This window comes from Arthrobacter sp. L77, from assembly GCF_000816565.1.
Lineage (GTDB): Bacteria > Actinomycetota > Actinomycetes > Actinomycetales > Micrococcaceae > Arthrobacter_D > Arthrobacter_D antioxidans.
The window spans coordinates 170,953-286,295 of the sequence record NZ_JWSU01000005.1 but is presented as its reverse complement, the minus strand read 5'-3'; the positions used below and the strand labels follow the sequence as shown (position 1 = coordinate 286,295).

Annotated in this window: 99 protein-coding genes (2 of these 99 only partly in view); 46 read left to right on the top strand and 53 right to left on the bottom strand. The window is 66.7% G+C overall.

Annotated elements, in window-relative coordinates; translation table 11 throughout:
- From RY94_RS09355 to RY94_RS09325, 7 genes are all read right to left on the bottom strand, one after another.
- Positions 1–1,283: the 5' portion of a LuxR C-terminal-related transcriptional regulator gene (locus RY94_RS09355; protein ID WP_043444351.1), read on the bottom strand. The gene continues 346 nt to the left of window position 1, outside the view; only the first 1,283 of its 1,629 coding nucleotides appear in the window; its start codon is at positions 1,281–1,283; its stop codon lies off the left edge, out of view.
- Positions 1,284–1,399: 116 nt separating this feature from the next.
- A complete protein-coding gene (locus tag RY94_RS09350; protein ID WP_082046218.1) occupies positions 1,400–1,756 on the bottom strand; it encodes a hypothetical protein in 357 nt (118 codons plus the stop codon).
- A 126-nt stretch (positions 1,757–1,882) separates the two neighbouring features.
- The gene (locus tag RY94_RS09345) at positions 1,883–3,433 is read right to left on the bottom strand and encodes an alpha/beta fold hydrolase (protein ID WP_052274194.1); all 1,551 of its coding nucleotides are present in this window, start codon (positions 3,431–3,433) and stop codon (positions 1,883–1,885) included.
- 176 nt (positions 3,434–3,609) lie between these two features.
- Positions 3,610–4,875, bottom strand: a complete 1,266-nt coding sequence (locus tag RY94_RS09340) for a hydantoinase/carbamoylase family amidase (protein ID WP_052274193.1) — start codon at positions 4,873–4,875, stop codon at positions 3,610–3,612.
- Positions 4,875–5,798: a choline/ethanolamine kinase family protein gene (locus RY94_RS09335; RefSeq protein ID WP_043444349.1), complete on the bottom strand. Its 924-nt coding sequence runs from the start codon at positions 5,796–5,798 to the stop codon at positions 4,875–4,877. Before RY94_RS09335 ends, RY94_RS09340 begins: the two co-directional genes overlap by 1 nt.
- Positions 5,798–6,739 (bottom strand): hypothetical protein, encoded by a 942-nt coding sequence (locus RY94_RS18145; RefSeq protein ID WP_197060640.1) that lies wholly within the window; start codon positions 6,737–6,739, stop codon positions 5,798–5,800. The genes RY94_RS09335 and RY94_RS18145 overlap by 1 nt, the downstream gene beginning before the upstream one ends.
- 19 nt (positions 6,740–6,758) lie before the next feature.
- Positions 6,759–7,592 (bottom strand): GntR family transcriptional regulator, encoded by an 834-nt coding sequence (locus RY94_RS09325; RefSeq protein WP_052274192.1) that lies wholly within the window; start codon positions 7,590–7,592, stop codon positions 6,759–6,761.
- Between the two features lie 359 nt (positions 7,593–7,951).
- Between RY94_RS09325 and RY94_RS09320 the strand changes: the two genes are divergently transcribed.
- The 3 genes from RY94_RS09320 to RY94_RS09315 all read left to right on the top strand — a co-directional run bounded on the left by RY94_RS09320 (position 7,952) and on the right by RY94_RS09315 (position 9,677).
- The gene (locus tag RY94_RS09320; RefSeq protein WP_052274191.1) at positions 7,952–8,746 is read left to right on the top strand and encodes an inositol monophosphatase family protein; all 795 of its coding nucleotides are present in this window, start codon (positions 7,952–7,954) and stop codon (positions 8,744–8,746) included.
- A 54-nt stretch (positions 8,747–8,800) separates the two neighbouring features.
- Positions 8,801–9,049: a hypothetical protein gene (locus RY94_RS17855; RefSeq protein ID WP_156135112.1), complete on the top strand. Its 249-nt coding sequence runs from the start codon at positions 8,801–8,803 to the stop codon at positions 9,047–9,049.
- Between the two features lie 133 nt (positions 9,050–9,182).
- Complete coding sequence (locus RY94_RS09315; RefSeq protein ID WP_197060639.1) at positions 9,183–9,677, top strand: hypothetical protein; 495 nt, start codon at positions 9,183–9,185, stop codon at positions 9,675–9,677.
- Positions 9,678–9,720: 43 nt separating this feature from the next.
- Here RY94_RS09315 and RY94_RS17850 read toward each other — a convergent pair whose 3' ends face one another.
- The 4 genes from RY94_RS17850 to RY94_RS09300 form a co-directional block, all read right to left on the bottom strand.
- On the bottom strand, positions 9,721–9,975 hold the full coding sequence (locus tag RY94_RS17850; protein ID WP_156135111.1) for a hypothetical protein: 255 nt from the start codon (positions 9,973–9,975) through the stop codon (positions 9,721–9,723).
- Between the two features lie 92 nt (positions 9,976–10,067).
- On the bottom strand, positions 10,068–11,099 hold the full coding sequence (locus RY94_RS09310; RefSeq protein ID WP_052274190.1) for an N-acetylglucosamine kinase: 1,032 nt from the start codon (positions 11,097–11,099) through the stop codon (positions 10,068–10,070).
- Complete coding sequence (locus RY94_RS09305; protein ID WP_197060638.1) at positions 11,092–11,991, bottom strand: MurR/RpiR family transcriptional regulator; 900 nt, start codon at positions 11,989–11,991, stop codon at positions 11,092–11,094. Before RY94_RS09305 ends, RY94_RS09310 begins: the two co-directional genes overlap by 8 nt.
- Before the next feature lie 30 nt (positions 11,992–12,021).
- Positions 12,022–13,338 carry a M20/M25/M40 family metallo-hydrolase gene (locus tag RY94_RS09300; protein ID WP_043444345.1) on the bottom strand — a complete coding sequence of 439 codons (1,317 nt, stop codon included), beginning with the start codon at positions 13,336–13,338 and terminating at the stop codon, positions 12,022–12,024.
- Positions 13,339–13,575: 237 nt separating this feature from the next.
- Between RY94_RS09300 and RY94_RS09295 the strand changes: the two genes are divergently transcribed.
- The 8 genes from RY94_RS09295 (at position 13,576) to RY94_RS16840 (ending at position 23,164) form a co-directional block, all read left to right on the top strand.
- Positions 13,576–15,441, top strand: a complete 1,866-nt coding sequence (locus RY94_RS09295) for an ABC transporter substrate-binding protein (RefSeq protein WP_052274189.1) — start codon at positions 13,576–13,578, stop codon at positions 15,439–15,441.
- 2 nt (positions 15,442–15,443) lie between these two features.
- A complete protein-coding gene (locus RY94_RS09290) occupies positions 15,444–16,481 on the top strand; it encodes an ABC transporter permease (RefSeq protein WP_043444343.1) in 1,038 nt (345 codons plus the stop codon).
- Positions 16,478–17,389 carry an ABC transporter permease gene (locus tag RY94_RS09285; RefSeq protein ID WP_052274188.1) on the top strand — a complete coding sequence of 304 codons (912 nt, stop codon included), beginning with the start codon at positions 16,478–16,480 and terminating at the stop codon, positions 17,387–17,389. Before RY94_RS09290 ends, RY94_RS09285 begins: the two co-directional genes overlap by 4 nt.
- Positions 17,389–19,146 carry a dipeptide ABC transporter ATP-binding protein gene (locus RY94_RS09280; RefSeq protein WP_082046215.1) on the top strand — a complete coding sequence of 586 codons (1,758 nt, stop codon included), beginning with the start codon at positions 17,389–17,391 and terminating at the stop codon, positions 19,144–19,146. Before RY94_RS09285 ends, RY94_RS09280 begins: the two co-directional genes overlap by 1 nt.
- Positions 19,143–20,063 (top strand): S66 peptidase family protein, encoded by a 921-nt coding sequence (locus RY94_RS09275; protein ID WP_052274187.1) that lies wholly within the window; start codon positions 19,143–19,145, stop codon positions 20,061–20,063. Before RY94_RS09280 ends, RY94_RS09275 begins: the two co-directional genes overlap by 4 nt.
- Positions 20,064–20,199: 136 nt before the next feature.
- Positions 20,200–21,309, top strand: a complete 1,110-nt coding sequence (locus tag RY94_RS09270; RefSeq protein ID WP_052274186.1) for a serine hydrolase domain-containing protein — start codon at positions 20,200–20,202, stop codon at positions 21,307–21,309.
- Between the two features lie 2 nt (positions 21,310–21,311).
- Positions 21,312–22,220 (top strand): serine hydrolase, encoded by a 909-nt coding sequence (locus tag RY94_RS09265; RefSeq protein ID WP_052274185.1) that lies wholly within the window; start codon positions 21,312–21,314, stop codon positions 22,218–22,220.
- Entirely contained in the window at positions 22,217–23,164 is a 948-nt protein-coding gene (locus RY94_RS16840) for an HAD family hydrolase (protein ID WP_082046214.1), read from the top strand. The genes RY94_RS09265 and RY94_RS16840 overlap by 4 nt, the downstream gene beginning before the upstream one ends.
- On the opposite strand, the gene RY94_RS09255 is transcribed toward RY94_RS16840, so the two are convergent.
- The 3 genes from RY94_RS09255 to RY94_RS09245 all read right to left on the bottom strand — a co-directional run bounded on the left by RY94_RS09255 (position 23,133) and on the right by RY94_RS09245 (position 26,919).
- A complete protein-coding gene (locus RY94_RS09255; RefSeq protein ID WP_043444337.1) occupies positions 23,133–24,242 on the bottom strand; it encodes a dipeptide epimerase in 1,110 nt (369 codons plus the stop codon). The genes RY94_RS16840 and RY94_RS09255 overlap by 32 nt on opposite strands.
- Positions 24,239–25,270, bottom strand: a complete 1,032-nt coding sequence (gene murQ / locus RY94_RS09250; RefSeq protein ID WP_231554480.1) for an N-acetylmuramic acid 6-phosphate etherase — start codon at positions 25,268–25,270, stop codon at positions 24,239–24,241. The genes RY94_RS09255 and murQ overlap by 4 nt, the downstream gene beginning before the upstream one ends.
- A gap of 122 nt (positions 25,271–25,392) precedes the next feature.
- The gene (locus RY94_RS09245) at positions 25,393–26,919 is read right to left on the bottom strand and encodes a glycoside hydrolase family 3 protein (RefSeq protein ID WP_043444335.1); all 1,527 of its coding nucleotides are present in this window, start codon (positions 26,917–26,919) and stop codon (positions 25,393–25,395) included.
- 59 nt (positions 26,920–26,978) lie between these two features.
- On the opposite strand from RY94_RS09245, the gene RY94_RS09240 reads away from it, so the two are divergent.
- Entirely contained in the window at positions 26,979–28,112 is a 1,134-nt protein-coding gene (locus tag RY94_RS09240) for a D-arabinono-1,4-lactone oxidase (RefSeq protein WP_269429741.1), read from the top strand.
- Between the two features lie 33 nt (positions 28,113–28,145).
- Entirely contained in the window at positions 28,146–28,988 is an 843-nt protein-coding gene (locus RY94_RS09235) for a glycosyltransferase family 8 protein (protein ID WP_043444333.1), read from the top strand.
- Here the strand turns inward: RY94_RS09235 and RY94_RS18725 are convergent.
- From RY94_RS18725 to RY94_RS17835, 4 genes are all read right to left on the bottom strand, one after another.
- Positions 28,874–29,272: a GntR family transcriptional regulator gene (locus tag RY94_RS18725; protein ID WP_197060636.1), complete on the bottom strand. Its 399-nt coding sequence runs from the start codon at positions 29,270–29,272 to the stop codon at positions 28,874–28,876. The two genes, RY94_RS09235 and RY94_RS18725, sit on opposite strands and share 115 nt — an antisense overlap.
- A 123-nt stretch (positions 29,273–29,395) precedes the next feature.
- On the bottom strand, positions 29,396–32,800 hold the full coding sequence (locus RY94_RS17845; protein WP_156135110.1) for a protein NO VEIN domain-containing protein: 3,405 nt from the start codon (positions 32,798–32,800) through the stop codon (positions 29,396–29,398).
- A gap of 118 nt (positions 32,801–32,918) precedes the next feature.
- Positions 32,919–34,709, bottom strand: coding sequence for a sacsin N-terminal ATP-binding-like domain-containing protein (locus tag RY94_RS17840; RefSeq protein WP_156135109.1), 1,791 nt, complete (start codon positions 34,707–34,709; stop codon positions 32,919–32,921).
- A 448-nt stretch (positions 34,710–35,157) separates the two neighbouring features.
- The gene (locus RY94_RS17835) at positions 35,158–35,304 is read right to left on the bottom strand and encodes a hypothetical protein (RefSeq protein WP_156135108.1); all 147 of its coding nucleotides are present in this window, start codon (positions 35,302–35,304) and stop codon (positions 35,158–35,160) included.
- A gap of 724 nt (positions 35,305–36,028) precedes the next feature.
- Between RY94_RS17835 and RY94_RS17830 the strand changes: the two genes are divergently transcribed.
- The 7 genes from RY94_RS17830 to RY94_RS17800 all read left to right on the top strand — a co-directional run bounded on the left by RY94_RS17830 (position 36,029) and on the right by RY94_RS17800 (position 48,841).
- Positions 36,029–36,727 carry an HNH endonuclease gene (locus RY94_RS17830; RefSeq protein ID WP_156135107.1) on the top strand — a complete coding sequence of 233 codons (699 nt, stop codon included), beginning with the start codon at positions 36,029–36,031 and terminating at the stop codon, positions 36,725–36,727.
- Entirely contained in the window at positions 36,714–37,364 is a 651-nt protein-coding gene (locus RY94_RS17825) for a hypothetical protein (RefSeq protein WP_156135106.1), read from the top strand. Before RY94_RS17830 ends, RY94_RS17825 begins: the two co-directional genes overlap by 14 nt.
- Entirely contained in the window at positions 37,352–37,642 is a 291-nt protein-coding gene (locus RY94_RS18720; RefSeq protein WP_156135105.1) for a nucleotidyltransferase domain-containing protein, read from the top strand. Before RY94_RS17825 ends, RY94_RS18720 begins: the two co-directional genes overlap by 13 nt.
- Positions 37,643–38,207: 565 nt before the next feature.
- Positions 38,208–39,233, top strand: a complete 1,026-nt coding sequence (locus tag RY94_RS17815; RefSeq protein ID WP_197060634.1) for a protein NO VEIN domain-containing protein — start codon at positions 38,208–38,210, stop codon at positions 39,231–39,233.
- A gap of 248 nt (positions 39,234–39,481) precedes the next feature.
- Positions 39,482–41,971 carry a hypothetical protein gene (locus RY94_RS17810; RefSeq protein ID WP_156135104.1) on the top strand — a complete coding sequence of 830 codons (2,490 nt, stop codon included), beginning with the start codon at positions 39,482–39,484 and terminating at the stop codon, positions 41,969–41,971.
- Positions 41,968–43,386 (top strand): hypothetical protein, encoded by a 1,419-nt coding sequence (locus RY94_RS17805; protein WP_156135103.1) that lies wholly within the window; start codon positions 41,968–41,970, stop codon positions 43,384–43,386. Before RY94_RS17810 ends, RY94_RS17805 begins: the two co-directional genes overlap by 4 nt.
- Positions 43,387–45,070: 1,684 nt before the next feature.
- A complete protein-coding gene (locus tag RY94_RS17800) occupies positions 45,071–48,841 on the top strand; it encodes an ATP-binding protein (protein WP_156135102.1) in 3,771 nt (1,256 codons plus the stop codon).
- Here the strand turns inward: RY94_RS17800 and RY94_RS17305 are convergent.
- Positions 48,838–49,735, bottom strand: a protein-coding gene (locus tag RY94_RS17305; protein WP_156135101.1) for an IS5 family transposase whose coding sequence is annotated in 2 segments (ribosomal slippage) — positions 48,838–49,374 and positions 49,376–49,735 — 897 coding nt in all. Because the reading frame shifts where the segments join, the coding sequence is not laid out codon by codon here. The two genes, RY94_RS17800 and RY94_RS17305, sit on opposite strands and share 4 nt — an antisense overlap.
- Positions 49,736–49,851: 116 nt before the next feature.
- Here RY94_RS17305 and RY94_RS17295 point away from each other — a divergent pair.
- Both RY94_RS17295 and RY94_RS17290 read left to right on the top strand, forming a co-directional pair.
- Positions 49,852–51,255, top strand: a complete 1,404-nt coding sequence (locus tag RY94_RS17295) for a DNA cytosine methyltransferase (RefSeq protein ID WP_082046252.1) — start codon at positions 49,852–49,854, stop codon at positions 51,253–51,255.
- A 153-nt stretch (positions 51,256–51,408) separates the two neighbouring features.
- A complete protein-coding gene (locus RY94_RS17290; protein ID WP_082046210.1) occupies positions 51,409–51,825 on the top strand; it encodes a very short patch repair endonuclease in 417 nt (138 codons plus the stop codon).
- Between the two features lie 340 nt (positions 51,826–52,165).
- On the opposite strand, the gene RY94_RS09210 is transcribed toward RY94_RS17290, so the two are convergent.
- The gene (locus RY94_RS09210; RefSeq protein ID WP_156135100.1) at positions 52,166–52,321 is read right to left on the bottom strand and encodes a hypothetical protein; all 156 of its coding nucleotides are present in this window, start codon (positions 52,319–52,321) and stop codon (positions 52,166–52,168) included.
- Between the two features lie 31 nt (positions 52,322–52,352).
- Complete coding sequence (locus tag RY94_RS17795) at positions 52,353–52,703, bottom strand: hypothetical protein (RefSeq protein ID WP_156135099.1); 351 nt, start codon at positions 52,701–52,703, stop codon at positions 52,353–52,355.
- A gap of 600 nt (positions 52,704–53,303) precedes the next feature.
- Between RY94_RS17795 and RY94_RS09200 the strand changes: the two genes are divergently transcribed.
- Positions 53,304–55,169 (top strand): hybrid sensor histidine kinase/response regulator transcription factor, encoded by a 1,866-nt coding sequence (locus tag RY94_RS09200; protein WP_156135098.1) that lies wholly within the window; start codon positions 53,304–53,306, stop codon positions 55,167–55,169.
- Positions 55,170–55,244: 75 nt separating this feature from the next.
- Here RY94_RS09200 and RY94_RS09195 read toward each other — a convergent pair whose 3' ends face one another.
- Positions 55,245–56,036, bottom strand: coding sequence for an alpha/beta fold hydrolase (locus tag RY94_RS09195; RefSeq protein WP_043444317.1), 792 nt, complete (start codon positions 56,034–56,036; stop codon positions 55,245–55,247).
- Positions 56,037–56,144: 108 nt separating this feature from the next.
- On the opposite strand from RY94_RS09195, the gene RY94_RS09190 reads away from it, so the two are divergent.
- Positions 56,145–56,645 (top strand): SRPBCC family protein, encoded by a 501-nt coding sequence (locus tag RY94_RS09190; RefSeq protein WP_043444315.1) that lies wholly within the window; start codon positions 56,145–56,147, stop codon positions 56,643–56,645.
- Positions 56,646–56,666: 21 nt separating this feature from the next.
- On the opposite strand, the gene RY94_RS09185 is transcribed toward RY94_RS09190, so the two are convergent.
- Positions 56,667–57,104: a GlcG/HbpS family heme-binding protein gene (locus RY94_RS09185; RefSeq protein ID WP_043444314.1), complete on the bottom strand. Its 438-nt coding sequence runs from the start codon at positions 57,102–57,104 to the stop codon at positions 56,667–56,669.
- A 190-nt stretch (positions 57,105–57,294) separates the two neighbouring features.
- Here RY94_RS09185 and RY94_RS09180 point away from each other — a divergent pair, with 190 nt between their 5' ends.
- The 7 genes from RY94_RS09180 to RY94_RS09150 all read left to right on the top strand — a co-directional run bounded on the left by RY94_RS09180 (position 57,295) and on the right by RY94_RS09150 (position 63,677).
- Positions 57,295–58,158: a class II fructose-bisphosphate aldolase gene (locus RY94_RS09180; RefSeq protein WP_043444312.1), complete on the top strand. Its 864-nt coding sequence runs from the start codon at positions 57,295–57,297 to the stop codon at positions 58,156–58,158.
- Positions 58,159–58,160: 2 nt separating this feature from the next.
- The gene (locus tag RY94_RS09175; protein ID WP_043444308.1) at positions 58,161–58,976 is read left to right on the top strand and encodes an HAD-IA family hydrolase; all 816 of its coding nucleotides are present in this window, start codon (positions 58,161–58,163) and stop codon (positions 58,974–58,976) included.
- Positions 58,973–59,605 (top strand): dihydroxyacetone kinase subunit DhaL, encoded by a 633-nt coding sequence (gene dhaL, locus RY94_RS09170; protein ID WP_043444306.1) that lies wholly within the window; start codon positions 58,973–58,975, stop codon positions 59,603–59,605. Before RY94_RS09175 ends, dhaL begins: the two co-directional genes overlap by 4 nt.
- A 43-nt stretch (positions 59,606–59,648) precedes the next feature.
- A complete protein-coding gene (gene dhaK, locus RY94_RS09165; RefSeq protein ID WP_043444304.1) occupies positions 59,649–60,644 on the top strand; it encodes a dihydroxyacetone kinase subunit DhaK in 996 nt (331 codons plus the stop codon).
- A 134-nt stretch (positions 60,645–60,778) separates the two neighbouring features.
- On the top strand, positions 60,779–61,183 hold the full coding sequence (gene arsD, locus RY94_RS09160) for an arsenite efflux transporter metallochaperone ArsD (protein ID WP_043444710.1): 405 nt from the start codon (positions 60,779–60,781) through the stop codon (positions 61,181–61,183).
- Between the two features lie 8 nt (positions 61,184–61,191).
- Positions 61,192–62,955: an arsenical pump-driving ATPase gene (arsA, locus tag RY94_RS09155; RefSeq protein WP_043444301.1), complete on the top strand. Its 1,764-nt coding sequence runs from the start codon at positions 61,192–61,194 to the stop codon at positions 62,953–62,955.
- Positions 62,956–63,104: 149 nt separating this feature from the next.
- The gene (locus tag RY94_RS09150; protein ID WP_052274182.1) at positions 63,105–63,677 is read left to right on the top strand and encodes a hypothetical protein; all 573 of its coding nucleotides are present in this window, start codon (positions 63,105–63,107) and stop codon (positions 63,675–63,677) included.
- Between the two features lie 64 nt (positions 63,678–63,741).
- Here the strand turns inward: RY94_RS09150 and RY94_RS09145 are convergent, their stop codons facing one another.
- From RY94_RS09145 to RY94_RS09130, 4 genes are all read right to left on the bottom strand, one after another.
- Entirely contained in the window at positions 63,742–64,038 is a 297-nt protein-coding gene (locus RY94_RS09145; protein WP_043444300.1) for a hypothetical protein, read from the bottom strand.
- Positions 64,039–64,140: 102 nt separating this feature from the next.
- Complete coding sequence (locus tag RY94_RS09140) at positions 64,141–65,472, bottom strand: phosphoribosyltransferase family protein (protein WP_043444706.1); 1,332 nt, start codon at positions 65,470–65,472, stop codon at positions 64,141–64,143.
- A gap of 41 nt (positions 65,473–65,513) precedes the next feature.
- Complete coding sequence (locus RY94_RS09135) at positions 65,514–66,239, bottom strand: hemerythrin domain-containing protein (protein WP_043444298.1); 726 nt, start codon at positions 66,237–66,239, stop codon at positions 65,514–65,516.
- A gap of 94 nt (positions 66,240–66,333) precedes the next feature.
- Positions 66,334–67,047, bottom strand: a complete 714-nt coding sequence (locus RY94_RS09130; RefSeq protein ID WP_082046209.1) for a substrate-binding domain-containing protein — start codon at positions 67,045–67,047, stop codon at positions 66,334–66,336.
- A gap of 152 nt (positions 67,048–67,199) precedes the next feature.
- Here RY94_RS09130 and lhgO point away from each other — a divergent pair, with 152 nt between their 5' ends.
- The gene (gene lhgO / locus RY94_RS09125) at positions 67,200–68,390 is read left to right on the top strand and encodes an L-2-hydroxyglutarate oxidase (RefSeq protein ID WP_043444295.1); all 1,191 of its coding nucleotides are present in this window, start codon (positions 67,200–67,202) and stop codon (positions 68,388–68,390) included.
- Positions 68,387–69,463, top strand: a complete 1,077-nt coding sequence (locus tag RY94_RS09120) for an Ldh family oxidoreductase (protein ID WP_052274181.1) — start codon at positions 68,387–68,389, stop codon at positions 69,461–69,463. Before lhgO ends, RY94_RS09120 begins: the two co-directional genes overlap by 4 nt.
- Before the next feature lie 29 nt (positions 69,464–69,492).
- Here the strand turns inward: RY94_RS09120 and RY94_RS09115 are convergent, their stop codons facing one another.
- Together RY94_RS09115 and RY94_RS09110 are read right to left on the bottom strand one after the other, a co-directional pair.
- Positions 69,493–70,185: a GntR family transcriptional regulator gene (locus RY94_RS09115; RefSeq protein WP_043444294.1), complete on the bottom strand. Its 693-nt coding sequence runs from the start codon at positions 70,183–70,185 to the stop codon at positions 69,493–69,495.
- The gene (locus RY94_RS09110) at positions 70,182–70,892 is read right to left on the bottom strand and encodes a fumarylacetoacetate hydrolase family protein (protein WP_043444292.1); all 711 of its coding nucleotides are present in this window, start codon (positions 70,890–70,892) and stop codon (positions 70,182–70,184) included. Before RY94_RS09110 ends, RY94_RS09115 begins: the two co-directional genes overlap by 4 nt.
- A gap of 71 nt (positions 70,893–70,963) precedes the next feature.
- On the opposite strand from RY94_RS09110, the gene RY94_RS09105 reads away from it, so the two are divergent.
- A complete protein-coding gene (locus RY94_RS09105; RefSeq protein WP_043444289.1) occupies positions 70,964–73,819 on the top strand; it encodes an FAD-binding and (Fe-S)-binding domain-containing protein in 2,856 nt (951 codons plus the stop codon).
- 10 nt (positions 73,820–73,829) lie between these two features.
- Here the strand turns inward: RY94_RS09105 and RY94_RS09100 are convergent, their stop codons facing one another.
- The 13 genes from RY94_RS09100 to RY94_RS09040 form a co-directional block, all read right to left on the bottom strand.
- Positions 73,830–75,596, bottom strand: coding sequence for an IlvD/Edd family dehydratase (locus RY94_RS09100; protein WP_043444288.1), 1,767 nt, complete (start codon positions 75,594–75,596; stop codon positions 73,830–73,832).
- A 4-nt stretch (positions 75,597–75,600) separates the two neighbouring features.
- On the bottom strand, positions 75,601–76,761 hold the full coding sequence (locus RY94_RS09095; protein WP_043444286.1) for an acyl-CoA dehydrogenase family protein: 1,161 nt from the start codon (positions 76,759–76,761) through the stop codon (positions 75,601–75,603).
- 4 nt (positions 76,762–76,765) lie between these two features.
- Positions 76,766–77,983 (bottom strand): CaiB/BaiF CoA transferase family protein, encoded by a 1,218-nt coding sequence (locus RY94_RS09090; protein ID WP_442853445.1) that lies wholly within the window; start codon positions 77,981–77,983, stop codon positions 76,766–76,768.
- Positions 77,984–78,018: 35 nt separating this feature from the next.
- Entirely contained in the window at positions 78,019–78,903 is an 885-nt protein-coding gene (locus tag RY94_RS09085) for a fumarylacetoacetate hydrolase family protein (RefSeq protein ID WP_082046207.1), read from the bottom strand.
- Positions 78,904–78,935: 32 nt separating this feature from the next.
- Positions 78,936–79,709, bottom strand: coding sequence for an SDR family oxidoreductase (locus tag RY94_RS09080; RefSeq protein WP_043444284.1), 774 nt, complete (start codon positions 79,707–79,709; stop codon positions 78,936–78,938).
- Complete coding sequence (locus RY94_RS09075) at positions 79,709–80,614, bottom strand: dihydrodipicolinate synthase family protein (RefSeq protein ID WP_043444282.1); 906 nt, start codon at positions 80,612–80,614, stop codon at positions 79,709–79,711. The genes RY94_RS09080 and RY94_RS09075 overlap by 1 nt, the downstream gene beginning before the upstream one ends.
- On the bottom strand, positions 80,611–81,861 hold the full coding sequence (locus tag RY94_RS09070) for an MFS transporter (RefSeq protein ID WP_052274180.1): 1,251 nt from the start codon (positions 81,859–81,861) through the stop codon (positions 80,611–80,613). Before RY94_RS09070 ends, RY94_RS09075 begins: the two co-directional genes overlap by 4 nt.
- On the bottom strand, positions 81,858–84,059 hold the full coding sequence (locus RY94_RS09065) for a TRAP transporter permease (protein ID WP_082046206.1): 2,202 nt from the start codon (positions 84,057–84,059) through the stop codon (positions 81,858–81,860). Before RY94_RS09065 ends, RY94_RS09070 begins: the two co-directional genes overlap by 4 nt.
- Complete coding sequence (locus tag RY94_RS09060; RefSeq protein WP_043444281.1) at positions 84,056–84,562, bottom strand: hypothetical protein; 507 nt, start codon at positions 84,560–84,562, stop codon at positions 84,056–84,058. Before RY94_RS09060 ends, RY94_RS09065 begins: the two co-directional genes overlap by 4 nt.
- A 3-nt stretch (positions 84,563–84,565) precedes the next feature.
- Positions 84,566–85,573, bottom strand: a complete 1,008-nt coding sequence (locus RY94_RS09055) for a TAXI family TRAP transporter solute-binding subunit (RefSeq protein WP_043444279.1) — start codon at positions 85,571–85,573, stop codon at positions 84,566–84,568.
- Complete coding sequence (locus tag RY94_RS09050; RefSeq protein ID WP_231554479.1) at positions 85,570–86,241, bottom strand: carboxymuconolactone decarboxylase family protein; 672 nt, start codon at positions 86,239–86,241, stop codon at positions 85,570–85,572. Before RY94_RS09050 ends, RY94_RS09055 begins: the two co-directional genes overlap by 4 nt.
- Positions 86,234–86,938 (bottom strand): SDR family NAD(P)-dependent oxidoreductase, encoded by a 705-nt coding sequence (locus RY94_RS09045; RefSeq protein ID WP_231554478.1) that lies wholly within the window; start codon positions 86,936–86,938, stop codon positions 86,234–86,236. Before RY94_RS09045 ends, RY94_RS09050 begins: the two co-directional genes overlap by 8 nt.
- A gap of 177 nt (positions 86,939–87,115) precedes the next feature.
- On the bottom strand, positions 87,116–87,751 hold the full coding sequence (locus RY94_RS09040; protein WP_231554477.1) for a GntR family transcriptional regulator: 636 nt from the start codon (positions 87,749–87,751) through the stop codon (positions 87,116–87,118).
- Positions 87,752–88,023: 272 nt separating this feature from the next.
- On the opposite strand from RY94_RS09040, the gene RY94_RS09035 reads away from it, so the two are divergent.
- Complete coding sequence (locus RY94_RS09035; protein ID WP_043444273.1) at positions 88,024–88,764, top strand: hypothetical protein; 741 nt, start codon at positions 88,024–88,026, stop codon at positions 88,762–88,764.
- A 128-nt stretch (positions 88,765–88,892) separates the two neighbouring features.
- Here the strand turns inward: RY94_RS09035 and RY94_RS16835 are convergent, their stop codons facing one another.
- The gene (locus tag RY94_RS16835; RefSeq protein WP_052274179.1) at positions 88,893–90,062 is read right to left on the bottom strand and encodes a thermonuclease family protein; all 1,170 of its coding nucleotides are present in this window, start codon (positions 90,060–90,062) and stop codon (positions 88,893–88,895) included.
- 456 nt (positions 90,063–90,518) lie between these two features.
- Here RY94_RS16835 and RY94_RS09025 point away from each other — a divergent pair, with 456 nt between their 5' ends.
- From RY94_RS09025 to RY94_RS18715, 4 genes are all read left to right on the top strand, one after another.
- On the top strand, positions 90,519–91,760 hold the full coding sequence (locus RY94_RS09025; protein ID WP_082046251.1) for a GmrSD restriction endonuclease domain-containing protein: 1,242 nt from the start codon (positions 90,519–90,521) through the stop codon (positions 91,758–91,760).
- Between the two features lie 362 nt (positions 91,761–92,122).
- On the top strand, positions 92,123–92,647 hold the full coding sequence (locus tag RY94_RS17285) for a DUF4352 domain-containing protein (protein ID WP_197060632.1): 525 nt from the start codon (positions 92,123–92,125) through the stop codon (positions 92,645–92,647).
- 447 nt (positions 92,648–93,094) lie between these two features.
- On the top strand, positions 93,095–93,847 hold the full coding sequence (locus RY94_RS17280) for an OB-fold protein (RefSeq protein ID WP_197060631.1): 753 nt from the start codon (positions 93,095–93,097) through the stop codon (positions 93,845–93,847).
- A 402-nt stretch (positions 93,848–94,249) separates the two neighbouring features.
- Positions 94,250–94,612, top strand: coding sequence for a DUF6994 family protein (locus RY94_RS18715; protein WP_442853444.1), 363 nt, complete (start codon positions 94,250–94,252; stop codon positions 94,610–94,612).
- A gap of 222 nt (positions 94,613–94,834) precedes the next feature.
- Here RY94_RS18715 and RY94_RS09005 read toward each other — a convergent pair whose 3' ends face one another.
- Positions 94,835–95,737 (bottom strand): aldo/keto reductase, encoded by a 903-nt coding sequence (locus RY94_RS09005; protein ID WP_043444263.1) that lies wholly within the window; start codon positions 95,735–95,737, stop codon positions 94,835–94,837.
- A 70-nt stretch (positions 95,738–95,807) separates the two neighbouring features.
- On the opposite strand from RY94_RS09005, the gene RY94_RS09000 reads away from it, so the two are divergent.
- The 3 genes from RY94_RS09000 (at position 95,808) to hxlA (ending at position 98,027) form a co-directional block, all read left to right on the top strand.
- Complete coding sequence (locus tag RY94_RS09000; RefSeq protein ID WP_043444261.1) at positions 95,808–96,659, top strand: helix-turn-helix transcriptional regulator; 852 nt, start codon at positions 95,808–95,810, stop codon at positions 96,657–96,659.
- Positions 96,660–96,780: 121 nt separating this feature from the next.
- Complete coding sequence (hxlB, locus tag RY94_RS08995) at positions 96,781–97,356, top strand: 6-phospho-3-hexuloisomerase (RefSeq protein ID WP_043444259.1); 576 nt, start codon at positions 96,781–96,783, stop codon at positions 97,354–97,356.
- Between the two features lie 47 nt (positions 97,357–97,403).
- Positions 97,404–98,027, top strand: coding sequence for a 3-hexulose-6-phosphate synthase (hxlA, locus tag RY94_RS08990; protein WP_043444257.1), 624 nt, complete (start codon positions 97,404–97,406; stop codon positions 98,025–98,027).
- 110 nt (positions 98,028–98,137) lie between these two features.
- Here the strand turns inward: hxlA and RY94_RS08985 are convergent, their stop codons facing one another.
- Positions 98,138–99,781 carry a peroxidase family protein gene (locus RY94_RS08985; RefSeq protein ID WP_156135096.1) on the bottom strand — a complete coding sequence of 548 codons (1,644 nt, stop codon included), beginning with the start codon at positions 99,779–99,781 and terminating at the stop codon, positions 98,138–98,140.
- A 225-nt stretch (positions 99,782–100,006) separates the two neighbouring features.
- Between RY94_RS08985 and RY94_RS08980 the strand changes: the two genes are divergently transcribed.
- The 3 genes from RY94_RS08980 (at position 100,007) to RY94_RS08970 (ending at position 103,381) form a co-directional block, all read left to right on the top strand.
- On the top strand, positions 100,007–101,242 hold the full coding sequence (locus tag RY94_RS08980) for an amidohydrolase (protein WP_043444255.1): 1,236 nt from the start codon (positions 100,007–100,009) through the stop codon (positions 101,240–101,242).
- On the top strand, positions 101,239–102,648 hold the full coding sequence (locus RY94_RS08975; RefSeq protein WP_043444253.1) for an amidase: 1,410 nt from the start codon (positions 101,239–101,241) through the stop codon (positions 102,646–102,648). Before RY94_RS08980 ends, RY94_RS08975 begins: the two co-directional genes overlap by 4 nt.
- 172 nt (positions 102,649–102,820) lie before the next feature.
- A complete protein-coding gene (locus RY94_RS08970; RefSeq protein ID WP_043444251.1) occupies positions 102,821–103,381 on the top strand; it encodes a hypothetical protein in 561 nt (186 codons plus the stop codon).
- A 21-nt stretch (positions 103,382–103,402) separates the two neighbouring features.
- On the opposite strand, the gene RY94_RS08965 is transcribed toward RY94_RS08970, so the two are convergent.
- From RY94_RS08965 to RY94_RS08955, 3 genes are all read right to left on the bottom strand, one after another.
- Positions 103,403–105,121 carry a hypothetical protein gene (locus RY94_RS08965; RefSeq protein ID WP_043444249.1) on the bottom strand — a complete coding sequence of 573 codons (1,719 nt, stop codon included), beginning with the start codon at positions 105,119–105,121 and terminating at the stop codon, positions 103,403–103,405.
- A 173-nt stretch (positions 105,122–105,294) separates the two neighbouring features.
- A complete protein-coding gene (locus tag RY94_RS08960) occupies positions 105,295–106,443 on the bottom strand; it encodes a nuclease-related domain-containing protein (protein ID WP_052274177.1) in 1,149 nt (382 codons plus the stop codon).
- Between the two features lie 22 nt (positions 106,444–106,465).
- Positions 106,466–107,290, bottom strand: a complete 825-nt coding sequence (locus tag RY94_RS08955) for a nuclease-related domain-containing protein (RefSeq protein WP_156135095.1) — start codon at positions 107,288–107,290, stop codon at positions 106,466–106,468.
- Positions 107,291–107,551: 261 nt separating this feature from the next.
- On the opposite strand from RY94_RS08955, the gene RY94_RS18140 reads away from it, so the two are divergent.
- On the top strand, positions 107,552–108,142 hold the full coding sequence (locus RY94_RS18140; protein WP_052274176.1) for a 3'-5' exonuclease: 591 nt from the start codon (positions 107,552–107,554) through the stop codon (positions 108,140–108,142).
- A 6-nt stretch (positions 108,143–108,148) separates the two neighbouring features.
- On the opposite strand, the gene RY94_RS08945 is transcribed toward RY94_RS18140, so the two are convergent.
- The 5 genes from RY94_RS08945 to RY94_RS08925 all read right to left on the bottom strand — a co-directional run.
- The gene (locus RY94_RS08945; RefSeq protein ID WP_043444247.1) at positions 108,149–110,689 is read right to left on the bottom strand and encodes an AMP-binding protein; all 2,541 of its coding nucleotides are present in this window, start codon (positions 110,687–110,689) and stop codon (positions 108,149–108,151) included.
- A complete protein-coding gene (locus tag RY94_RS08940) occupies positions 110,686–111,831 on the bottom strand; it encodes an ABC transporter ATP-binding protein (RefSeq protein ID WP_231554476.1) in 1,146 nt (381 codons plus the stop codon). Before RY94_RS08940 ends, RY94_RS08945 begins: the two co-directional genes overlap by 4 nt.
- Positions 111,828–113,528, bottom strand: coding sequence for an ABC transporter permease (locus RY94_RS08935; RefSeq protein ID WP_052274175.1), 1,701 nt, complete (start codon positions 113,526–113,528; stop codon positions 111,828–111,830). The genes RY94_RS08940 and RY94_RS08935 overlap by 4 nt, the downstream gene beginning before the upstream one ends.
- Positions 113,525–114,547 carry an extracellular solute-binding protein gene (locus RY94_RS08930; protein WP_043444245.1) on the bottom strand — a complete coding sequence of 341 codons (1,023 nt, stop codon included), beginning with the start codon at positions 114,545–114,547 and terminating at the stop codon, positions 113,525–113,527. The genes RY94_RS08935 and RY94_RS08930 overlap by 4 nt, the downstream gene beginning before the upstream one ends.
- 102 nt (positions 114,548–114,649) lie before the next feature.
- A protein-coding gene (locus RY94_RS08925) for an ABC transporter permease (RefSeq protein WP_043444243.1) crosses the window boundary here: on the bottom strand, positions 114,650–115,343 show its 3' portion. It continues 140 nt past the right edge of the window; 694 of the gene's 834 nt are visible here — the last part of the coding sequence; its start codon lies beyond the right edge, outside the window — the gene reads right to left on this strand; it ends in the stop codon at positions 114,650–114,652.

Below are 115,343 nucleotides of genomic sequence, written 5' to 3'. Positions count from 1 at the left end.
GCGCTCGGGTAGCGGGCCCGGGCATCCTCGAAGAACCGTCGGGCGCCCTGCAGGGACGCGAGGGCGTCGGCGGGGTGGGAGTCGGCGAGCAGCAGGATACCCCGTGCCTTCTGCGCCCACGCGCGGAAACCGGCGCTCCCGTAGCGCTCGGCCGTGTGCTCGAGCTCGCTGCACAGCTCCTCCGCCTCGTGTCGCAGCCCGAGCCGCAGCGCCGCCTCGACGGCCGTACCGAGGAGCCGCGCCCGCGCGAGCCGGTCCCGCCCCTGCAGTGCGGCGAGGAGCCCGGCGTAGGCGGCTTCGTCGTCGCCGTCCGCCGCCTCCAGCAGTGCGAGCCCCGGCTGCGGCTCGATGCCGCAGCTCTTCGCCAGCGCGTACGCGGCCCGCGCGCCCTCCGGATCCCCGCGCATCCGCCGGATCTCCCCGAGCTGGTAGTAGCCCTCGCCGGCGGCCCAGATGTCCTTGTCCACGAGATCGGCGCTGGCGCGTTCGATCTGCGGTTCGACGTCGTGCCAGCCGCCCTCGATGCTCAGCAGTTCCAGGCGGTGCACCCGGCAGACCCCGGTGTACATGACCTCGCTGCCGAAGCGGGCGCACCACCGTTCGGTGGCCCCGGTCCAGGACCGCATGCGGCGGTAGTCGGCTAGTTCGTGGCACACGTGGATCACCGTGCAGTAGATATCGCCCACCCACTCCAGGGCTATCCGGTTGGCGAGCACCGGCAGCATCGCCTCGTCCAGTTCGGCGAAGCCGCGCGCCGTCTCGCCGCTGCGCACATCCGCGAGTCCGGACAGCACGAGCCCGAGGGACATCAGGGCGGGGTCGGCGAAACGCTCGCTCATCTTGCGGAGCCGCGAGATGTACGACGGCGGCGGGGCGGTCCCCGAGAAGTCCAGCTCCAGGACGGCCTCCAGGTACAGGAGATACCCGTGGGCGGGGCTCTCGGGCAGGTCGCCGAGGATGCGCCGGGCCCGGCTGATCCACCCGGAGCCGACGGCGAGGTCTCCCCGGTTCACCCAGAGGAGGGCGAGCTCGAGCGCCTTCATCGCGGCCCGCGGCAGGGCATGGTTCTCGCAGTGGTGCTGGAAGACGCGCTCCGAGACCTCGCAGTTCTCCTTCACGTTGCCGCTCCACCATGCGGCGCTGCCGAGCAGTTCGAGGTCGTCGACGTTTAGGGGAGTGGAGGCGTCGGCTGCGCTCAGGGCGTCGAATGCGGCACGCCAGTCGCCCCGGGCGTGGGCCGCCCGCCCGGCGCTCAGGAGTTCGGTCAGCTCCTCGGTGTCCATCAGGCCATTAACGGTAGTCCTGCGGGCGCCGTCGCACCACGGCAGGACGGCCGGGGTTCTCGCCCGGCCGTCCGCTCGTCAGGTGGCGCGTCGACCGGCCGCCGCGCGTCCGCGCGTCAGGTGGCGCGTCGACCGGCGGCCGTCGCGGCGTCGGCGCCGGTGGGGGTTCCGGGTGCGCTTGCGACGTCGACGCCGGTGCCGCCGGCCTCCTGCGGTGTCCGCGAGAACCGCAGGTACCAGACGAGCATGAGCGCCGATGCCACACCGTAGAACGCGTGGAGCATCCAGATGGGCCCCGGCGGCAGGCTGAACACGTACACCGAGTGGACGACGTTGGCGACGTTGCTGAGGGCCATGTGCCCCAGGCTGTAGGACTCCATGTTGCGGGTGCGCACGGCCTTGAGGAGCATCGGCAGCGTCGACAGGGCGAACAGCACGGTCGAGATGGTTCCGGCGATCACGGGAAGGTTCATGCGGACGAGGCTATGGAGCCGGGTGCCCTCCCCGCGTCGGGTGAATCGTGTATTTGTGGTGGAGCCTGTCCTGCACACTGCTGCAGCATCCTCCGCTGACCCGAGGACTTCCGGCCGCGGGTCCGGTCAGGACGGCGGTGTCCGGACGAGCACCGTGTCGCGCAGATAGCCCACGAACTCGTCGGGCTGCTCGAACAGCGGACGGTGGCCGGAGGTCGAGAGCTCGGTGGTCTCCTTGACCGGGGCCTCGAGCATTTCGAACCATTCGGCGAACGGCTCGGCGCGGCCGCGGGCCTCGTGGGCGCCCTGCACGAAGTACACGGGGACATCGAGGGTGGTGGCGTCGGTGCGGAAGTCGGTGTCCTGGAGCTGGGGGTAGATGACCGAGAAGGTGTCCATGAACGCGCCGAGCAGGTGGACCTGGTCGGTGAGGGTGTACTCGGGGACGATGAAGTTCTCCGAGAACCCGCCCTCGCCCTCCGAATTGCCGGTGTGGTCGTAGGGGTACACCTGGTCCTCGTAGGACAGCGCGGTCTCGTAGTCGAGCATGTCCGCATAGGGCGGCGGACCGATCCGTTCCAGCTCCGCCACCAGCGCCGTATCGCCGGATTGCTCGGCCCAGGCGAGGGTGTCCTCGTAGAAGATGGTGTCCGTCTCGAGCGGGCTCACCATCTGCCCGGTGCCGATGAACGCGTGGTAGAGCTCCGGCTCCTGCGCGGCGGCGAGGATGCCGTAGATCGTCCCGCCAGACTGGCCCATCAGGTAGATCCGGTCCTCGCCGAAGCGCTCCCGCAGCACGTTCGTGACCGTGATCGCGTCCTCGACAGAACTCCCGAGGGTGAGGGTGGACGCCGGATCCAGCGCCGGGTACGACGTCCCGGTGCCCCGCTGGTCCAGCGTGGCGACGACGAAGTGGTCCTCCAGCTCCTGCAGATGATTGCGCATCGCGCCCAGCTCGGATCCGCCCGGGCCGCCCGCGAGGAACAGCAGGACGGGCTTCCCGACGTCGGCGCCGCGCAGCATGAGGCCGAGGTCCTTGCCCCCGGCCTCCACCGTCGTGAGTTCGGCGATGCTGCCGGTCACGGGCTCCCCGTCCGCGGCCTGGATCGGATCGGTGCCGGCCGGCCGGGCGATGACCACCGCGAGTGCGATGAGCGCCACCGCCGTGAGGGCCGCAACAGCCCGGCGGACGACGACGCCGGCACCCGCCCGGTGGGTGTCATCGGGGGAGCGCGTGCGTCGTCGCGCTGCTCCGGCACCGATCGCTGCACCCAGGATCATCGGGGGCAGGGCGAGGAAGGCATGGAAGCCGCGCCCGACGACGAACGCGAGGATGCCGTAGGGGCTCATGGAGATCTCGTCCACAGTGGGCCCGTCCGTGCCCATGCGCGTGAGTTCGACGACGACGACGACCACCGCAGGCGCGGCCAGCATCGCCCACCGCGACCGGAGGACGAATCCGACGGCGGCGCCGACCAGCAGGCAGAAAAGCATCGTGCCGAGCGACTCCGCAGTGGTGAGGGGACCGCGGGGAGTCCACCAGCCCAGCAGGAGGCCGCAGCCAGCGGTGACCGCCAGGGCGACCGCAGCGCCGATCCGCCGGACGGCCCAAACGGGTTCCATCATCGTCAGCACGCGCGTGGAGGGAGTGGGGTCCGTGTCGAGGTCGGTGGCCATCGGGTGTCGTCAGCCTTCCGGAGGTGGCGGCCAGGGTCCTCCTTCAGCGTCCCGTGGTGCTCCCGGCCCTGATAGAGCCGAAGGTCCGCGGGTCAGCCCTCCTTCAGTTCCAACAGGGCCTCAGCCCTCATGAGGCCGTTGAGCGACCGGTCGATCCCGTCAAATGCATCGCTGTCCTAGGAGTCTGGATTTCCATCGTCGTCGGGGCTACTCGCGAAAGCTTCTCCCAGGGTCTCCACCGCCTTCACCATCACGCTGAGCCCATTCACCAGGTCCCTGTCCTCGGTCATTTCACGGCAGTTATGAGTCTGTCCGCCCACGCTGGGAAGAAAGAAAAGCATGCTCGGTACTGCGGTGTTCATGACGAGGGCATCGTGTCCGGCGACGGTCTTCATGCGCCGGCTCGACAACTGACAGCCGGTCGCTGCCCGTTCCAGGATTTCGGGGCCTTCTGGCCACATGCGCGTCGTCTCACGCAGCGACTCGGCAGAGACTTCCAGGCTCGCCCCCGTCACCCGGCCGATCTCCTCGAGGACCACGTCGAACTCGGTCCTCGAAGCGGCCAGGATCGTGGGATCGTCGGACCGCAGCTCGACCTTGGAGCGGACGTCGGACGGGGTGCAGTTCGGGGAGTCGGGAGTGATCCGGAGAGAACCGACCGTCGTGTGGAGTCGACCATCGGGCTGACCGAGGCCCATGTCGCGCACCGCGGTGATCAGGAGTGCGGTCGCGTACAGCGCATCGACGCGCTCCGCCATAGGGGGTGGGCCGGTATGTGTCTGCAAGCCGATGACCCGGACGTCCAGTTTCAGGGCACCCCACGCGCCCTCCACGACGCCGATGTCCACGCTTTCGCGTTCGAGTATGCAGCCTTGCTCCGCGTGGACCTCGAGGTAGGCCGCGGGGAGGGGGACCTCGTCGTTTCCCAGGGCATCGATCTCGGCCAGGCTCTCTCCGAGCGTGGCCCCGCGAGAATCTGTCGCGCCGAGAGCCGTTTGGACCGGGATGCGGCCGGTGAAGACGCTGCTGCCGAGCACGCTCGGCTGGAACCGGGCGCCTTCCTCGTTGGTCCAGTTCACCACGCCCAGGTTGAACGGCAGCTCACCTGACCGGATCTTCGGCTCGAGAACGCGTGCTGCCCACAGTGCGATCACCACACCGGTCTGTCCGTCGAATCGTCCGCCGTCCGGCTGCGAGTCCAGGTGCGAGCCGAGGAGGATCGTGGGCCGTTCGTCCGGTGGGAGCACGAACCCGAAGAGGTTCCCGACCACGTCACGTGCCACCGTGTAGCCCCGTTCCCGGAAGCTGGACGTCAGGAGGCTGCGGGCTGCACCATCCTCCGGTGTGCCGGCAAGGCGATGGAGGCCACCGTTCTTCGCTCCGATCTCGGAGAATGCACTGAAGGTACGCAGGAGCCCGTCCCGGTCGTCAGCGCTGACCATCAGATCAGATCCAGCCACTCTTCGAACTGTGGGTGCTTCGAGACGAGGAAGCTGCGGTAGAGCTTCCAGGTGCCGTATTTGTAGTAGTCGAATTCCTCATCCCGGACCGCATTGTTGATCAGGCCCCACAGCCCCCACTTGGTATCACAGATCATGCGGCACACCATGACACGAGCGAAGAACGCCTCGTCGTCCTTGCCCCGGTAGCGACGGACGAGTACCCGGGTATCGTCCACGCTGGTGAACATCTCGGTGAAAAGTAGAGCAAGCTCGTAGGTCACTTCGTTGTTGGCTGCGTAATCGAAATCAACCAACTTCACCGATCCGTCGTCTCCCAGCAGGAAATTGCCCGGCATCGGATCGTTGTGCGCGGGGACAAGGGTCAGCCCGGAGGCGCGGAAGCGCTCGGCCGCGCGACCATACGCCTCGACGACGTCGTCAGCCCAGGAGGGCAGGGCGATCGCAGAACCGCGGACCTGATCCAGGTGCTCGTCCACCATGTCCAGCATCGTCTTGGTCTGGGGTAGTGGCGGCGTCTTGTGCCACGCCTGGTAGATGTCGATGATCTTCTCCAGAAGTTCCATGCTCTGGAAGTCGAGAGTCGTCGCGGTCCGGTAACCCTCCCCGAGGAACTCGGAATACTCGATCCCGGTCTTGTCGTCGAAGAACAGGACGCGCGGGCTGATGCCGACCTCTGCGGCCTGGCGTGCGGCCGCGTTGGCCACTGAGCGGTCGATGAACGCCTCCGTGCCCGGGCCGGGGATCTTGGCGAAGATCTCATGCTCGATCCCGGTCATGGAGAGCCGGAAGTTGTGATTCGTCAGGCCCCCTGGGACCGGATTGACGACCGGTGTGGATCCTGCCCATTCCGGATTGCGGTTGGCGCTGTCCGAGAGTGTATCGATGTCGGTCTGGGTAGTCATCAGGACAGTTCCTTCTCTAGTTCGGTCATGAAGTGACGGTCGGCAAGGGCGATTTCGGCGAGGGTCATGTGCCAGAGTCCGTACTTGATGGAGTCGAGGTCCTCGTCCGGGTCGGTGGCCGCGCGCAGGGAGGTGAGCAGGGACCACCGCAGGTGCTCGACGAGCGAGATGACCTGCACCACGGCGACGTCCTTCGACGTGGCCTCCGGCATCACCTCCCGCACCAGTGCCTCCGCGCTGAGCACCGTGGGGCATGCCTCGGACACCAGGAGGGCCGTGTCATGGACCTGGGACAGCTGTGCGGCTGAGCCCCAGCCGACGATCCTCACCTGACCGTCCCGATGGACCATCAGATTGGACGAGGTCGCTTCGCCCTGCGAGGGTCGGAGCTCCACGCCTCTGCGGTACTCGAGCAGTACCTCCTTGAAGCGCAGTACGTGCTCGACGCCGGTGGTGACCCGTGGGTCGAGGGCTACTCCTCGATCGCGGCACTCCTCCTCGAGCTGGATGAGGTCAGCGATGGGACTGCGTGGGGCCAGGTTCAGATCGAGTGCAGCGAAGGCTCTACGCGTGCTGAGAAGGTTCGCGCGGAACTGGGGGTCGGCGTAGTAGTCCAGGCGAACCACGCGCCAGTCGTCCGCCAACTCCTCCACAAGGAGGATGCCGATTTCCTGGTCGTAGGCGTGGACCCTGGGGCCGATTCCGTTCTCGCCGGCCGCCACCGCAGCCTGGATCATGCTGTGGCGGTTACGCCAGGACCACGCATGGCGACTCATCACCTTGGCGATGACCCGGCCGTGTTCCTCACTCCGGCCACGGATAAGCGTGTTGTCGGAGGCCCACCAGCTGGGGGAGGGCAGCTGGGGAATGGGGCCGGACCATTGGATCTCCTTGAGATCGCGCATCCGCGTGAACTCCGAAAGCCGTTCCTGAACAGGCATGAAACTCCTCCTTCGATGGTTAGGCGTGGCTCCGCAGCCGTCGTTCCACGGTGGAATCTGGCTCCATCATGAGAGAACGCTGGTGGTCCAGGCCGACGTCATCCGCGCAATTGTTCGCGGTGTGGGTAAGGGTGGTGAGGGTGGCGTTGAAGAGGTCGTGCGACAGCTCGACGGGTGCACCTGACGCGTCCCGCGAGATCCGGTCGATGTCGAACAGTGGCGTCCCGATGGTGACCTTCAGCAGCTGGGCGACGCTCGCGCTGGCCAGGGAGATGTTGATGGTTTCGTCCACGGACGCCAACGTGACGCCGTAGTCCCGCTCGAACATCTCGTACAACGAGTTCAACGAGCGATCAAGCAGGTCTGGGAAACGCGCGGCCGGCAACGTCATCTGCTCCAACGAGAGCGGCTCGGAATTCGCCAGGCGAAGGCGCAGGATGACCAGGACCCGCGCTCCATGATCAAGGCCGAGGGCGGCGGTCTCTGTGGTGTTGGCGCCGCGCTCCTCTGTCCTGAGTACGCGAGTGGTCGACAGGATCCCCTGCTCGCTCAGTAGCGCCGGAATGCCTTGAATCCGGTGCAACTGGCGGTGCACCTTGAGTGAAGCATGCGGGTCCAGTCCTCCCAACTGCAGTGCGGGATGCTCCTGCCGGACGAGTGTTCCGCCGTTGCGGCCCACCCGGCGCTCCACGATTCCCTCGCCCTGCAGCCACTCCAGGGCCTTGCGCAGGGTTCCGCGGGCCACGCCGAGTTGCGACGCCAGGATCCGCTCGGAGGGGAGCCTTGATTCCCCGCGGTCATTCAGCTCAGCCATCAGCATCAGGAGGCGATCGACGATGACGTCAATGCTCATTGGTGCATCTGAATGGACCATTGAATTCTCTCGCCGGTAGGCTTCGCGGAATTACCGCCCAGTATATGATCTGGATCACACCCGTTGTCCAGATGCTCTTCTTCCCGACCCGCAGCACGAGGAGCCACCATGGCCGTAGCGCCGCCGGAGCCTGGCCCTTTGGTTCACGCGCGTAGACCATTGCGTGGTTTCCCGGCCGTCGTGCAGGACGGTTCACCTGGTGATGGTCTGCAGCATTGGCACGGCAGGACCGGCCAGTCCGGGCGGATCCGGGGCGTGGTGCTCTCGCGGAGCGGGATGCCCGCCGGTGTGCAGGTGGCGCTGAGCCACAATCAACCATCTTCAACGAGGGACGCACTATGACCATTGATGCACGGTTCCAAAATGCCCTGAGTATCCTCGAGGCGGGCTCGGACATGGCCCGGTCCTGGTTCGACGAAGCACATTTCCGCGTGGAACAGAAAGACGATGGAACTCCCGTTACGGAGGCCGACCGCAACGTGGAGCGACATCTCCGCGACGAGCTCTCCCGTCACTTCCCGGACGACGGCCTGCTGGGTGAGGAATTTCCAGAGGTAAAGGGGACATCCGGCGGCCGATGGATCATGGACCCGATCGATGGCACCAAGTCCTTCATCCATGGTGTGCCGCTGTACTCCACGCTCCTGGCGTACGAATCGACCCAAGGAATCGAATTCGGCGCCATTGCGCTACCCAGCCTGAATCGTTTGGTCTACGCCCAGTCAGGCCGTGGATGCTTCGATGGGCAGGGCAGGCGATTGGAAACGTCGAGCCGCCGCGACGTGCAGGGAGCCTATGTCCTCTCGACGTGGCTCGAGGACTGGCCGATCGACCTTATCGACCGGATCCAGAATCAGGACGGCGTCATTCGTACGTGGGGAGATGGGTTCGGCTACGCGCTCGTAGCGGCCGGACAAGCAGACGCGATGATCGACTTCACGGTCTCGCCCTTCGACGTAGCTCCTATGCCGGTCATCATGAGAGAGGCCGGGGGCATCTTCACCGATTTCGGAGGAGTCGATTCGATCTATTCCGGAGTCGGTCTGGCCACGGCCACCCGCGAGTTGCATGATTGCATGCTGCGGGATCTCGCGGCGACCGCTGGCTTACCAGGCCAGGACGCCACGGATTAGCACGCTTGCTTTGCACCGTCATCACGAACCGTTGCGCAACAGGTCGTCGGCGAAGTGGAGCAGTTCCGCCCGGGCCGGTTGGCCCCGTCGGCGACCGCGTCAGGGGCGTCGGCAGCAGGCGACGACGGCGAACCCGCCGGCCGGGCCAGCCTGGCCGGGTTCGCTCTTGATGTCGATGTCGAACACCACGTCGTCCTGATGGTGCCAGGTCGAGAAGACCTCGACGGGCCGTCCGTGCTGGTCGAAGCTCGCACCCTCCAGCAGAAGTACGGCCGACGACTCCGCAGCCGCAGCCGTTCCTGATCAACCCGGGATCGGGGCCGTGCCGGTGGGCCGGGCAATGACCACCCGAAGGCCCGAGGGGCGGCGCGTGAGCTCTTGGCTGGTCTCCGCCCGGGGACCAAGGGCCCTGTCCCTCAGGGTCGGAACTAAAACAATGGAAGAGGACACGATTCCGCCGCCCGTCGTGCGGGCCCATCCGGAAGCCGAGGCGACCATGCTGAAGATCACGAAGGATCGGCCATCCGCGCCCGATCACAGCGAGGGCCGGAAGCGAACGGGGCTGGCCCGGAAGATCGTGGGCGGATTCTTCCTGTTCACGGGAGGAGTGCACCTCGGGATCGTAATGGCCGACCCGCAGTTGTACGCTTCCTTCGCCCAGGAATCGTTCCTCCCGCTCATCGAGAAGGCCTGGAACGAGATCTTCATGGCCGCTCCGGCACGCTGGGGTCTCGCGCTCGCCGCGGGCGAGGCCACCCTGGGGGTCCTGCTCCTCCGCGGAGGTCAGTGGGCGAAGGCCGGCTGGATCGGCGTCATCGCGTTCCATGTGGGGCTCATGCTGTTCGGCTGGGGATTCTGGCTGTGGAGCGTCCCGGCGCTCGCCGTCCTAATCTGGGCCGCCCGGGCGGACTGGCGGTCCCTGCAAGCCTGACGGGTGGACTGCCCGTCCGGAGTAGTGGCTGACTCAGGCCGCGTCAGGGCTCAGGCTCTGGGTTCCCCGACGGCGACCCCGACGACGACCCCGACGACGACCCCGGCGACGGCTTAGATACTGACCGGGCGATCGCGCCGACCACGAGTCCGACACCCGCACCGATGGCGGCGCCGATCGCGATGCCGGGTCCACCGGCGATCGCCACCCCGATGGCGCATCCGGCCCCCGCTCCGAGGGCGATCCCGATGCCGGGGTACGACTCCTTCAGGGTTTCCTCAGGGCTTCGCTGTTTCATCGCTCGATTCTGGTGGGCCGTCTCGTGGGCGGCAAGGGCCGTGTGACCCGACGTCGACCGCGGGATCGAGCGCTCCGACGAGTCAGGCGACGTCACGCCTCCAGGCGTGAGCCCGGCATCCGACGGGCCGCGGACAACTCGTGCCGGACGCTGGTGAGGAACGGAGGTCGATCCTGGAGTGTCCCGCGGCCGAGCGCCCCGGCAGCAGCGAGCCCCATCGCGCCGTCGAGCGACGTCCCGGAAGCGGGCGTCAGGCGTACCCCGGGCCGGAGAGCCGTCAGGTGTTCGGAGAAGGCAGCGAGGACCAGGGGAGAGGCCTCGAACAGCCCTCCGGTCCACGCGACGGTGAGGGGCAGGCCGGGGACGAAGGCCGCGCTGCAGGTGCCGGCCAGCTCGGCACCGGCGTGCCGCAGGATGCCGGACGCCACGGGATCGCCGTCGTGCGCTGCGGCTGCCGTCGCCGGCACGAAGGAGGCGAGGACGGCCGATCGGTTCGGGCTGCTGTAGAGCCCCGAGACCAGCTGGTCCGGTGAGCCGAACTGCCCGGTCAGGGACGCCAGGAGCGCCGGCGAGCCTCCTGCCCGTCCGTCGTGAGCCCGCAGGGCGGTTTCGAGTGCTCGCCGGCCCACCCACGCGCCGCTGCCGACGTCGCCCAGGAGATGCCCCCAGCCGTCGGCGCAGTGCCACCTCGTGTGGTGATCGGTGCCGAGGGCGATGGCACCGGTGCCGGCGGCGACGACGACGCCGGGCTCCCCACCGAGCGCCCCCAGGTGCGAGGTGACGATGTCCGATGCGACGAAGGTCAGCGATGCCCCGCTGATGGCGCGAAGCCCGTCATGCAGCGCCGCGACGTCCTCGAGCAGGCTTGCCACACTCGCCGCGCCCACGGCGATCGCGGTGATGTCCCCGCCGCCGGCCGCTGCGCGTGCCTGGGCCACGAGGGGAGCCAGGGACGCCAGCAGACCGGTGGCGTCCACGCCGTTCCGGCCGATGTCGAGGCCGGGTCCCTGGAACCGGGGGTAGCTCGACGGTCGCCCATCAGGCGCCGCGGCAGGTACGACGGCGACCCGGCAGCCCGAGCCACCGACGTCGACGCCGCAGACGAGGCGTGCGTGCTCAGCCATGGGGACGGGCGTTGCGGTGTGAGGTGATGACCGCCCGGGTGGTGGTCAGGGCAGCGTCACTCGACGCGAAGTCCTGGTGGGTGAGCGCGACGAACAGGCAGTCGACCACCAGCAGCTGGCCGATCCTGCTGGATAGGGCGCCGGGCCTCGGGCCGCGCTCGCTGCCCGCCGCGATGAGGGGGTAGTCGGCAGCCCTGGCCAGGCTGGAGGTCTCGGCACCGGTGAGCGCGATCGTGACCGCCCCCGCCTCCGCCGCGACCTCGAGGACGGCGAGCGCCTCACGGGTCTCGCCGGAGTCCGACACGATGACGGCGACGGCGGGTGCCCCCAGCAGCGCTGCCTCGGTCATGCCGAGGTGGAGATCGGCGGGGCTGTGGCAGATGAATCCGGCACGGGTCAGCTTCTGCTGGAGGTCGGCAGCCACCAGGCCGGAGGCGCCGACGCCGAAGGACAGGATCCGGTTGGCCCGGGCGAGCGCTCCGGCCGCCGCCTCGACCACGGCCGGGTCCAGGTGGGCCGCGGTCTCACGGATGGCCTGCTGCTCCGCGTGGGCGAGCTTGGCGATGATGTCCGCCGTCGCGTCGTCCCGGCGTACCCCGCCGGTCACGGCATCGGGGGGAGTGCCCCTGCCCGATGCCGCCGCGAGGGCCAGGCGGAGCTGCGGGTATCCCGCGTAGCCGAGGGCTTTCGCCGCCCTGACGATGCTCGCCCCACTGACGCCGATCTCCTTCTCCAGGGACGACATGGAGGAACCTGCCACGTGGTCGGGGTCATCGAGGATGAGGCGCGCGACCTTCTGGGCTGCGGGTGGCAGGCCCGAGAGGCTCGCGCGGATCCGGGCGGAGATCTCGTCGGGGCCCTCGGGGGGCAGGGGGTGGGTCATGGCGCCCATGGACGTCCTTTCGGCCAGGAGGCGTGCACGTCAGACATGCGTCAGGAAGTCCTGCAGGATGACCTGGCCCGTCCGCAGCCCGTGGACCGGGACGCGTTCGTCGACGCCGTGGACGCCGTCGGAGGTGCGTCCGTCCGGGTCGGCTCCCTGCGGGGAGAACCCGTAGCAGGCGATGCCCAGCGGCGCGAAGGCCTTCGCGTCCGTTCCGCCGCCCAGGCACCGGGGCACGACGACGGCGGCAGGGTCGTGCCGCTGGAGGGCGTCCCGCATGGCCCTGAACCACGGGGAATCGATGGGCGCCTCGACGGGGGGCTGATGGGACAGGAACCGCCGCGTGATGCGGGGGCCGAGCAGGTCGTCGAGGGCGGCGAGCGTCTGCTCCTCGGTTCCGGGGAGGCACCGCACGTCGAGTTCGGCGGACGCCGTGCCGGGAATGACGTTGACCTTGTAGCCGGCGTCGAGGACGGTAGGGGTGGCCGAGCACCGGATCGTGGTGCGGGCGACCGTCCCGGCGTCGCCCAGGCGGTCCACGGCCGCCTCGATCCCGGCGTCGCTCTCCAGATCCGCGGCGAAGCCGAGCGCCGCGGAGGTCTGGTCGAGGTACGCGCGGACGGTGGGGGTGAGGACGATGGGCCAGGCGTGCTCCGTGACGCGGTGGAGCGCGCGGATCAGGTGGGTCACGGCGTTGTCCGCGTTGGGCCTCGAGCCGTGGCCGGAGGTTCCCGTGGCCGTGACCCGCATGTGGAGGGTTCCGCGCTCGGCTGCCGCTACCGGGTAGAGGCGGACCTCCGCGCCGGCCTCCGAGGTGAGCAGGCTCGGCACCCCACCGGATTCCCCGATCGCCGCTTCGACCCCCCGGAACAGCTCGGGGTGCTCGGCGGCGAGCCAGAGTGCCCCGTAGTCGCCCTTGTCCTCCTCGTCGGCCACGAAGGCGACGACGACGTCACGCCGGGGCTCCGACCCGTCGGCCGCCCACCGCAGCAGGGTGGCCAGGGTCATGGCCACCATGTCCTTCATGTCGCTGGCACCCCTGCCCCAGACGTACCCGTCGCTGATCGTCCCCGCGAACGGGTCCACCGTCCACTGTTCGGGTTCGGCCGGCACCACGTCGAGGTGCGCATGGACGAGGAGGCCCGGCAGGGCCCGGTCGGTTCCCGGGACGCGCACCACGACGGACGAGCGATCCGGCGTGGGTCCGAGGATGAGCGCGTCGTACCCGGCATCCACGAGGAGTCCGTGGATGTAGTCGGCGATGTCCCGTTCACCCGCACTCTTGCCGTCGCCGTAGTTGCTGGTGTCGAAGCGGATGAGTCGGGCGCAGAGCTCCGCGGTGTCGATCACGGCCATTGGTCCTCGCTTGAAATATGGGGGAAACATTCCATGTCGGAGCGCTTGCGGCGCCGTGGGCCGAAGGGCCCGACACGGCTTCGCAAGTGGTTTGCATCACAATACCCAATTGTGTAGCTTGCTTACATCGCAGCCACCGACGACACGGCTGTCGAGTCTTTTCCTCGCACTTCTGTTCGGATCGACGGCCCCAGGCACTCGATCCGTGCGCCTGCAGGCCTTAGCGAAAGAGAACCGATGGCACATTCCCTCCCCGATCCGACCGGCACTCCGGGAACCTCGACGTGGGGGAGGCATGCCAGGCTCCGCCGGGCGGTGTCGGCCCTCGCCGCGTTGTCGCTGGCCCTCGTCCCCGGGTCCCTCGCATCCTCCGCGGCCACCGCTGCGGAGGAGCCCGATCCGGTGACGCTCAAGCTCGCGCTCACCGGCGACATCGATTCACTCAATCCCTTCATCGCGATCCTCGCGTCGAGCACGAACATCCTCACCATGCAGTACGAGGGCCTCGTCAGCTACAGCGCCGAGAACAACGAGGTGGTCCCCGGGCTCGCCGAGTCGTGGGAGACCTCCGAGGACGGCACCGAGTGGACCTTCACCTTCGCCGAAGACAGGAAGTGGTCCGACGGCGAGCCGATCACCGCGAACGACGCCGCCTTCACCTTCCGTGCGATCGAGGAGAGCGACGCCCTCAAGCAGGCCAACGGGTCGCTGCTCGAGAGCATCAAGTCCGTCGAGGCGACGGACGATCAGACCCTGGTGATCACCCTCAACGAGCCGCAGGCACCGAATCCCGGCTCCAGCCTCGCGATCGTCCCCGAGCACATCTGGTCCGAGGTGGAGGACCCCGCGACCTTCGCCAATGACAAGGACGCTGTGGGCAGCGGACCGTTCACCGTGGTGGACTACAGCGCCACGTCCGGCGTCACCATGAAGGCCAACCCCAACTACTGGCGGGGCAAGGCGAAGGTGGACGGCGTCACCTTCGTGCCGTACCGCAACAGCGACGCCGCGGTGCAGGCGCTGCGGACCGGCGAGCTCGACGTCGTCGGCGGCCTCACACCCGCGCAGTTCAAGGCGCTCGAGAACGAGCCGAACATCACCACGAATGCCGGTGCGGGCCGCCGCTACCAGGCCATCAACCTGAACTCGGGCACCGTTAACTCCGAGGGGAACATCATGGGTGACGGCAACCCCGCCCTGCAGGACGTGGAGCTCCGCAAGGCGATCATCCGTGCCATCGACAGCAACACCCTGCTCGAGCGGGTACTCGAAGGACTGGGTCAGCCCGCCACCGGTGAGATCCCCGCCGTCTACCCGCTGTACCACTGGGACACCGACGAGCTGCCGTACAGCTACGATCCCGAGGCGGCCAACAAGATCCTGGACGACGCCGGCTACGAGATGGGCGCCGACGGCCTCCGGACCGACAAGGAGGGCAACCCGCTGCGCCTCCGGTTGGCGGGCAACAACACGCAGGCCACCCACCAGCAGATGGCCGACTACATCACGCCGTGGCTGCGCGAGATCGGGATCGAGGTCGTCAGTGAATCGATGGCACCGGCCCAGCTCAACGACGACTCCACGCTCGGCAACTACGACATGTACTTCACCGGCTGGGGCATCGGCCCCGATCCGGACTTCCAGCTGTCCATCAACCAGTGCAGCTCCCGCCCCAACGCCGACGGCACCGGTGCCATCAGCGAATCCAACTGGTGCTCCCCTGAGTTCGACGCGCTCTACAAGGAACAGCACACCGAGCTGGACCAGGAACGGCGCAGCGAGCTCGTCGTCGAAGCGCAGAAGCTCATCTACGACGGCGCGGTCAACAACGTGCTGTTCTACTCCGACTCCCTCGAGGCCTACCGGTCGGACCGCTTCGAGCCCTTCACCACCCAGCCCACCGAGGGCGGCGTGATCCTCGGACAGAACGGCCCCTGGGGCGTCTACAGTGCCACCCCGGTGTCATCGGTGGAGACGGCGTCGGTGGCCGCGCCCAACCCGACGGCCATCATCGCCCCGATCGCGGGCGTCCTCGTGGTCGGCGGCATCGCGGCCTTCGTCCTGGTCAAGCGTCGCCGGGCCACCGCGGACGACCGGCAGTAGCGGTGTCCTCCACCCTCGGGACCCAGGACCTCTCGGCGGGGCTCGCATCGGACGAGCCCCGCGGAGGGTCCACCTGGCTCGGCTACGCCCTGCGGAAGGCCGGCGCGGCACTGATCTCCCTGGTGATGGTGGTGCTGCTCGGATTCTTCGCCTTCCGGATCCTGCCCGGCGACCCCGTCCGGTCCCTCGCGGCCGGGCGCCAGGTCAGCGAGCAGCAGATGGACATCCTGCGCGAGCAGCTGGGCTTCAACGACCCGCTGCTCGTCCAGTTCTGGGGGTACCTGACGGGCCTGCTCCGGGGTGACCTCGGCTACTCCTACACCTACAACGAGCCGGTGCTGGACCTCATCGGGACCCGGCTCGGGCCCACCCTCCTGCTCACCGGGACGGCCGCCCTGCTGTCCGTGATTCTCGGCCTCTGGCTGGGCCAGAAGGCGGCCTGGCGCCGCGGCAGCCTCTTCGACAAGGCCCAGACCGGACTGGCACTGGTGTTCTGGTCGGTGCCGACCTTCTGGCTCGGACTCATCCTGCTGCTGACCTTCGCCGGCGGCCTGCAGTGGTTCCCGACGGGCGGCCTCCTCACCGCCGGGACCACCGCCACCGGCTTCCCCCTGATCTGGGACGCCGCGCGGCACATGGTGCTGCCGGTGGTGACGATGGTGGCCGTGGTCTACGCGCAGTACCTCATGGTCATGCGGGCATCGCTGCTGGAGGAGATGACCTCCGACTACCTCCTGACGGCGCGCGCCAAGGGGCTGACGGAGGACGAGGTACGGCGCCGCCATGCGGTGCCCAACGCCCTGCTCCCCACCGTGACCCTGATCTTCCTCACACTCGGCGGTCTGGTGGGCGGTGCCGTGACCGTGGAGACCGTCTTCTCCTGGCCCGGCCTCGGCTACCTCACGTTCCAGGCACTGTCGGCCCCCGACTACCCGCTGCTGCAGGGAACGTTCGTCGTCTTCTCCTCGATTGTGATCCTCATGAACTTCTTCGCAGACCTGATCTACCGTGTGCTCGATCCCCGGCTGAGGTCGGCATGAGCGCGGTGGCCGGCCCCCGGCCCACGCGGACCAGCGTCGCCGCCGCACGGCGCCGCCAGGCCTTCGCCGAGGGCTGGAAGGAGTTCCGGCGCAACCGGGCCGGCGTCGTGGGGCTCGTCATCCTGCTGTGCGTCATCGCCCTCGCCTTCGCGATCCCGCTCTTCGCCCCACCGAGCGTGCTCGACGTGACGCAGGTGACGTCGGGGCGGAACGAACCGCCGAGCCTCGCCAATCCGCTCGGCACGGATCCCGCCGGCCGGTCGGTGCTCGCCCTGCTGATCTGGGGTTCGAGAATCTCCCTGGTCGTCGGCTTCGCCGCCACGCTCGTCTCGATGGTCATCGGCACCGTCATGGGCATGGCCGCCGGACACTTCACCGGAGCCACCCAGGCCGTCCTGATGCGCATCATCGACTTCTTCCTCGTGGTCCCCGGACTCGTGCTCGCCATCGTGCTCTCGAGCGTGATCGGCCCGGGCGTCACCACGATCGTCATCGCGATCGGCGTCACGTCGTGGGCCGGGACGGCCCGGCTGGTCCGCTCCCAGACCCTGACCGTCGAGTCCCGCCCCTACATCGAGCGGGCCTGGGCGCTCGGCGCCGGCGACGGCCACATCATCAGGCGCCACGTCCTGCCCGCCGTGATGCCGCTCGTCCTCGCCAACACCACGCTGACCGTCGGATCGGCGATCATCGCCGAATCGACGCTGTCCTTCCTCGGCCTCGGCGACCCCGGCAGCATCTCCTGGGGCGCCATGCTGAAATCGGCGCTCGACACCGGCGCGGCCACGGGCGGGTACTGGTGGTACGTCATGCCGCCGGGCCTGGCGATCGTCGTCGTCGTCCTGTGCTTCACCCTCGTGGGCCGCGCCCTCGAGTCCGTCATCAACCCCACGCTGCGAGGACGTTAATGGCACGGCTGGAATTCAAGGACCTCCGCATCACCTACACCACCCAGAACGACGGCGGGCGGGGCACCGTCACGGCGGTCGACGGCGTCGACCTCGTGGTGGAACCCGGCGCCACCGTGGGCATCGCGGGGGAGTCAGGCTGCGGGAAATCGACCCTCGCCGTCTCGGTGCTCCGACTGCTGCCGGCGAACGCCACGATCGAGGGCCACATCCTCCTGGGCGAGGAGGACATCTCCACCCTCAGTTGGGGCCGGCTCCGCTCGGTGCGCTGGACCGAGGCGGCCATCGTCTTCCAGGGCGCCATGCACTCGCTCAACCCCGTCCGCAAGGTCAGGGACCAGATCGCCGAGGCGCTGAGCATCCACGCCAGGGGAGCCGACGCGAAGTACCGGACCGAATCCGCCCGGAACGCGCGGGTCGACGAGCTGCTGGACCAGGTGGGGCTCGCCGCGGCCAAGGGGCAGTCCTACCCGCACGAACTGTCGGGGGGCCAGAAGCAGCGCATCATGATGGCGATGGCCCTGGCCTGCGAGCCGGACCTGCTCATCGCCGACGAGCCCACCACGGCCCTCGACGTGGTGGTTCAGGCCCAGGTCCTGGATCTGCTCACCTCCCTCGTCCGGGACCGCGGGCTGTCCCTGATCATGATCAGCCACGACCTCTCCGTGCTCGCCTCCACCTGCGAGCGGATCGTCGTGATGCAGCACGGGAGGATCGTCGAGGAGGGCCCGTCCCAGGAGGTCATGCACAACCCGCAGCACCCGCACACGGCGGCCCTCGCCTCGGCCTTCCCCACCATCGGCGACCCGGACTCGCGCCTGAGCCTGCCCACCTACACCGCGCCCCACGCGCCGTCGTCGACCGGGGGAGTGCCGGCCCCCGCCCCCGTGCCCGGAGCGGTCCTGGAGGCCCGCGGCGTGTCGGTGAGCTTCGCCGGGCGGGGCGACGGCGCCGCGAAGGCGGTCGACGGCGTCGACCTCACCTGCAACGCGGGCGAGATCGTGGCTCTCGTGGGCCAGTCGGGCTCGGGCAAGACGACGCTTGCCCGGACGCTGCTCGGATTGCAGAAGCCCACCTCCGGCGAGGTCCTCTACCGCGGGAAGCCGCTCGAGCACCGCAGGAAGGCCCTCAAGGCGTACCGGCGGGCCGTGCAGTTCGTGCTGCAGGATCCCACCGCGGCCCTGAACCCCAAGCACTCGGTGTACGAGGCCGTGGCCGAAGGGCCGCGCCTGCACCGGTTGCCCGGCGACGAACGCGACGTCGTCGCGGCGGCCCTGGCCAAGGCGGAGCTGAACCCGCCGGAGAAGTACTTCACGGCCATCCCGCAGGAGCTCTCCGGGGGCCAGCGCCAGCGGGTGGTCATCGCCGGCGCCCTCGCGCTGGACCCGGAGTTCCTCGTGGCCGACGAACCCGTCGCCAGCCTCGACGCGTCAGTCCGGGCGGGAGTGCTGGCCCTGCTGCTCCGGCTCCGGTGCGAACTCGGCCTGGGGGCGCTCGTCATCACCCACGACCTCGGGTTGGCCTGGAACATCGCCGATCGGGTGGTCGTCATGTACCAGGGCAGGATCGTCGAGGAGGGCCCGGTGGAGGAGGTCCTGCTGAATCCGCAGCACGAGTACACGCGCAAGCTCCTGAGCGTCGTCCCCACGCGGGACGCTCTCCGCAGCGTCCCGGACGGCGGCGAACCACTCCCGGTTCCCGGTCCGGTCTCGGGGCTGCTGCAGTCGGGAACGGCGACGACGGGATCGTCGTCGTGACGGCCCGGACGGGGGCCGGTTTGCTGCGGCGCGGCGACCGGGTGGGACTGGTCTCTCCCTCGGGCACCCCCACCGAGGAGAACGTGCAGCGTGCGGTGCGGCTGCTCAGCGACTGGGGCCTCGACCCCGTACTCGGAGCCCATGTGCTGGACCGGCATCCCCGGGCCTCCTACCTCGCGGGAACCGACGCGGACCGGACCGCCGATCTCCAGGACCTGTGGTGCGACGAATCGATCGCCGCGGTCTTCTGCATCCGCGGCGGCTACGGCGCGGTGCGGCTGCTGGACCTGCTCGACGTCGGGAGACTGCGTACCGCCTCCCCGAAACCCCTCATCGGCTCCTCCGATGTCACGGCGCTGCACGAGTACTGGGCGGAGAACCTCGGGCTGCCGACCCTGTTCGCGCCGATGGTGGCCACGGACGCCCTGCTCGACGACGACGCCGCCCGCCGGCACCTCCACGAGTCACTCTTCTCCCCGCAGGCGGGCCGCGAATACACCAGCGCGGCGGCGGAAGCGCTCGTTCCGGGACGAGCCACCGGCGTGCTGACCGGGGGGACCCTGAGCCTCCTCTCTATGACACTCGGGGCGCGCGGCCGTCCTGCCATCGACGACGACAAAAGCAAGATCGGGCTCCTCGAGGACGTCACCGAAGACATCTACCGCCTGGACGGGCTGCTGATGTCCCTGCTGCGCGCGGGTTGGTTCGAGGGGATGACGGGACTGGCGCTCGGCTCGTGGAGCAAGTGCGGGGAGCTGCACGAGGTGAAGGCCCTAGTTGAGGAACTCCTGTGCCCGCTGGGGATCCCGCTGATCTGGGAACTCGGGTTCGGCCACGGCCCGGCGGCGCACAGCATCCCGCTCGGGGTCGAGGCCACGCTGATCGCCGAGGGGACGCCGCGGCTTGTCCTCGCCTGAGCCGAACGCCGACCTGGGCGGTGCCCCGGGCGCCGGACCGGCCGCTGACACGAGCGCCGGCCCGAGCGCCTGGCAGGCCCGTGGTCCATCCCCTGATCCAGTCTCTGATCCGGCCCCGCCGCGCCTTGAATGCTCCATGCAGGACCTGCTCGATAACGCGGTGACGGCTGGCGTCGCCCCGTCCGCCGTCGCCGTCGTCGATATCGCCGGGCGGTCGATCGGGCCGATCGCCGCGGGAACTGCAGTCGCATTCGGGCCCGACGGATCGCCGCTCGGCGCAGAGGAACGGGTACCGGCCCACGCGGAGACGGTGTACGACCTCGCCTCCGTGACGAAGGTGGTCAGCGCCCTCACACTCCTGGCCCTGGTCGGCGAGGGGGTCCTCGACCTCGACGGGCCGGTAGGCGCGCACCTGCCGTCGTTCCGCGGCGGACCGCGCAGCAGCATCACCCTGCGTCACCTGCTGACCCACACCTCAGGGTTGCCCGGCACCTGGGACGGCTGGCGGACGATGCCGGCACACCCCGGACGCGATGCTCTGCTGGCGGACATCCTCTCTCTTCCCCTCGTGACTACCCCGGGCACGGCCTTCGCCTACTCCTGTGTGGGTTTCACCGTGGCCATGGCGCTCGCCGAGGACGCCACGGGTCAACCCTGGCCGGAACTCGTGGCCGCGAAGATGCTCGACCCGCTGGCGGCGCTGGACCCGCGGGCGGCGTCCCTCACCTTCAGCCCCGACCGGTCCGCGTGCGCCGCGACGGAACTGCAGGTGGTCCCGGTGTGCGGGTCGGTGCGCGGCATGGTGCGCGGCGAGGTCCACGACGAGACCGCCTGGGCGCTGGGCGGCGCGGTCGCGAACGCCGGCCTGTTCGGGACGGCGTCGGCGGTCCTGGCCCTCGGCACGGTGCTGCGCGACCACGCACAGGCCCTGGTGCCCGAGGCACTCGCCGTCGAGCTCTGGCAGGACCAGCTCCGGCGCATCATCGGGTCGCATTCAGGGCCCGGGTTCGGCCACGGACTCGGCCTGCGCATCGGGCAGCAGGAGTGGATGGGCGCGCACGGCCGCACCGCCCGTGGCCATAACGGTTTCGCCGGGACCTCGCTGCTCATGGACCGCGACCACGGCGTCGTCGTGGTGCTGCTGACCAACCGTGTCCATCCGTCCCGCGAGCACAACGCCATGGCAGGCTTCCGTTCAGCTCTTGCCGATGCGGTCTTCGCCGCGGCACCCGACGAAAGGGCGTGACCATGGGTCTGGAGTCCGACTACAGCGACGGCGTCCCCCACATCTCCTACTGCCTGACCGCGCTCGACGGCACCGTGCTCGCCGAGGACGGCGCCGACACCGCGGTGTACGCGGCCAGCACGATCAAGCTCGCCGTGCTCGTCGCCGTCCTGCGCGCCGTCGACGCCGGACGGCTCACCCTCGACCAGGAGCTCGTCTCGACCCTCCGGTTCCGGTCTGCGGCTGCGTCCGGTGGGTTCTTCGAGTTCGAGCCCGGCGAGATCGACGACGGCATGCCGGCCGCCGGCCGGCCCGCACCGCTGCGGGACGTCCTCGAGCGGATGATCACCGTCTCCTCGAACGAGGCCACCAACATGGCGGTCGAGCTCGTCGGGCTGCCGGCCGTCGCCGAGGCGCTGGTACTGTGCGGCGCGCCGTCGTCCTTCATGCAGCGGCTCTTCGGCGACCTCGACGGACTCCAGGAGGGACTCACCCAGCAGACGACGGCGCGCGACCTCTGCGCCATGCTGCGCAGCATCGTCACGGGCTCGGTCCTGGGGCCGGCGAGTACGGCGCTGGCGGTCTCCTTCCTCGAGGCGCAGCAGTACGGGATGATCGGGCCGGCGCTGCCGGGGGCTGCGACGTGGGGCTCGAAGTCCGGCTGGGTCACGGCCATCCGCCATGACGTGGCAGTCGTGCGGCCCGTGGCGGCGCACCCCTTCGTCCTCGCGGTCTGCACTCGTGCCTACGGGGAAGAAGAGGCGACTGCGGTCATCGCGGCCGTCACGCGGCTCGCCTGGCAGATCGTGGAGGCGGGTGCTCTTCCGGCAGCTGAACCGACCGACGGCGCGGAGCCCCTGCCGGCGGATCTGCCGGTGGACCCCCTGACGGCCGTGACGCGACTGCCGGCGGTCCCGCTGCTGGGCCGATGACCGCTGCCGGCCGTGACACGACCGCCGGCGGTCGGCGCCGCGGAGCATTCGCCGTGAGCTTCGACCTCGACGGGACGCTCGTCATCAGCCCCTTCGCGGGGGTACTCCGGTCCGTGGCGGAAGAAATCGCAGCAGAGGTCGCAGCAGGGGCCGCCAATGGGATTGCCGCAGGAGCCCGCGACCGTGCGGTGGTCCCTCCCGCACCGTCGGAGCACGGGGAGACAAAATGCCGACCCGTCACGTCAGAAGTGGTCGCAGCCGAGATCCTCGCCGAGCACGAGCGCCGGCTCCTCGCCGATCCGTACGCCGCGTACGACTGGGCGTCCATCGTGGCGGCGACGGCCGACCGCTTCGGCAGCCGATGGGCGGGGTCGCTGGTCCCCCGGCTTGAGAACGCGCTCACCGATGTCGGCGTCCGCGTCCTCCACGAGAACACCCGGCCCAACCTGGACGCACTCAGGGCCGCGGGGTGCCGCCTCGTCCTCCTGACCAACGGGCGCAGCGAGTTCCAACTGCCGGTGCTGCGCGCGGCCGGTCTCCAGGACGTTTTCGACGTCGTCATCACCTCCGACGCCGTCGGGACGGCGAAACCCGATCCGGAGATGTTCGAGCATGCACTCGGCGACCGGCGACGGCTCGTCCATGTGGGCGACCGGCTGGATCACGATATTGCCGGCGCCAGGAGGGCCGGGGCCGTGAGCATCCTCCTGCGGCCTGATGCACCGGGGGACGGGGTGGTGGAGACCAGCAGTGCGGGCATCTTCCTGACGGACAACAGCGGAGCAACCGGTCCCGACATCTCCGACTACCTGCTGGCGCGGCACCGCATCGAGGCGCATTCTCCGGGTGAAGCCCTGCCGCCAGCCTCGGTGCCCGACGGCGTCGCGCGGAGCCTCGGGGCCGCCGTCGCGCTCATCCTCGAGGCGCAGTCCGCAGCCCCGTGATGCCGAGCCCGGGCCGGTCCGCGATGCCGATCCTGGAGCGGTCGTAGCGGACGCCGCCTCCTACGGCGGGGTCGCGGGGCCAGAGCCCGCCGTCGAGGTCCTGCGCAGGATCGACGGGCACTTTTTCGGCCGGGCCGTGCTGCGGACGGGCTCCGAGTGCGGATGCAAAAGCCGCCGCGGCACCGATGCCCACGGTGCTCTCCATCATGCAGCCCACGATGATCCGCAGGCCGGCCTCGCGGGCAGCGGCGGCGAGGCCGAGGGCGGGAAGCAGCCCGCCCGTCTTCGCGAGTTTGATGTTCACCATCGGCGCGGCCTCGTGGCGGAGGAGCTCGTGGAGGTCGGCGAGGTTCCAGAGCGACTCATCGGCCATCACCGGCGTCGAGACGTGCCGGGTCACGTGGGCGAGGGCAACCCAGTCGTGTGCCCGGACGGGCTGCTCCACGAACTCGACATCCAGGTGCCTGTCTTCCAGGTCCCGGATGAAGCGGACGGCGTCGTCCGCGGAGAAGGCCTGGTTGGCATCGACCCGCAGGGTGACGGCGGGTCCGACGGCGGCGCGGACGGCGGCAATCCCGGACACAGGATCCCCAGACCCGTCCACCTTCACCTTGAGGCACCCGAACCCTGCCGCGACGTGCTCCCGGGCAGCCACTGACAGGGCGGCAGGGGAGCCGACCGAGAGCGTCATGTCCGTCGTCACGAACAGCGAGGATCCGCCGAGGTAGCGGAGAAGGGACATTCCTGCCTGCTGCGCGGCCAGGTCGTGGAGGGCGCAGTCCACGGCCATCCTCGCGGCGGTGTTCCCGGTGGAGGCAGCGACCCGGTGCAGGGCGTCCGTCGGGCTCCCGGAGCGGACGAGGTCCTGCAGGGGTCCCTCGACGGATGCGCAGACGCCGTCGCTGGTGGCCCGGGTGACCCGGCTGATCGGAGCCTCGCCCCAGCCGGACCGGCCGTCGTCGTCGCGCGCCTCCACGAGCACCGACTCCAGCGCCGTGGCCCGGCGGACAGCCGTCACGAACGGGCGGACCAGCGGCAGGGTGACCCGGTGGGCCGTGAGCGTGACGCCCGGGGTCATGACGTGAGGGCCGTGCCGGCGCCGTCGAGGGGTGCATCGGGTCCTGCAGCTCCCGCACCCGCGGTTGCCGCGGTGAGTGCCGCCCGCAGGTTGCCGTGGTGGCGTGCGAGCCGGTCATCGGCCTCCGGCTTCGTCGCGGACGTGAGCAGCATGAGGACCGCGGTCTTGACCGAGCCCCCGCTGCCGGCAAGGGCGCCGACGGCCTCCTCCGCGCTGCATCCGGTCACGCGCATGACGGTCCGCTGGGACCTTGCCCGCAGCTTCTCGTTCGTGGCGACGAGGTCGATCATGATGTTGCCGTAGGTCTTGCCGAGCCTGACCATGCTGAGGGTGCTCAGCATGTTGAGCACCAGCTTCTGCGCGGTCCCGGCCTTCAGCCGGGTCGACCCCGCAACGAGTTCGGGCCCGGTCAGCACCTCGATGGCGATCTCTGCGGACGCAGCGAGCGGTGAGTCGGGGTTCGACGTGATGGCGATGGTCAGCGCTCCCGCTGCGCGGGCAGCGTTTACCGCCCCGCACGCGTAGGGGGTGCGTCCGGACGCCGAGATCCCGACGACGACGTCGAGGTGGCCTACACCGTGGGCGGCGAGGTCCGCTGCGCCCTGGGGGCCGTCGTCCTCGACGTTTTCGATGGCCGTGGTCACGGCGGCCGACCCGCCCGCGATGATGCCGACGACGAGCGAGGGGTCGGTGCCGAAGGTCGGTGGGCACTCGCTGGCGTCGAGGATGCCGAGCCGGCCCGCGGTCCCCGCTCCGATGTAGAGGAGGCGGCCGCCGCGGGCCAGGCGGTCGGCGATGCCGTCCACGGCCTCAGTGATCGCCGGTGCCGCGAGGGCGACGGCCTCTGCGACGCCGGCGTTCTCGGCGTTCATCGCCGCCACGAGGTCGGAGGTGGACCGCAGGTCGAGGTCCGCATAGCCGGTCGAGACATGCTCCGTGGGAAGGCTGCCCAGCTGCAGCCTGAGGGAGCCGAGGTCCTCCGGCGGGGTGGTCGGCAGGGGACCGGCGTCACGGGAAGCTTGAAGCACGGGGGTGCCTTTCGTTCGACCAATGGAAGGCCCCGAAGAGGTCAGGGCAGCAGAAGGCGCGCGTGATCCTCCTCGATGTAAGCACCTTACGACACAATCAACTTGTATGTAAGTGACTTCCGTCAGGTGTGCAGGAGGAGCTCCGCGAGCGCTGCGACAGCGGGCGCCGAGGCGCCGAAGGTGTGGATGACGCCGAAGGCCGGTGGGTCCACCGGCACCATCCCGGTGTTCACCACGACGACTGCGCCGTCCGCCGCGGCGGTGCAGTGGGCGAGGTCCCGCTGACCCGGTCCGGTCAGGTCGTCACACAGCAGGACGACGACGTCGGCACCTCCGCGCCGCAGGTCGCCGAGCGCGGCCAGGGCCTGCGATGTGTCGGCAGCCGTCCGCCGTTCAGTGCTGACGTGGGAGGCGAGGGCGCGCGTGAAGACGTCGGCCAGGGGACCGGTGGCGAGGTTGCCGGCACGTCGGGCATCGATGACGCCCACGCCGGCCGCAGCGCCGGTCCTCGATCCGCTTCCTGCCTCCCGGGTGTCCGTTTCCTGGGTGCCGGTGAACCGGAAGGCACGGCGCGCTGCGTCGATCCAGAGGGTATGGTCCGGCGTCGCCGGCGGAGTGACATCCGACGGCGACCCTGCCCACTCCGTGAAGGCCGCGCGGCGTTCGAGGGATTCCTCGAGGCGCGCAGGGGCGAGGGTGCCGTCGTCGAGCGCTGTGAGTAGGGCCGTCTGAACTTCGAGGAACACGTCCTCGTCGGAGCGCCCTCCCTGCCCGGGTCCCTGCTGGGACGGGTTGCCCGTGCACAGCAGGTCGGCGCCGGCGAGGACCGCCTGGACGGCTCCGGCGCCCATGCCGATCGTCGACCTGATGGCCGCCATGTCGAGGGCATCCGTCACCGCGAGCCCGTCGAAGCCAAGGCTGCGGAGCAGGGACCAAACCTCGGGGTTCAGGGTGGCCGGCAGCGGGCCGAAGCCGGGGGCCACCAGGTGGGCGCTCATCACGGCGCGCACTCCGGCGTCCACCGCAGCCTGGAACGGCGGCAGGTGCCGGGACTCGAGCTCGTGGCGCGACAGGTCGAGGACGGGGAGCGAGAGGTGCGAGTCCTGCGACGTGTCGCCGTGCCCGGGGAAGTGTTTGGCGCAGGCTCCCACGCCCTGCTCCTGGATGCCATCGACCATCGCGGCGACGTGGCGTGACACGAGGTCGGTGGAGGCCCCGAAGGACCGCACCCCGATGACGGGATTGCGCGGATTGCTGTTCACGTCGGCGACCGGCGCCAGCAGCAGGTCGATGCCGGCGGCCCGGGCCATCGCTCCGAGGGCGCGTCCTGCGTCCCGTGTGACGGCCTCGTCGTCGATGCTGCCCAGTGCCGCCGCATCGGGCAGCGGCGATCCCGTGGTCGCGTGCAGGCGGGTGACGCTGCCGCCCTCCTCGTCGATGCCGATGATCACCGACCCGTTCCGCTCCCGGAGCGCAGCCGACAGCCGGCCCGGTTGCTGCGGGTCGTCGGGGTCGAGGTTCGCGGCGAAGTAGACGGCACCCGCAAGCCCGTCGCGCAGTTCACGGTCGAGCCAGGCCGGGATTTCTCGTCCCGTGAACCCCGGCCAAATGACGCCATTGACGAGGCGGAGCAGGGACAGGTCAAGCATGGGGCATCTCAGCGCGGGGTGCGGTCATGACGTAAGCCTATGAGGGGCGAAGCAGTCATCTGGCCTTATCCTGTCGAAGCGACACCGATGACACCGCGACCTTCGGTGGTTCGACGTCCCTGGCCGAGGTGTACGCGTTCCTCACCGCGCGAGGGCAGATGGTGGACGCATCACCCGGGGTGATCGCCGAGCAGACGCTGGCCGGCGCCCTGTCCACCGGGACCCACGGTCAAGGCCTGCAGCAGAGCTCGATCGCCGGCGCCGCGCTGGCGATCAGGATGGTACTGGCCGACGGCACGGTCGCGGAATTCGACCGTGACCACCCTGACTTCCCCGCCGTCCAGCTCGGCCTCGGGTCACTGGGTGTGATCACCGCTGTGACGCTGCGTGCACGGGAGTCGATGATCTACACCTGTGTCAAGAAGGCCGTCGACGCCGACACCCTGGAAACGGACCTGGAGACCTGGAATCGGGAGAACATCCTGGTCAAAGCGTGGTGGTTCCCCCGGGAGAGCCAGGTGCAGGTGTGGACCGCCAACGAGGCGACCGAGGACGAGGTCTTCCGGTACCGGGCCGGCGGCAGTCAGCTCGTGGAACACGCGACAACCGATGCGTCCATGAACAGCACCGTGGAGTCCACGCTGCAGCAGCTGCGTGATGACAGCAAGGGTCTTGCCGACAACGGCAGGTCGCTTCGTACGGTGTCACGCTTCCGGGACTTCACCGACGTCACGGGTGACATCTACCAGGTGTTCTGCCGCGGGATCGCGACCCCCCAGATCAACGTCGAGATCGGCATCCCGCTGGCTCGAGCCGGAGCGGTGATCAGGAAGATCAAGGACTGGCACGCGGAAACGCGCCCCACGATGCACTACCCGGTGATCCTGCGCTGCACCGGCCCCTCCGACGGATGGCTGAGCCCGTCCCACGATCAGGACACCTGCTACTTCGGCTTCGTGGTGTACTACGCGGCCGACGGGTCGCTGTCCGAGGAGGGAAGCAGCTTCCTTCGAGCCGTGGAGCGGGCCCTGGCCGAGGAGGGTGGCAGGCCCCACTGGGGCAAGTACTTCGACGAATCCCTCTACGACTGGCCGGCGCTCTACCCCCGGTGGGAGGCCTTCCGCCAGGTGCGCGAGGCGCTGGACCCGGAGCACCGCTTCGCGAATGCCTTCACCGTTGCGCTACTCGACTGACCCGACCCGGCCACTAGGACAGGAGCACCACCGATGAACGCCTGGGTGACCTTGCTGACGCAACCCGACTACCTGATCGGGGTCCGGACGCTGCAGGCCTCGCTGGCGGCCTCCGGCAGCACCACCCCGCTCGTGGTCATGGTGACCGAGGGGATCGACGAGCAGGCCCGGCGCGTCCTGCAGGACGACGGGTGCCTCCTGCGCGACGTGGCGCCGTTGCGCCCAGCCGGGGGATCGGCGGACAGCTACGCCAACGCCCGCTTCGCGGAGGTGTGGACCAAGCTGGCCGCCTGGGGCCTCACGGAGTTCGAGCGCGTCGTCTTCCTGGACGCCGACATGCTGGTCACCCGGAACATGGACGAGCTGTTCTCGCTGGACCTGGCCGGCGGCGCCATCGCCGCCTGCCACGCCTGCCGGTGCAACCCCAACCGGATCGCGAGCTATCCGGCGAGCTGGACACCCCAGACCTGCTTCTACACCCACTGCCGGGGCGGGGACCATGTCACCGAACCGGGTGCGACGGACAACTACCTGAACGGCGGCTTCCTCGTGTTGTCGCCCGACGAGGCCGTTTTCGCCGACATGGTAGGGCGGCTGGCGGCCGTGGATGATCTGTCGCGCTACCCGTTCGCCGAACAGGACTTCCTCAACGAGTACTACCGCGACCGCTGGCGTCCGCTGCCCTATGTCTACAACGCGCTGAAGACCCTGCCGCACCAGCACCCAACTGTCTGGGATCCGGCGTCGGTGAAGAACATCCACTACATCATCGACAAGCCGTGGGCGAAGCCGCTGGACCCCACCGACCGGTACGTCGAGGTGAACCGGCTCTGGTGGGAGATGGCCGACACCCTGAGCGCACCCGTCGGGTCCTGACCCTGCGGGTGCAGGCGCTCGGTCCCGGCCCCCGCTGTTAGGTTCGGGATCGAGCTGCACGGCGTGCGGTTCGAAGCCGGCCGGCAGGGCGAACGGGCCGACGATGTCCGCGGGGGAGACGCTGACCGCCTGCGCGCTTCTTTGTGGCTGAGCTTCACGAGCCCCTCGGAGGCGAGCCGGTTGATTACCTCGTGGATCCGGGTCCTGCTCACGCCGATCCGCGAGGCGAGCGTCGTCCAGCGTAGCCACGACCTCGCGGGCAGCTCGCCCGACGCGAACGGCACACATCTGGCCGTAGGCGGAATAGTCGGCGAGGTCCGCTGGAGGTGCGGCAGAAGTCAACTGCGGTGGGACATTTGGGAAGTATGCCGACACATCGGCGCCGTATCTTTTCTGATATGACGAAACTAATCTGATTTGGCGAAGTTAAATCGAAAACTCATAGAATGACCGACAACCTTATAATGCTGCAGGCCGCCCGGTGCGAACGGGTTGGGAAGAGGGTGAATTCGCGCCTGTGTCGCGTCACCGGCATTGGCGACGAAAATAATCCTGTACTCCTCGTTAGGCGCCAAATTTTGAGCCCTCCGCACCTCAGATTCCCCAAGCTGTATGAAGTTTTCATTTCCGAGACTGGCCTTTACCTCGAGTAGGAGAGTCCTGCTTGGAGTCTCCACGCGGTAATCGTATCCGAGGCTATCATTACCAATGCCGTCCAATAAAATAGATTGACGATATCCAGAAACCCATGTTTCGTTTAGGGCGAGGCCGAACTGCTCCTCAATCCAGCGCCCAACGATTGTCTCGCCAATTAGCCCGATGAGTTTCGCTTTCTCCACAGTCGGTCCAGAAGCTTGCCACGAAGTTGAGCGTGTGTTCTTGCGAGAATGCTTAGATGCATTCACAGGGGCGAATTCTAGTGCGACCGGTGCCGGCGGCGTGCTGACAGCTTCATCTAAGGCGGAGGAGCGAACTTCCTCGAAGAGGCGATTAAGCTGGTTGTTCTCTGCAGTAAAAATCTCGTCTCTATATGCGAGGGTGGTTGCTGTCTGGAGTTCCTCCGCCTCCCGAATTTGCAGGCGCTCTCTCGCTTTTTCAAGATCAAGCTTGGTGATGTCGAGTTCGGAAGCGGCCGAGTATGGAGGCATTCCTAGTGGCCATCTGTTGCTTTTGCGTAGCCAGTCCACGACTTCAAGTGCAGCGAGCGGTCCGAAGTCCAGCCTTCCTGTAGCGGTAATGGCTTCAACAATCTCGGTCACTTCGATCGCTCGGGGCGCACGTGCCTTGCCGTTCTTGTGGGTCCAAGCTTCGACGAGGATTGGTAGACGTCCCAGTACCGCTCGCAGTCTTCTCTGTGCGTCAAGTCGCGCTGTATCAACATCCGGTAGACTGCTGGCCTCATCTGGCGCCGTAGGTGCCACTCTGTCAAGCCAAGCCGTTACGTGGCTAACCATGTGATCGGCGTCTAGCGTCCAGAGATCAGTTACCCAGGTGGGGTTGGGGGTAATTGATAAGATCTCTTTGCTTGACTGAACGTAGGCGGACAGATCGCCGCCTCGACGGGCCGTGTCGGCGAAACGATCCCGAAGTTGATTGCGCAGATTGACGCCGTTTGCCTGAAGGTAGGTACTGTACTGGTGCCGTTGTGCCTCTGCGTTCTCCAGCTCGGCAAGTTGCACTTTACGAAGGTGCCCGTTGAGCGTGGGAAGGTGCGCGTCGAGCTCCAGAAGCATACTGCCGCGGTCGGTGCGCTCGCTTAATTTCATTATTTTGCTGGCTTGCGTCACCCCGCCGGACAGTCGAGCTGCTAGCCATTCTCGCAGTGATACATCATCGATAAATACTCCACCGGCATGATGAAGTTCGTAGCCGACGGACGGCTCAAGGCACATGAGGGCGAACACAGTCGCGCTGACGTCCATGCCTGCTAACGGGGTGGGAACGACAGTTCGCACTTCATTTGCACTAAGGCGGAGTGCTTGAGCGATTTCATCTACAGTGATGCGGTTTAGAGCCGTCGAGCGTAGAGCGGTGAAAGCGACCCGCAAAGTGTCACCAAGGCTCGGTGCGGCGATGAGTTGGGCGATGCTGTCTGCGGCAGTGTCGAGCACTTGCCACGGGTCGTTAGCTAGTATGCCGCCGACGACCAATACATCTGTCGCGTCGTCCGATACGACAAGAGAAGCCGACTCGTTAGTCATGACCAAGTGGTCATCGACCCAAATCGTGATGTTCTGGCCAACTGACAATTCGGCGCGTTCGATCCGATCAATAGCGACAGCGATCGCGTTGGGTGGTAGGGGAGGGAAGCTCCGGTACTTTAGCTCCATCGCTGCGACCACCAGGGTGATCAGCCACGGGCCATGCTCTTGCAGGAGTAGTCGGCGTGGCGCTTTCTCGATCTGAACGCCGTCGAGAAGGACGTTCGTTCGCGCATCGCCCATGCTTCGTACCTGCGCTCTACTTCTGCTCAGATGGGCCAGGATCTGCTTCCCGAGCCGAAAATCTTTGATCGGCAGAACCAATACAGGTGAAGCCTCCAATAGCCGTTGCTGACGGACGTCATCAATGTCGGCGACATAGATGGGTGCTGCATCCTCTGAAAGGGGGGTGGTGAGCGTAAGCGCCCCCTGGGACTGGACAATCAGAGTCTCAGGCAGGACGACCTTGGACTGGTTGGCGACAAGATCACCCCACGCGGTCTCGACCGCCCGACGGATCGAGAACGCCGTGCGAGCAGCGAGTCCTCCGTCGCGGACAAGCATTGCAAGGTGGTCGAGTCGTGACTGGGCGGTCGAGGGGTCGTCCCAGATGCGCACTCCGAGCAGACAAATCCGCCGATGGAAGATCTCGGTATCGACCGCCCGGAGTCGTGCGGGCTGCGATGGGAGGAAGTCGACAGTGTCGGCTGCAGCAAGCCACCACGATTTGCTTGGCTTCGATCGCGTAACTCTAGACCGGTCGCCCGGAGTTGCCTGCGGAACCCATGCCGAAACCGACAAGAAGGCTGAAAGCGGTGTTGGCCAGACTGCCCCCTGCGGGTCGGTCTTCCTGGAATAGCGCACTTCGAATGCCTCGCTGGGCCAATGCCCGAGTCCATGCACAACAATGTCGCTGTAGATTCGCTGAGCTTCTTCATCAAGCACTTCAAAATCGGCCTGGCCTGGTAGCACGAACCAGTTCGTCTGTGCTGCATAGCGGGTCGACGTCTGCAAGGGACCGTGTCCGGGCCACCGCTCAGCCAAAGCACGCCAAGTTGTCTCTGTGAAGCCGGCCAGAGGAAGGTCCCCATCAATTGACGCGCCCAGCGGGGTCGCCAGGGCAGTTCCACTTTGGGCGCGCGGGCGTTCTACTGCAACTGGCCAAAGACCGTGTCTGACGCCCAGCGATTCTAGGAAGGTTCGGAGTTGTGCGTGATCGTCGGCGTCCAGGTTAGGAAGCACATGGGCGGGATCAGGTACTAAGAGCTTAGCAACGTCAGCAAGCTCCAGCGATTGCTCTCCCGCGACCGCGACAAGCCGCACTAGTGAGCTATCGATGGGGGCATCCGGGCCACTCCAACCTGCGCCGAAACGAGCGCGGGGGGCACTAATCCAGCCGTTGCCGACAGGAACGAAGAGCTTAAGTGACTCAAGAACTTCCGCTCTTATCTCTCGTCTTGCTCGTTTGGTCAGCTCGAAAGCGAATTCAAGGCACTCCCGTAAATCAGCATCGCGTGCGGTCGGACTCGCCGAAAGTTCGTGCATCGTCGATGCGACAGCGTCGAGTATATTTTCAGTTCGGTACTCGTTGACGAGTCCTTCGCGGGTCAACCACTCACGGCCCCGCCATTGAGTTGGACTCCGCGCATCTTCACGGCTTGGGGCAGCGGCAGAAGCGAAGACGAGTCGGGTTCGGAGAGCCGCTGGCAGAGGCAGACTCCCAGCGCTGTCATCGGTCTGCTGTGGTGGGAAGTAAGCTTGGGGGGGAGCCCGGCGACTTCCCAGCCTTTGCAAGTTCACCCGTTTCGTCGAGTAGAAATGCGCGGCCTGCAAGGACCGAGGAATTAAGGTCAAGTTCTGCCAGGTCGTCGTAAAAGTCGGCCCACCGCTGCGGTGAAGCACCGCTGCCTGCCAGCTGCAGCGCTACTTCTTCGATCCATGAGCCGACTTCCTCGGGCCCCGGTTCAAGCCCCCAACCGTGTTTCTGACACAACTGGCTGAGGCGCCGGATTCGAGCCGTAGAGAGAGCCGGGTCAACTAAATTGGCCATACCGGTGGCTGCAACCGTTTCTGGTGTAAGTTCGCGCCCGGAAAACTTCCAGTGGTAAGCGGTATCGAGCCCGGCTTTGCGTGCCGGGTCACCAATTACGGGGATGAACGGAATCTCCCAGAGACTCAAGCTGTTTGCCTCAAGGGCATGGTCAAGATCATGAGGGGTTTCAATCCAAGAGGCAGCGTCGACAAGCAGCGCCGCAGGAATTGGCGCGTCCTCGTTCGCCCCTGCTGCAAGAAGTGCGGCGCAGATTTTGGCGACTGATTGGAGAAGTAGCTCATTGACGGGGACCGACTCGGATAGCGTCCGGCGATCAGCGCGTGACGCGAACGGCGCATTGACCAGCGCTGGCAGGGGCGCGACGGCCTGAATGCCCATGGGCAGGTGCGTGTAAAGGCGTCCTGCGTTCAGGCCATGTTCCAGCGGGAACGCGATGCTCACTCTCGCAGGCCCCTCCCATTCGAGCCAATTTTTGTTTAGTTGACCTGCCGAGCAACTTTCTTCAATCGCCTTACGGAAAGCGCCTTCAGGCACGTCGTGGGAGGCTACGAGATACCTTTGGTCCTCGCTAAGCTGGATTTCTTGCACAGACACATCATGCGGATGGAGGGTGTTCGCCCATGGGACTTCCGCTTGGTCTCGAATCAGTAGAGTTTCCGTCGACTCTTTGAGCCTAATCGTATGCAGGGAGATGACTGATACTCGCTCGAGAAAGAGGTGGAACGGAACTTCGCTGCTTTCGATCTCGCGGATCTGCGAGCGAGCACTGCTAAGGGCCTCACTAGATCGAAGCGGCAGCCGAATCACGGTAGAGACGGATTCCGCAGCATACTGCTCCACGCGGGCTGGTAGGGGACCCGTCAATGGAACTGGGACTCGAAGGTGCGAAACCTTGTCCCTGAGTTCGTCAGCAAGCTGAAGTTCCGTTGGGGCTATGCGTCGCGCAATGTCGTCAAAGTCATCGGGAGTCGCGAACCGGAAACGGTAGCCAGCGAGCCCGGGTTCGCCTTCGGCCTTCGAGCTGTAGACCTCCGGGGCCACGCTGAGCTCGTTGACGCTTTTAAACCCGATTCCCTTGTTGCCAATGCTGTTGTCTGGCCTCTTTGAGCTTCGACCCGTACCGGTCATGCGCTTGAAGTTGAGGTCGTTCAGGGGTGCTCCGCCGTTCACCACGTACAAAGTGCCGTATGGCCCGTTTGTCTCGTCGAGGACAACTTGAAGCTGGCCATCGCTGCGGGATTTGTCGTGAGCATCGTGGCCATTCTGCAGGAGTTCAAGAATCGTACGCTCGGAGTACTCCGGCGAGATGACTCCCTCAATAAGATCCTTCATCTCAGAGACGACCGGGTTGTCCTCCTCGCGACCGCGCAAGTACATCCTCGCTTCCGCGTCGGCTCTTTCTTCAACGCGGCTACGAAACTCTTCAGAAGAGCACGCTGCTGGAATTGCGGTGCTGACTACATGCATCTCATCTCCAATGGTCCCTGTTAGGTCGAGTATCTCGCAAGGTTGGACCCGCGAGACGCAGGACTCGCCAACGCCGATGCGTTACACAGTTCAGCCAGTCGAACCGCACCTCTCGAGGAAACTCATCGCCGCGTCAGAGAAGCGCTTTCGGTAAGCGCGGCCGTGCGAGCAACTAGCCACGTTGTGCAAGCCACCTGCACCGCGTGGCGAGGGAATTCACGCCCGGCTTACTGCAGGAGTCAACGCCAGTCTGGTTCACGAGAAGTGTTTCGCCCCCGGCGCAGTGCCCGACGACTACTCTCGGCCTGTCGCGTTAAGCGCCTCACTGAGGGCGTCATGATTTTCGAGAACGTCATTCAGACCCTTCCTACTCCTGGAGGCATGTGATGACCATGGTTCACTTGTTCTTGACCGCGGCGTGCATGTGCCAGCGCATATTGATGACGTTCTAGCGGGCGACGAAGATGGCGAGGATATCGGCGTTCGCGTAGGCGCGCGGGTTGAGGACAAGGAGGCCGATTGGCTCGTCCGAGTTGCCCAGGGCCTTCGTGAAGGCCCTGACGAGTTCGATGACGTTCAACCTGCGCTGCGGCATGTTGTCCTTAATGGCCTGCCGGCAGCCCGGGGATCATCATCCGGCTCGATTTGTCCCCAGCACAACGCCCTGACGCCGGCCTATTCCTGCACCGTCAATCGGCCTGACGGACCGGGCAGCGGCCTAAACCGGAGCTACTGGACGGCCCTTAGCCAGCATGCCAATGTCCTCGCACCGCTCTTGGGCGAGGCGGTGTTCGTAGAGCGGGCCCGTAGGGCGGACATGGCGTGCTGGCCGTATCCCGCTTCGATGGCTCTGAGTCTGGCTGCACGTTCGACGCGGCGTTACCAGAATGGGTTTGTCCCGCCAACGGAGACTGCGCCACCTACACTGTACGGAAAGTTAGCTTCCATTTTGTTCGAGGGGCCGCGCCCCACCTCACCTTTCAGGAAAAAGGGGCAATTGTCATCTATCTCTACTCGCTGGGACGGCAGCCTTGACGACTGCCCTCCGCGGGGTACCAATGGCACCCTCAAGGTACAAAATAGTAGGAGCCGCTGCCCGCGGTGAACCCTAGTCGCCGAGCTCCACGTCCTCAAGCGGTAATGAGGTTGCAGGAGCTCCACGATGTCAGGCTCATTCGTTGGAACTCAGCTTGAGGAAAAACGCGCACCGCAAGCGGACCACCGCACACTTTACTATGCAGCGATTCAACGTAAGATATCGATCGGGCGACGGTTTACAGACGGAGGGTTTAGAAGTGGCGGAATGTACAGTTGAGCGGGTGAGCATCCCCGAGAATACGAAGCGGCGAGTATTTGCAGAGTCGGCTGGGTATTGTGGCAAACCGACCTGTCACCTCCCATTGTTTCCGGATGATTCTCAGGATATTCACTTCGCTGAACTAGCGCACGTCATTTCCGCAACATCAGGCGGCCCCCGAGATGTTCCAAGCAGTGTCATGAGTGCGGTGGATCGCAGTAAGGCATCGAACCTAATTCTACTTTGCGCGAACTGCCATACCATTATCGATAAGGATCCAGTTACTTTTCCAATCGAAATAGTGATGAAGTGGCGGCGCGAACATCAGCAAAGCTTGGAAGCCACCTTTGGTTTTAAGCAATTTGAAACGAGGGCCGAGGCGCGAGCATGTTTCACGAAATTTTTAGAACGGAATGCTGCGAGCTTCAGACTGCATGGCCCAGGTACCCGAGAAGCCGATAAGCCCGGTAGTTCGAGGGCGGCAAAGTGGGCGCGGCACGCTCTCAACGTGATTATACCGAACAATCGAAGCCTGCTGCATTTGGCCGAGATGAACCGCCCTTTATTGGGCGCCGCCGAAATCGAGACAGTTGGCGATTTCATGGTCCACGTTGAAGATTTCGAAGCCCGCCACCTATGGAACGACTGGAGCGCCGGTGGGCGGCGTTACCCAGGAGAGTTCAGTAACTTGTTCAAGGAGGGAATTGATGACCAAGGCTGATTGGATCGTAAATAAAATATCAGATATACCTTATGTGGGCGCTAAAGTGATCACTGCAAACTCACTTGTGGTCACTCGAGCGATGCAGGGCACAATAACTGTAGGTTGCGCGGAAGCAGATCCAGTAGATGAGGACGAGGTGAAGCGCATATCCGCTACTGTTGAGGATCTTGACTTCATCGTCGTAATCCCATCAAGTGTGGCCATTAAGCCTTCAGTATGGCGCTATTGTAATGATAGTGGTATCGTACTCGGACGATTCAGCGACCTCCGTGACGGGTTAGAAACTATGCAGCCTTTGGCGAAGCTCAGAAATAGGGAGCTTCAGTACATCTCGAACCGCATAGAGAGAACGCCTGTGGTGCAACAGGTAGCGCGTATTTCTGAGACGGCCCTAGAAATCACGTGTGAAGGTGGGGCGTCTTTAGTAGGTGAATTTGTCCACCCCTATGAGATTACGGAAGACGAAGTTTTCCGGCTCATCGATCAACAGCCAGATATGAGTTTCTTGGTAGTCACAAACCCTTACGCTCGAGGCATTTCTCCTGACTCAGTGCGGGTGGCTGAGGATGCGGGAGTGAGGTTGGTTCTTATGAATGAATTCGTTTCTAACCTCGGCGCGATTTGTCAGTCCTAGGCGACTGGCCCGTATTGGCCGAGGTTGCGGCGATCGCACAGGCAATTGGCGGTATCGAGGTATGGTGCTTCGGGTCAGTTTCACGTGGCCCCACTGCTCGAGACGTAGATTTACTTGTCGTGTACGAAGAACGAGCACGGGTGAATGAGTTTCGATCAAAGATTGACGAATATGGTTTATTTCAAGTTCCTCCACTACTTGACCTTATATGCATGCTTCCCGCGGAGGTGAAATTCTATGATTTCCTTCGCGTGACGTCCGCAATTCGCATTGCGTAATCTCCAAGAAAACACTCGCGAAAGTTGTGGGTTACGGTTATCTAAATTAGGCCTACGCTACGGATCAATCGAGAACAGGACCTGGCAGGACAGGACGTGGACCTTTTACGGGTGGCCGCCCACGTTGGACACGCCCTGGCGCATGGCGGCCTCGTCGAAGCTGCAGTCCGGCAGCACATTGGCACTCGGTTCAACTTCGCCATCCATGCAGCGAACGGACCGACAGCTATCTGCAAGAAATGCAGTCGCGAGCAGGGCGTGAGTGTGGACGAGGCAGCCAACCTGCTCCATACAGTGCGACTTGCATCGGAAATTGTTCTGGATCAGCAAGCCAAGACCGAGCTGCTCCAAGCTGATGAAGAATTCGGAGCCGAACCTGAGAGCTCGGCGCCCAACACGGGCGCCGTAGTAGAAAACAGGAAGGCTCTAAGCGGCCGCGGCAAGCACCGGCACCCCTGCGCATACCGCCGCCGGAGCTGTCACGTCACTGGCAATAGGCGGCGCTTTTGGCTAGCGAATTGGCCTACAGTCTCGCAATGCTTCGGTTTGATGCCATTCTTAGCACATGACTATCAACAACTGGTGGGATTCGGATCCCGACGAGGTCTACTGGATGGAGATCCGCCAGGAGCCGCTCGGCCTCGGAGAGTACCTGCGTGCGCCGAAGGCGGGAGCCAACGGCAAACCTTCCTGGTCATATGAACTAACTTCGTCGGTGCAGCCAGGCGACATCGTGTTCCATTGGCACAGAACTTCATCAGGAGAGCCGGGCATTATCGGGTGGTCGGAAGCACGTGGTCCGATTGAGTCGATGACATGGTCGTGGCAAGCGCGCGGCACGCGCGGTCGGAAGCGCGGCGAGCCAGCAGTTGGTCCGACCTGGAACTTTCCGCTGATGCGGTACACAGAGTTCAAGCACGCGGTTACTCGCACCGAGCTGAATGCGCAACGAGCAGAGGTGCTAAAGATTCTCGATTCAGTTTCACGCATCAATGGAAAGCCGATATATGCGCCGTTCCAGAACTATGGAGGCCGTGAACTACGAGCCCAGCAGGGTTACCTAACGAAGTTCCCTGCTGCGCTAGTGGCTCTGTTGCTCGGCCCGGCCTTGAACGAATCTGCTGAGGAACAAGATACTCGCGATCGCACAGGGATCCCGAGGACCGGGCAGGGCCGCATGGCGGATGCGGAGAAGAGAATGGCACTTGAACGGCACTCTGTGCAAGTGGCGGTCGAGCACTATCGGATGGCAGGTGCCACTGAAATCGAAGAACTTGGTAAGCCCTATGATCTCCGAGTGGTGATCGAGGGGGTCGAGCGGCACGTCGAGGTCAAGGGGTCTGTTGGGATGGACCTCCAAAGCGTGCAACTCACGCAGGGCGAGGTCGACCATGCACGCTCGTATCAGCCAACTGACCTTTTCGTCGTGGATGGGATTGCCGCCACCCTTGACGATGATGGGGGAGTCGTCACGGCCGGAGGAACCGTTCGGCTGTGGGAGGGATGGGCTCCTGACGATCGAGCACTGCGCCCCACCCATCTGCGCTATTCCCTGCCCACGGGCACCTTCATGGACTGGCTCGCTCCCTAGACCTAGCCAAAGTAGTAGCTCAGGTATCCGTTCGCGGAGACCTTGATCTCATCAGGCGCACCGCGATCAAGGTCTCCTCGAACGAGGACAACGCCCTCCTCACCATTGAGGAAGACAGCTCCGCTGGACTCTAGGCGCAGCACATCAAAGGCGACACTGGTCCGAATCAGGGGCAAACCCGTTCCGGCGCAGATGGGGGAACGACTCGAAGGTCGATTCGCGTCGTGCCCGCCGAGGCTACCTGATGCATGTATGTTTTGTTTGTGGTGGAACTCAGAGGCTGGACCGAGGCTGAGACTGACGTACTAGTTTCGGCTTATTTCGGCATGCTGGAGCAGGAAACGCAGGACGAAGCGTATTCGAAGACCGCATACAACCGGTATGTGCAGTCCTTAACGGGTCGCAGCAAGGGATCCATCGAGTTCAAGTTCTGCAACATCAGTCATGTTCTCTGGGAAGCCGGATTGAAGTACGTCAAGGGTTATAAGCCCCGAAGCCACGTGCAATCGACCCTCCGTGTCGCCGTGCTTGAGCTCGTCAGGCATGATGCGCGGGACACGGTGCGACCTGACAGCGACACGGACTATAGCCGGGAGGTCCCCGAGCAAAGCGAGACAGTGCAAGAGGTCAATAGGACCGACATCGTTAACAAAGGAGACTTCTTGCCGGATCCCAATAATTCCTCCACTGGATCGGATCCTTTGTGGGAGGGCCTCGCGAATTTATGGGATCGAGCAACGGGAGGGACAGATGTCGCCGCCCGTCCCGACCACCCGATCGATTCTGTCTGGCCGTCGACCCTTCGCCCGGCGGGCGTGGCGGAGGCTTGCAACTGGCTGCGGGACGGCCTCTCAACTGGCGCTCAAACGCGATTCCTGTTTCTGGTCGGTGGGCCTGGAGCGGGGAAATCTCACGCCACCGCACAAGTAGTACAGGGATTGCGGCCCGTGAATGCTCCGGAGTCGGGTTTGGCCCATCGAGTATATGAATACACCGGTGTAAACGCGGACCTTGTAGTCGTGAACGACGCGACCATCAATTTGGAGCCATCGGAGAAGGCGCCCCTTGTATCTGATATCAACACCATCGCAATGAGTTCAAAAACTCAGATAACGAAGCACCCACGACACCTCATGGCATGTGTGAACCGCGGCATCTTGGTGGAAGAAACGAGCGAATCCCGCACATTGAACTTCTCAGATTTGGGATCCGGTGACGTCATCGTCAGATGGTTGTATGATCCCTCTTCGATCAATGAGCTTGACCTGGCGTGGCGCCTCACGAGCATGTCGGGGCATGACTTCATTCGATCTGCACGACTCGTCCACTCCGGACGCCACGTAGCCGACATCGTTGCCGTTTTCGTCGACGAAAGCTCACTCTTTGAGGAGCAGCCTGCCGTTGAGATTGGCGTTGATTCGCGAGCTATGGCCGAAACCTACAGGATTAGACCGTTGATGGAACGCATTGGTTTAGATGAGAGCCGTGCACCAGCTGCGGATCTACTGGTCAAGATCCTTGAAGTGGCCGATAGGAGGGCAGACTCCCCAAAGAAACTGAACACGGACGGTATCGCCGATCCTCTCGCAGCCAACATCGAATCATTGCGTTCCCAGGCGGTGCGGTCAGGCTTGCTGACATTAGCTCGTAGCGCCGAGTTAGCGTCGGCGACTCGCATGACTTACAGGGAGCTTTGGGGATTCCTGACGCGCGCATTGGTAGGCGATGCGCCGTCCCATATGCCTCGTGAGAAACTCGGTCGATACATCCTGTCGAATCAACCAACAGGAAAGGGAACGACCGAAGACTTCGAAGCACTGAAGAAACTTGCGGCCCTGAGGTTCAGTCAGGGGATTTTCGGAGTTTCTGTACAATCGAATGCGTCCGTGGGCGCTTTACGGGATCCGGTCCTCAAGCTCCTCCTTCCGATTGACCCAGTACGAGATGCAGTGCCAGGCTCCGAACCGACTGCGGTCGACAGAGGCTGGGCGACCCCCATTTCGGAGGCATTTGGCATTCATTCCTCCGAGGGAACACCCCTCGGGAGCCTGCTGGCATCTGAGCCGGAGGAAAGCCCCTTTGTTGACGCAACCACGGATTTTGATCGACGGGTAGACAAGGCGTTCATCGATCTCATCCAATCATCCGGCCTGAAGGACTCCGATCGTTTGGACGCAACCGTCTGGTACGGGGCATACCTCACGCGCCTGTATGCAGTCTCATATGGAATTTGTGCCTTTCGGCGAGAGATTGGCGTGCTGGTTCAGACCTGGACCCAAGCCCCCCATCTCCCAGACGCCCTGAAGTCCCGGTTGCGGACTCTTATTCAGCCGAAGCGGAATCCGTTGGAACCAAATTCTTCGTCCCTACTCCCTCTATTCGACAGCCGGACGGAGCCGATCACTGGTCGAGCGAGCGCGCCCAAACTAGCGCTCCGGGTGAAGGATTTGGAGCTGTCGACCGACAGAGAAGGGCAAGGCGAGCAGGTGCTCCTCGTGGTTAGTAAGGACGGGACTACCTTGAGCAAGGTATCTCTGGATTTTCCATTGATCCGGGAGGCGCTCGCTTGCGTCGATGACCACATAGGAGTGACGGACTTGATCGATGTCACGGCCCCTCGCTTAGAAAGAATCCGAGCTCTAAGACTGTCATCCCGTCTTCTGGATGGCGCAGAATTTTGCCTTGCTGACGGTGACCGAGAAATGCAAATCACCCAGCAGAACACTAAAAAGCCATGACCGGTGCCGGACCGAAAGCCAAACACCTCCTCCTCCCGTTCAACCGGCCTGAGTACTTTTCGGTTCCCGAGGCACTACTGTCAGCACTGGCATGGCGCGCCTATGAGTATGCGTCCGATGCTGCTCCGACGAAACCCACAGGTTTGATGTATAAGGCGGAACCGAAGGAAACTCCTTACCTATCCCTTCGGCGGACGATGCCAGAAAAGGACTCCGCTGCTGCACTAGGACGCGGACTCAAAGATAGGGGCTTGAGTACCGAGGCGTCGGACCTGCTCCTAGGTGAAGCTGCCGCGTCAAGTGTCATGGGTATCCGTATTGAGAAGACTGGCAACCAACCCGCTAGTCCCATGACGCCGGCTTTGGCGCTTATGCAGAACCCCCGAGGTGTTCTGGTGAAGAAGGGACCACCTGACTTCGGCTCCATTATAGAAAGCCTATTCGCTGTAGGTCACGGCATCGGAGGGCCTCGGGCCTCCGCAACCGAACTGTGGCTGGGCGCTGCAGATCAGAGACTCAGGCTGGATCCATTCCTAGCGGCCGTCGATGCATCCATGATGGAGGCCGTCTTTGAAGGACGGACTACCCGGCGCTCATCGATCCCGGTCGCCGAGGAGAGCCTCGAATGGTGCGGGTATTATCCCGATACACCCTTCGAATGGTTCGCCGAATCGTGGACTGCGTTGACATCAGAAGCATGGGTCGAGGCACTGCCAGCGCGTGTATGGGTTGATTGGGCCACGACGGTGCTTCGTCTCGCAACTGGAATGGGGTTCCTCTGGGAGTACGCCTGGTATGAAGCTCTCGGGCAGGCAATTATTCAAGATTCCGTGCCTGAAACCTTCGAGGAGCTGAGGGCGACGGTCAGGACCCCGCTGCCCTGGCAGTCCCATAGGTCCTCTATCTCCGTTCGAGATGTAGGTTCGACTATCAAATGGCGCATCGCCCGCGGCGAGCGGATCCGCAAGATCGTAAAGGAACGCCTGAACGAAGTTGACGCCAGTCAGGACGCCATGGAATTTTTGCGGGAGGCCGCATCAAGCGACTTCCGTTCGTCATTAGCCGCTGAGATGGCTGAAAAGAAGGAAGCGGGCAAACCGGTCTGGGAGACAGTGAAATATGGGCTACAAGTGAGGGAATCTAGTGGTCCGTTTACGGACTACTACGGCATCCTTAAGACCAGAGGCAGAAGGTATGTCGTCATAGATCCGGGTACGGAGTGGATCGCGGTTGTTGCCAGCCTCACCTGCGGCGCGCCCAACACCCAGTGCAATGTGGGCGCGGTTCTGCGCGACCTGACAAAACTGGGGATGCGCCCGGAGCTAGGCGATCTTGTCGCGCTGCTCGAGCGTGCAGGAATGGCGAGAGGCAGTGCAGATGCTGACCACGCCGTCATCGTTGAAAGTGCTTTCTAGGAGAAGAATGACGAACATCTCGTTGGGTAAAGTCCTAGGATGGGCCCTTGCTTCGACTAATGGTCTGATCCATATCCATCTGCCGGAAGGGGTGGGGCTAGAAACTGCTGAGAGCATCGTTCGCTCAGCTAATGCTGTCCGAACTCAAACTCCACCGTTCGCCCTTCTGGTAGCAGCCGGTCCCGAATCGCTTAGGGATCCGTCGTGTCTTCAAGTCAGTCCACAACGGACTATTCAATATCGGCAGGGTGACCATCTCGCGGTCGTACATGGGCGTCAGCCTGACTTGTCATCGTTTGTTCAAGTATTCCGGGAGGCATTCGGCCAAAGTTTCCCGGAGCAGGCAGAGGGGCCTGTTGCCCTCTCGCGGCTCGCGGACAGAATAGTCGAGGCCTTGGTCGACGAATTCGGAATTAAGGCTTTGACCGAAGCCCAGAGAAGCCAATGCTCGGCTATCGTCTTCTCCTGTCTGCAGGTCCTATCGACTATTCATTCTCGGTCAGCGGACACGGGACGCGGTTGGAACGCGGTGTGGTTTGCCCATGTTGACTCGGCGCTCGACAATATTGAACGGATGCTCACGCATCTTCAGTCGACTGGATCCAACCTAGACTTCGTTCAGGCCTTAGAGAGATACTCATACGCCTGCTTCGCACTTCCTGTACCCGCGCGCGGTGACAAGAGATCGTTCGCTGGACTTGAATCGGCTGCAGGCTCGTTGACGGGCGCACTCTTGGAGTCGTGGGCTGACGAAGATGTATTCAAAATGAGCGCCCGCCAACTCGCTTCCCGGCCGGAGGTTGAGGCCCACGGTGAACACCCCGTCCAATCATTCGCCGTGGAGGGGCTTGATGAAGCAGTTGCTCGCGAAGGTGACCCTTGGCTAGGCCTGGCGGGGGTTGTTGGGGCGACCCCGCAGAATATCGAGCGTTACGCCCAGCTCACTGAAGCACAATTTCGGAGTCCGGCCCGGGATGACGGATCTCGTGCGACCATTGATGTACGTCTTCGGAATGGAAGTTCGGTCGCCCTTGACCCGTCCCTTTCCGAGAGTCCATTCCTGATTCCGATGTCCTCCGATGGCACCGCTGGGGGTCGCCAACTTCAGTCCGAGTTACTCGAGATTAGGATTCCGACCCTACGGCCCATCGAGCAACAAGATGTCGGGGCTTCCCACTTGTCTGTCCGGGTTCGGCCTGCGACCGCTGGCAGTTGGTCCGGCCACATCGAAACCGCGGACGACGGGGGCCTAGTTGCGGTTGGACGGCTTACCAAGCCACGGGGAACGAGCCGTAGCTCCGATCCTTTCCGGCTAGTTTCGTTGACTGTTTCCTTCGCAGCTGGAGATGTACTCGCACCGTCAGTTCGTCAGAACTTAACGGCTCGTGCGTACCTGTTTCCATCCATGCATACCTTCTTGGCAGCTGCTCCCTTCAAAAAGTCGGGGGGCCTCGGAAAGGTCAAGTACTTGGGGCCCGAGGACTGGGCTTCGGCCCGCACCGACTCCGACCTAGAACATGAATTCGCAGAAGAATTGGCGCATGTTCCCGGTGGTTACCAGATAGTGCTCTGGCACCCAGGCGGAGAAGGTGAGCCCCTTCTGGACGGTGTTTCGATGAAGTCCCATCCTGTCCTTAAGGAGCTTTTCCCTCTGCGATTCGCCCCAACCGGAAACAACGAGTTCGTGGCTGACCATTACACCTTTCGGTTGCGACCGACTGCGGCAGGCGGGGGCTATCACTCGGCTCTCCTTGCCGCCGCGGTGAAGCAACAGGTGACGCCGGACAGGCCTAAGCCTCATACGGAATCATCAATAAGGGGGCAGGCAGAAGCGTTTTACAGCGATCAACTGGTTGCAGATAGCCGATTCATTTTTGATGCCCTCGGCCACGTCATGATGCCGAGCAATCAATCCGTGCGGATCGCGGAGTCCGTTCCCCAAGACGGAGGTTCCGTCTTGATGCCTGACAGGTCACGAACTGCCCTGCGTTCGGTCAGCTACTTCGATGCCGACACAGGCTTCATCTGGGGTCCTGAAGCGGAACGGTTCAGGACCGCTCTTCGGGGGCTAAGCCTGGGTACGCTTCTTGCCCGGCGGGACCCGAATGCTGCAGAGGCGAGTTTCGAGTGGCCGTCGCGGACCTCCTGGCGTTCACTCTGGGGCGCCTCATCACTAACAGAATACTTGGAGGCGTACGAAGCCCTCGTGCTTGCGGCTCGCGCAACCGGACGTGACGAGAACATCTTTTGGGCGGCCTACCCTATGTCGGTCAGTGTCTGGGACGTTGAAGGGGATGATGGATGTCAGGCCGTGCTACTGAGCCCGCTTCATCCGCTGCGGCTTGCGTGGCTCGCTGGTGCCGAGCATGTCCTCTACTCGGCCGAAGATTCGGTCCAGCTGGCGGGTTCGATCGAGGGCTGGAACCTCCCGCTTGTTGGGCCCGGCGAGTCAAACTCCGGCGGAATGCTGGCCGTGCCGGCGGACTCCGGCGAGGGCCAAATTTTCTTGGGATGGTCGATGTTGCTTCGGCCAGGAACTGATAGGCCCAAACGTCTCGCCCCGCCTGACAGCATTGGAAACGCACTTTCTCCGGGCGCTGCGGTAAGTGGGCTAAACGCAACAGCCGTGGACGCGGCGCTTCGTTCGTTCCGGAAGATGCATCCGCACATTACAACCCTCACTGTTGACCTGCACGCTCAGGACCGTCAGATTCGACTCAGTGAAATCGACGATTCCGTTCTTGCCGTTGCAGAGGAATGGGGAGAGTCCAAGGCCGGTCGCCTAATGGGCGGCGTGAGGGTCCTCGACTCAGTTAAGCGGGATGGTCCCGTTCCACGAGACGCTGTCACGCGCCTTGTTCGCGACAATCACGATATGCTCCTGACGTGGTCGCGCTATTCTCCAGCCGACAACGCCAGAGTTGGGTGCAATATCCGGTTCCTTCAGGACTCGGGTTCGACGATCCGCGTTGGCCGCGGAGGTCAATCAAATGGCGTGTTGGGTTACGTGCCCCTTCGCCGTTTCGAAAGTGGCGCGAACAAGCTGAATGCCAGGCGCCTTAGCATGAGTCAACCTGCTGTTCCCAGAGACATGGGCTGGGCCCCCTTCACCGGTGCTCTCGATGCTCTCGAATCGGACGGATCGGCCCCTACTGTGGAAGCTGGCATGATGCGTCGGGACCTCGCCGACGTGACGGCCGATTGGACTGTACTCGGCGAATCGTTCCTCAGCCCGGCGGTCATTTCAGAACTGATGGACGAGCATGGGGACGGGGGTCGCATGTTGTGGGAGTGGCGCCCACCGGTATTCGAACGATCCCTTGATGTTCCCTTCATGGAACGGCGTCCCTTCGTCGCAATCGCCAAGGTTCCCGATAGCTTCGGGCACCAGCTGGAGGCACTCCTGACCAAGGCCCGAAGGGACGAACAAGCACCAACCGCACTCAAGAAGTTGGTAATGTCGAGCCTTGGAAGCCGTGGGGTGGGACTGTCATCTCTGTTGTCCATGGGCGGCACACACGTTGCCGGTGCTCTCGGGTTCTTCCTAACCTTCGCTCTGTTCGATAAGGCGGTCTCGGAGACGGCGAACCGGTTCGTCGTCCCAATAGACGCCGCAGATTACTTTCTTCGCACGTTATCGAAGCAGGCAGATCACGGACAGCACCAGCGACGCGCGGACCTCTTGTTCATTGAGATGGACGATGAGCAGGTGCTTCTGTCACCTGTGGAGATCAAGTGCTATGGGCTTCAAGCTGGTTCAAGCGGCTCGAACCTACCCGCTCCCGGTTCCTTTGCGCTGAGGGAACCCCTTGATCAGCTCGGAGCAAGTTACGAATTGCTGAAGCGGATTGAGGTACGGGCGGACAGTATTCAAGATGCTGACCGTGTGCTCTGGATGAACAGCTTAGCCACCCTGGTCGAGACTGCGTCACGCTTGAGCCCGCACTCAGAGATAAGCCGTCCGGATATGGTTGCTGGGCGCCTAGCGGCGTTGGCGCAGGGGCGCATGAAGGTTCGCGTAGGAAAGCCACTTCTCACATACCTGCAACACGGTGCGCGCACTAACGACGGCGAAGACTTTTACGTCGGAGAAGTTGAGGCTGACGGATTCACAGCCGAAGCCCTAATCGCTGATACCGCCCTCGTGTTCGACTCTATCGAAAGTGACGAGAACACTGATCTCGCGGCTGGCTGGTGCGCGTTGGTTGATGCAATCGGCAAGGACGCGAATGAACCGGGTCCCCCAGAGGCCGAGCCCGAGCCAGAGCCCGAGCCCGAGGCAGACCCCGAGCCCGAGGCAGACCCCGAGCCCAAGACAGAACCTGGTATCGCAGGGGAAGGTGTCCGCCTAGGGGTAGGCAGTTTGCTCGGCAGCATCGGACGCTCGACCGTAGACTTCTGGCCGAGCAACACGAATCTCAACCAAATGAACGTTGGCATCGTCGGCGATCTGGGCACGGGCAAAACCGAGCTCGTCAAGGCCCTCATCGCGCAAATACGGAGCCAGGCTGCGAAAGTGCAGCCGACTAAATCGACTTCAATGCTGATCTTTGATTACAAGGGGGACTTCCAGAGGGACGAATTCTTGCAGCGCGTGGGAGGGGTCGTGCTCCGCCCCCACGCGATTCCTGTCAACGTCTTCATGCCGGTCACCTCAGACCACTCAAGACTGCCCTACCAACAAGCAGCAGCATTCGTCGACGTCCTCAAAAAGATCTACAGAGGCGTCGGCCCAGTGCAAGCAAGCCTCCTCAATGAGTCGATCCGGGAACTCTACGAGCAAAACGGCAACCGTCCGCCCACCCTGGCGGAGGTACGCACCCAATACATTGAAAAGTCGGCAAACCCTGACTCTGTTTCTTCCATTTTGGATAGCTTCGTGCTGAGCCACATTTTCAGTGATGACCGGACTACCTTGAAACCCTTCGGTGAGTTGCTTGACGGCAACGTGCTCGTTGTCGCGCTTGATCACCTAGGTCAGGATCAAAGCGCCAAGAATGCCCTCGTCGCCCTGTTCCTAAACCTCTACTATGACAACATGCTTCGTTCGGGCAAGCCGCCCTTCCAAGGCACGGATCCGCAACTGCGCTACCTGAAGTCGTTCCTCTTAGTAGATGAAGCCGTCAACATCATGCGGTACGACTTCCCGGTCCTCATGGACCTGATGCTTCAGGGGCGGCAGTTCGGATACGGAGTGATGCTGGCCTCTCAGTACCTCTCGCACTTCAGGGAAGGAAGGGAGAACTACGGGCAGCCGCTGCGCACCTGGTTCATCCATAAGGTGCCTTCGGTGACGGGTAGAGAACTGGCGAACCTCGGGCTGCCGGACCTTTCCCACGATGTGCCGCGGCGCATCACCGAACTACGCCAGCATGAGGTTTTCTTCAAGTCCTTTGGATTTGATGAAGGCAGGTTCGTTCGGGTCGTGCCGTACTACGAACTCTATGGGAACTAGGGCGTGTCTCCTAACCGTTTGAGCCAGAGGGTGATCGCCCGGAGCACGGTGCCGCCTCGGTAGGTGAGGGCGAGTTTGTCGTAGCGGGTCGCGATGCCTCGCCATTGCTTGTCTTCGTTGAAGGAGCGTTCGACGACATTGCGGCCTTTGTAATCCTTGGCGTCATAGCTGACCGGTCGGCCACCCCTGCTTCCGCGGCGTGCCCGATGTCCTCGTTGGTCGGAGGGCTCGGGAATGACGGCAATGATGCCTCGCGCGCGCAGGTGAGTGCGGATCGCGCGGGACGAGTACGCCTTATCCGCCCGGACCCGGTCTGGGCGGGAGCGTGGTCGTCCGGGGCCGCGGCGGGCCACGCGCAGATGCTCCATAAGAACCGGGAACATCGGCGAGTCGCCCGCCTGTCCGGCGCCGACGAGTACGACCAGGGGCAATCCGCGTCCGTCGATCAGGTGGTGAATCTTGGTGCTCAGGCCGCCCCGCGACCGGCCGATGGCATGGTCAGTGGGCTCGATGCGCAGTTTCTTGTAACTCGACAGATCCCCCTGTGTCGCGGGGAAGGTTAGTTGCGTGCTGATAAGCCCGATTGATTGTCGAGTCAACACTCACCGCCCAGTCCACACCGCCGACAGCGTCGGCCTCAGCGAGCAGTTCGGCCTGAATCCTGTCCCAGGTGCCGTCAGCGCTGAAGCGGCGGTGGCGTTTCCACGCGGTCTGCCAGGGGCCAAACTCCGCCGGAAGGTCACGCCACGGAGACCCGGTCCGGAACCGCCAGATGATCCCCTCGACCACCCGACGATGATCCTGGAACGGTCGCCCCCCGACCCGGGCAGCAACCGGCATCAACGGCTCCAAACGCCCCCACGCGGCATCCGACAGGCTACGAGTACGAGACATTCCAAAAGGATTCCATTCACCCCGCAGTGAGGTTAGGAGACACGCCCTAGGTCTGTAGCGCTGGCGGGGTGCGTTGCCTGGAAATGGTCGGCCGCCTCTGGCAGACTGTGTTGGTGATGAAGTTTGTTGACCTGTTTGCAGGTTGTGGTGGCCTATCGCTGGGCATGGAGCGAGCCGGCGGGACCCTAGTGGCAGCGGTGGAGAAGTCTGACATGGCTGCCCGCACGTTCTACCACAACTACGTAGGTGAGGCGTCAGATCCGCGGGTATGGCACGAGTACCTCCAGCAAAGCCGCCGCCGCCAGTACGAGGGGAAGGTACTAGTCAGCGAGCTCGCGGATGTGCTTTCTGACCAGAGTCTGATGGCGAAGATCAGGCAGGAAGACATTGACGCAGTAGTCGGCGGTCCGCCATGCCAAGGCTTCTCGCTTGCAGGACGGCGCAGGAAGGACGACCTGCGTAACCGACTGGCCTGGGAATACCTCTCCTTCGTGGAGGAGACCAACCCCAAGGCCGTAGTAATCGAGAACGTCGTTGGGATGAGCCAGAGCTTCGTGAAGGGGGAGGAATCCTCCTTCGCTCAATTAGGGACTGCTCTTTCCCTGATCGGCTCTGGTTATGTTGTGCAGGCCGTCCAAGTAAACGCCGTACACTACGGCGCGCCGCAATTTCGCCCTCGATTGATGCTAATCGCGTTGAGGCAGGAGATAGCCGCAAAGCTGGGTGTCGAAGCAACCCCTGACATTTGGAAATCGAACTTCGAGGATTTGGTGGACGATGTGCCACCGCTTGCTCCCGTCCCAACGACACGCTCGACTGAATCTTTCAGCATCAGGGACGCCATATCGGACTTGGCGGGTTGGGACGGACTACACCGAGGAAGAAACCGGGACTATCTTGCGCGGCTGACAGAAGCGGAAGACGCTGTACGGCCGAAACCGGGTCGTTTTGGTCCCGAACTGCCGAATCAGACACCACGGGTTCACAGCGACGCCGTCGTCACTCGATTCTCGTTGTACACCTTGATGTCCCGCCACGGCGTGGATCAACGTCTCCTCAGTCGAATGAGCGCTTTGGACCGCGAGGGCCAAGAAGCCCTGGCGAAGCGCAGCCTCGCAGGCATCGACCTTCCGGTAAACATTGTCTCTTCTGCCCGCCCCCCGGCCACGAGGACTATTCGGTCCCTTGACGAACTGGTGGAGCTCGCAGTTGAGCTAGTTACTAAAAAACATAGCCAGAAGGTTCTAGACGCGGATCAACCAACACGCACGGTTGTCACCCTGCCAGACGACTACGTCCACCCGACGGAGCCTCGCATTTTCACAGTGAGGGAGCTTGCACGCTTTCAGGGATTTCCTGATTCCTTCGAATTCCTTGGTAAAGAAACTACCGGGTCACACCGCCGCCGGGTTGAGGTGCCACAATATACGCAAGTCGGAAACGCGGTATCGCCGTGGCAGTCATATGCTGTGGGCAAGCTTCTGGCGCATCTATCCGAGACCTACCGGTCCTTAGCCTGATTTTCCGCGGTGGTTGCAGCTCTGGCGTAAACCGCTCCTCCGTGTGCGAGACGCGAGTCAATCTGGTATCGCCCCGAAGTACGCCAGGAGGCAACGGCCGCCTCGCACGCCTCCAAAGGGATTTCTGTGTTCGGACGGACGTACGATGGGGCAATGGCGGACTTCATGACACCCGAGCAGCGCAGCGCTCACATGTCAAAGATTCGTTCAAAGGACACGAAGCCGGAGATCTGGCTTCGACGAAAGCTCCACGGTGCCGGATATCGATATCGGCTTCACGACCGGAGGCTCCCGGGGCGTCCGGATCTCGTGTTCCCCGGCAGGCGAAAAGTTATCTTTGTCAATGGATGTTTCTGGCATGGCCATAGCTGTTCCGTAGGAGAGCGGCTGCCTAAGTCGAACCGTGATTTCTGGAGGAGCAAACGGGAGCGGAATCAGGAAAGGGATGCGGCCCAGCGGGCAGCTCTCACCTCCCTAGGTTGGAGCTACCTAGATGTGTGGGAGTGCGAAATAGCGGTCGACGAGCACCTAGTTCGTCGTGTCGAGCGCTACCTACAGGACACCGATTAGTAGGACGTCGGCCTTCAGATCGATAAGGAGTGGAGCTCCGCGTCCGTCTCTGTTCAGATTGTTACTGGCCGACTTAGACAAATCGAGGCTGGCCTTCTGGACCCCGGGTCGACCTGCCGCACCGGGGCGGCGAACAGCACGGCCTGAGTGGTGCTGGCTGGCACCACCGAGATGCGGTGGCCCTGCGGCTCGGCGACGAAGATGTTGCCCGTCTGGTCCAGCGCGAGGCCGGGCGGGGTGCATAAGCCGGTCACGATCGCCTCTCCTGCACCGGTCCATGGGTCGATGCAGACGATGAATCCCGCCGGCTCACCCTCTGGAATGCCCGCAGCGAGGTGACTTACAGGTAGCGGTCGCGCCCAATCTTCATGTCGGTGGGCGCCGGCGCCAGCTCCGAGAAGTGAATTCCTCCGACGACGCACTCCGGCAATCCGAACTCGACGGCATTCTCGGCGGCGGTCTGCGTTGTAACGATCGCGCGCATGGTGTAGGGCATGGTCCGCCCAGCTTCGGCGAGGACCAACACGTCACGGGCATCGGCGTCGGTATGGTCCGGTGTAGGTTTGCGATCCGGCGCGTCGCCAGGTACGACAAGTAGCCCACGGCTGCGCCGGTGGTCTGGGCCGCCGCGACCAGTAACCCCCAATGGTCTCCGGCTGGTCCATCACCAACAGGATCTTCCCGTGCCGGGCGAGACTGGCGGGGATGTCCTGCAGCCGCGCCTCGCCATTGGGCAGGGTCTTATCGAAGAACTTCCCGCCCACCCGGCTCAGAGCCACGGCATGGTGACCGCATTCGCCGACTTTCAGACTGGCGAACACGTGCACGTCGTGCTGGTCCACGATCACCGCCATGTCTGCTATCTCTTCGGTCACCATCCACTGATGGTTGATCAACGGTGGCAGGTGTCGGCATGCAAGTTACGAAGGATCGCTCGTCGTGCCTGGCTCAGCAATTAGCTGCCGCCAGAGCCGGCCCGGTGACAAGACCCCCCCGGATTACCAATGATTGTGCTGCAACCATACCGGGACGACCGGCTACCAGACCCTCCTTTGCAACAGGACCCCGAGCTGCGAAGAAGGGTGACGGTGGGCTGTGGGAGTAGCGATGAGTAGGTACGGATCATAAGCGTCGCATGACTGGTGCCGGAAGCGAGCACACCGACACACGGTCGAGTGCCATATCGGTCCGATGGCGCCCTCTCGGCGAAGAACGACTCGTCCGGGTCGAGGCCGGGCGGTGGAAAGAGGGTCGAGCGTCTGTTGAAGACGGAGCGGATCTGCTGCTCAGCCCTGTTCGTCGAGCACTTGCCGCGTCCTCGTGATGTGACGGGCGTGTTCGACTATCGAGGGTCTCGGGACCCTCGAGAATGGCTTCTACTGTACCCAGCCGGACCAGAGTGCTGGCAGTGGAGTGGCCCGCTATCCTGAAGGCCCGTGCGCAGCGTCGCGCCCGGTTGCAGGAGACAGGTGTCGTACATGCAGCAGCTTCCCACGCCCAGTGTCACTCAGGACCACACTTCGCCCTCCCAACTGGACCGCATCACTGAACTCGCCGGCGACCTCGCCGGTCAGTTCGACCTGGTACCGCTCCTCGAGCGCGTGCTCGGCCACGCCGTCGCACTCCTCGACTGCGAGAGTGGCTCCATCTCGATAGTCCACGAGGCCGAGGGGTACTACCGCAAGGAAGTGGACCAGGGCGTCGGCTGCCACCAGGGTCAGACCTTCCCACTGACGGAGGGTCTGACCGGCCAGATCGTTGCCACCCACGGAACGGTCATCCTCGACCGCTATGCCTCCGTGGCGATCGGGCACATCGACCCAGCGGATCCACGTTGGGGGAGTGCCGTCATCGGAGTGCCCATCGCGTGGGACGGTGCCATCATCGGCACGTTCGCCATCTTCAGCGATGGGCCCGGCCGCGTCTTCACTGCAGCAGACGCTTCTCTTGTGGAGCTCTTCGCCAACCATGCCGCCATCGCCATCATGAACTCCCGGCTCCATCAGGCCGCCGCAGCAAAGGCGCGTGAGGCCGCTGTTGCCGGCGAACGCGAACGGGCCGTGCAGGAAGTCCATGAGACCATCGCCCGTTCCTTGGGCTCGCTCCTGCTGCATCTCGATCGGGCCGACAGGACGACGCCTGGTGGATCGCCCTCCATCCAGCACATCGATTCCGCCCGCGTGCTCGCCCACGAAGCGCTTTTCGAGACCCGACGCACCGTGCTGGGCCTCGCCCCGTCCAGCCTCGCCGGTAGCACTCTCGAGGAGGCAGTACGTCGAGAACTTGATCGTGTAGGCAACAGTTACCCCATAGACCTGACGCTCCTCGTGACCGGCCAACCACACGAAGTGACCGGCGAACCGCACGAAGTGGCGCCCGTCGTCGTGCACCAGCTCTTCATGGTCATCCAGGAAGCGGTGGCTAACGTCGTCGCTCATGCCCGAGCCACCACGTGCCGAGTAGGCATCTTCTACGACGAAGCAGGTCTAACCTCCGTCGTCGAGGACAACGGGCGCGGCTTCGAGCGGCCGGACATCGAGAGTGATGCAGGAACCGCACAGGGCCGCCGGCTCGGCCTGCACGGCATGGCCGCCCGCGCCCACTACCTGCGGGGTGAACTCCATGTCGATTCGACACCGGGCTGGGGCACCAGCATCCGCGCCCAGGTGCCCTACTCCTCCAACGGCGACGCCTCCCGGGAACGCTGGAAGGTGATCGTCGCCGGTACCCAGCCCCTCGTCCGGGCCGGGCTCGTGCGCCTGCTGGAAACTTCCGAACCGTCCGTCCACGTGCTCGGCGAACACGCCACCATCGAGGACCTGACCGAAGGGGTGTCCCTGCTGCAACCGGACATGATCGTCCTCGACGAGGCCCTGCTCGGCCAGTACGCCGAGGCCCAAGTGGCCAGCGGGGACACCGTTGAACGGCCCGTGGTCGTCGTCGTCGACCACCCGACCGACCAGCAGCTGGCGACGGCGGCGTCGTCGGGCGTGCGGGGGTTTATCTCACTGTCCTCGACGCCCGCCGAGGTGGCGCGCGTCGTCGTCGCCGCCGCCCGCGGCGACGCCCTCCTGGACGGGGCGATCTTCACCCGACTCGCCGAGGCGCGGCAGACAGCCGAGGCAACGCCGAGTACAGCCCACCTCACGGTCCGCGAACTGGAGGTGCGCGACCTGCTCGCCGAGGGGCTGGCAGACAAGCAGATCGCCACGCGCCTCGGAATCTCTGTCAAGACGGTGGAGAAGCACGTGGGCGCGATGCTCCGGAAGACCGGCGCCCGCAACCGCACCATGCTCGTGACCCTGCAGCAGAACACGTCTCAGGCGACCGCGAACCCCACGTAGGCGCCCGCACCCGTCCTCAGCCTACGTACTGAGGTGTGACCAGCACGCTTACCAGGTGTGCGGCTCGAAGGATGGTCACGACGACCCAGCGGTGGTGGCGTCGAGGATGAACCGGGCTGTCTCCTGCGGCTGGTCCCAGTGCGGGAAGTGCCCGCAGTCCTCGAAGACGTGCAGGGTGGCGTCCGGATAGAGAGACATGGCGACAGCGGCCTCGCTGAGCGGGGTGACCCTGTCCGCCCGGCCCCAGCCGAACGCCAGCGTGCCCTTGATCGTCCCCTGCGGCGCGCCCGCCTGGCGCGGTCCGTGCGCGAGGGATCGACGCGCTTCGTCGAGACTGGGCGAGGTGGCGAATCCGCGGAGCTCGGTGAGGACGAGGTCCGGGTCGAGCTTCCAGGGGGCCGCGGAGAACTGGGCAAGCAATGCCGTCCGCCCCGCAGCCTGCTGGACCAGTGACGGCAGGACGGACTGGAGGCGCCGCACCAGCGCGATGGACGGGGTGATGCTGCCGTTGAAGATGCGCACCTGGGTGTCGCTCCAGAATCCTCCGGGATCGAGGGCGACGACGTTGCCGGCGTGACCCCGCCGCGCCAGTTCGACCACGATCCGCGCACCCATCGAGCTTCCGACGAGATCCGCGTCGCGCAGGTCCTCTTCCTCGAGGAACTGCTGGACGGCGTCCGTGAGGGTCGCGATGGTGACCTCGCCCGCGAGCGGCGTGCTGCTGCCGAACCCGGGGAGGTCGATGGCGATGACCTCGCGCTGGTCCCGCAGCAGGGGGAGGACGGGGTCCCAGGTGCGGACGCTCGAGCCGAGCCCGTGCACGAGGACGAGTGGCCTTCCGGCGCCGGTTCGTTCGGTGTTCAACATGTGGAGACCTTTCGTAGCCGGCGCGAGAGCCCAGTCTATGCAGTGCGCTACAGCCGTTCCCGCAGTGGCGGGGACCGCTCAGGACAGCCGCTCTGTGAGACTGGGCCCATGAGCCAGCCACGCATCCTCGATCATCGGGAATCCATCACCATCCAGGCGTCGTCGGACAGCGTCTATGAACTCGTTTCCGACATCACCCGCACCGGCGAGTGGAGTCCGGTCTGCACGCGGTGCTGGTGGGACGACGACGCCGCGGCAGGCCAGATGGGCTCCTGGTTCACCGGGCACAACGAACTCCCGCACCGGACCTGGGAAACTCGATCGCAGGTCGTGGCTGCAGAGCGCGGCCGCGAGTTCGCGTGGGTGGTCGGCGGCGACAGGGTTCGCTGGGGCTACACGCTGATGCCGGCCGGCACCGGGACCACTCTGACCGAATCCTGGGATTTCCTGCCGGGCGGCATCGCCATGTTCGAGGAGAAGTTCGGCGATGATGCGCCCGCGCAGATCGCCGACCGCACCCAGCAGGCGCTCGACAGCATCCCGACGACGCTCGCCGCCATCAAGCGGATCGCCGAGTCCAGCGGGTCCCGTGAGGGTGACCGGTCATAAGACCGTGACTCGGCACCGCGGTCAGGCGATCGCGAACTCCAGGTAGGCGGCAGCGCCGGCGGAGGCGACTTCCTGGTCCTGCTCGATGGTGCCGGTGGAGACGCCGATCGCGCCGATGATGCTGCCGTCGCGCACCAGCGGGATGCCGCCGGGGAACACCACGAGGCGTCCGCCGTGGGCGTCGCTCAGGCCGTGGATGGGGCCGTGGGGCCGGGTGAGTTCCTGCAGGTCGCCGGTCTCGCACTGGAAGGCGATGGCCGTGTAGGCCTTGTTGATCGCGATGGTGATGCTGCCGATGTTCGCGCCGTCCATGCGTACGTGCGCCTTCAGGTTCCCGCCGGCGTCGACCACGGCGATGTCCATGGGCTGGCCGATCTCCGTGGCCTTTGCTGCCGCGGCATCGATGACGATGCGGGCTTCTTCCGACGTGATGGTCTCGAGTACTGATCCGGGTGCCATGGGTGTCCTTCGTCGTTGAAGTGGGAGGCCGTGCGGCCGCGGCCCACTCAACCACCCGCGTCGGCTGCTGGCGAGGTGGTGATTTCCCGGGGTGGTGATTCCCCCCAGACCGGGGGCGGGAGAACCCCCATACCCAGGGCGGGAGCGCCCACCTAGCGTGGGAGGAAGCCTGACCAGGAGGAATCATATTGTGGCTGTCGTACCCCTGAAGGACATCGTGGACCCGGCATTCAAGGCACGCTACGGCGTGCCCGCCATCAACATCTTCAACGACCTCACCATGGAGGGCGTGCTCGCCGGCGCGGTGGAGGCCAACTCCCCGGTGATCCTGCAGACCTCGGTGAAGACCGTGCGCAGTATCGGCTCCCGCGTGCTCTTCGACATGTGGCGGTCCATGACGCGCGGCATCGAGGTGCCCGTCACCCTGCACCTGGACCACTGCCCGGACCGCGAGGTCATCACGGACTGCCTGCGGGTCGGCTGGAACTCGGTGCTGTTCGACGCGTCCGAGCTCCCGGTGGAGGAGAACCAGCGCCAGACCATCGAGGTGGTCGCCGAGGCCCGCCGCCACGGCGCGCAGGTTGAGGGGGAGATCGAGGCGATCACCGGCGTCGAGGACGACCACGGGTCCGACGACGTGTCCCGCCAGCAGACCCTCGAGGTGGCCCTCGCGTTCATCGACGCCACCGGGATCGACGTCTTCGCCCCCTCCATCGGGAACGCCCACGGCAGCTACAAGGCCGCCCCGGTGCTCGACGCCAACCGGGTCACCCAGCTGGTCGAGGCCCGCAGCGTCCCCATCGCCCTGCACGGCGGCAGCGGCCTGAGCGCCGAGCAGTTCGCGGACCTCATCGCCCGCGGCTGCGCGAAGGTCAACATCTCCACGGCGCTCAAGGAGACGTACATGCAGTCCAGCCTGGCATTCCTCAAGCAGGCCGAGCAGAAGAACAAGTGGGATCCGCCGTCGTTGTTCAAGCACACGCGGGCCGACGTCGTCGCCCTCACCACGGATCTCTGCACGCAGTTCGGCAGCGCCGGCAAGGGCGGCCGCTGAGCATGCCCGCCCTCATCTTCGACTGCGACGGCGTGCTCGCCGACACCGAGCAGTACGGCCACCTGCCCGCCTTCAACCGGACCTTCGCCGAGTTCGGCGTACCCGTGCAGTGGAGCGTCGACGAGTACGCCGAGCGGGTGAAGATCGGCGGCGGCAAGGAGCGCATGCGCAGCATCCTCACCCCCGCGCTGATCGCCGAGCTCAGCCTGGACGACGACGCCTCCACCGACGCCACGATCCTCGCCTGGCACAAGCGGAAGACCGAGATCTACAAGGGTCTCGTCGAGAGCGGCGTCATGCCCGCCCGGCCGGGCATCGCCCGCATCGTGAAGGAAGCGCGCGACGCCGGGTGGACGCTCGCCGTCGCCTCCACCTCCGCGGAACCCGCGGTCCGCGCCGTCCTGACGCACGCCGTCGGGAAGGACCTCGCCGCGCACTTCGCGGTGTTCGCCGGCGACGTCGTCCCCGCAAAGAAGCCCGCACCCGACATCTACCTGCTGGCGCTGAGGGAGCTCGGCGTCTCGGCCCACGACGCGATCGTCGTCGAGGACAGCGGCAACGGGCTGCGCGCCGCCGTCGCCGCCGGCCTTACCACCGTGGTGACCGTCAGCGGCTTCACCCGCGAGGAGGACTTCACGGGCGCCGCGCTCGTCGTCAGCTCCCTCGGGGACCCGGACGGCGAGCCGGTCGAGGTGCTCGACGACCCGCACGGCGTCGGCGTCTCCGGCGCCGTCACCCTCGCCACGCTGCAGGCGCTGCTCGCCGCCGCGTCGACTGCGACTTCCCCTGCACCGTCCACCGGAACGGAGACACCATGAGCACCACCAAGATCGACGACGTCGAGTACGTCGTCCGCTCCCTGGCGCAGACCACCGTCGAGAAGGAGAAGGAGTTCGGTGACCTCGACGCCGTGGTGGGCGACGGCGACCTCGGCTACTCCCTGGCCCGCGGCTTCGAGAAGGTCCTGGCCGACTGGGATTCGCTCAAGCGCGACGACGCCGCCACGTTCCTGCAGCAGATCGCGCTCGCCATCTCCAGCAGGATCGGCGGGACCTCCGGGCCGCTGTGGGGGACGGCGTTCCTCCGGGCGTCCGCCGCCGCGAAGACCACCGATACGATCGACGGGGCCGCCGTCGTCGCCATGCTCCGCGGCGCCACGGACGGCATCAAGAAGCGCGGCAACTCGGACCTCGGCGACAAGACCCTGCTCGACGCCCTCATCCCCGCCACCGACGAGCTGGAACGCCGGCTCGCCGTGGGCGCCTCCCCGGAGGAGTGCCGGGCGGCGTTCGCCGCGAAGATCCGCGAGTGCGCCGATGCGACGTCGACCATGGAGGCCAAGCGTGGCCGCGCCAGCTACAGCGGCACCCGCAGCATCGGCTCGCCCGACGCCGGTGCGGTGGCCGTGGCCGTCATCGTCGAGCGCATCGTGGCCGACTGGCCCTGACTGTCCCTGACCCGTCCAACCCTCACAACGATGTGGAGCCCCCATGAAGAAGTTCGTCAATGATCCGCAGCAGTTCGTCCCCGAGATGCTCGAGGGCCTGGCGCTCGCCAACCCGGACACCCTGAAGTACGTGCCCGAGTACAACCTGATCATGCGCGCCGACGGCCCGGACGAGAGCAAGGTGTCGATCGTGCAGGGCTCCGGCTCAGGGCACGAGCCCGCCCACGTGATGATCGTGGGCAAGGGCATGCTCGACGCCGCATGCCCGGGCGACGTGTTCGCGGCCCCGCCGTTCGACTACGTGTACGAGACCACCAAGCTCATGGCGTCGCCCAAGGGCGTGCTGCTGCTGGTGAACAACTACACGGGCGACAAGATGGTCTTCGAGATGGCGGAGGAGATGTCCTCCGCGGACGGCATCGAGGTGAAGACGCTGTTCATCAACGACGACGTCTCCGTGGAGGACTCCACCTACACGATCGGGCGCCGCGGGGTGGCGGGCAACTTCTTCGTCATCAAGGCCGTGGCCGCCGCGTCCGAGCGGGGCGCCGATCTCGGCGAGGTCATCCGGATCGGCGAGAAGGTGAACTCGGTGACCCGGACCATGGGCGTCGCGCTCACCGCGTGCACGCCGCCGGCCAAGGGCAGCCCGCTGTTCGAGCTCGGCGACGACGAGATCGAGATTGGCGTGGGCATCCACGGCGAGCCGGGCCGCCGTCGGGGGAAGATGATGCCGGCCAACGAGATCGTCGAGGAGATGCTCGCCCCCATCGTGAAGGACCTGCCCTTCAAGGAGGGCGACCGCGTGGCGCTCATGATCAACGGCCTGGGCGGCACCCCGATCAGCGAGCTGTATCTGCTGTACGGGCAGGCGCACAAGCGCCTCGCCGAGCAGGGCATCAGCGTGGGCCGCAGCTATGTGGGGGAGTACTGCACGTCCCTGGACATGGCCGGCGCGTCCATCACGCTGGTCCGGCTCGACGACGAGATCGAGGGGCTGCTCATGGACCCGGCGGAGATCCCCATCCGCGTGTTCTAGATGGCGTACGACGGCGGGTCGCTCACCTTTCGGTGGGCGGCCCGCCGTTCTGTGGCGGACGTCCTATGGCATATCGATGATTATCGATATAATGGGAGTGAGTCCCATCCGCTATGCACGCCAAGGAGCACCACATGCCCGCGATCCGCATCTACGAATCGGCCCTCTGCTGCGACACCGGCGTCTGCGGCCCCGATGTGGACCAGTCCCTCGTGGACGTGACCGCCGACGTGCGTCACCTCCAGGGACTCGGCGCCGACATCGTGCGCCACAACCTGGCCAGCGAACCGATCGCCTTCACGGAGGACGAGACGGTCCGCGGGTTCATGCACCTGGTCGGGTCGAAGGGACTCCCGCTCACGACCGTCGACGGCGTGACGGTTGCTACCGGAACGTACCCGAGCCGGGACCAGCTGGTCCGCCTTGCCGGGCTGGGTGGAGGCACCGTCGAAGCTGCCGTCGAACCGGAGGCCCGCCCGGACCTCGGCCTGACCGACGCGTCCGGCGGCTGCTGCGGCGGCTCCTCGAGCTGCAGCTAGGACCCGGCATGAAGTTCCTCGAGGACGCACCCCGATTCCTGTTCTTCACCGGCAAGGGCGGCGTGGGCAAGACCTCGGTGGCCTGCGCGACGGCACTCACCCTGGCGAGGGCCGGTCGGAAGGTCCTGCTGGTCAGCACCGACCCCGCCTCCAACGTGGGGCAGGTCTTCGGCGTGACCATCGGGAACACCATCACCGACATCGCGGAGGTCCCGGGTCTCTCCGCGCTGGAGATCGACCCCGAGCAGGCGGCCGAGGCCTACCGGGAGCGGATCATCGCGCCGGTCCGTGGCCTTCTCCCGGAGACCGAGCTGGCCGGGATCGCGGAGAGCCTGTCCGGGTCCTGCACCACGGAGATCGCCTCCTTCGACGAGTTCACGAACCTGCTCGCCGACGACGGGTCCTACGGCGAGTACGACCACATCGTGTTCGACACCGCCCCGACGGGCCACACCATCAGGCTCCTGCAACTGCCCGGCTCCTGGACCGACTTCCTCGAGGCCGGCAAGGGAGACCCCTCCTGCCTGGGTCCGCTGTCCGGACTGGAGAAGCACAAGCAGGTGTACGCCACGGCGGTCCAGGCGCTCACGGACCCGGCGAGGACGCGCCTCGTGCTGGTCGCCCGTGCGCAGACCTCGTCCCTGGTCGAGATCGAGCGGACGTATCTCGAGCTGAACCAGATCGGGATCGGCGGCGGATACGTCGTCATCAACGGGGTCCTGCCCGACGCCGCGGGGGACGAGGACCTGGCGCAGGCCCTGCGCGCCCGTGAGGCTGCCGCCATTGCGGCCATCCCCGGCGCGGTCGCGGGGCTGCCGCGCGACGTCCTCGATCTGAAGCCGGCGAACATGGTCGGCATCCCTGCGCTGGAATCCCTGTTCGCGGCGTCGTCCGGTGGGATCATCCCGGGCGACGCCGCCTCGGTCCCGGACGTCGAGGACGCCCCGCTGGCCGCCCTGGTCAACGAGGTGGAACTCGACGGCCACGGCCTCATCATGTGCATGGGCAAGGGAGGGGTCGGCAAGACCACCGTCGCAGCGGCCATCGCCGTCGCCCTGGCCAAGCGCGGGCACGCGGTGCACCTCACCACCACCGATCCCGCGGCGCACCTCACCGAGACGCTCCACGGGTCCATCCCGGGCCTGACGGTGTCGCGCATCGATCCGGAAGCTGCCATCGAGGAATACCGGAGCCACGTGATGGAGACCAAGGGCAGGAATCTGGACGACGACGGGCGTGCGGCGCTCGCCGAGGACCTCCTCTCGCCCTGCACCGACGAGGTGGCGGTGTTCCGGCAGTTCTCCAAAGTGGTGCAGGAATCACGCCGGCACTTCGTCGTGATCGACACGGCACCGACCGGCCACACGCTGCTGCTCCTGGATGCCGCCGGCTCCTACCACCGGGAGATCGCCCGCCAGGTCGGGGACACCATGGGGTTCGTGACCCCGCTGATGCGGTTGCAGGATCCCACCCAGACGAAGGTGGTTCTTGTGACGCTGGCCGAGACGACGCCGGTGCTGGAGGCCCAGGAACTGCAGGGCGACCTGGAACGGGCCAGGATCCATCCGTGGGCGTGGGTGGTCAACAACTCGATCGCCGCCGCACACCCGCAGACGCCGTTCCTGCGGGCCCGCGCGGCGAGCGAGATCGACCAGATCGCGACGGTACACACGCTGACGGACCGTTTCGCCCTGATCCCGCTGCTGTCCGACGAGCCCACCGGTGAAGAGAAGCTGGCCGCCCTGACCGCGCTGAGTTCCCTGCCTGCCTGACGAGGGCGCGCGCCGCCGCCCATGATGGTGTCGCTGCCCGCCCCGATCGGCGGAGACCTATAGCCTGACGGCGGGGTCTCCGAGCGTGAGGGCCGGAGCAGGCATCGATTTCATCTCTATGGGGGCATTCCTTGGATCTACTGGGCGGCGTGAGCCTTGACGTACTTCGCATCTCTCCGTGGATCGCATCCGCCGTCGTCGCGCTGGGGGTCGGCTTCCTGCTTCGACGCAGTTTCCACTGGATCGCGGTGGGTGCCGTCCTGCTGTTCGCCGCGCTGAACGCGGCTGCCGGGATCTACGTGCTGAACCACTTCAGTGATGCGCGGTGGTCCCCCGAGGGGATGGCGTCGCTGAGCGCCCCATCGCTCGCCGGGACGCCTCTGGTGGGGGAGTACCTTGAACCCCTGGATACCGCGCTGGAAGGGGTCGTTGGCGGGGTGAACGACTTCCGTGCGTTCCAGCAGGCCCTCCCGATCACGCTCGACTTCCTCGCTGTGTCCGGGTGGGCCCTGCTGGTGTCGGTCCCGCTGGTCATCGTCGCCGCGTGGATCAGCTTCGCCAACGCTCGACGCCGGAAGGCCGACGTCACGACGTATCGGGCGTCTGTCGATGCGCTCAGGGACGACTTGGAGCAGGTCAAGCGGCAGATTGCAGCCGGGTGTGCGACCCATCCGGCACGGTCCGGGGACGAAGGGGACTACCGCCTGACGGGTACGCACTGATTCCGGCAGTAGTCCCTTTCATTCCCTGCCCGCAGCAGTGCCCCGGTGGCGGAGAACGGCGGCTCTATTCGCCGTCTCCGGCTGCACCGCCGACCTCGAATGATCCCGAGAGATCGATCTCGGGGGTGGGTCCCGACGTGCCCGTAGAGGTCTGGCCTGAGTCGCCGGCCCGCAGAACGGCAGGGTCGTTGTAGAGCGACCCTTCACCGTCGTCGGCCGCGAAGACTGTCGCCACGGTGCCCGGCGTGAGCGCTGCGGCTGCGCTCGCACCGGGAATCCATGAGGCTGCGGCGTCCGCGGAGGAGCCGGCCACCCACTCGATGCGGATGGGTATGCTCCTGCCGCCGTCGTTGGCTGTCATCTCGTCCTCGTCCTGGCCGATGCTTGTACTCCGATGATCCTCCGCTGGGTGTAGCAGTCAACAGAGGGCCGGCCGGGATCACCCGGAAGCTTCCGTCCCCTCTCACGGCGCGGGTCCCTCCTGCCGGGACGGCAGGAGATATCGGCTGAACCACTCGGCAGCCAGGGTGGCCGCCGCGGCCAGTGTTCCGGGTTCCTCGAAGAGGTGGGTGGCCCCGGGGACGGTCTCCAGCCGGGTGGGAGCCCGCATCAGCGCCATGGCCTGCCGGTTCAGGGCCAGCACCTGGGCGTCGTCTCCGCCCACGATCAGAAGGGTGGGGGCCCGCACCTCCGCGAGCCGGGGGCCGGCGAGGTCCGGCCGGCCCCCGCGGGACACGACGGCGGCAACGGTGGCGTGCGGCTCGGCGGCGGCCCAGAGCGCGGCACCCGCCCCCGTGCTTGCCCCGAAGTACCCGATCCGGCCTGACCATCCGTCCTGCAGGGTTTCAAGCCATCCGGTAGCGGCCCCGAGCCGCTCGGCCAGGAGGGCGATATCGAACACGTGGGTGCGGTGGATCTCCTCGGCCGGGGTCAGCAGATCGAGCAGCAGCGTCCCCAGGCCGGCGTCGTGAAGGACCGAGGCCACGAACCGGTTGCGGGGGCTGTGCCTGCTGCTGCCACTGCCATGGGCAAAGATGACGATCCCTTCGCACCCTGCGGGCCGGTACAGGCTGCCGCGCAGCAGTACGCTTCCCGCGGCGATCTCCACGTCCTCGTCGGCGTCCTCCGCGGGGACGGCGTCTTCCCGGGAACGATGCCGTGAGCGGGCGGCGGCGTCGAGCAGCCTCACCACGTCGTCATCCTCGGTGGGCGAGAAGTCGCGGTAGTAGTAGCCCACCGCTTGGAAGTTTCGCGGTGAGACCAGGCATACGAGCTCGTCCGCCTCCATGGACGAGGCCACGGTCCGGGCCGGCGCGACGGGGACGGCGAGGATCACCCGTGCGGCGCCGAGCTGCCGGGCCACCTGGCACGCCACCCGTGCCGTGGAGCCGGTGGCGATGCCGTCGTCCACCACGACGACGGTGCGCCCGTGGACATCTTCCCGGTTCCTTCCCTGCCGGTACCGGGTGAGGCGCCTCTCCAGGAGCCGGCGTTCCTTCCTCTCGACCGTTTCCAGGTCCTCCTCCGTGACGTGGGTCAGCGAGAGGACGCGCGCATCGAGGACTCGGGCGCCGCCCTCCCCGATGGCGCCCATGGCGACTTCCGGCTGGAACGGGACCCCCAGTTTCCGCACCACGATGACGTCCAGCGGCGCATCAAGGGCTTTCGCCACCTCGACGGCCACCGGAACGCCACCCCGCGGCAGACCCAGCACCACCACGTCCTGACCCCGCAACCCTGCGAGCCGCTGCCCCAACCGGCGGCCGGCGTCGGTCCTGTCCAGAAACTCGACCATCATCCCGGTTCCCCCGTTCGGGAATCCCCCTCCACAGCGGATCAGAGCGTGTCGGGGATGACGCGTCCCGGGAAGAGGGTTGCGTACTGCTTCCGGTACAGGCGGCGTCCGATGAGACGGTAGACGAGACGGACAGGGAAGGGGATCTCCTTGAAGAGTTCCTCCCTGTCGCCGGGCGGATTCGTCGCGAGGACCATCCCGAGATAGCCGACCAGGAACTTCCTGTCGAACGTGTCGATGCCGTGCTGCGCGACCTCGTCGATCTCCTTCTCGGTCAGCGCCCTGTCCACGACGGGCATCACCTCCGTGACCTCCCGGCGCAGGTGCACCTGGAGGACCGTCGACAGGTCCTCGTAGCGGTCAGCGAGGTCCTTTCCCGTGGCTGCGTCGGCCGTCTCCATCCAGTGCAGGCGGACCGGCTCGATGCTGTCGAGTCGGAGCGTGACCTGCCTATGCTGCTCCAGCATCTGCTCCACATGCAGCGCGCACACGGGTGCTCTCTCCGCCAGGCGCGGATACATGAGGAGATCCTCGCCCTCGTGATGGACGTGGAGCACGTTGTCGAAGTTGCCCAGCACTTCCCCCACATAGAGGGCGCGGGCGGTGTCACCCGGCTCGACGGACCGCACCAGTCCGGGCGCCTCTCCGTAGGCCCACAGGAAGAAGCGGTGGATGCGCCGCATGCCTGCGGACCCGGTGCAGAGGATGGGCCCTGCGGGCACGGGTGGCGCGCTTTCGCCGGGTTTCATGGTGAAGAAGTCGGTCATGGGATCGCCCCCGATGGAATTGGTCGAGACCAGGACCCGTCTCCGGCACGGAAATCATAGGTAGTGCAGTCGCTCCGCACAATGGCCGGGCGACTCAGGCGCTGATGTCCTGCAGCCCGGTCGCCACGTAGGCGTTCCGTGCGGAGCGGTCCGTCAGGTGGTCGACGAGGCGTTGCGCGTCGGCCTTGCCGTGCGCAGCGGGGCCCAGGGCAACGGAGAAGTCGGTGTGCTGCTGGCACTCTTCCGGGAGCGGAACCACGGTCTCGATGCCATCCACGAACAGCAGTTCGCTGACCTGCTGGACGGCGAGATCCGCGCGACCGTCCATCAGGGCGGTGCCCGTGAAGCCGGACTCGAGGGCAGTCGCACGCGCGAGCACCTGCTCCGCGATACCGAGCCGGATGAGCAGCTCCTGGAAGAAGATCCCGCTCTGCCCGGCACGGGAGAACGCCACGGACCGAGCGCCGAGCAGCGTGCCCACAAGGTCGCTCTCGGTGGCTATCGACGGAGCCTCGGCGCCCGGGGTCACGCCGAGCCCGAGCCCGGAGCTCACGAGGGGCACCGCTCGTCCGTAAGCGAGAACGCCCGAGGCCTCGAGGTCCTGCAGTGCATCCCGGGTCCCGATCAGCACATCCGGTGTGGCGCCGGCGCTCAGCTTCTCGAGGAGGAGGGTGGTCGGAAGATACTCGGTCCGGATCGACAGACCGGACGCCCGCCCGAAGGCCGGAAGGACGACGCTGTCCAGGGCCTTGCGGACGACGAGGGAACTCAGCAGGTCGAGATCCTGGCGCTTCGGGGGAGTCGGCACGGCACGTCCTTCCGTCGGGTCCTGCGCAGCGGGCTTCCTGACGCGAACAGCCTCGCCGTCGGACCAAACTCTATATTGTTAGTCCCTAACATATAGAGTTGCGGAAGGTTCGCGGTGATCGACGACAACGACGTCAGACGAGGAACACGAGAATGAAGAACTCTGTAGTAGTTGTAGGTGCTGGAATAGTCGGATTGGCCACGGCCTATGAGCTGGGGCTGCGCGGTCACCGGGTGACCGTCCTCGACAAGGAACCCCGGCTGGCGGACCACCAGACCGGGAACAACTCGGGCGTCATCCACTCCGGGCTGTACTACGCGCCGGGGAGCCTGAAGGCGACCCTCGGCACTGCAGGCGCGCAGTCGATGCGACAGTTCGCGGAGGACCACGGAGTGGCAGTGGACATCTGCGGGAAGCTGGTGGTCGCCACCCGGCAGGACCAGGTTCCCGCGCTCGAGGAGCTCCACCGCCGTGGCCTCGCGAACGGGGTGCCCTGCCGGATGATCTCCCCCGACGAGGCCCGCGAGTACGAACCGCATGTCGCCTGCGTGGCAGCCCTCCGGGTCGATTCGACGGGAATCGTCGATTACCGGGGGATCTGTGACGTGCTGGGACGGCTGATCACCGAGGCCGGGGGGGAGATCCGACTGGGTACCGAGGTCGTGGGAATCTCCGCCGACGACCGCTCCGTCACCGTCTCGACCTCCACCGGCGAGATCACCGCCGATGAGCTCATCAACTGCGCCGGCCTGCACAGCGACCGCATCGCGCGGCTGGCCGGACTCACCCCCGATGTGCGGATCATCCCGTTCCGGGGCGAGTACTTCGAACTCACTCCGGACCAGTCCCACCTGGTCCGCGGCCTGATCTACCCGGTACCGGACCCGAGCCTCCCCTTCCTCGGCGTCCACCTGACGAAGATGATCGGCGGCGGGGTGCATGCAGGGCCCAACGCTGTCTTCGCCCTGGCGCGTGAGGGGTACACCTGGCTCACGATCAATCCGCGGGACGTCCTCGAGAGTGCTGCCTGGCCCGGGCTGTGGAAGCTGGGCGGGCGGTACTGGAGGGTGGGGCTGTCCGAGGTCGCACGGTCCCTGTCCCGGAAGAGGTTCCTGGCCAGCCTCCGGGAGCTCGTCCCGGACCTCGACGACGACAGCCTCGTGCCGACCCACGCGGGGGTCCGGGCGCAGGCGATGCGCAGGAACGGTGACCTCGTCGACGACTTCTACTTCGACAGGGCGCCTCGCCAGATCCATGTGCTGAACGCGCCGTCGCCCGCCGCGACCGCCGCGCTGGAGATCGGCCGTCGCATCGCCGACGAGCTGGAGGGGCGGAACCGGTGAGCCAGGAGGATCCGCGCCGCTTCGACGCCGCACAGGTGCACGAGCAGATCGTCGCGATACTCTGCGCCTGGGGGATGCCGGGGGGCCCAGCAGCCGCCACGGCGACAGTGATGGTGGAGACCGACCTCTCCGGCATCGACTCCCACGGCGTCTCGATGCTCATGCTGTACGAGCAGCTCCGGTCCGAGAACCGCCTGAAGCTCGACGCCGTCCCCGTCGTGGTGCGCGACGCTCCGGCCTTCGCCGTCGTCGACGGCGGTGCCGGGCTGGGACATCCGGCGGGTCTCCACGCGCTGGAGCTGGCCATTCGAAAAGCCGCTGCCTGCGGGATCGGGGCGGTGGCCGTCGGCAATTCCCACCATCTGGGAGCTCTCGGCTACTACGTCCGGAGCGCCGCCCAGCGCGGCCTGGTCGCCCTCATGACGACGACGACGCGCACACCCGTCGTGGCGGCCCTGGGAGGCACGACGCCGATCCTCGGGACGAACCCCGTCGCCTTCGCCGCACCCCGCGCGGGCGGAGGGGAGCTCGTGGTCGACATGTCGACGAGCGTCGTGGCGATGAACAAGGTGAAGGCCTACGCGCTCGGCGGACGGGACCTGCCCCCGGGCTGGGTCAATGACCGGTCCGGCAATCCCGTGACCGATGCTGCCCTCGCGCACTCCCTGCTGGCCACGGGGGCGGGAACGCTCAGCCCGCTCGGTGGCTCCAGCTCCGAGACCGGGGGACACAAGGGCTTCGGGCTCAGCCTGATGGTCAATGTGCTCAGCGCGGCGTTCTCAGGGGCTGCGCTTCCGCTCGACGACGCCGACAGCGACAATCTCGGGCACTTCGTCCTGGTGATCGATCCGACGAGCGTGGCGGAGGGTGGGGAGACCGCGCGCTATGTCGACGACCTCCTCCGCCTCATGATGCGGGACGAGCCCGAGGTCATCCTTCCCGGCAGTCCCGAAGCAGCAGCACGCGCCGACCGCGGCGAGAACGGCATCCCGATCCCGGAGAGCCTGCTCGAGCATCTTCGCGGGATCTGCGGCAGGGCCGGAACCGGGATGATCCTCACGCCGCTCGGTTGAGGAGCCGGCCCGGCTCTCGTCCTCAGTCCTTAGTCCTCCGAGGCGACCACCCGGCGGTCCTGCAGGGCGCGGACCTTGGCGTTCTCGATATGCACCCGGATGGCGGAGGATGCACCCTCCGCATCGCGCCTGGTGAAGGCGTCGAGGATCGCACGGTGCTCGGCCGCGGTGGTGGTGGGCGCCGTCGAGTTGGTCCTGGCATACAACCGGAAGCGCTGCGCCTGGCCACCGAAGGATCTCCAGGCGTCCTCGAGGAACGAATTGTCGGCCTGGTGGGCGATGGCCGCGTGGAACTGCTCATCCGCCCGGAGGAAGCTCGTGACCGAAGGGCTGTCGGGACCCTGGGCGCCGGTCTCGAGGTTGCCGATGGTCCCTGCCAGGCGCTCGAGGAATTCGGGGGTCACCCGCAGGGCTGCCTCATAGGCGAGGGCCGGCTCGAGGACCAGGCGGGCGTCCATGACCTTCCGCAGCTCGTCCATGCTGAACAGCGGTGCCACCCGGTACCCCTTGTGGGCTTCCCGAAGCACCAGCCCTGTGTGTTCGAGCCTGGCGAGTGCTTCCCGCACGGGCGTCTGGCTGACCTCGAACTCCCGCGCGAGATACACGAGGTTGAGTACCTCGTCCGGTTTCCGCCGGCCGTCGAGAAGCTGCCCGAGCAGTGCGCTGTGGACCTGATCGGCGAGGGGCTGTCGGGTGGCCTGACGCGGTGGTGTCCGGCTCACTCGACGGTGAAGGAGAGCTCGGCCACGCCGTCGATGCCGGCCGTCACCGTGCTTCCGCGGGTCAGCGCCCCCACGCCCGCCGGAGTGCCGGTGAAGATGAGATCGCCGGGACGCAGGGTGACGGACCGGGAGAGGTGCGCGATGATCTCGGGCACGCTCCAGATCTGGTCACCGAGATCTCCCTCCTGCCGGAGCGCCCCGTCCACGCTGAGCCAGATCCGGCCCTGCGCGGGATGCTCCACCTCGCTGACCGGTCGAAGCGGCGAACACGGGCCGGAGAAATCGAAGCCTTTCGCGAGATCCCACGGACGCCGGAGGTTCTTCGCCTCGGCCTGCAGATCGCGTCGGGTCAGATCCACTCCGACGCCGTAGCCCCACACGAGCTCGAGGGCGTCCGCCGGGTCGAGGTCGGCGCCGCCCTGCCCCAGTGCCACGACGAGTTCGACCTCGTGGTGGAGGTCCGCCGTCTGCGGCGGGTAGGGGACTGCCGGCATGACATCGCCCGACGCCGCAGCGGGCTGCGGCGTGAAGACCGCGTCGGCGGGCTTCAGGAAGAAGAACGGGGGTTCCCGGACGGGATCGGCGCCCATCTCGCGCGCATGGTCGCCGTAGTTGCGGCCTACGCAGAACACGCGCCGCACGGGAAAGAGCGCCCCACCACTGATCGGGAGGCTCGGGAGCGGTGGAACCGGGACGACGTACGTCATGGAGCTCCTTACAGGATCGGTGGCCGGAGCCGTGGAGGAGAGGGACATCACAAGTGATTAACATGTTACTTATGGCAATGATGCTTTCGGCACCCCGGTCCCTCGTCCCGGAGCTCCAGGCCCGCGGCGTGCAGGATGTGCGGGATGATGCGACCTCGCGGGCCGTCTACTCGAGCGACGCGTCGCTGTACCGGGTGCAGCCGGCCGCCGTCGTCTTCCCGCGGCACCTGGACGAGGTGCTCACCACCCTCGAGGTGTGCCGGGAACGCGGAGTCCCGCTCACGTCCCGCGGTGCCGGCACCTCCCTGGCAGGCAACGCGATCGGCCGCGGCGTCGTCGTCGATTTCAGCCGGCACCTGAACCGGGTCCTCGAGTTCGATGCCGAAGCGCGCACCGCCGTCGTCGAGCCCGGGGCGGTCCATGCGACGCTGCAGAAGGTGGCGCTGGCCCAGGGCCTGCGGTTCGGCCCCGATCCCTCCACGCACACGCGCTGCACCGTGGGCGGGATGATCGGCAACAACGCGTGCGGTTCACGCGCTCTCGCCTACGGGCGCACCGCGGACAACGTGACGCACCTCGACGTCGTCACCGGATCCGGCACGCGGCTCCGCCTGGGTCCGGACGGCACGCCGTCGTCGCCGGAGACCGATGCGCTGCGCTCGCTGGTCGGCGCGGAGCTGGGCACGATCCGCACCGAACTGGGCCGGTTCGGGCGCCAGGTATCCGGCTATTCGCTGGAGCACCTGCTGCCGGAGCGCGGCTTCGACCTGCGGCGGGCACTCGTCGGCAGCGAGGGGACCCTCGCCGTCGTCCTGGAGGCGGGCGTGCGCCTCGTGGCCGACGCGCCGCACAAGACCATGGTGGTGCTGGGTTTCCCCGACATCGGGGCCGCCGGCGACGCCGTTCCCGCGGTGCTGCCGTTCGCGCCCACCGCCTGCGAAGGACTCGACTCCCGGATCGTCCAGGTGGTGCGGACCCGCAAGGGCCCGCAGGCCGTTCCCGAGCTGCCGGGGGGTGCGGCCTGGCTGTTCGTGGAGGTGTCCGGCGATGACCCGCTCGAGGTGGCCCACCGCGCCGGGCTCGTCGCCGGCATCGATGCCGCCCGGCATTCGAGGATCATCACGGATGCGCGGCAGGCCGCCGCCCTGTGGCGCATCCGCGAGGACGGGGGAGGGCTCGCCGGGCGGTCGCCGGCAGGCGCCCCCGCGCATGCCGGCTGGGAGGACTCCGCGGTGCCGCCCGAAAGCCTCGGGGACTACCTCCGCGAGTTCGACGAGCTCCTCCTCGCGCATTCCCTCACCGGGTTCCCCTTCGGGCACTTCGGGGACGGCTGCGTCCACATCCGGCTCGATTTCCCGTTCCAGCGCGACGACGGCGCTGCGGCGTTCCGCGCGTTCCTGACCGACGCGGCGGTACTGGTCGCCCGCTACGGAGGCTCCCTCTCGGGCGAGCACGGGGACGGGCGGGCCCGCAGCGAACTCCTCCCGTACATGTATTCCCCCGCGGCCATCGGCCTGTTCGGGAAGGTGAAGGGGATCCTCGACCCGGACAACCTCCTGAATCCCGGCATCCTCGTGGACCCCGAACCACTGGATGCGAACGTGCGCGTGGCCGAGGCAGGACCGCTGCGGACCGGTCTCGGGTTCGGCTACCAGCACGATGCGGGCGACTTCAGCCAGGCGGTGCACCGCTGCACGGGCGTGGGCCTGTGCCGTGCGGCGCACGCGGACAACAGCGCCGTGATGTGCCCGTCCTACCTGGCGACCCGCGAGGAGAAGGACTCGACCCGCGGCCGCGCCAGGGCGCTTCAGGAGATGATCAACGGGGGCGCTCCACGGGGAAGCACACCCGACTGGCGCGCGGCCGAGGTGCATGACGCACTCGACCTGTGCCTGTCCTGCAAGGGCTGCTCCTCGGACTGCCCCACGGGAACCGACATGGCCGCGTACAAGGCCGAGGTGCTCCACCAGAGCTACAAGGGCCGGCTGCGTCCGGCATCGCATTACTCGCTCGGCTGGCTGCCGCGCTGGGCCGGCCTCGCGGCGCGGGCACCGCGGGCCCTGAACTTCCTCATGCAGCTGCCCGGGATCCGCCAGGCCGGTCTGCGGCTGGCCGGCGTGGACCAGCGCCGGACCATCCCGGCGTTCGCACCCCAGACCTTCCACGCCTGGTTCCGGGGCCGTCAGCCGTCCCCGACGCCCGCCGCCCGGCCCGTCCTGCTGTGGGCCGATTCGTTCACCGACAACTTCTCCCCCGAGGTAGGACAGGCCGCGGTACGCGTCCTCGAAGCAGCGGGCTATGAGGTGCGTCTTCCCGAGAAGCCGCTGTGCTGCGGGCTGACCTGGATCTCCACGGGACAGCTCGACTCCGCGCGGAAGACCCTGCATTCGACCGTGGAGGTGCTGAAGCAGTCCGTCGCCGAGGGCATCCCGATCGTCGGCCTCGAACCGTCCTGCACGGGCGTGTTGAGATCGGATGCCGTGGAACTGCTGGGGACCGAGGCGGCCCGTGCCGTGGCGCGGTCCACCCGGACCCTCGCCGAATTCCTCGGCACCGTGCCCGGCTACGAGCCGCCCCGCCTGGACGGAACCGTGGTGGTGGCGCAGCCACACTGCCACCACCACGCCGTCATGGGCTGGAGCCCTGACGCGGCCCTGCTGGAGCAGGCCGGTGCGACCGTCCGGAAGCTGGGCGGATGCTGCGGGCTCGCCGGCAACTTCGGCGTGGAACGGGGGCACTACGAGATCTCCGTCCAGATCGCCGAGCAGCAGCTCCTGCCGGCCATCCGATCCACCACGGAGGACGCCGTGGTGCTCGCGGACGGATACTCGTGCCGGACCCAGATCGAGGATCTGAGCGACCGCCGCGGCATCCACCTGGCGCAGCTACTCGACCCGGCGGCGCACCGGCCCGGTGAGGTGCCCTAGGCGGGCCTGCTCAGCGCGGCTCCTGGACGAGGCTCCGCGGAGCGTCCCGCTCCGGGAGTTCCGTGCTCTGCAGGAACCGGAAGTCGCACCCTTCGTCGGCCTGGGTCACCTCCGACACGTACAGCTTCCGGTACCCGCGCGCGGCGGCCGGGGGAGGGGGTGGGCCCAGCTCGTCCTCGCGCCGCATCAGCTCCTCGGAGGAGACGTCGAGGTGGATCGCGCGGCGGCTGACGCTCAGGGTGATGGTGTCGCCGGTCTGCACGAGCCGCAGCGGCCCGCCGACCGCGGACTCGGGCGTGACATGGAGGACGACGGCGCCGGCAGCGGTTCCCGACATCCGGCCGTCCGAGATGCGCACCATGTCCTTCACCCCCTGCGCGGCGAGCTTCCGGGGAATGGGGAGGTACCCGGCCTCGGGCATGCCGGGTGCTCCGACCGGGCCGATGTTCCGCAGGACGAGGATGTCCTCGGCGGCGACGTCGAGGGCGTCGTCGTCGATCCGTGCCGCGAGGTCTGCCGCGTCCTCGAAGACCACGGCACGGCCCGTGTGCTCCAGCAGGTGGGGGGACACCGCTGCCTGCTTGATGATGGCGCCCCCCGGGGCGAGGTTGCCGCGCAGGACGGCGAGACTGCCTTCCGGATACACGGGGTCGGTGAGTGGCCGCACGATGTCCGAGGGGAAGCCCGGCCCCGCGGCGTCCAGCTCCTCGCCCAGGGTGCGGCCGGTGACCGTCGGCGCGTCACGGTGGATGAGGTCCCCGAGTTCGCGCAGGACTGCGGGCACGCCGCCGGCCCGATGGAAGTCCTCCATGTAGTAGGTGCCCGTCGGTTTCAGGTCCGCCAGGACGGGTGTCTCGGCGCTCATCCGGTCCAGGTCCTCGAGACCGAGACGGATTCCGAGGCGGCCGGCGACGGCGGTCAGGTGGATGATCGCGTTGGTCGATCCGCCGATGGCCAGCAGGACCCGGAGCCCGTTCTCGAAGGCCTGCTGCGTGAGCACGGTGCCCATGTCCGTGCCGCGTGCGGCGAGTGCCACCGCCTGGGTCCCAGTCCGTTCGGCGATCCGCACGCGGTCGGCCGTCACGGCGGGCGGGCTCGCGCTGCCGGGCAGGGCGATGCCCATGGCCTCCGTGAGGCAGGCCATGGTGCTGGCGGTGCCCATGACGGAGCACGTGCCGACGCTTCCCACGAGCCGCGAGTTGACGTCGTCGATCTCCTGGCGGTCGATCTCGCCGCTGCGGAACTTCCCCCAGAACGCCCGGCAGTCCGTGCACGCACCGACGCGCTGCCCGCGGTGCCCGCCCGTCAGCATGGACCCCGTGACCAGCGTGATCGCCGGGACGCCCGCGGACGCCGCGCCCATCAGCTGGGCGGGGACCGTCTTGTCGCAGCCGCCGATGAGCACCACGGCGTCCATGGGCTGCGCGCGGATCATCTCCTCGGTGTCCATCGACATGAGGTTGCGCAGGAACATGCTGGTGGGCTGGGAGAAGCTCTCGTGGAGCGAGATGGTCGGGAAATCGATGGGCAGGCCGCCGGCCATCAGCACGCCCCGCTTGACGGCGTCGAGCAGCGCGGGCATGTTGCCGTGGCACGGATTGAAGCCGCTGCCCGTGTTGACGATGCCGATGACCGGCTTGTCCAGCGCGTCGTCCGAGTACCCGGCCCCCTTAATGAAGGCCTTGCGGAGGAAGAGCGAGAACCCCTCGTCGCCGTAACTGGTGAGACCCCGCCGGATTCCGGAGGCCCGGCCGGCGGGAGCAAAAGATTCCCTCATGCGGCTACCGGAACGCGGGGATGCCGGTGATGTGGCTGCCGAGGATCAGCGTGTGCACCTCGTCGGTCCCCTCGTACGTGCGCACGCTCTCCAGGTTGTTCGCGTGGCGCAGCGGGGAGTAGTCGAGCGTCACGCCGTTCCCCCCGAGCATCGCGCGTGCTTCCCGGCAGATCTCGATGGCCTCGCGGCAGTTGTTGAGCTTTCCCACGGAGATCTGGTGGGGTTGCAGGGTGCCGGCATCCTTGAGGCGTCCCGTCTGCAGGGCCAGCAGCATCCCCTTGTTGATCTCCAGGGCCATGTTCACGAGCTTGAGCTGGGTGAGCTGGTAGCCGGCCAGCGGTCGGCCGAACTGCAGGCGCTCCAGCGAGTAGTCGAGTGCGGCGTAGTAGCTGTCGCGTGCGGCTCCCATGGCGCCCCAGATGATGCCGTAACGGGCCTCGTTGAGGCACTCGAAGGGGCCGCGGAGTCCCTTCGCGTTGGGGAGCAGTGCGGTGCCGGGCAGCCGGATGTCGGTGAGTTCGACGTCGCACTGGATCGACGCCCGCATGGAGAGCTTCTGGACGATCGGGGTGGCCTTGAAGCCCGGGCTGTCGGTCGGTACCACGAAGCCGCGGACGCCGTCGTCGGTCATCGCCCAGATGATGGCCACCTGCGCCACGGAGGCGAGTCCGATCCAGCGCTTGCTGCCGTTGAGGATCCAGTCGTCGCCGTCCCGCTTGGCGAACGTGAGCATGCTGCCGGGATCGGAGCCTCCGGTGGGTTCGGTGAGGCCGAAGCAGCCGATCACCGATCCGGCGGCCATCCTCGGGAGCCATTCGTTCTTCTGCTCCTCCGAACCGTGCTTCGCGATGGCGCTCATCGCGAGGGAGCCCTGGACGCTGACGAACGTGCGTAGCCCTGAGTCGCCGGCCTCGAGTTCCATGGCCGCGAGCCCGTATTCGACGGAGCTCCGGCCGGGGCAGCCGTAACCCTTGATGTGCATGCCGAGGAGCCCGAGTTCCGCCATGCGCGGGACGATCTCCAGGGGGAACTCCGCGCGGTCGTACCAGTCGGCGATGTTCGGCTTGATGGCGGTGTCCACGAAGCCGCGGACGCGGTCGCGCAGGGCACGCTCGTCCTCGGTGAGGAGTGCATCGATGTCGAGAAGGTCTGAACGGTCGGTCATGGGTCTACTTTCCTGTAGCGGCGGGCTGGAGGGTGGAGGTGAACGTTGCTCCGTCGTGTTCCCCGAGGAGCGGAGGCACCCGCGTGTAGCTCGCGGGCGTCTCGGAGAGGCGGATCGGGTTGGCCACCTGTTGACTGGTGCGTCCCGTGGTGGGGTCGGTGATCTCGACGACCGGGGTGAGCCCCAGGTCCTCGGCGAGGGAGAGCGCCTCGGCAATGGAATTGACCTTGCCGGCGGGCACGCCCGCCGAACTGAGGAGGTGGGCCCATTCGACGGCGCTCCTGGTGCCGAGTTGTTCCTCGAGCAGGACCTTCAGCGCGTCCCGGTGCGCGACGCGCTGCGAGTTGCCCCGGAAGCGGGGGTCGACGGCGAGGTCCGGGACGCCGAGGACGCGGACCAGCGACTCGAACTGCTTGTCCGTTCCGACGGCGATCGCCACAGGGCCGTCGGCCGTGAGCAGGGTCTCGTAGGGGGCGATGCTGGGGTGGGCATTTCCCATCCGCTGGGGCGCCTGGCCGGTCGCCAGGGTGCTCGATGCCTGGTTGACCAGTCCGGAGAGCAGGGACGACAGCAGGTTGACCTCCACGCGCTGGCCCCTCCCGGTGGCGTCCCTGGAGCGCAGTGCGGCGAGGATCCCCACCACGGCGTTCTGGCCGGTGACCACATCCACCAGGGCCACTCCCACCTTGCTCGGCTCGGAGTCCTGCGACCCGGTGACGCTCATCAGCCCTCCCACCGCCTGGACGAGGAGGTCGTAGCCGGGCAGGTGCGCCCCGCCGGTGCTGCCGAAACCGGTGATGGAGCAGTACACCAGGTCCGGCCGGCGTTCGACGAGGGATGCGTAGTCCAGCCCGAAACGCTGCATGACCCCGGGGCGGAAGTTCTCGATGACGATGTCGGCTTCCATCGCGATGGCGAGGGCCCTCGCCAGTCCCTCGTCGGTGCGGAGGTCGCAGACCACCGAGCGCTTGTTCCGGTTCACGCTGGAGAAGTACGTGCCGACGCCGTGCTCATCGACCGGGGGAACCCAGGAGCGCGTGTCGTCTCCGGCCGGGCTCTCCACCTTCAGGACGTCCGCCCCGAAATCCGCCAGCATCATGGACGCGAACGGTCCGGCGAGCACCCGCGAGAAGTCCGCGACCTTCAGCCCCTCCAGTGGCCCGGGCGTCGGGTGTCCTTCCGGTGTCGTATCGGCCGGTGGCCTGTCCGTATTCGTGCTCAATGGGATTCGTCCTCCAAAAGAGTTGGTCTGCAGCCCTAGCTGGACGCAGTGACGGGGTTGCTGAGCACGCCGACGCCGGCGACGCGGCATTCGGCCGTGTCTCCGGGGGTGACGTGGATGGCGCCCGGTGTTCCCGTGGAGATGATGTCCCCGGGATACAGCGGCATCACCTTGCTGTGGAAACTGATCAGGTACGCCGGGTCGTAGCGCATGTGGGACACCGTGTTGCTGCGCCTCACCTCGCCGTTGACCACGGTGGAGACCTCCATGTCGGCCAGCGTTCCGCCACCCACGGCTTCGGCCAGCGGCACGATCCGGGGGCCGAAGGAGAAGAACCCGGGAAAGTTCTTGGAGCGGGTGAGGAACCGCGGGTTGCGTTGCAGGATGTCCTCGGCGGTCTGGTCCAGCACGGGCACGACGCCGGCCAGGTAGTCCAGTGCGTCCTCGGGTTCCACGTTACGGCAGTACCTGCCGATGACGACCGCCACTTCGGCTTCGCTGGTGGTGCGCTCGCTCTGCACGGGAATGGGGATGGCCTCGCCCGGTCCGATGACGGTGTGGTCGCCCTTGATGAACGATGCCGGTTCTTCGGGCACGCCCTCGGAGAGGTCGGAGGCGTGCTCCACATAGTTCAGCCCGATGCCCCAGAGCATGCGGGGGTGGCGGTAGGGGGCGCCGTAGACGGCGTCATCGGGATCGCTGAAGACGGCGTCGTCGGCCGTCTCCGCGGCAGCATCGAGCTCGCCGAGGAGATCCCCCGTGAGGACGTCGAGGATGTCACCGGTGAAGCCGGGCAGGAGATCGGACACCCGTGCGAGACCCCGCCGCGGGTGGACGACTGCCGCGGTCTCGGTGCCGGTGGTCCCGGGACCGCTAGCCGGGGAGGTGGTCGAACAGAGGTGCAGAATACTGGGAGCCATGACGCTGCCCTTTCGAGTCGGAGGCGGAGGTTCTAGTAGGCGCGGACCATGCCGCCGTCGCACCGGAGCTGTTCTCCGGTGACGTACGACGCCGGTGCGCTGGCCAGGAAGGTGACGACGGCGGCGAACTCGGCCGGGGTGCCGTACCGGCGTGCCGGGATGCCGGCTTCGGAGGCAGCCCGCGCTTCGGCTGGGGTGGCGCCGGTCCGCTGGGCCGCGGCCGAGTCCAGGGACGCGACGCGCTCGGTGTCGATGCGGCCGGGGAGCACCATGTTGACGGTCACGCCGTCGGCGGCGACCTCGGCCGCCAGGGTCTTGAGGTACCCCGCGAGCCCTGCACGGCCGAGGTTCGACAGCGCGAGGTTGGGCAGCGGCTGCTGCACACCGCTGGATCCCACGGCCACGATCCGCCCCCAGCCGCGCTCCCTCATGCCGGGGAGCACCAGGGAGGTGAGCCGCAGGTGCTGGAGCAGCAGCTGGTTCACGGCGGCGAGGGCATGCACATCGGTGATGTCGGCCGCACCTCCGGGAGGAGGTCCGCCGCTGTTGAGGACCAGGACGTCGATCGGCCCGAACGCGTCTTCCGCGGCCGCCACCAGCGCCGCCGGGGCGCCGTCGTCGTCCAGGTCCAGGGCGATCCCGACGGCGGAGGGGATGCGGGCCGCCTCGGCCTTCACCACGTCCTCGCGGCGGGCGGCGAGGACCACGTTGGCTCCCTCGGCGCCGAGGGCCTGCGCGATCGCAAGGCCGATCCCGGAGCTCGCTCCGGGCACCAGCACGTTCTTTCCCGTCAGTCCGGTGTCCATCAGGCGATCTCCATTCGTACTGCGTCGAGGTGTGCGGCGATCAGGTCCGCGAGGTCACGCGGCAACGAGGGTGAGGGAGGCCGGACCGACGCGTCGGCGATGATCCCACGGCGGCGCAGGATCTCCTTGCGCAGGGCGAGGCCCACCCCGGGCTGGCCCTCGAAGTTCGCCAGGGGCAGCCACGGCGCGAAGGCGTCGCGGGCAGCGGGGAAACCGCCGTCGGCGAAGGCCGTCAGCGCGATCTGCAGGCCTTCGGGGTGGGAGAACCCCGTCATGGCGCCGGCCGCGCCGGCTGCGAGCTCGTCCAGCAGTCCCACGCCGCCCAGCCCGCCGTAGACGGGAACGTCCGTGGAACGGGTCAGCTTCGCGATCGCGGACGCGGTGGGGGGCGCCTCCGATTTCACGGCGACGATGAAATCGCACGTCCCGAGGACGTGCAGCATCTGGTCGGCGCTGATCTTCACGCCCGACGCCACCGGGTAGTCCTGCAGTACGATGCCCGCCCCCGTGGCGCGGTGGATGGCCGTCAGGTGGGCGGACAGCACGTCCGGGTCGCTCGTGTTCGCCTGCACCATGAGCGCGGCGAGGTTGCTGCCGGCGGCCTCGACGGCGGTGGAGGCCTGCTCGATGGCGACGGCGGTGGTGCGGGCGGACAGGCCGACCACGAGCGGGGTGCTCCCCGCCTCCTCGGCGACCGTACGGACGGTGAGGGACTGCTCGGCAGCGGTCAGCGACGCACCCTCACCGAAGACACCGAGGACCACCATCCCGGTGGCAGGCAGCGCGGTGTACAGCTGGACCTCACGGCGGAGCGAGGCGGTGTCGACATCGAGGTCCGGGCCGCTGAACGGTGTTGCCAGCACCCCCCAGAGTCCGGGGGAGAGGTGCGGGAGCGGTTCGGTCATCGGGACTTTCCTTTCATCGAGGGTCCTCCAGCGTTGGCGGAGGGAAGGGGAGTGGCTTCCGGCGCGGCAGCTGCCGACCGTGCGGCGCGGATGGACCGGCGGCCGAGCCGGAACGTCGCCGCGGCGAGCAGGGCGACGACGGCGGCGGTCAGCCAGGCGACGCGGTAGGAGGTGGCGGCGACCAGGAAGCCGAAGAGCAGCGGACCGGCGGCAGCGCCCAGGGAGAGCCCGGTCTGCAGGACCCCCGTGGCCGAGGCGGCACCCTGCCGGTTGTCGCGCACCACGGCGAAGTGGACGAGTCCGGGCCAGGTCCAGCCCGCGGCATAGGTCAGCAGCGCTCCGCAGAGGAATGCCGTGGAGGAGCCGAAGGCGAGGAGGAGGTAGCCGCCCACGCCGACCGTCAGCAGGTTGGCCACCAGGACGTAGGGGCTGCGGTGCGGGTACCTGTCCATGAGTGCGCCGAGCACGATGCGGATCACCAGCCCCAGGAGCGCGGCGCCGGCGAAGAGGTATCCTGCCGCGCTGGGCGACATCCCGGATTCCACCGCCGAATCGACGAGGAAGACGCCCATGGAGGTCGCGGCGGCCGCCGCGAGCCCGGCGCCGATGGCGACGAGCACGAGTCCGCGCAGGGGTGTCCCGCGGTCGGCGGGTGCCGCAGGTCCCGACGTCGGGCGGTCCGGTCCCTGCGCGGTGAAGCCGGCCCACAGGGCCAGCGCCACGGCCAGGACGACGCCCAGCGCGAAGGCGTAGCGCCAGCCCAGAACCAGCGCGATGCCCGGAACGGCGAGGCCCCCGATCAGGCCGGCAGCGGGGATGGAACACTGCTTGATGCCGAACGCCAGTCCCAGCCGGCCCGGGTTGACGGCCCGGGATATCCCGAGGTTCGCCGCAGGCTGGGCCAGGCCGTTGGCCAGTCCGCCCACCACGAGGGCGGCGATCAGCACCCCGAAGGACGGCGCCAGGCCGGCTCCGGTGAGGGCCACGGCAGCCAGGACGGCCGAGGCCGCCACCCCCCTGGCTGCTCCGATCCGCTGCACGAATCGGCCGAGCCTCCGCGCGGTGATCCCGGAGACCGCGAAGAGGGTGGCTGCAGCGATGCCCATCTCGGCCGGACCGATGCCCAGATCGGCCCGGATCTGCACGGCGAGCGCGCCGACCAGGAAAGCGGGCAGCACGCCGAGGGTGGTTACGGTGACGGCCTGCAGCAGGGTGCCGCCCGCACCTGGCGGCTGTGTGGATCTCACGCCGGGTCGGCAGCACGCGGAGCCCGGCCCCCGGTGCCCGACGCCCCGTCGACAGCGCCTGCTGATCCGGCTCCTTCGGGGATGCTCCTGCCCGAGGTGGTCCCGGCAGCATCCGCCGAGGAGTCCTTTCCGTGCCTCCTGAGGCCGAGGAGATGCACCACGACCCCGAGGGCGATGATCCCCACGCCGATGGCGATGTACATGGGTTCCATGACGAGCATCGGCAGCGAGCCCAGCCCGAGCAGGATGCGTTCGGGCCAGCGGGCCGGGCCGAACAGCCATGCTCCGGTCGCCACGGCGAGGGCGCCCACCGCCAGGAGCGAGACGGTGAAGGCCAGGGCGATGGTGCCGATGCCGCCCTGCAGCAGCAACCCGACGCCTGGGCCGGAGAGCACGAAGATGAACGGTACGAGGAACGCCGAGAGGGTGTAGCGCCAGGTGAGCCACATGGTCTGGATCGGCTTGCCGCCGGTGATCGCGGATGCGGCGAACGGTGAGAGTGCCGTGGGAGGCGAAACCTCACTCAGTACGGAGTAGTAGAAGATGAACATCGCTGCGGCGAACGCGGGAACGCCCACGTCCTGCAGGGCAGGGCCGATGATGACCCACGAGATGATGAAGCTTGCCGTCACGGGCACGGCCAGCCCCAGGAGGATCACCGATATCGCCGAGAAGATGGCCGTCAGGAGCAGGCTCCCGCCGGCGAAGTCCACGATGATGTTGGCGAGTTTCAGGCCCAGCCCGGTCAGGGTCATGACGCCGACGATCAGCCCTGCCGCCGCCATGACGGGGATGACGGACAGCGCTCCGGTGGCACCGGTGGCCAGGGCGTCGAAGATGCGCCGGGGAGTCATCCAGGAGTCGCGCTCGAGGAAGCTGAGGGCGAAGGCGAGGAAGGTGGCGTAGACCACGGCGCGGAACGGCGTCATGCCCATGGCCATGAAGACGACGATGGCGACGAGGGAGCTGAAGTGATAGCCGAAGCGCAGCAGCAGCTTGCCCACCGGCTTGACGTCGAAGTCCACGGCCTTGGTCTTGAAGCGGCGTGCGTCCATCTCGATGGCCAGGATGATGCCGAAGTAGTAGAGCACGGTGGGGATGGTGGCCCAGATCAGCACCTGGAGGTAGGACACACCCAGGAGCGCCGCGATGATGAAGGCTGCGGCACCGAGGGTGGGAGGGGACATGATGGCGCCGATTCCGGCGGCGGCGAGAATGGCGCCGCCGTGTTCCTTCGGGTAGCCGGCCTTGCGCAGCAGCGGCCAGGAGATACCGCCGAGGGTCACGGTCGTGGCGACGCCCGAGCCCGAGACCGTGCCCAGGAGGAATCCGGCGAGGGTCACCGTGCGGCCCGGCCCGGACTTGGACTGTCCGAAGGCGGAGAAGGAGAGATCGATGAAGAACTTGGTGGCCCCCGATGCCCCGAGGACCGCTCCGTAGATGGTGAACAGGATGATGTAGGTTGCTGCCACGTCGGTGGGGACACCGAAGAGCCCCTGCGTGCCCATGACGTTGTGTCCGACGAGGCGGACCCAGTCGAAGGACGAGGTGTTGAACGGGGCGGGAACCCACGAGCCGAAGAAGGCATAGGCGAAGAAGCCCACGACCACCAGTGGCACGAGGATTCCGACGGTCCGGCGCGACGCCTCGAGGGTCACGAGAATGGCTATCACGCCCATGGCCAGGTCGAGGTAGGTGGGTGTGATCGCCCGCCGGAAGAAGCCGTCCCAGTCGGAGATGATGTACAGGAACGGCACCAGCGCCACGACCGCGAGGACCCAGTCAGCGATCCCCGGGTTGTCCCCCGACTTCTTCGCCTTCGAGGTTTCCGACCGTCCCCAGCCCCGGTAGACGAGGAAGGTCAGGGACAGGCCGATCCCGAGGAACAGCGGGAGGTAGAACTGCGTGGCCATGGGGTTGAAGACCCAGTAGAGGGCCAGGAGCGAAAGCCCTGCACCGGCGATCTTGATCAGCAGGCCAGGGGTCCCGCTGAGGTGCCGCGCCGGCTTCTCCGCCTCGTACTCGGCGATCAGCGCTTCTTCGTCGATGTACTCCTCGCGCTCCAGCGGGCTGACCGGTTCGTCCTCCTTCGCCCTCGCAAGGTCCGTCTGCTCGCGCGGCGTGGGTGCCTTGTGCTTGGGGGCAGAGCCGTTAGCAGGCGCCTTCACGGCGCCATTGCCGTCTGGTCGCTCGGTCATGGTGTCTCCTCGAGGTGTAACTCAACGAACGGGTTGTCGTCTTCAACTAGGCTCCACAGTTCGAGCGGCGGAGCGCCTTGCACGTGCAGGGTGCGTTGTCCGAGGTCGGTCGCTGCGATCGAGAGCTCCTCGAACACCGCGGGACGCGCCGGGTCCGGCTCCACCACCCACTCCCGGCGATCGGCATCTCCGGCAGCCGACGGGGCGCCGGGAACGGCGTAGTACTCCTCGAGCACCGCGAGCTGGTCGGCTGCGATCTGGTCCAGGACGAAAGTGCCGTCGGGGGCGAGGGTGTAGCGTTCCTCGGCCCGGGTGCCGTACAGCGAATTGCGGTAGCTCACGGAGAAGCTGGTCCCGGCAAGCGGGACACTCGCCAGCTCGCCGTCGTCGTTGGTGATGCTGATGAAGACGTCCGGCTGGCCGGACGAATGCACGAACCCCAGACCCCCGAGGATGCCGAGGCATGCAAGGGAGACGACGACGACGGCGGCCGGCTTGCGCATGGCCTAGCCCGCGGCCTCGTCGAAGTAGGTCTGAGCGCCTGGGCAGGTCTCGATGTAGGAGATGTCGCCTGCGGTGGCGGCATCGAGTTCCTCGGCCGCGGGGTGGACCTGGATGAGGGCCTCCTCGTTCTCGAAGATCGTCCGGGTGATGTCCTCCTGGAGCTGTTCGTCCATCGAAGGGCTGGCCACCAGCAGGTTCGGCGAGGCGATGGCGGGAACGGCCTCGGTCTGGCCTTCGTAGGTGTTGGCGGGGATGTCCTCCGCGACGTAGTAATCGCCGAACTCGGAGGCCAGTGGCTCGGCGTACTCGCCGATGGGAACCAGCACCATGTCGCCGTCACTCGCGAGGTCGATGAGCGCGCCCGTGGGAAGCCCGCCGGACCAGAATCCGGCGTCGATGGTGCCGTCCCGCAGCGCAGCGACGGTTTCGGCGGCGCCGAGCTGGCGGCGTTCCACCCCGGTCTCGGGGTCGATGCCGGCCGCCTCGAGGATCCGCAGCGCTGCGACCTCGGTGGCGGAGCCGGGCGCCCCGACGGAAACGACTTTCCCTGCCATGTCCTCGACGGACTGGATTCCGGCTCCGTCGACGCTGACGGCCTGCATGAAGTTGTTGTAGATGTTGCCGAGTGAGCAGATCTCTATGGCGTTGCCTTCGAATTCGCCGACGCCTTCCACCGCGTCGGAGACCACGTCGCCCACGGAGAAGGCGAGCTGGGCCGAGCCGTTCTGGATGAGGAGCATGTTGTCCACGGAGGCGTTGGTTTCCTGCACGGTCGCGTCGTAGCCTTCGATGTTGTCGCGGATCACCGTGGCGAAGCCGCCGCCCAGGGGGTAGTAGACGCCGCCGGTGCCGCCGGTCGCGATGGAGAGTGATCCTCCTTCACCGGAGTCGGCTCCGCCTCCTCCGCCGCTCGAGCTGGGCTCGGGGCTGCCGCAGGCCGAAAGGAACAGGGCGGGGGCGATCAGTGCTGCCGCGCAAAGACGCTTCCGGCTTCGTTGTTTCGTAATCAAGGCTGTTCTCCTTTGTCGTTGATGATTGCTGGCTGGGTAGGGGGGACGGGGGTCGGGACGGTGCCGGATCGGGGGCCTGGCGCGGGGACGTCTCCGGCGGCGAGCAGCCCGGCGAGCATCCGGTAGTAGCCGATGAGCAGCGAGAGCTCGGCCACGCCCGGGTGCCCGATGTGCCCGAGGACCCGGGCGTGGACCTCGTCGTCGACGGAGGTGCCTCGGAGAAGCGCCCGGGTGAAGTCGAGTGCCGCGCGTTCGGTGGGGGAGAGGGTGGGCGGCACGCTGCCGTTCCGGAGGTGTTCCAGCTCGGTCCCGTCGATGCCCACTGTCGCCGCCACCCGGCTGTGGGCATACCACTCGTACGCCGAGTCGAGCTCTGCGGAAATCGCGCAGATGATCAGTTCGCGCAGCCGCCCGTCGAGGGTCCCGCCGAAGCGCAGCACCGCACCGAGCGCCTGGACGGCGTTGCCGATCGCGGGGGCGAAGAGCAGCGCGTTGAACGGGCCCGCCAGGGCGCCGTCGTCGTAGATCATCGTGAACGCGCCGTTGCCGCGCGGGGGGCCCGCGATGGAGTCGTAGACAGCGCGCTGTTCGTCGGAGAGTTCAGCTGGGGTCAGGAGGGGAAACCGGCCTGCGGCCTGCGGCCTGGCGCTTTCGGTGGTATCAGACAAGAGTCCGCCCCCCGTCCACATAGAGGACGTGCCCGGTGACGAAGGCTGCCTGCCGTGATGCGAGGTAGAGCACGGGGCCGGTGAGGTCGTCGACGGTACCCAATCGGCCGGCCGGAACCATGCCCGTATAGTGCTCGCGGACGCCCGGACGGCCGAGATGAGCGCTGGTCAGGGCCGTATCGACGTAGCCCGGGGCGATCGCATTGACCGTCACCCCGCTGGCCGCCCATTCACGGGCCATGACCCGGATGAGCTGGTTCAATCCCCCCTTGCTCGCGGCATAAGGCCCATGGTCGGGATGGGCAAGCAGGCTCGATACGGAGGAGCAGTAGATCTGCCTGCCGTACCGGGCGTCGACCATGACCCGGCCGGCTGCGCGACCGAGGCGGAAAGCACTGGAGAGGTTGACGGCGATGATCTTGTCCCAGTCCTCGTCCGTGGTGTCGAGGATGGGCACCCGGTTGTTGATGCCGACCGCGTGGACGAGGATATCGAGGCCACCGAGTTCCGTCTGAGCGGCGTGGACGGCCTGCTCGCAGCCGCTCGTGGTCGTCAGATCGGCGGTAACGGTGCCAGCAGTACCGGCGAAGTCCGCCAGGCGTTCCGCGCTCTGATCCGCGACGACCAGACGCGCGCCGGCCTCGAGGAAGGCCTCCGTGCAGGCGGCGCCGATGCCGCCGGCGCCGGCCACCAGCACGCGCTGATCCTTCAAACCAAGCCAGTCAGCCAAAGGAAGCATCTCCGATTCATTGGGCAGAAAGCGTGGGCACCTGGTGGTGCCGAGGTCCTTCGGTGCACCTCTCTGGAGACTGTATACAATTTTTCGACAGGATGTAACCCACATCACAGAACTTGTTCAGCAGGCTTCCTTCCGTCAGCCCTCTCGCACGGACTCGGCTTCCAGGAAGGTTCGCAGGGCCTGCACAGCGTGCTCGCGGTGCTCATCGAGCAGGAGGATGAGCTTCTCGGCATCCCGTTCCGCGAAGGCGTCGATCATCAGGGCATGTTCATGCTCTACCCGTGAGCGGTTCGAAGCCGATCCGTAGTAGACGAACCTGTAGGCGTCGGTGGCGTCCCACAGGATCTTGATGATCCGTTCCAGACGCGGCATCCCGGCTGCCTCGACAAGCACGAAATGGAACCGCCGGTTCGCCTCGGTCATCTTCAGCAGGTCCCCCTCGGCGCTCGCTGTCTCGACGTCCCGGGCAGCAGCCTTGAGATCGTTTAGAACGGTGCTGCTGAGATCCCTCACCAGCGCGACCCGCGTCGCCTCTCCTTCGAGGAGCTGGCGGATCCGATACACCTCCAGCAGGTCTGTGAGGGAGAGGGTTGCGACCCTATGGCCGCGGTGGGGTTCGTAGAGGACCTGCCCCTCGGACTCGAGGGTCTTGAGAGCCTCACGGAGGGGGACCCGGCTCACGCCGAAACGTTCCGCGAGCGCGTCCTGGCGGAGCGGCTGTCCGGGCAGGAACTCCCCGGCGATAATCGCGCGCCGGAGCTCCGCGAGCACGAAAGCCTGTGCAGTCGGTGGACGTTTGGAATTCCCCGTGGCGCTGCTCGTCACGAAGCCGGCCCACCCAGTTCAGTGCTCATCGTCAGAAGTCTAGCCGGGGCGTCATCGGGCCTCGTTGCGGTGGTTCCTGACCGGCTCGGAACGCAGGTGACGGGGTATGAGTGCTGGACGTCTGGTCCACTCCTGACCCGTGAGGATGAACCTTGCGGCGGGACGGCCGGCCTTCCCGCCGTGCCCGTCCTGGCGTAGCCATCCGGGAGGATGTAGCCATGGACAACGATGTATTGCAGCCTTCCATGATCGCGCGGCTCCTGGAGGAGATCTCGTGGGAGAAGGCCGTCAAGTACCGAGCCGGCGGGCGCGGCATGGAGAACGTGCTCACGGCAGAGGTGCTGATGGGGTTGGATCTCCTGCCGAGGGACCAGTTCTTCGGGCAGGTCATCCTGACCTGCTCGGGCGCAGTCGCTACCCGAGCACTCCTGGCTGATCAGGCGGAGTCCGCCGTGATGTCCTTGCTACCCGGCGACATGTCGGTCAACGCGGCGGGGGCCGCAGGGCGGAAGTTCATCGTCCAACCGGATGCGATCGTCACGACGCCTGACGTCTTCACCTTCGTCGAGGCGAAGCGCATCAGGACGAGCTCGTTCCAGCCCGAGCAGCTCGCGCGGGAGTACGTCGCGGTCATGAGCAACGCGGCGGAGCGGATCCCTCTCCTCTTCCTCCTCGGCGTCGAACCGCCTGTGTCGGTGCAGGGGCTGGGCAAGCTGTCGATCCTGGAAGCGATACGAACGCATCTTCCCGCTGTCCTGCTCAGAGCGGGTGATATCGAAATCGAAGAAACGGAGCTGCTCGAGAGAATCGACGACGTCCTCTGCTGGATCTCCTGGGACGGTCTTGCCGCCGCGGTCTCTTCTCAGCTGGCTGCATTCTCCTGTGGTGATTCGAGCACCGATGCGGCAATCGGGCGCATCGGGCAGCAAGTGATGAGTGCAATCGAGTGGCATTCGTAGCCGGGGAACGCAGCGAACCGCCGTCCTGCTTTACTGGTGGCCCGAATGTCGCGCCTTCGAACCGGTCACAACGTTGGGACGAAGGCTGTTTTCGTAGTTCAGCGGCTGGAATTGGTCTCCGCCCACGCTCAACAGGGGCGGTAGGTCTTCCCGCCAGGTGCGTAGCAGCGGGGGCCCGTGTAACCGGGATAGGGATCCGCCGCCGCAGGGGGAGCCGGAGGGACGTACGGCGCTGCGGGTGGAATGTAGGGCTCGGGTGCGGGCGGAAGGTTCCGAATCCGCTCCTGCTCGGCGATTGCTGCGGCTTCGGCGGCCAATCGATCGGCTTCGGCGCGAGCGTCGGCTTCTGCCTGGACACGTTCTGCCTCGACACGCGCGGCTTCCGCAGCCTCTGCCTGAATGCGCTCGGCCTCGATGCGGGCGGCTTCGACCGCCTTGGCTGCCTCTGCTTTGGCGGCTGCAGCTTGGGCTGCCTCTTCTGCTTTCTCGAGCGAGGTCGCTTTGGTGTTGGCGCTGGCCAATGACCGTTCACCTCTGGTGATCCGTATGTTGAGATCACGCACCAATTCGCCAGTGCGATCAGCTCCGATGGCGAGGACGCGGACCGTGTCCTTGCCTGCTTCGAGAGTTTCCCGGACGGCCTTGGCGGTCGCCAGGGCGGCAAGAATGCCGGCAGCGGTCGCGGCGGCTGCTGATGCTGTGTCGCCGACAGGAGCCTCGGTTGCCGCAGTGAGCGCCTCCATGGCATCGGCCACTTCTGCCGGGACGGTGCACTCTGCAGCGACGTCCATCAATCCGACCTTCTGGGCGGTCGCTTCGTTGTATGCGGCTTGCACCTCGTCGTAGTACTTCTTGTTCGGCTCGATGAGAACGGGAACGCCAAGGCCCACACGTGCAATTTCTGCGTTGACCAGGGTCTGGTCCTCGATGAACACGGCGGCCAGCACGCGGTCGTACTTATCCGTCCGCTCGACGTCGAAGTCGAGGCCGACCTGCGTTCCAGGTGGCGTCAACGATTCGAGTTTCTCCGTAGCCTCCGGGCCGAGGCACTCGACAGGCTTGTCAGGATGCTTCGTCTCCGGTGTGTCCACGTTCAACAGGCGGACCGTCTGGTCATCGCCGTCGAAGTTGATGACGAGGGTGTCGCCATCGATTACCCGCACCACGGTGCCGGGTTGGAAGTCGACCTCAGACTCTCCGGACGGGTCGGAGCTGTTACAGGCAGTCAGAGTCGAGGCGAGAACCGCGACGGTCAAGAGGGTCGCCGGTGCGAGCCGGCGTAAACGAGCATGGGTCATCGATCTTCTTCTGCAGATATGAGTACGGACGCTACGGCGGACTGGGAGGGCGGAACCGCCCGTCTATGCCACCAGCGGGAGTGTCACCGGACGCGACCGCCCCGAGACAACAAGCGGGCATCACGAATGACATCAAAGATTTAGCACGAATAGTCAGGTCAACTTGTCCAGCCCCGCCGAACCTGACCAAAAGCTGAGCTTGCACGGCGTCATGGGCGGAATTCTGCCTGCATTCACATCCGGTTCGGTGCTCAGCGGTTCGCGCGAGTACGCTGCCCAAAGACACTGCATCAACCCTGGGGACTTTTCATCAATTCATCATTCCGCCCGCCTGCCCAAAACACGTCATCGCCGGCAAGGCCGAGGGTACGGACCGCCACAGCAATCGTCGCCGGTCTCGCCCTGTTCCTGGTGGTCATCGGCCTCATAGCAGGCGGCGTCAGCGGGGCGCTCATCATGGCCGCCACTTTCGCACTCTTCACCGGGCTCTACACACTCCTGACCAACCGGCCGTCCTGGGCTCGCCTCGGAGGCCGCAAGGCCGGTGCGATCACCGCGGGTGCCGCCGTCGTCGCCATGCTCGCCGGATGCGCGATCGCCCCGGCCTCGGACACAGCTGTCGCGGAGCAGGCGACCGCGTCGGCCGAGCCGACGACGACGCCGAGCACTCCGACCGCGTCGGCAACGCCGTCCGCAAAGCCGACGCCGTCACCCACGCCCAGCCCCACTCCCAGTCCGACGCCCTCGGACGTCGCTCCGCTCGATTCGGAGACCGTAGCCGACGCGGACGGCACGCCCCGTGCGCCGGCGGACCAGCCCGCCTTCAACACCACAGCGCTCGCGGTGCTGGAGACGCTGCCCGTCAAGGGCCGCGCGCCGAAGACCGGGTACGACCGCGAGGAGTTCGGGCAGGCCTGGGCCGACGTCGACCGCAACGGGTGCGATACCCGCAACGACATGTTGAACCGGGACCTGACGGAGATCGCCTACGTCAACTCGGTGCCCTGCAAGGTGCAGTCAGGCATGCTGGACGACCCCTACACCGGGACCGGCATCGCGTTCCTGCGCGGCCAGGCGACGAGCAGTGACGTGCAGATCGATCACGTCGTCGCGCTCTCGGACGCGTGGCAGAAGGGTGCCCAGCAGCTGAGTTTCGACCAGCGGGTGGCCTTCGCGAACGATCCGCTGAACCTGCAGTCCACGGACGGTCCCACGAACCAGCAGAAGAGCGACGGTGACGCCGCCACGTGGCTGCCGCCGAACAAGGGCTACCGCTGCGAATACGTGGCCCGGCAGGTCTCGGTCAAGGCGACCTACACCCTGTGGGTCACGCAGGCCGAACACGACGCCATGGCGACGATCCTGTCCGACTGCAACGGCATCCTTGCACCGACCAACCAGATGGCGCCGTCGATCGCAGCGCCGGCGGAACCGGTCGAGACGCCCGCACCCGCGCCCGTCGTCGCACCGGTCGTGCCCGCACCTGCGCCGGCTGCTCCCGCGGCCGTTGCCCCTGCGCCCGTCGCTCCGGCGCCTGCGCCGGTCGCGCCCGCTCCAGTTGCTCCGGCCCCCGCTGCTCCGTACTACCAGAACTGTGACGCCGTCCGCGCCGCGGGCGCCGCCCCGATAGCGGCCGGTTCGCCGGGTTTCCAGGCGAAGTTCGACCGCGACAATGACGGGATCGGCTGCGACAGTTAAGGGCCCGTCCGCACGATGCAGTCAGATGTGTAATAGCTGATGGCCGTACATTTTCGAGTTATCATCCGTTGCGTCCTCTCGCGGAGACGTGATGGGCGTTCATTAACTCAGCAGAACCGAAGGATTCTGTCAGGTTCTGTCCGTTGGCCATTGGACCGTGTGCGCCATGAGACCATTTACGCATCATTGGTATGCACTGTATGGGGTCTCAGGAAATGAATAACACTAGGTTTGTGTCAGCTATTGCCGTGATAGCCGCGCTCGGGCTGAGCTTGTCCGCCTGTGGTGCCGCCGCGCCCGACCCTGCCGCAGGCGTGTCCACGGAGTCTTCGGCTCCGTCTACACCTAGCCCTGTCGCAAGCGTGTCCGTCGAGCCTCTGGCTCCTGCAACACCCAGCCCCACAGCAACACCGTCGAAGTCCACTCGGGGTAACTTCATCAAGGAAGTTGGACAGACGGGCCGCCTCGTTGACGGAGGCGGTAAACCAACTGTCAACTTCACCGTTAATTCGATCACGCCTGATGCTCCCTGCACAGGACCGTACCCCACGCCGGTGGTGAACGGGCACATTGTCGTGTTGGACGTTTCCGTTGAGACGTTTCCGGAGCTGGCCGACCCGAATGGGGGCTACTCCGAGTTCGATCTGAGCGCGAGTATGTTCAAGTTCATTGGCACCAACGGGACCACCTTCAATGGGGACCTCAACACCCAGGCTGCGTACATGTGTCTGGCAGACGGGGAGAGCATTAGCCAGAATGGGCGGGGCATCGGTCCCGGAGAGAAGGTGACCGGCAAGGTTGCGCTAGACGTGCCTGAGGCCCATGGCACGCTGATGTTCCATACGTACCTCACCTCCAGTAGCACTGGGTGGGAATGGACTTTCTAACCTAAAGGTCACGGTAGGCGCCCTCGGCTCGATGGCAGGGCACAAAGTTAGAAGGAGCAGCTCCTCGGTGCTTTAGCGCGGTCACTTTTCTGGGGTGCGCAGGATTGCACGTGCTTCTTTCCTTCGCGTTGCGCTTTTCCTGGGCACTATTTGGGCTGCCCGAAACTTTTGAAGGGCGATACAAGACGTAGTGTCCTCTGCGCAATGACGAAGTCGGCACCTCCAGTGCGAACCCCTAGGGGTAATGAAGAAACGAAGTTGCTGTTTCTTATGTTTACTCGACATACTTTCTCTAGCGGAATGACGATTCCGCTCCTGAGGCGATCACAACGGGTGGTCGCTTCACGCGGCACTGGGGGGCACACGCGACGGCGCACCATTCAACGGGATTGTTCCTGGCACCTCTGTACACCGCTGCTCGAACTGACAATCCCGAAGGAGACGACCATGTCCAACATGGCACCCCCACCGCAGGCACAGCTTGGGGAAACAGAGAAGTCCAAAGCATTGCGTCCATGGTTCAAGAAGAAGCGCTGGTGGCTTGTCGGCGCCATCGTGTTCTTCTTTATGGTCGGTGCCCTTGGGAACGACGAGACCGACGCCTCCACCGCTGCGTCGGACACGTCGGCTGTAGAAGAGACTGCATCAGCAGAAGACACTGCGATCGCGCAGGCTTCGGAAGAGGCCGCAGAAGCGGAAGCTTCGGAAGAGGCTGCAGAAGCGGAAGCTTCGGCTGCGGCTGAGGAAGAAGCGAAGGCTGCGGAAGAGAAGAAAGCTGCGGAAGAGGCTGCGGCCGCGAAGGCTGCGGAAGAGAAAAAAGCTGCGGAAGAGGCTGCGGCCGCGAAGGTTGCGGAGGAGGCTGCGGCGAAAGCTGCTGCACTCGAGGTAGTGCCGGTTCAGGCCGCGCAGCTTCTCGCGGACTTTGATGGCAACGAAGCCGCGGCCGACGCGAAATACAGCGGGAAGATCCTCGAGGTTACCGGGCTTGTTGATGAGGTAGATACCGAAATGTTCAGCAAGGATAAGTACGTCGTGCGCATGGGCGATGGTACTGCGTACAGTTTCTTGACGGTCAACTGCCGTGACCTTCCGGCAACTGACGCGGCGACGGTTCCAGCCGGCAGCACTATTACAGTGCGAGGCGTATTCGACGACGGTGGCGACCTTGGTGTCGAGCTGAAGGAATGCGCGATTCTCTAGCTAGGTGTCGGTCCAAGTCAGTGTCTGCGCCCTGGCACTGACTTGGACCGTTCGCGTCTGTAGCTGCCTGCTGTCGCTGTGGAGGCTCCGTAGGGGCCTCCTCGGCGATCTCCTCGAAGGACCAGCAGGTTATGTCGGTCCTACGGTTCTAACGTTCTGGACGAGGCCCTCGTCTAGAGGCTCCTACACGCAGATACGTCTGCTTAGCAACTACCTCATCCTCCGGGCGTCTGGGCTTTGCCCACGCCTCGGCCCCTCCTTCGCTGTCCAGCCATCACTTACCTTCCGGGCGTCAACTGACGGCGTTCGGCCTTCGACCTCTGTCGACTCCACCTATAGCCACAGTGCCCTCTACGCTGCACTAGCTGCCTGTCAGGGCGGCCGCTCAATCGACGGTACGGAATGGAGGCGTTCCTGCGACGCTCGTACACCGTCTGCGGATTCACGAGCTTCCCGGTTTCGCGGGGCAGCCTCAACCAGAATCGAGGCACTCAACCGCGGATCCAAGACCGATGGGACCTGACCCTCGAAGTAGTTTGGCGATTTGATGAGGGCGACACAAGCCCCTTGACTTCGACCATGAATTGCTGCGCCGAGTTCGTCACGCTCTTCGGCTCCTTCAATGGATACATCAAGCGTTTCCATTTCGATGACACCGTTGATGCGGAAGGTGTAGCGCGTTTCCTGCTCCTCTTCGACAACTTCAAGACCTCGGCGCTGCCCCCAGCCTGCCAACTTATGTGCAATACCGTCTGGACAGTCTGAAACTGTTCGAGGCACGCCGCCTGCACATCCAGGACGAAATCCATCGCTGCACGCTCAGCTGATCACCAGCCCCTGAAGTAGTGGAGTGGTGGTCTCAACTGGCCAACGCACCGGGCTAGCTTTTCCGCGACCCAGTAGCTGACTCTCCAAAGGCAGCCGCAGCGAATGGCGGGCAGTCACCCAGGTGGCTGCCCCGCCGCCGCCGTCGTCGTCCGGGACGTGCTACATGCTCCACAGCTCCGCGTGGATGTCCGTCTCGTCCGACCAGCGCCGGTGCAGGGCGAAGAGCTCGTCCACGATGTCCTGCGGCAGTGGCGTGATGTCCTGGCTGTAGGTGAGCAGCTCGCGCAGGTTCTCCTCGCGGCTCGCCGACCCGACGGTGGAGACAACCTGCGGGGTGCTGTGCGCGAAGCGTATGCAGAACTCGGCCCAGCTCTCGATGCCGGAGCGCTCGAAGATGGGCGCCACCTCGATGGCCCGCTCCTGCAGGTACGGCTTCCACGCGGCGCCCGGGACGTCGCGCAGCTCGTGGACGGGAGCGCCGGCCACGGTGCGCATCGAGATGATGGCCTTGTCCTGCGCCAGTAGTTCGTCCCACAGTTCGTTCGACGCGAAGCGCTGCAGCGGATTGAGGTAGAAGATGTAGCCGTCGATCAGGCCGTCCAGGTGCCCGGCCCGCAGCGCCTTGAGCGGGGCCTCCGAGGTCCACGGGAAGATCTCGAGGACGAAGCGACCCACGAGGCCCTCGTCCTTGATGCGCTGCAGGTCGGCGAGGGTGGGGCCGCCCGACGGCATGTCGTCCGCGAACGCGCCCACACCGGTGAGCTGCCCGATGTCGATGGAGCTGATGCCCAGGGGCTCGATGTTCTCGGCGATGGTGGCGCGGACGTCGTCGGCCATGCCACCGCCCAGCTTCACGATCACCGGCGGAACCTTGCTGCGGTCCTCCTCGAAGGCTGCACCGAGGACCTCGAGCGCGTGGTCGTACTGGCGCGAGGTGTGGAGCCAGAGCCCGGCATCGATCGCCGTGCGGGCCATGAGCGCTTGCTGCTCGCGGGGGACGTCGTCGTGCCCGAGCCGCGTGGTGCCGTAGATGAACGGGGGGAGGTCTGCCAGAGGTTTCATTGCCTCAGGCTACCGGCGGGAGGCGCCCGCTGACGGAACCCTGCCGGGAAGGTGCGGCAGAATGGAAGCCATGGACCGGGCCGCAGAGATCTCCGCTTTCCTGCGCTCGCGACGCGCACGGCTCTCACCCACCGACCTCGGCGCTCCGTTCGACGGCCGGGTGCGCCGGGTTCCCGGGCTCCGCCGGGAGGAAGTGGCCCGCCTCGCCGGGATGAGCGCCGACTACTACATGCGGATCGAGCAGGGCCGCGGGGGTGCGGTGTCCCTCGAGATCATCGACGCCATCGCCCAGGCCCTCCGCCTCGACACCGTGGAGCGCAACCACCTCCTCAACCTCTGCGGCACCCCGACCCCGCACCACACACCCACGTACGAGCCGCAGCGCGTGCGGCCCGGGCTGTACGACCTGCTGTCCGTCATGGAGTCCGTCCCCGCGATCATCCTCGGCCGCCGGACGGACGTGCTCGCCAGCAACCGCCTGGCGCGGGCGCTGATGACCGACTTCGAGGCCCTCCCGGCCACCCGCCGCAACTACGCTCGCTTCATCCTGCTGGACCCGAAGGCGCGGGAGCTCTACGAGGACTGGGAACAGGTCAGCGAGCAGACCACCGCGATGCTCCACCTCGATGTCGGACGCTTCCCGGACGACCGCCAGCTCGCCGACCTCATCACCGACCTTCGCGAGGGCTGCCCCGAATTCCCGCGCTTCTGGGACGACCAGAACGTCCATGAGAAGGACCAGGGCGAGATCCGCTTCCACCACCCGGTGGTCGGCGACGTCACGCTGCACTACCAGACCCTGCTCGTCCCCGGCGAGGCGGACCAGAGCGTCTGCACCTACTACGGGGCGCCGGGCTCCAGCAGCGAAGCGGCGCTCGCGCGCCTGGCCCGGGCGACGACGTCGGCCCCGGCTCCCGCCTGACCGCATAGCAGGCTAGCCCTGCGCAAACTAGGTCTGACGGGGAAGGTTTAGCGGTGTGCGCGGATCGTCAGGGGTGATGGACTGAAGTCCGGACGAACCCCCAATGGTAGGAGCCCCACCGATGACCCAAGCACCCGAGGACCACTCGGTGCCCGCAGGCCTGCGTCTGCTCCAGGAGGAACTCGTGGGCGCGGCGGACGGCCTGCAGGACGAGCAGCTCTCGGCGCTCGTCACCGAGATCCAGCAGGCGCGGCGCGTGTTCGTCACCGGGGGAGGGCGCAGCGGGCTCGCGCTGAGCATGCACGCCATGCGCCTCATGCACCTCGGCCTGACCGTCCACGTGGTGGGCGAGACGACGACGCCGGCCATCGGCGACGGCGACCTCCTCCTCGTCGCGTCGGGCTCCGGCACGACGGCGGGAGCAGTGGCTGCGGCCGAGACGGCGGGCAGCGTCGGGGCTCGTGTCGCAGCGGTGACCACCGACGGCGAGTCGAAGCTCGCGAACCTCGCGGACAGCGTGGTGGTCATCCCCGCCGCGCAGAAGACGGACCACGGCGGCACGGCGTCGCGCCAGTACTCCGGGAGCCTGTTCGAGCAGGCACTGCTCTTGGTGCTCGATGCCACCTTCCACACCCTCTGGCAGGTCGACGGCACCCCCGCCGAAGACCTCTGGCCCCGGCACGCGAACCTCGAGTAGCGCCGCGCCACCCTCATCCTTCATCCCCAGCTAGCAAAGGACACCTCATGAAACTGCAACTCGCCATGGACGTACTGACCGTCGAAGACGCCCTCGAGCTCTCCGGGAAGGTTGCCGAGTACGTCGACATCATCGAGCTCGGCACCCCGCTGGTCAAGAACGCGGGCATGACCGCTGTGACCGCCATCAAGGAAGCCCACCCCGACAAGATCGTCTTCGCGGACCTCAAGACCATGGACGCCGGCGAGCTCGAAGCGGACGTCGCCTTCAAGGCCGGCGCCGACCTCGTCACCGTGCTCGGCGTCGCCGATGACTCGACCATCGCTGGAGCCATCAAGGCCGGCAAGGCCCACGGCAAGGGCGTCGTCGTCGACCTCATCGGCGTCGACGACAAGGCCGCCCGCGCCAAGGAGGTCACCGATCTCGGCGCCGAGTTCGTGGAGTTCCACGCCGGCCTCGACGAGCAGGCCCAGGAGGGCTACGACCTGAACACCCTGCTCACCGCGGGCAAGGAATCCGGCGTCGCCTTCTCGGTGGCCGGTGGCGTGAAGCTCGCCACCCTCAAGGACGTCCAGGCCTCGGGTGCCGACGTCGCCGTCGTCGGCGGTGGCATCTACAGCGCCGACGATCCCGCCCAGGCCGCGAAGGACCTGCGCAACGCCATCGGCTGATCGCCCCGTCCTGACCAGGACAGCGTTCGACAGACGAGAGGCCGGTCACCGCGAGGTGGCCGGCCTTTCGTGTGTCCGAGCCGGGCCGAGGGCCGGGACGCCGGGCGATGTCAGGGGTCGTGCAGTTCTTCGGGTAACTCCTCTTCCGGTGCATCCTCCTCCTGCGTGGAGGTTGCACCGCTCATCTTCAGCAGGTCTCCCATCCCGAAGGCGGGATCGGCCGGCGTCCACCGGGTGTGTGCATTCAGGTAGCTGTCCGGGTCGAGGGACAGCAGGCCCAGGATGACTTCGGCGACGATCCGCCCACCCACCGGCCCGAGGTGGCGGCCGCCCTGCAGCTCTGCCTCCTTCAGGATGTAGAACCACAGGGGTGCCTTGTTCCCCCACTCGGGTTCATACAGACCGAGCCTGGCGTTGGGGATGGGAGGAATGCCGAGGGCCTTCGCGACGTCCTGACCAGCGGGAAGCCCCAGCGCAACCCCCCGCAGCAGATTCCGATGCGCGAGGGCGTAGATGGCCCCGTCGATGTGACTCACCACCGTGGGCGGCAGGTTCGCCAGAGGGAGAGATAACTGGGTGTCGATGAGTCGGGCGGTGTTGCGGCCCATGGGCGGCTCGAGACCCGGGATGTCGAAGAAGTAGTTCCAGTCCGCCCTCGCGTCGTACGGCAGGGGGCGGGACCCCCGCAGGTCCTGCCCTGCGGGGCCGAACAACGGGAAGGTGGTGTTGTCGTGCATCTCGTACTCGGCCCGGATCATGCTGTGTCCGAACCTGTAGGCGCAGACGGAGAATTCGAGCGGGATCATCGGCTTCAGTCGGTTTCCCGGCTTGTAGAACCGGGTGTCGGCTCTGCCTCTTCCGCTGGCCTCGGGGAGCAGCATGGCGTCGACCAGCGAGGACCCGACCATGCGGGGCAGGAAGTCATGGACGATCGCCCACTGGTAGTGCCAGCGCACGAGCCTGCGTGCTTCGGTGAAGGAGTTGCCGAGTTCCACGAAGTGGTTGTGCAACGTCAGGAATGCCAGGTGCAGCTGGGACACGATGAGGTTCTCGTCGTTCCGCGGATCGCCGATGATCGCGGTCCCGGCGGGGGTGCGGGGTAGGTCCGACAGCCCTTCGGGTGTGGTTGCGACCAGGAGCAGGGCGGGGTTCTCCGCGTCGTAGAGGTGCGGGTCCTCCGACGGCCCGCGTCCGTAGACGGAGGCGAGGTCGAAGAACGGTGTGTTGAAGTTCTTGAGCGCCAGGGGATCGGCCTTCTGCAGGGACAGAGGCGTGATGTCGAGTGTGATGTCGTGGTCCATGAACTGGCCGAGGTAGGTGTATCCGGCCGGCATTGCTGCGTTGTCGAACCCGTCCTCGCTCGAGGAGACGTCGGCGAGCGGTTGCCGTGGGTCGACCATCCGTTGGGCCAGGACGGCCAGCAGGGCCTCCGGTGGGGAGAAGGGCTGCAGGGACGGGAACATCAGGCCGAATCGACCCTGTTGTCCACGCCGCGCCTTCACCGCGACCTCCGCACCCCGCGGGTTCCCGGTTGCGTGACCGGCCCCCGGGCCCAGCCGGGCGGGCTTCCGCACGGTGGGCGCCGCAACCGGTGCCGGCGCGGCGGAAGCACTCCGGGCTCCCATCGGCAGGGCGGACAGCAGGCCCGCCGAGGCGGCCGAGAGCAGCGCACCCCTGCGCGACAGCCCGGCGGGCTCCTCGGATGACGACGGCGCCAGCGCGACGACGGCCGCAGCGGACACTTCTGCACTCACGGTGTCTCCCTCCCGGGGACGCGGCGCCCCCTTCAGGGGCAGTGAATCGTGAGGACCTTGCCATTACCTTGGTGGGAGCGCGCAGTGTGCCAACATCTTCACAAGCTCGAACTGCGACGACGGCGCCCCGTCCATCCGAGGTGGCCGGTGAGTGTTGCTCTCGCGTTGTGTCCGTCACACCTGATGTACTCGGGACAAGCCCTACCCGCTTCCCGGAAGGACACCATGACCATCGACACCGCCGTCCTCGGCCTTTCCGACACCCACACCACTGCCATGCACGAGCTGTACCGGCATCTCCACGCCCACCCCGAGCTGTCGATGCAGGAGACGCACACGGCCGCGTTCATCCTCGAGAAGCTGAACCACCTCGGGCTCGAGGCGTTCATGTGCGGCGGGACCGGCGTCGTCGGGGTGCTGCGCAACGGCGACGGACCCGTGGTCGGCTACCGTGCCGACACCGACGGCCTGCCCATCGCCGAGGACACCGGCCTGGACTACGCGAGCACGACGACGGGCCACCTCGCCGACGGCACCGAGGTCCCCGTGATGCACGGCTGCGGCCACGACACCCATGTGACCGTGGGCCTCACTGTTGCACAGCTGCTCACGGAGCACCGCGACGCCTGGTCCGGCACGGTGGTCTTCGTCTTCCAGCCCGGTGAGGAGACCGGCGAGGGCGCCGAAGCCATGGTGGAGGACGGTCTGTGGGACAAGGCGCCCCTGCCGTCGATCATCTACGGGCAGCACGTGTGGCCGGGCCTCGCCGGAACCGTGAACATCAGCAAGGGCACGGCCATGGCCATGGCCGACTCCTGGAAGGTCACCGTCCACGGCCAGCAGGCGCACGGCTCGCAGCCTGACCAGTCGATCGACCCGATCGTGCTCGGCGCGCACATGGTGGTCCGGATCCAGACGATCGTGGCCCGCGAGGTGCACCCGATGAAGTCGGCGGTCGTCACCATCGGCACGTTCCACGGGGGCCTGAAGGAGAACATCATCCCGGCGTCGGCCGAGTTCACCGTCAACGTGCGCACGTTCGACGTCGATGTGCGGGAGCGCGTGCTCGGCTCGCTGCGGCGCATCATCAGCGCCGAGGCTGCCGCGTCGGGGGCGCCGGAGCCCGTGATCGAGGAGATCACCAGCTTCCCGCAGTGCTACAACGACCCCTCCTCCACAGAGGACCTCATGGCCGCGCTGGGCGGGGTGCTCGGCGAGGACGCCGTCATCGAGTCTCCGCCCGTGATGGGCAGCGAGGACTTCGGGCTCCTCGCCGAGGCGATCGGCGTGCCGAGCGTCTACTGGTTCTTCGGCGGGCACCCGCAGGGACTGCTCGACGGCGACGATCCCGTTCCGGGCAACCACTCGCCGTTCTTCGCACCGGCCATCGAACCGACCCTGACCACCGGTGTGCGGGCCGCCATGACGGCGCTGCTCTCGAAGATGGGGACGACGTCATGAGCGATGCGCTGCACGAGTTGTCCGCCGGCGACCTGACGGCGGCCATCCGCCGTCGTGACGTGTCCGCGCGGGAGGCGCTCGAGGCGCACTTCGACCGGATCGACGCCGTGAACGGCCGCATCAACGCGGTGATCACCGAGGACCGGGAGGGCGCCGTCGTGCTCGCCGCCGCGGCCGACGAGCTGGCGGCGTCGGGCGCCGACCTGCCGCCGCTGCACGGTCTGCCGATGACGCACAAGGACACTCACAACACGCGGGGTCTGCGCACGACGCAGGGCTCCACGATCTTCAGGGACTTCGTGCCGACGTTCGACGACCTCATCATCGGGCGACTGAAGAGCGCCGGCGTGGTCACGACGGGCAAAACGAACGTGCCGGAGTTCGCCGCCGGATCGCACACCTTCAACGAGGTGTTCGGGACCACCGTCAACCCGTACGACACGAGCCGCAGCGCCGGCGGCAGCAGCGGGGGAGTGGCGGCGGCGATCGCGGCCCGGATCCAGCCGCTGGGCGACGGCAGCGACATGGGCGGCTCGCTGCGCGTCCCGGCGTCGTTCTGCAACGTGGTCGGTTACCGGCCGTCGATCGGCGTCGTTCCGTCCGTGCCCACGCGCAACGCCTGGGCATGGCTGAGCCGCGGCGGGCTGATGGCGCGCGACGTCGAGGACATCGCGTTGGGCATGACGGCGATCGCGGGCCCCGATCCCGCGGTCCCGTACGCCTACCCCGTGCAGGGCTCGTTCGGCGTCGGGCTGCACCGGGACCTGACCGGTCTGCGGATCGGCTGGTCGCCGGACTTCGGTCTCGGCGTGCCCGTGGACGCCGAGGTGCTGCGGGTCCTCGAGCGAGAGCTGCGGATCTTCGAGCAGCTGGGTGCGATCGTCGAGGAGGCGGCGCCGGACCTGCGCGACGCCGACCAGGTGTTCGGGACCACGCGGGCCTTCGACTTCGTGCTCGGCCTGGGCGATCTCGTCGCGAAGCACGGGGACGCCATCAAGCCCGAGATCCGCTGGAACGTGGAACAGGGGCAGCGGCTGACGGCTCAGGACCTGGTCGATGCCGCGCTCGCCCGGACCCGCCTCGACACCAGCGTGCGCCGCTACTTCGGGCGGTACGACGTGTTCGTGAGTCCTGCTGCGCAGGTCCTCCCGTTCGACGCCGCCGAGCGGTATCCGACCTCGCTCAACGGCGTAGCGTTCGAGACATACCTCGACTGGATGCGTGCGGCGTGCCTGATCTCCGCGACCGGTCTGCCCGCGGTGTCGGTGCCGGCAGGGTTCAGCGCGGACGGACTGCCGGTGGGGCTGCAGATCGTGATGCCGCACGGCAGCGATATCGAACTGCTGCAGGTGGCGTACGCATTCGAGCAGGCGACGTTCTGGGCGAAGCGGGCGCCGGACCTGTAGGCGCCCAACGGCCCCTTCCCCGGGGCCTTCTGGTTTCCGTCGTCCTGCACGCGAGATTGACGGTGTCCGGGAAGTTCTCGAATAATTGAAGTACCGAAGAAACCCAGTTCACCAAACCCTCGACGCCTCTGCGTCGGGGGTCTTTCTCTTGCAATCCGAAGGGGTTGGAAGAATGAATCAGCAGGGACCTGCCTCCATCGCTGGCACCTTCGCTCTCGAGCTTCGCGTGCAGGGTGAGGACGAGCACGGACTCCCGATGCTCGACATCACCCTTTATCCCGCGGTCGCGTCGCAGGAAGCCAACGTGCCTCTTGGCCCTGGCTATGCGGCTGACGTGCGGTATGTGATGGGTGCCGCCACTGTTCCTTTGGAGGAGGCAGGGCTGACCATCCAGGGGTTGGCGAGCATGCCGCTCTTCGAAGGCTGGATGATCATCCGTCATCGCGGTGCAGGCCTCCGTGCGGAGGAGGTGGCCACTGTCTTCGGTGCTCGCGCGACGATTGTCCTCCTGTCCGCACTGTCCGACGCGCTCTTGTCCGAAAGCATCAATGAGGACGCCAAGCGGAACCTGTTCCGGGCCGGGGAGAACCTCTTGACCGACGACTGGGACGAGGTGTGCGAGCTATTGCAGAGGCTGCAGATCCAAGTGGCAGCGCAGGATGAACGCGAAGAAGTGTCTCTAGCCTTCTTCGAACTCATCCAGGCCACATTTGATGACCGGGAAATGGCCTAGGAATTCACCCCCGAGCCACTGTCACGGCCTGAAGTCTTCGTGGACGACTACGCGCGACAACTCGATGAGCCCATCGGCGCACCTCCAGTAATGCAACCGTCGAGCGGCTTCAGCTCCCTGCTCGACGGACAGTCGCCAGCAGGACTCTGCGCCACCGGCGCGCATGACTGTGGGCGAGTCGCCGGCAGACGAAACGCGGAGAGGATGAGGGTCTCTGGCTTGGAGCGGGCCGTCGAACGCGGACAGCAGGTCGACGACGGCCTTCAGGGCTTTTCGTCTTTTGTCGCTGGCGAGCAGGGCAAGAGACGGCACGAATTCCTGCCCTAACCGGTACCGGCCAAGAGGGTGGGTAGCCTTTTCTGTCGCAGGAATCCGCTCGACCCACGCCAGGTAGAGGTCGTGTTCAAGTTGAGCAGCAGCAGTCAGGAATGCGGGAGACGCGGAGGTTTTGCCGCTGTCGGACCGGGATGATCGGAGCTTCCTCCGAAGCCCGCTGAGCTTGTCATTCAAATCCTTGATTTGCCCCTGCAATTGCTGGTTGTACCGTTCCGCGCGGATCAATTCGTCTTCCAGGCCGGCAAGGAGTTGGCTGTCCGCGTCCGCCTGCGTACGAATAGTAGGACTGTTGAGCGGATCCCGCCGGAGCTGTAGGCGTTCCTCGCGCAATATTCCGATCTCGGCTCTGGCGGCTTCCAGTGCGATCTGCGTGTCGCGAAGAGCGGTTCCACGGTCACTGCCCACGCTCGTGGGAACGCCTGCGCCGGCACCTGCAGTATCAGTTTCCTGGGTGCGTGCCTCCGAAGCGGACGGCAGATTGCGGCCGTATTCAAGCCAGGGCGTCCCTCCGGCGACGAGAACAGGCGGGGGCACCACCCTCTCATCGTCGTCCACGTCCAGCATGGTGAGCCGGAGCCGCCCTGCATCACGATCGATACGTACTATGAGGACCTCACCGAGCGTCAGTAGGTCCTCGAGCGTGTCCATGTCGTTGGTCGAGACATCTGCGACTGTCAGCGGAAAGGCTGCGCCGGGGAAGAGCATGATGTCTGCACGGGACGCGCTCATCGATGTCACGAGCCCGAGCGCGAGGGAGCCGTCCGGATAGTGCGCAGCAACGCCGGATGCGCCGAGCAGAGCGCATCTCAACTCGTTCGTTGCAGGATCAAACACTCCGCTGACGCGCTGTCCTGGGGATAAGAGCCAGGACGTCGGAACCTCCGGCACGAGTGACTCCTGGCGTATCAATGCCCGTCCGCCGTCATCGAGTGCGATGACTGCACGTGATCCCTCCGCTAGAAAGGCGCCCACGAGTCCACTGCGCACCGCGGTGGTTACCATGCCACCGGTTTGCTCCTTGTGTTTGCCCCATCGCGTGAGGGACAGACATTCCTCCACGTCCCGTAGGACCAGTTCGATGGAGGTCCGGATGTCCGCAGGCGTCCTGAGAAGGTGCAACGGACTCTGGTAGGGGTCGTCCAGCCACCCAAGGTGTGCCGGGTATACACGAAGGGCATCGCTGAAAACCTGCGTCCTGGGCGGCAGTAGATCAGCAAGCGCCATGGTGAAAGGACCGTTCGGCACAATCCAGAGTGTTACGTCTTCACCAAGCATGGAGGCCAGGTCCTCCACATCTACACCTTCGTCGCCTGTGAACTGCTGCGTCGAAAGGACCACCACCGGGTCTTGTCGATCCGGGTCGAGCAGGACCTCAGCCAGTTCTCGCGCGTCCGCCACGTCCACTGATCGACGGATTCTTGGTAGGTCCTTGACCATGAGAGAAGGTGAGGTAATTGCTCGTGCTCCACTGCTGACGCGATGTCGTCTTCGTGCAGGCATTCCGCCTCTTCCTTCCTTCGTGAGTTGGAGCATGGGACCCGCCATATTCCGGCGCGGTCGGTGTAGGAGGGCGCGCGCTAAGCCCCTATCCTGACGATCGATGGGTCGACCTCGTCGATCGATGCTGCGACGCCGGCGGTTGCTGCCTGCGCGAGACACCACTTCCGGAGGCTGCCGGGCGCGAGGCTGGCGAGGGTCGGGCCACCCTTCAGCCGCTGCCCGACCAGGCCACCGAACATTCCGATGTGGACACCGCTGCGCCGCAGCCGGCCGTCCTGCAGGGCGGCGAGGAACGCGGCGCGGACATGCTGGGCGTTCGCCTTGGTCAGCGGGACGTGCTTGATGACGTGCTGCTGCAGATGCCCGGGTTTCGAGCCGAGAGACGGTGGCGCCGGGGACGACGGCGACGCCGGGGATGACGACGCTGGGGAAAGCGGCATCGACGGCACTGCGTTGGTGACTGGGGGAGTCGGAGGAACGGCCCTCGCCACCACGGGGTCTCGAACCGCCTGAGGCTCGGGAGTTTCGAGCAGCGAGGCGAGTTCGACATGCAGCGCCGCCAACTCACGATGGATGGCCGCCATGCGGACACCAGGATCAGGCCGGACGGGCGGAGGAGGGTCCAGCTTCCGGCGCACTGCCGAGCCGATGGAGCAGCGGAAGAGGTCGGTCAACGTCTCCGCCAGTTCGAGTCGGGCCTTGCCGCCCGATACGAGCAGGGGAGCGGTGACCGCCCTGCGCTCGACCATGAGTGCCACCTCCTCGAGGGAGCCGTGGACCGCGCCGTAGCGCAACCGCTCCCGCCGGGTCGCCTCGTCGATCTGCGGCGAGTAGACGCTGGGATACAGGTTGAGGGATTGCTGGTCGACGGACGGGAAGTGCTTCCTGCTGACGTCCTGCCGCAGCACCCGCCGGACGGCGTGGAGCTGCCTGCCCACCTGCTCCACCGGATTCGGGATCGCCGCCCCGTTCACCAGGGTCCAGGGCTTTCCCTCGTCCATCACCTGCAGCACCGCGGCCGGATACCGCTTCCACTCGCTGAGGATGAAGGTGCCATTGAGGGAGTTGTAGAACAGCCAGTCCACCTCGGCGACCGGCAGCCCCGGAGCGTCGACCCGGCAGTTGCTGAACGCCCAGACATGGTGGCCGAGCAGCTGATGCAGGCGGGTGACGTCACGCGGATCCGGCGTGTGGGCGGCGGTGTTCGTCGAAGGAAAGTGCAGCACGGAAGGACCTCCAGGTCAGGGGTCAGAACGGCAGGACGCCCACGGCCGACGCGAAGACCGTCGCGGGCACTGCGAGCAGCCAGCCGATCCGTCGTCGTCGTGCCTGTTCCACCAACCGGTGCAGCCCGTCGAAGGATCGGGCGACCTCCACGGGATCGCGGAGCTCCGACGGCGCGCGCCGCCAGGTCGAGGGCTGCGCGGCGGCCGCCGCCAGCAGGGCGACCTGCTGTGGCGTGTGGACGACGGGTCGTCGCGTGAGCCAGCGCAGCAGCTGGCCCTCGGTGAGCACCGTGACGGACCTGTGCTTCTCCTTCACGGTGACCTGCTGCGCGCCGACGACGACGATCGCTGCCTCCGCGGTGACCGCCTGGCGGACCGCCGCCGAGAGCAGCTTCCCGGCCCGGGCCGCCTCGTGGTCCGAGTTCCTGATGTAGGGGTGCCGTGTCCCGGCGACCATGAAGGTGCCCTTCGCCGTCCAGATCCTCTGACCCGGATGCCGCTTCGTGTTGAGGGTGAAGACGCCCGTGGGGCCGATCACCACGTGGTCGATGTCGGCCGATCTCTCGCCGACCGGTACGGCGTGCAGGACCGTCCACTCCGGCCCCAGCGCGGCGAGGGTGCGTCCCACCGCGCGCTCGCCGAGCGCGCCCCAGTACCAGGGGCGGCTCGCGGCGTCGAGCAGACGGACGCCGAACGCTCGGGCGACGGGGCCCCGCGGGTCGCGGTGACCGCGGACCTCGAGCAGTTCCTCCATCACGGACTGTCCCGGGGCACGCCGCCGCAGCAGCCCCAGGCCCTCCGGCTCGGTGTAGCGGACATCGCTCTCCAGCGGCTCGGCAGCACTCATCGCGTCGTCCTCGTGCTCATCTGGTCCCTGTCCGCCTACCGCTTCGCTCACGCCTCGGTGATCCGGCGGGCTGAGCCCCGCCCGATCATCCTCAACCTATCGGCCGCGCCCCGACGCCGGGTCCCGCCCACGCGCCGGATCGCTGCAGGATTCCGTCAGCGTTTCCGCAGGCCGCAGCGGAGCGCTCGCCGGCGAAGGGGCCGAGGGCGGCTAGGCTGTCCGGGGCCCCCGAACGGGCGGCGACAGCTACAGGGAGTAACAGTGCACGGTCTCAATTTCACCGCGATCGACTTCGAGACCGCGAACAGCAAGCGTGGCTCGGTCTGCGCCGTGGGCCTGGCGAGGGTGATGGACGGCGTCGTCGTCGAGTCGGCGTCCTGGCTGATCAGGCCGCCGCGCTCCGTCGGCGAGTTCTCCCCGATCAACGTCGCGGTCCACGGCATCCGTCCCGCCGACGTCCGCACGGCACCGGGATGGACGGAGAGCCTGCGGCGCATCATGGATTTCACGGGGGAGGACCCCTTCGTGGCCCACAACGCGCCCTTCGACCGCTCCGTACTGCGCAGTGCGTGCGCGGAGTCGGGAGTGGCCGTACCGGAGAATCCGTTCCACTGCTCGGTCGCGCTCGCCCGCCGCCTCCTCGGCCTCGAGGTGAACAAGCTCCCGCACGTCGCGAAGGCCCTCGGCCTCGGCGCCTTCCGGCATCACGACGCCGGGAGCGACGCCGAGATGTGCGCGGCCGCCGTCGTCGCCATCGCGCGCCGGTACGCGCTGCACTCCCTGGACGCGCTGTGGCCGGCCGCGGGAGCGACGTCGGTCGGCAGGACGCGGGTCAGCGGGCGCCGGCTCTGACGCGACTCAGGCCCCGGAGACGCCCGCCGTCACGGAGTCCCGCCGCGCGGCACGCATCCGCCACCGCGCCACGGCGGCCGGCAGCCACCGGCACAGCGCCCAGTAGCCCACCCCGACGGGAAGGCACCCGACCACCGCGACGACCGGCCCGAAGGGCATCAGCACGGGGTAGACCAGCCAGTGCGTCAGGTAGATGTACAGCGACGCGGCGGCGAGCCAGCCCGTCACCCGGCGGAGGACCGAGGGCACGGGCAGCGCCGGCACCCACGTGATGAGCAGCAGTCCCACCACGATGGTCACCTCGCGCAGCGGGTCGTCGAAGGAGCCCGGCACGGTCAGCGCGGCGAGGACGGACACCAGCAGGCGACGGCGCGTGTCGTCCGCGCGTGCGACCGCCCACCCGAGCATGAAGAGCCAGAACACGGGCAGGGGCTTCGGCAGGCCGGGATCCACGATGTCGTACCGGCTGAGCAGCGTGACTGCGAGGAGCCCCAGGGCGAACGCGAACGGCAGGCGGCGTTCGAGGCGGTCCAGCCAGGGGACGGCGAGCAGGGCCGTGACGGCGACGAGCACGTAGACGAGCATCTCGACGAACCAGAAGTGCCACTCGCTGGTGACCTCCTGCGGCCCCACCATCCCGTTGAGCAGGAAGATGTTGGCCAGGCTGTAGTCGTCTGTGAGGACGTAGGCCACCGCGATGAACGCGACGGACGGGACGACGATCCTCGCGAGGCTCCTGGCGTGGCGCCGCAGCCGTGCGGATCGCGTCCCGGTGAGCTGGAACCGCGCGAAGTTGAAGCCGGCGATGACGAAGAGCAGGTGCGCGGTGTGGAACGTGAACAGCTCCACGTGGGCCGCGACGATGCAGACGGTGGCGACGGCCCGCAGCACGATCGACGGCTCCAGGAAAGACACGAGGCGACGGCGGCGCCGGGGTGTGCTGCGACCGGCCAGCTCGCCGACGGGCAGGAGGTGCCAGTCGGCGGGCAGCGGACCGAGCGCCGCCTCCAGCCGGACCGACAGGGCCACGTAGGAGAGCGAATCGCCGTCGAGCGTGACGAACGTGTCCGTGTCGCGCACGTCCGGGCGGTCGAGGCATTCCGCGAAGATACGCGGGACGTCGGCGAGGCCTTCCCGGCCGGGACGCTCGACCGGGGCGGGCGCGGCCGGCGCAGGGGCCGCGAGGCGGAGGACGGCGGGGTAGTCGATCTTGCCGGTGCCGAGCCGGGGCAGGCGCTCCACCAGGTGCAGCCCGACGGCGGTCCGGGGCAGCCCGAGCTCGACGGCGAGGACCTTCGCGAGCATGCTGCCGTCGTGCTCGCCCTCGACCGCGATCACCAGGCCGTCGTCGTCGGACCCGGCGACGGCGGCGACCGCACCCAGGTCGGCGAGGATCCGCTCCACTTGTCCGAGGTCCACGCGCAGGCCGGCGATCTTCACGAAGCGGCTGCGGCGGCCCACCACCTCGTAGAGGCCGTTCGGGTGCCGCCGGGCGAGGTCGCCGGTCCGCAGTTCGTGTACCTCGCGGCCGAGCGCGAGATCCTCCGGCTCCTCGGCATAGCCGAGCATGACGTTCGGGCCGGAGTACACCAGCTCCCCGTGCGGCAGGCCGTCCACGGGGTCGATGCGGAAGGAGCCGCCGGGAATGGGTACGCCGATGGTCCCCGGGTGCTCCGCCGCGAGATCCGGCGGGAGGTAGGCCATCCGTGCGGTGGCCTCCGTGGCCCCGTACATGACGAACAGGTCCCACCCCCGGCGCTGGCCGGTCTCCGCCCACGCCCGCACCTTCTCCGGGGCGAGCCGCCCGCCGGCCTGGGTGATGTAGCGCAGGCTCGGCAGGTCCATGTCCGCGAAGCCCACGCGGTCCAGCAGGTCGAAGCTGTAGGGGACGGCGGCGAACGAGGTGGCGCCGCGCTCGCGGACGACGTCCCAGAAGCAGGGGTCGACGACGGACAGGTCCGTGAGCACCAGCCCGGCCCCGCGGGCCAGATGGCTGTTGATCACGGACAGGCCGTAGCAGTAGGAGAACGGGAGGGTGGTGGCGGCGCGGTCGTCCGGGCCGATGCCCAGGTACCCGGCGATGGACCGGGCGTTCTCCTCGAGGTTCGTCCGGGACAGCCGGACCAGTTTCGGGGAGCCCGTGGAGCCCGAGGTGCTGACCAGGAGCGCGAGGTCCGGGTGGAGCGCGTGCCGGGTGCCGGGCCTGCGCTCGGTGATCTCGAGGGACCCGCCCCCGGTCCGGAGCACCACGTCGGGATCGTAGGCCGCCACGAGGGACTCCATGGCGGCGGGCTTGTCCGCCGGGACGAGCAGCAGCGGGTGGCCTGCCGTGACCGCCGCGAGGTAGGCCACGAGGGTGTCGGTGTCGTTGCGGGCCGCCAGCAGGACGAGCCGCCGCTCCGTGCCGAGCCGCACCACGACGTCGTCGACCCGCGCCGCGAGCCCGCGGTACGAGAGCACGCCGTCGGCGGTGAGGATCGCGGGCCGGTCGCCGTGGCGGGCGAGGTCGGTGAACGTGGCCTGGGACAGGTCCGGGTCGACGCTCACGGGACCGCGGGGGGTCGCGGGGCGTTGCGGGGCGGCGTGGTGACGGCGCGGTCGCCCACGAGGAGCGTGGGGGAGGTGCCGGGGGCCACGGTCACGATGACCGGCGTGCCGACGGGGTGGCGGACGTCGTGGGGCTGCCAGGACCGCAGGGTCCGCCCCGAGGCGAGCGTCACGTGGTGCAGCACGAACGCGCCGTGGTACTCCACGGCCGAGACGCGGGCGGTGGCGTCCGGGTCCGGGCGCAGGGCCACCTCGTGGGGCCGGAGGACGACGTCGACGTCCACATCGCTGTCCGCCCACCCCGGAACGGTCGACACGACGCCGATCTCGCAGGTCAGCAGGGCGCGGTGCACGTGGGCGGGCAGGAAATCGGCGTCGCCCATGAAGGAGGCGACGAAGCGCGTGGCGGGTTGCTCGAAGACCTTCTCGGGCACATCGGCCTGTTCGATCACGCCGTTGTGCATGACGACCACGCGGGTCCCCACGGACAGCGCCTCCGTCTGGTCGTGCGTGACGAGCACCCCGGTGGTGCCGGTCTCCCGCAGCGCCGCCACGGTGTCGCGGCGCACCTGGCCGCGCAGCGACTCGTCGAGGCTGGAGAACGGCTCGTCCAGGAGGACGACGGCGGGACGCGGCGCCAGCGCCCGGGCGAGGGCCACGCGCTGCTGCTCGCCGCCGGAGAGCTCGTGCGGGTACCGCTCCGCGAGATGGGGCAGCTGGACGAGGTCCAGGAGGTCGCCGACGCGCTTCCGGCGCTCGCTGCGCGGCAGGCGGTCCAGCCCGAACTCCACGTTCCGGGCGACGGTCAGGTGCGGGAAGAGTGCGTGGTCCTGGAACACGAGCCCTACGCGGCGGTTCTCCGGGTTCACGAACCGGGTCCTGTCCGCGATGACGTCGCCGGCCACGGTGATCCGCCCGGCGTCGGGCCGTTCCAGGCCTGCCACGAGCCGCAGCGTCGTGGACTTGCCGCACCCCGAGGGGCCGATCAGCGTCACGAGTTCACCCGCGGGGATGGAGAGGTCCAGGGACTCCACGCCGCGGGCGGAGCCGTAGCGCTTGGTCACCCCCTCGAGGGTGAGGGCGGGAGGGGCCCCGGCCGTGCCGGGATCGGCCGGTGGCGCGCTCTGCATCTGTGCCGTCACTGTCCTTCCTTTCCGGAAGCGGTCCCGTGCAGTTCGCGCCCGCGGGTCTGGCGGACGAGCACGAACACGGGGATGATGGCCGCTGCCACGATGACGAGGGCCGGGAGGGAGGCCTTCTCCCAGAAGTTCTCACGGGCGAGCTCGTAGACCCAGACGGACGCCGTGGTGAAGCCGAAGGGCCGCAGGAGCAGCACGATGGGCAGTTCCTTGATGGCGTCGATCACCACGAGCATGAGGGCGACGGCCACGCCGGGGCGCGCGAGGGGCAGATGCACCCGGCGGAGGATGCGGCGCGGGCCGGCCCCGAGGCTCAGCGCGGAGGACGTGACGGTGGGGCTGATCTTCTCGAGGCTCGCGCTGACGGACTGGTAGGCAGGGGCGAGGAACCGGATCACGTAGGCGTAGAGGATGCCGACCACCGAGCCGGTGACGATCAGCCCGGTGCCCCCGGGCACGCCGGCGCGCTCCAGTGCGGTGTCGAGGGCGGCGAAGGACAGCAGGACACCGATCCCGATGACGGCGCCGGGCACCGCGTACCCGAACGTGGTCAGCTGCGCCGCGAAGGAGATGATCCGGCCTCCGCCCATCCGGATCGCGTGGCCGACGCCCAGGGAGATCGCGACGCACGCGAGGGCTGTGACCGCTGCCACCAGGAGGCTGTTGGCCAGGTACTCGGCGAAGCGCGGGTCGGCGAGGAAGGTCGCGTCGGTGATGATCTGCCCGAACGCCCAGATCAGCAGCTGCGCCACGGGGATGAGGAACCCGGCGGAGAGGGCCGCCATGCAGACCGCCGTCGCGGCCCAGGCGCGTGCGCCCCGCAGCCGTTCCGGCTGGAAGCCCTGCCGGCGTCCGCCCTGCTGGTGGTAGCGCGCGCGGCCCCGCAGTGCCCGCTCGGCGGCCAGCACGGCCACGGCGAACAGGAGGACCAGGACGGCGAGCTGCGTCGCGGCGTGGAAGTCGAACGTTCCCTTCCAGACGAGGTAGACACCCACCGAGACGGTCTGCACATTGAAGTACTGCACCGTGGCGAAGTCGGTGAGCGTCTCCATCATCACCAGGGCCAGTCCCGCGGCCAGGGAGGGCCGGGCGAGCGGCAGCACCACGCGCCGGAGGGCCTGCCCGCGGGTGGATCCCAGGGTGCGGGCGGCGTCGTACGTCCCGGAGGACTGCTCGATCAGCGCCGAGCGCGCCATCAGGTAGACGTACGGGTAGAGGGACAGCGTCATCACGAGGATCGCGGCGGGCAGCGAGCGGACCTCGGGCACCCACACGTCGGTGCCGAAGACGGTCCGAAGGAGGGACTGCACGGGCCCGGCGACGTCGAACACGGAGAGGAAGATGAACCCGAGGACGTAGGCCGGCACGGCCAGCGGCAGGACGAGCAGCCATACCAGCAGGTTCCGCAGCGGGAAGCGGTAGGCGGTCACGAGCCAGGCCAGGCCGCCGCCCACCACCAGTGCGCCCGCGCCGACGCCCAGCATCAGGGCGATGGTGGTGAGGATCATGGGGACGAGGTCCCGCGGCGGGGCGGTGCTGCCGAGGCTGCCGAGGCCGTCGATGACGACCGCCAGGACGGGCGTGGCGACGACGACGGCGACCGTGACGACGAGCGTCGACCAGGCCGGCCGGCCGACGCCGTACGTCCGGTAACGACGGCGGGGCGGCCGCGGCTCGGCGAGCGCCGCCGTGTCCGTCACTTGTATCCGGCCTCGGCGAGCAGGTCGACGGCGTCGGCGTTGAGCGTCCCGTAGGCCTCGGCGTTGAGCGGCATGCGCGTGAACTCGCCGAAGGCGGCGATGACCGGCTCGGGCTCGACGGTCGGGTTGACGGGGAACTCGTGGTTGGCGTCGACGAAGGCGTTCTGCCCGTCGGTGGCGAGCCACTCGATGAGCTGCTGCGCGTCCTCCGCATTGTCCGAGCCCTCGACCACGCCCGCGCCGGAGATGTTCACATGCGTGCCGGCGCCCTGCTGGCTCGCCCAGAACAGGTCCACGTCGAGGTCGGGGTTCTCCTCGAGGGTCCGGGCCAGGTAGTAGTGGTTGTTGATGCCGACGTCGCAGGTGCCGGCGTCGATCGCCTCGAGCAGCAGGATGTCGTTGCTCAGGATGTCCACGTTGTTGGCCACCCAGCCCTCGACGATCTCGAGGGCCTGCTCCCGTCCGTGGAGGTCGATCAGGCTGGCCACGAGGGACTGCGTGTAGGCGGAGGTGGCGTCCCGCATGCACAGGCGGTCCTTCCACTTCGGGTCGGCGAGGCCCGCGTAGGTCTCGGTCGCGTCGAACTCGGCGGGATCCACGGCGGTGGGGTTGTAGGTGACGGTGCGGGCGCGCAGGGCGAGCCCGTACCAGCGGCCCTCGGCGTCGCGCAGGTCCTCGGGGACGGCCTCGTCGAGCACGGGGGAGTCGATCGCGGCGAGTTCGCCCTGGCGTGCGCCGTTCCAGAGGTTGCCGGCGTCGACCGTCATGAAGACGTCCGCGGGGGTGTCGTCTCCCTCGGCCTTGAGGCGCTCGAGGAGTTCGGCGTCGTCACCGGTGATGAACTCGACGGTGATGCCGGTCTCCTCGGTGAACTGCCCGAACGCACCCTCGAGGTCGTAGTGTCGCGCCGAGTAGATCTGGAGGTCCGCCGAGTCGCCGCCGATGGCGCTGCAGCCCGTGAGGATCGACGTCAGGGCGGTCAGGCCGACGAGGGTTTTCGTCAGGGGGCGCGGGTGCATCAGGGTCTCATCTCAGGCGGGGGAAGTCGTCGGGAGAGCACAGCCCTCTATAAGCAAGGGTAGCCTAAACTAAGTCGGCGCGGCCATTCGGTGGACCGGTCGTCAGCTCAGGATGTCCTTCGTGCTGAACCGCCCGTAGGCGAGGCTCCCGAACACGGCGATGTAGCCGAGCTGCAGCAGGGCGTTGTCGAGGAAGCTGTTCCACACGATCGGCTGCCGCAGGAAGTCGGCGAAGCCCAGCCAGTAGTTGGTGAACAGCCAGGGGTGCAGCCATTCGAGCTGGGGGAGCGCTCCGAGGATCTGCGCGACGGCGGCCAGGGCGGCGGTCGCGGCCATCGCGCCGACGGGGATGGTGGTCAGGGTGGAGATGAACAGCCCGATGGCGCTGAGCCCCATGAGCGACACCGTGACGTACAGCGCGAGCAGCAGCAGCCGGCCGAAGTAGCCGGCAATGCCCACGGTGTCCCCCGACAGGAGCGTCACCGGGCCCACGGGGAACAGCAGCGCCCCGATGATCGCGCCGGTGACCACGACCGTCAGGGTCGCGACGAGGCAGAACAGCGCCGCCCCCGCGTACTTCACGAGCAGCAGCCGGATGCGCCCGGCCGGGGCGACGAGCAGGTAGCGGAGCGTGCCGAGGTTGGCCTCGCCGGCGATCGTGTCTCCCGCGACGACGCCGATGGTCAGCGGCAGGAACAGCGGGATGGCCACGGTCAGCGCCGTGAGCGAGACGAACAGGCCGTTCTGGGTGATGCTGTCGAGGAACGCGGGGCCGCGTCCGCTGGCCGAGCCGTCC

What these genes read in the sequence shown, in the direction of transcription:
- RY94_RS17295 (WP_082046252.1), top strand. Translation starts at nt 49,852, where the DNA reads ATGAAGTTTGTTGACCTGTTTGCAGGTTGTGGTGGCCTATCGCTGGGC.
- RY94_RS09000 (WP_043444261.1), top strand. Translation starts at nt 95,808, where the DNA reads ATGGACCGGGCCGCAGAGATCTCCGCTTTCCTGCGCTCGCGACGCGCA.
- arsD (WP_043444710.1), top strand. Translation starts at nt 60,779, where the DNA reads ATGCCCGCGATCCGCATCTACGAATCGGCCCTCTGCTGCGACACCGGC.
- RY94_RS08930 (WP_043444245.1), bottom strand. Translation starts at nt 114,547, where the DNA reads ATGCACCCGCGCCCCCTGACGAAAACCCTCGTCGGCCTGACCGCCCTG.
- RY94_RS09315 (WP_197060639.1), top strand. Translation starts at nt 9,183, where the DNA reads ATGGAAGAGGACACGATTCCGCCGCCCGTCGTGCGGGCCCATCCGGAA.
- RY94_RS09085 (WP_082046207.1), bottom strand. Translation starts at nt 78,903, where the DNA reads ATGGCTCCCAGTATTCTGCACCTCTGTTCGACCACCTCCCCGGCTAGC.
- RY94_RS09300 (WP_043444345.1), bottom strand. Translation starts at nt 13,338, where the DNA reads ATGGCCGTGATCGACACCGCGGAGCTCTGCGCCCGACTCATCCGCTTC.
- RY94_RS09190 (WP_043444315.1), top strand. Translation starts at nt 56,145, where the DNA reads ATGAGCCAGCCACGCATCCTCGATCATCGGGAATCCATCACCATCCAG.
- arsA (WP_043444301.1), top strand. Translation starts at nt 61,192, where the DNA reads ATGAAGTTCCTCGAGGACGCACCCCGATTCCTGTTCTTCACCGGCAAG.
- RY94_RS17815 (WP_197060634.1), top strand. Translation starts at nt 38,208, where the DNA reads ATGACTATCAACAACTGGTGGGATTCGGATCCCGACGAGGTCTACTGG.
- RY94_RS08980 (WP_043444255.1), top strand. Translation starts at nt 100,007, where the DNA reads ATGACCATCGACACCGCCGTCCTCGGCCTTTCCGACACCCACACCACT.
- RY94_RS09265 (WP_052274185.1), top strand. Translation starts at nt 21,312, where the DNA reads ATGGGTCTGGAGTCCGACTACAGCGACGGCGTCCCCCACATCTCCTAC.
- RY94_RS17290 (WP_082046210.1), top strand. Translation starts at nt 51,409, where the DNA reads ATGGCGGACTTCATGACACCCGAGCAGCGCAGCGCTCACATGTCAAAG.
- RY94_RS08955 (WP_156135095.1), bottom strand. Translation starts at nt 107,290, where the DNA reads ATGAGTGCTGCCGAGCCGCTGGAGAGCGATGTCCGCTACACCGAGCCG.
- RY94_RS09005 (WP_043444263.1), bottom strand. Translation starts at nt 95,737, where the DNA reads ATGAAACCTCTGGCAGACCTCCCCCCGTTCATCTACGGCACCACGCGG.
- RY94_RS09140 (WP_043444706.1), bottom strand. Translation starts at nt 65,472, where the DNA reads ATGGTCGAGTTTCTGGACAGGACCGACGCCGGCCGCCGGTTGGGGCAG.
- RY94_RS17795 (WP_156135099.1), bottom strand. Translation starts at nt 52,703, where the DNA reads ATGGTGACCGAAGAGATAGCAGACATGGCGGTGATCGTGGACCAGCAC.
- RY94_RS09025 (WP_082046251.1), top strand. Translation starts at nt 90,519, where the DNA reads ATGGCCGCCACTTTCGCACTCTTCACCGGGCTCTACACACTCCTGACC.
- dhaK (WP_043444304.1), top strand. Translation starts at nt 59,649, where the DNA reads ATGAAGAAGTTCGTCAATGATCCGCAGCAGTTCGTCCCCGAGATGCTC.
- RY94_RS09110 (WP_043444292.1), bottom strand. Translation starts at nt 70,892, where the DNA reads ATGACGTACGTCGTCCCGGTTCCACCGCTCCCGAGCCTCCCGATCAGT.
- hxlB (WP_043444259.1), top strand. Translation starts at nt 96,781, where the DNA reads ATGACCCAAGCACCCGAGGACCACTCGGTGCCCGCAGGCCTGCGTCTG.
- RY94_RS09095 (WP_043444286.1), bottom strand. Translation starts at nt 76,761, where the DNA reads ATGACCGACCGTTCAGACCTTCTCGACATCGATGCACTCCTCACCGAG.
- RY94_RS09065 (WP_082046206.1), bottom strand. Translation starts at nt 84,059, where the DNA reads ATGACCGAGCGACCAGACGGCAATGGCGCCGTGAAGGCGCCTGCTAAC.
- RY94_RS08970 (WP_043444251.1), top strand. Translation starts at nt 102,821, where the DNA reads ATGAATCAGCAGGGACCTGCCTCCATCGCTGGCACCTTCGCTCTCGAG.
- RY94_RS09335 (WP_043444349.1), bottom strand. Translation starts at nt 5,798, where the DNA reads ATGACTACCCAGACCGACATCGATACACTCTCGGACAGCGCCAACCGC.
- RY94_RS09310 (WP_052274190.1), bottom strand. Translation starts at nt 11,099, where the DNA reads ATGGCTGAGCACGCACGCCTCGTCTGCGGCGTCGACGTCGGTGGCTCG.
- RY94_RS09345 (WP_052274194.1), bottom strand. Translation starts at nt 3,433, where the DNA reads ATGGCCACCGACCTCGACACGGACCCCACTCCCTCCACGCGCGTGCTG.
- RY94_RS09325 (WP_052274192.1), bottom strand. Translation starts at nt 7,592, where the DNA reads ATGAGCATTGACGTCATCGTCGATCGCCTCCTGATGCTGATGGCTGAG.
- RY94_RS09280 (WP_082046215.1), top strand. Translation starts at nt 17,389, where the DNA reads ATGGCACGGCTGGAATTCAAGGACCTCCGCATCACCTACACCACCCAG.
- RY94_RS16840 (WP_082046214.1), top strand. Translation starts at nt 22,217, where the DNA reads ATGACCGCTGCCGGCCGTGACACGACCGCCGGCGGTCGGCGCCGCGGA.
- RY94_RS18715 (WP_442853444.1), top strand. Translation starts at nt 94,250, where the DNA reads ATGGAGGCGTTCCTGCGACGCTCGTACACCGTCTGCGGATTCACGAGC.
- RY94_RS09200 (WP_156135098.1), top strand. Translation starts at nt 53,304, where the DNA reads ATGCAGCAGCTTCCCACGCCCAGTGTCACTCAGGACCACACTTCGCCC.
- RY94_RS09135 (WP_043444298.1), bottom strand. Translation starts at nt 66,239, where the DNA reads ATGACCGACTTCTTCACCATGAAACCCGGCGAAAGCGCGCCACCCGTG.
- RY94_RS09080 (WP_043444284.1), bottom strand. Translation starts at nt 79,709, where the DNA reads ATGGACACCGGACTGACGGGAAAGAACGTGCTGGTGCCCGGAGCGAGC.
- RY94_RS09035 (WP_043444273.1), top strand. Translation starts at nt 88,024, where the DNA reads ATGGACAACGATGTATTGCAGCCTTCCATGATCGCGCGGCTCCTGGAG.
- RY94_RS09320 (WP_052274191.1), top strand. Translation starts at nt 7,952, where the DNA reads ATGACCATTGATGCACGGTTCCAAAATGCCCTGAGTATCCTCGAGGCG.
- RY94_RS09060 (WP_043444281.1), bottom strand. Translation starts at nt 84,562, where the DNA reads ATGCGCAAGCCGGCCGCCGTCGTCGTCGTCTCCCTTGCATGCCTCGGC.
- RY94_RS09185 (WP_043444314.1), bottom strand. Translation starts at nt 57,104, where the DNA reads ATGGCACCCGGATCAGTACTCGAGACCATCACGTCGGAAGAAGCCCGC.
- RY94_RS17825 (WP_156135106.1), top strand. Translation starts at nt 36,714, where the DNA reads ATGACCAAGGCTGATTGGATCGTAAATAAAATATCAGATATACCTTAT.
- RY94_RS09305 (WP_197060638.1), bottom strand. Translation starts at nt 11,991, where the DNA reads ATGGGCGCCATGACCCACCCCCTGCCCCCCGAGGGCCCCGACGAGATC.
- RY94_RS09175 (WP_043444308.1), top strand. Translation starts at nt 58,161, where the DNA reads ATGCCCGCCCTCATCTTCGACTGCGACGGCGTGCTCGCCGACACCGAG.
- RY94_RS09350 (WP_082046218.1), bottom strand. Translation starts at nt 1,756, where the DNA reads ATGAACCTTCCCGTGATCGCCGGAACCATCTCGACCGTGCTGTTCGCC.
- RY94_RS17810 (WP_156135104.1), top strand. Translation starts at nt 39,482, where the DNA reads ATGTATGTTTTGTTTGTGGTGGAACTCAGAGGCTGGACCGAGGCTGAG.
- RY94_RS09235 (WP_043444333.1), top strand. Translation starts at nt 28,146, where the DNA reads ATGAACGCCTGGGTGACCTTGCTGACGCAACCCGACTACCTGATCGGG.
- RY94_RS09270 (WP_052274186.1), top strand. Translation starts at nt 20,200, where the DNA reads ATGCAGGACCTGCTCGATAACGCGGTGACGGCTGGCGTCGCCCCGTCC.
- RY94_RS09255 (WP_043444337.1), bottom strand. Translation starts at nt 24,242, where the DNA reads ATGACCCCGGGCGTCACGCTCACGGCCCACCGGGTCACCCTGCCGCTG.
- RY94_RS09245 (WP_043444335.1), bottom strand. Translation starts at nt 26,919, where the DNA reads ATGCTTGACCTGTCCCTGCTCCGCCTCGTCAATGGCGTCATTTGGCCG.
- lhgO (WP_043444295.1), top strand. Translation starts at nt 67,200, where the DNA reads ATGAAGAACTCTGTAGTAGTTGTAGGTGCTGGAATAGTCGGATTGGCC.
- RY94_RS09195 (WP_043444317.1), bottom strand. Translation starts at nt 56,036, where the DNA reads ATGTTGAACACCGAACGAACCGGCGCCGGAAGGCCACTCGTCCTCGTG.
- dhaL (WP_043444306.1), top strand. Translation starts at nt 58,973, where the DNA reads ATGAGCACCACCAAGATCGACGACGTCGAGTACGTCGTCCGCTCCCTG.
- RY94_RS08975 (WP_043444253.1), top strand. Translation starts at nt 101,239, where the DNA reads ATGAGCGATGCGCTGCACGAGTTGTCCGCCGGCGACCTGACGGCGGCC.
- RY94_RS17280 (WP_197060631.1), top strand. Translation starts at nt 93,095, where the DNA reads ATGTCCAACATGGCACCCCCACCGCAGGCACAGCTTGGGGAAACAGAG.
- RY94_RS17835 (WP_156135108.1), bottom strand. Translation starts at nt 35,304, where the DNA reads ATGCCGCAGCGCAGGTTGAACGTCATCGAACTCGTCAGGGCCTTCACG.
- RY94_RS09075 (WP_043444282.1), bottom strand. Translation starts at nt 80,614, where the DNA reads ATGACCGAACCGCTCCCGCACCTCTCCCCCGGACTCTGGGGGGTGCTG.
- RY94_RS17805 (WP_156135103.1), top strand. Translation starts at nt 41,968, where the DNA reads ATGACCGGTGCCGGACCGAAAGCCAAACACCTCCTCCTCCCGTTCAAC.
- RY94_RS09340 (WP_052274193.1), bottom strand. Translation starts at nt 4,875, where the DNA reads ATGGTCAGCGCTGACGACCGGGACGGGCTCCTGCGTACCTTCAGTGCA.
- hxlA (WP_043444257.1), top strand. Translation starts at nt 97,404, where the DNA reads ATGAAACTGCAACTCGCCATGGACGTACTGACCGTCGAAGACGCCCTC.
- RY94_RS16835 (WP_052274179.1), bottom strand. Translation starts at nt 90,062, where the DNA reads ATGACCCATGCTCGTTTACGCCGGCTCGCACCGGCGACCCTCTTGACC.
- RY94_RS18145 (WP_197060640.1), bottom strand. Translation starts at nt 6,739, where the DNA reads ATGCCTGTTCAGGAACGGCTTTCGGAGTTCACGCGGATGCGCGATCTC.
- RY94_RS09210 (WP_156135100.1), bottom strand. Translation starts at nt 52,321, where the DNA reads ATGCCCTACACCATGCGCGCGATCGTTACAACGCAGACCGCCGCCGAG.
- RY94_RS09145 (WP_043444300.1), bottom strand. Translation starts at nt 64,038, where the DNA reads ATGACAGCCAACGACGGCGGCAGGAGCATACCCATCCGCATCGAGTGG.
- RY94_RS09285 (WP_052274188.1), top strand. Translation starts at nt 16,478, where the DNA reads ATGAGCGCGGTGGCCGGCCCCCGGCCCACGCGGACCAGCGTCGCCGCC.
- RY94_RS17840 (WP_156135109.1), bottom strand. Translation starts at nt 34,709, where the DNA reads ATGCATGTAGTCAGCACCGCAATTCCAGCAGCGTGCTCTTCTGAAGAG.
- RY94_RS09105 (WP_043444289.1), top strand. Translation starts at nt 70,964, where the DNA reads ATGGCAATGATGCTTTCGGCACCCCGGTCCCTCGTCCCGGAGCTCCAG.
- RY94_RS17850 (WP_156135111.1), bottom strand. Translation starts at nt 9,975, where the DNA reads ATGAAACAGCGAAGCCCTGAGGAAACCCTGAAGGAGTCGTACCCCGGC.
- RY94_RS09100 (WP_043444288.1), bottom strand. Translation starts at nt 75,596, where the DNA reads ATGAGGGAATCTTTTGCTCCCGCCGGCCGGGCCTCCGGAATCCGGCGG.
- RY94_RS09295 (WP_052274189.1), top strand. Translation starts at nt 13,576, where the DNA reads ATGGCACATTCCCTCCCCGATCCGACCGGCACTCCGGGAACCTCGACG.